Origin of the sequence: Pseudomonas sp. B10 (genome assembly GCF_900156235.1) — a bacterium.
In the GTDB taxonomy this organism is placed as follows: domain Bacteria; phylum Pseudomonadota; class Gammaproteobacteria; order Pseudomonadales; family Pseudomonadaceae; genus Aquipseudomonas; species Aquipseudomonas siliginis.
This window is the reverse complement of sequence record NZ_LT707063.1, coordinates 1570001-1683250: the sequence shown is the minus strand read 5'-3', so window position 1 is coordinate 1683250 and position 113250 is coordinate 1570001. Positions and strand designations below refer to the sequence as shown.

The following is a 113250-nucleotide window of genomic DNA, read 5'->3' as shown; positions in this document are numbered from 1 at the left end:
CCAGCGCAACCCGAAAATTCTTCTTGGCGGCAAACACCAGCCGACGCTGTTGCGTTATCTCGATGGCTGGCCACGTCGCAGCGGCGGTCCTGCCGCGTTCCTGATCCAGTTTGTTGATGACGGCGAGTCGCTGGCGCGTTTCGCTACGGACAGCTTCGATCTGGCGGTGATTCAGGCGCCGAGCGCAGAAGATGCGCCGGACATGATCAATCAACTGACCCGCGTTGCGCGGCAGGGCCTGATCACTCGGCGCTGATCAGTCTTACGGGTATTCAATCGCAACGATATAAACGAACTGCTCGCCGGTCGGCGTTTGCACCCGCACTTCTGCGTCGAGTGCCTTGCCGATCAGCGCGCGGGCCAGCGGCGAGTCGATGCTGATCAAACCCTGTTTGAGGTCCAGTTCATCGGGGCCGACGATGCGGTAGCGCGATTGCTTGCCGTCTTCGTCTTCGATGGTTACCCAGGCGCCGAAATAGACCTTGTGCGGGTCGCTGGGTTTTTCGCTGACTACCTTGAGCGCTTCCAGGCGTTTGGTGAGAAAACGCACGCGGCTGTCGATTTCGCGCAGCATCTTCTTGCCGTAGGTGTATTCGGCGTTTTCCGAACGATCACCCTGCGCCGCCGCTTCACTCACCGCTTGGGTGACCTGCGGGCGACGCACATGCCACAACTCATGGAATTCGGCGCGCATTCGCGCTTCACCCTCGGGGGTGATCAGCGCGGTGCCGGCGGTGCGGGGAGGGCGATAACGGCTCATGGCGACTTCTTGTGATTAAGACCGCTTGAGTCTATCAACCCTCGCGCAACACTGTCAGTGGGCTCGCAGTCAGAGCGCGACGCGTGCCGAACACACCGGCACCACCAATCAGTGCGGCGCCAATCAACGGCAGCACCAGCAGCCATGGATGCGGGTGCCATGGCAGATCAAAAGCGAAGCGGTACAGCACCAGACTGACCACCTCCGAACCGATCGCCGCGAGCAGACCGCTGACCGCACCCAACAGACCGAACTCGATACGCCGCGCCTTGATCAGCAACTGCCGCTCGGCACCCAGCGCGCGCAACAGCGCACCTTGGCGGATGCGTTCATCCAGCGTCGCTTGCAGACCGGAGAACAGCACCGCCATCCCCGCAGCCAGAACAAACAACAATACATATTCCACCGCCAGAGTGACCTGAGCGAGGATGCTGCGCAGCTGTTCGAGCAAGGCCTCGACCTGCAGGATGGTCACCGCCGGAAAGGTCCGCGACAACTCGACAATCTGCTGATCATGCCCCGGAGCCAGATAGAAACTGGTCAGGTAGGTCGCCGGCAGATCCTTCAAGGTGCCGGGCTGGAAGATCATGAAGAAGTTCGGCTGGAAGTTGTCCCAGTTGATCTCGCGCAGGCTGGTGACCTTCGCTTCGCGATTGACCCCGCCAACGCTGAACACCATGTGATCGCCGAGTTTGAGTTTCAGGCTTTCGGCCACCTTGCCTTCCACCGAAACCCCTGGCACGTCGTCGGACGGCTGGCTGCTCCACCACGAGCCGGCGGTTAGCTTGTTGCCGGCCGGCAGATCCGCCGCCCAGGTCAGGCTCAGGTCACGCTGAATGGCGCGGTCACCGGCGGACTCCTTGCTGACGATTTGCTGCACCGCCTCGCCATTGATGCTGATCAACCGACCCGGCACCACCGGATACAACGGCGCCGCTTGCGCGGACACCTTGATCAGGTGATCGGCGAAAGCCTGTTTGTCCGCCGGGAGGATATTCAGCGCGAAATAGTTCGGTGCGTTTTTCGGTAGCTGGTTTTGCCAGGTGTCGAGCAGTTCGCCGCGCAGCAGTGCGATCAGCGCCATCGACAACAGGATCAGACCGAACGCCAGCGACTGCCCGGCTGCCGCCAATGGATGCCGCAACAACTGGCCAAGGCCCAGACGCCATGGCAACGAGGCGCGGGCGAGCAGGCGGCGCAGGCTTTGCAGCAGCAACAACAGCAGGCCGCCCAGCACCAGCGCGGCGACCACGCCACCGCCGAGCAGGGCGAAGGTCAGCAGCAGGTCGAGGCTCAGACGCCACATGATCAGGCCCAGCGCACCCAGCGCCGCGCCGTAGACCATCCATGTGCTCGAGGGGATCGGCAGCATGTCGCGGCGCAACACCCGCAGCGGCGGCACGCGACCCAGTGCAGCCAAAGGCGGCAAGGCGAAACCCGCTAGCGCCACCAGCCCGGTGCCAATCCCGGCCATCGCCGGAAACAGCCCACCCGGTGGCACGTCACTTGGCAGCAAATCATGCAGCAACGCGAACAGCCCCAGTTGCGCCAGCCAGCCGAGCAGGGCGCCACTGACGGCGGCAATCAGGCCGAGCACGGTCAGTTGCAGGCTGAACAGCACCATGGTTTCCCGGCGCGACAAGCCGAGGCAGCGCAGCAAGGCACTGGCGTCGAAACGGCGACTGGCGAAACGATTGGCCGACAGCGCCACGGCCACGCCAGCCAACAACACCGCGACCAGACTGGCCATGTTCAGGTAGCGCTCGGCCTTGCCCAGCGCACCGCCAATCTGCCGGTTACCGTCACGGGCATCCTGGATTCGCTGGTTTGCAGCGAGGCCCGGTTTGATCAGCTCGCGATAAGTTTCCAGCGCCTGCGGTTCGCCGCGCCAGAGCTCGCGATAACTCACTCGGCTGCCCGGTTGCACCACGCCGGTGGCGGCGAGGTCATCAAGATTGATCAACACCCTTGGCGTCAGGCTGTAGAAGTTGCCGGCGCGATCCGGCTCGTAGGTCAGCACGCGGGTCAGCTTGAGCGTCTTCATGCCGACGTCGATGCTGTCGCCGATCTTCAGATCCAGCGCGGTCAACAGACGCGCCTCGACCCAGGCTTCACCGGGTTGCGGTTCGCCGCCGACTTCTTCATTGGCAAATGGCGCGGGCGCGCTTTTCAACTCGCCACGCAATGGATAGGCACGGTCGACAGCTTTGATGCTCGACAGCTGAATGCCGTTGTCGGTGGCAATGACGCTGGAGAACTCCACCACTTGCGCATGATTCAGGCGCAGTTCGGTGCCGCTGCGGATTTGCTCCTCGCGGGCCGGCGAGCTGCCTTCAAGGACCAGATCGGCACCGAGAAACTCGGTAGCGCGCAGCATCATCGCGCCATTGAGGCGGGCGCCGAAATAGCCGATCGCGGTGCTCGCCGCGACGGCCACCACCAGCGCAAAGAACAACACGCGCAACTCACCGGCGCGGGCATCGCGCATGAGCTGGCGCAGGGCAAGGCTGAACAGACGCAACAGCGGCAGACGTGCCATCAAGGCTCCAGAGGGGCGACCAGCAGCCCGGCTTCAAGACGGATCAGGCGCCGGCAGCGATGGGCCAGGCGTTCGTCGTGGGTCACCAGCACCAGGGTGGTGCCGCGTTCCTTGTTCAATTCGAACAGCAAGTCGCTGATGCGCTCGCCGGTGTGGCTGTCGAGGTTGCCGGTCGGCTCGTCGGCGAACAGCACGTCCGGTTCGGCGGCGAAGGCGCGGGCGATGGCCACGCGCTGCTGTTCACCACCGGAGAGCTGGCGCGGCGAGTGGGTCAGGCGCTGGCCGAGGCCGACGCGCTGGAGCAATTGCGTGGCGCGCTCGCGGGCATCTTTGCGGCCGTCGAGTTCAAGCGGCAGCATGACGTTTTCCAGCGCATTGAGGCTGTCGAGCAACTGGAACGACTGGAAGACGAACCCGACGTGCTCGGCACGGATTCGTGCGCGCTGGTCTTCGTCGAGATTGCTCAGGTCCTGGCCGGCGAGGGTGACTTCGCCGCTGCTGGGCAGGTCGAGGCCGGCGAGCAGGCCGAGGAGGGTGGATTTGCCGGAACCGGACGCGCCGACGATGGCCAGGCTGTCGCCCTTGTTCAGTTCCAGGCTGAGTTCGTGCAGGATAGTCAGTTCACCTTCCGCGCTAGGGACCACTTTGCTGAGGTTCTTCGCGGTGAGAATGCTTGCGCCCATGGAGAATCCGATGCGTGTATGGTTTTTGAGTGCTGGCCTGGCCTTGATGTGCATGGCCCAGAACGCAGCGGCGGGTACTGTCCTGATCGTTGGCGATAGTATCAGCGCCGGTTTCGGCCTGGATACCCGTCTGGGGTGGGTCTCGCTGCTCGAGCAGCGGCTCAAACAGGAGGGTTTCGACGATAAAGTGGTCAACGCCTCGATCAGTGGCGACACCAGTGCCGGAGGCCAGGCGCGGCTGCCGGCGCTGCTTGCAGAGCATAAGCCGGAGTTGGTAATCCTCGAGCTGGGTGGCAATGACGGCCTGCGCGGGATGCCGCCAACGCAATTGCAACAAAATCTTGCCTCGATGATCGACAGCTCGCGGCAGAGCGGCGCGAAAGTGCTGCTGCTCGGCATGCAGTTGCCACCCAATTATGGCAAGCGCTACACCGATTCGTTCGCCGAGGTTTACGGCAAGCTCGCCGAAGAGAAAAACATCCCGTTGGTGCCGTTTTTTCTCGAAGGTGTCGGTGGTCATCCGGAGCTGATGCAGGCCGACGGTCTGCACCCGGCGGCCGGGGCTCAGAGCAAGTTGCTGGAAAATGTCTGGCCGACGCTAAAACCGCTGTTATGAGGCTTTTCTACAGGCAGGCTTTCGGCTAATGTGGCGCCCCCTAATTTGGAGCCCCCGATGCCGCGTCCTGCCTGGTCCCTGTTTGCCTACCAACTGATCGAGCCTGACGAGCAGCTGGATCTGTTCGCCTGCCAGGAAGTGCGGGTGCATCTGGTGACGCGGCAGCTGGAACTCGGTGGCTCGGCCGATCGCACGCTGTGCGGCACTCTGCTGCCGGCGCAACCGCGCTGGTCGAATGTTGATCGCCGAGTGTTCCAGGATCAGCGTCTGTGCTCGCTGTGCCGGGCGATTCTCGAATCGCAGAAGCGCGGTACGTCGCCGATCTGGCCTGAGCTGCGTTTCGAACTCTGAGCGCTGAAGATCAAAGTGTGGGAGCGAGCCTGCTCGCGAAGGGGTTTTATCAATCGACATTTATGGTCGCTGACCCACTGCTTTCGCGAGCAGGCTCGCTCCCACCTTGAAAGCACCCCGTCGCCAATAGCGGTGCTACCTCCCCGAATTCCCAAGCCGCGGTGTACAATCGCGCTCTTATACCCTTGATGATCATGCGAAGGATTTTCCGGATGTTGCCGCGCTTTCCTGCCGTCACCCGCTGCCTGTCACTTGCCGCCCTGTGTGTGGCCGGCCCCGTTGCTGCATTGGAGCTTCCCCTGCCACCACCCGGCGAAGACATCGTCGGCCAGGTGCAGGTGATCAAAGCCAAGTACGAAGACACCTTCGCCGATCTGGGTACCACCTACGATCTGGGTTATTCGGAAATGGTTGCGGCCAACCCGGGCATCGATGCCTGGCTGCCGGGGGCCGGTACCGAGATCGTCCTGCCGACGCGCTTCATCCTGCCACCGGGCCCGCGTGAAGGCATCGTCATCAACCTTGCCGAATACCGTCTCTATTACTATCCGAAAGGCCGCGACGTGGTGTACACCTTCCCGCTGGGTATCGGCCGTGAAGGCTGGGGCTCGCCGATCGCGCACACCTCGATCATCGCCAAGACACCGAACCCGACGTGGACGCCTCCGGCCTCGATCAAGGCCGAACACGCCGCTGACGGTGATCCGCTGCCGAATGTGGTGCCGGCCGGTCCTGATAACCCGCTGGGGCCGTTCAAGTTCACCCTCGGCACGCCGGGCTACCTGATCCATGGTTCGAACAAGAAGTTCGGTATTGGCATGCGCACCAGCCACGGCTGCTTCCGCATGTTCAACAACAACGTGCTGGAAATGGCCGGCATGGTCCCGGTCGGCACCTCGGTGCGCATCATCAACGACCCGTACAAGTTCGGTCGCAGTGGCGGCAAGGTCTATCTGGAAGCGCACACGCCGCTCGACGACAAGGGCAATCCGTCGGTAGTCGACAAGCACACCGCGGTAATCAACGCGATGCTCAAGCGTGAAGACATCACCAGCAACCTGCGCATGAACTGGGATGTGGTGCGTGATGTGGTTGCGGCCGAAGACGGCCTGCCGGTAGAGATCGCCGTGCCGAATACCTCTGCGCCAATGGTGAGCAGTGCACCGATCGATCTGCAGCAATAAGAGCTGATCGAAACCCGCCGATGCGAGCAGCGTCGGCGGGTTTTTTATTGCCCGGGGAAAAGCACCGGGCACAAAAAAGCCGACCCGGAAAACCGGATCGGCTCGATAACAATCCCGAGGGATTATTACTTGCGGCTAGCTTTTTCCAGCATGCGCAGAGCACGCTCGTTAGCTTCGTCAGCAGTCTGTTGTGCTTTTTGAGCAGCAGCCAGAGCTTCATCAGCTTTACGGTAAGCTTCGTCTGCACGAGCCTGGGAGCGAGCAGCTGCGTCTTCAGTAGCGGTCAGACGTGCTTCGGTTTCTTTCGATGCGCTGCTGCAACCGGTAGCCAGAACTGCGGCCAGAGCCAGAGCAGAGAATTTCAGAACGTTGTTCATCGTGTTCCCCTTCAAGGACTTTCAAATTAAGTGGCTGTCTCCTCACGATTGAGGAAATAGCCGGCGTACATACTACCCATTACTTGTAGTAAGTAAACTGACGTAGCGCAAGAAGCAAAAAAAATTGTAGGCGTTGATTCTTTTTCGAGCAACTTTTAACTGCGCTGTATAAAAAATATCCAGCTGCAAGCCCCGGCGTGAGCGACTCAAACGGGAAAAGTTCCCGCGCTCGCGCGCTGTTTTTGCGACTTCGGCTAAAGTCTTTCTAAATGAATTCGTCCACACTTTTGTTCAGGTTCTGCGAAGCGCTTCGCGTATCTTTGTTGATGTACAGGTGACTTTAAAAAAGGTCGCACGTCTTAAGTCTCAACATTCCGGCAATGTTCAGGCAAACGGCACGCAAAGATTGTCTTGCTGCCGAACCTGCGACCATCGATGCCAATGCACGCAAACCATCCGATGACGAGCGTACCTTGAGCATTTTCGCCAATGGTGCCTACTATTCAGCAGGTGTCAGATTGCGCGAGATCGGTGTGGCTCTTCTCAGTGTCCATCAGGCACGGGGTGGCGTAGATGTTCCTTCGCCGGAAAAACATCGGTAAGGTAGGGGTCACAATTCAAGACCCGCGAGGAGTAGTGATGAGCGAGGCGTTGTCCATCCACCATGACCAGGCTGGTCATCAATTCGAGACCACTGTGGACGGTCATCGTGCTTACCTGACCTACATGGATCTGGGCAAGCAGACCCTGGATATCTACCGCACCTTCGTGCCCAATGCCCTGCGCGGCCGTGGCATTGCCGCAGCGCTGACCGAACGCGCGCTGCAATACGCCGAAGAAATGGGCTACACGGTGATCCCGTCATGCTCCTACGTCGAGCGCTACATGGAACGCCATCAGCGCCGCGCCGCGAAGATCTGAATCGCACACACAAAAACGCCGGACAATGTCCGGCGTTTTTTTATGCCCGTAAAACGCAGCTTACGTGCGCTGACGCTTCGGCAATACGTCCTTGAGCTTGGCGTGCATGCTGCGCAAGGTGTTTTCGGTAGCAGACCAATCGATGCAGGCATCGGTGATCGACACGCCGTATTGCAGGTCGGCGAGGTCTTTCGGGATTGCCTGGCAGCCCCAGTTCAAATGGCTCTCAACCATCAGACCGATGATCGACTGGTTGCCTTCGAGGATCTGGTTGGCGACGTTTTCCATCACCAGCGGTTGCAGGGCCGGGTCCTTGTTGGAGTTGGCGTGGCTGCAATCGACCATGATGTTCGGTTTGATCTTCGCCTTGTTCAGCGCCTGCTCGCAGAGCGCAACGCTGACCGAATCATAGTTCGGCTTGCCATTACCGCCACGCAGCACCACGTGACCGTAGGCGTTGCCTTTGGTGGTGACGATCGACACGCCACCTTCCTGGTTGATGCCGAGGAAACGGTGCGGGCTGGACACCGACTGCAAGGCGTTGATCGCCACGGTCAGGCCGCCGTCGGTGCCGTTCTTGAAGCCGACGGCCGAGGACAGGCCGGAAGCCATTTCGCGGTGAGTCTGCGATTCGGTGGTACGCGCGCCGATGGCCGACCAGCTGATCAGATCCTGCAGATACTGCGGGGAGATCGGGTCGAGGGCTTCGGTCGCGGTCGGCAGGCCTTTCTCGGCCAGGTCGAGCAGCAACTGACGACCGATGTGCAGACCGTCCTGGATCTTGAACGAGTCGTCCAGATACGGATCGTTGATCAGACCTTTCCAGCCGACGGTGGTACGCGGCTTCTCGAAATACACACGCATGACCAGATACAGGGTGTCGGAGACTTCCTCGGCGAGCACCTTGAGGCGATCGGCGTATTCGTGGGCCGCCTTGATGTCGTGAATCGAGCACGGGCCGATCACGACGAACAGACGGTGGTCGGTGCCATCGAGAATGTTGCGAATGACTTCGCGGCCCTTGGTGACGGTGCGCAGGGCGGCGTCGCTCAGGGGGATATCACGCTTGAGCTGATCGGGAGTGATCAGGGTCTCGTTAGAGGCGACGTTTAGGTCGTTGATCGGTAAATCAGCCATCGTTTACTCGTCAGGTCACGGGTGCCGGCCGCCAGCGATCCCCGCGCGGCGGAGCACAGCAGATTTAGCGCGTCGGGGGAGCCGAACCTTAGCGCGTCAGAGGCGGCTCGACAATGGGCAAACTGTGCTTTAGTCCAGCGCTGGCTGCGCGAAAGCCTTGCGCAAGTTGTCGTGGGAGAACTCTTCGGCATGCTCCTCGACCCATTGCAGGGCCAGCGCCTGACTATCCTGCAGGTCGTCGTGGCTGTCCTGCATGCGCGAATAGCGTTCGATCTGACACACCTGCTCACCCATTCGCGCGCTGAACAGGGTCTGTTCATCAGTGAAAGCGATGCCCACCAGATAGCCTTTTTTACGGCGCAGACACCAGGCCACATAGCCCGGGCAACAGAAGTCGGCATTCAGCGTCGGCATGCGTACTTGCAGCGCAGTGCCGTGGCGCCAGGCGCGGTGGTAATTGCAAGCGATGCCGCCGAGGCTGATAGTGTGCAGCTGTTGTCTGGAAATGCATTCAGGCTTGAGTAACGTCAATTCAACCGGCACTTCGTCCGGATGAGGAATGAAACGTCCCATGAGCACAGACTCCCTGTGTCGGCCATCTGACATTGTTTCCTCCAGTATAGTGGTCGAATCCGAGCTGACCGACTTCGACGCCGACCAGCGGCTGCTGGCGATGCGCGGGGTTTCTCTGGTGATCTTCACCAGCGTCGGCTGCGCCAGTTGTCGTTATGCCCGCGAGGTGTTGCCAGGCATGCCGCTGGCGATCGATCGGCTGTGCTGGATCGACGCCGGCAACAACGGCGGCCTGGTCGAGCGTTATCAGGTGTTTCATTTGCCGGCGCTGTTTGTGGTGCGCGACGGCGAGTTCTTTGGCGCAGTGCACACACGTCTGACGGTTGACCAACTCAACCAGGCAGTAGCGCAGGCGCTGGGTCGAATTGCAGAGGAGTTGCCATGAGCGAGACAGTCAGCAAACCGGTGGTGGGGATTATCGGCACCGGTGCGATCGGTGGGTTTTACGGGGTGATGCTGGCGCGTGCCGGTTTCGATGTGCATTTCTTGTTGCGCAGCGAATTTTCCGCAGTGGCTGAGTGCGGTTTGCAGATCAACAGTGCGGTGCACGGGCCGTTGACGCTGAATCCGGCCAATGCCTATTCCGCTGCCGAAGACATGCCACCCTGTGACTGGCTGCTGGTCGGCACCAAGACCACCAGCAACGCCGGTCTGGCCCCGGCGATCATTCAGGCCGCCAAACCTGACGCAAAAGTGCTGTTGCTGCAGAACGGTCTGGATGTCGAAGACAGCCTGCGGCCACTGTTGCCGGATTCACTGCATCTGCTCGGTGGTCTGTGCCTGATCTGCGTGCACCGCGAGGGGCCGGGGCAGATTACCCATCAGGCCCTTGGCGCGGTGAATGTCGGTTATCACAGCGGCTCGGCCATTGATGAAGTAGCGCGCATGGCGATCGTCGAGGAGGGCGCCGGGCTGTTCCGTGCCGCCGGCATCGACTCGCAGGCGATGGCCAACCTGCATCAGGCGCGCTGGCAGAAACTGGTGTGGAATATTCCCTATAACGGACTTTCAGTATTGCTCGGCGCGGGAACCGAAGCGCTGATGGCTGATGCTGACAGCCGCCTGTCGATTCAGGCGTTGATGGCGGAAGTGGTTCAGGGTGCCAAGGCCTGTGGTTACGAGATCCCGCCCGGCTATGCCGAGTACCTGTTCACCATGACGGAAAAAATGCCCGATTACTGGCCGAGCATGTACCACGACTTTGCACACAAACGCCCGCTGGAGCTGGAGGCGATCTACGCCCGGCCACTGGCGGCGGCGAAAGCGGCGGGCTGCGAGTTGCCGCGCATCGAGGCGTTGTATCGTCATTTGGGTTTTATCGACCGACGCAATACCTGAGTCGGTTGTTCTGGGGGAAGGCATGGGCAATAACATCGATGACAAACTGGTGCTGGCGATTTCCTCGCGCGCCTTGTTCGACCTGAGCGAAAGCCACAAGGTCTACCTGTCGAGCGGCGTCGAAGCCTATCGGCAATATCAGATCGAGCACGAAGACGAAATCCTCGCGCCGGGCGATGCGTTCCCGCTGGTGGAAAAACTCCTGAGCCTGAACAGTCGCCTCGGCCGCGCGCGGGTCGAGGTGATTCTGGTTTCCCGCAACAGCGCCGACACCGGGCTGCGCGTGTTCAATTCGATTCATCATTACGGCCTGGCGATTTCTCGCGCGGCGTTCGTCGGCGGGCGCAGTCCGTATCCGTATCTGAAAGCGTTTGGCTGCGACCTGTTTCTCTCGACCCACGCCGAAGACGTGCGTGCGGCGCTGGACGCCGGGTTCGCCGCCGCCACGATTCTGTCCGGTGGCGCCAGCCGCGCGGCCAGCGATGAATTGCGTATCGCCTTCGACGGTGATGCGGTGATCTTCTCGGACGAGTCCGAGCGCGTCTATCAGTCCGGCGGCCTGGAAGCGTTTCAGGCCAAGGAACGCGAATCGGCACGCGAGCCTTTGCGCGGTGGGCCGTTCAAGGGCTTTCTGGCAGCGCTCAATCTGTTGCAGCGCGAGTTTCCCGATGACGATTGCCCGATCCGCACGGCGCTGGTGACCGCGCGTTCGGCGCCGGCCCATGAGCGGGTGATTCGCACCTTGCGGGAATGGGATATTCGTCTCGATGAGTCGCTGTTTCTCGGTGGCCTGACCAAATCGGCGTTCCTCGAAGCCTTCGCCGCCGACGTGTTCTTCGATGACCAGACCGGCCATTGCGAACTGGCTCGCGAAGTGGTCGCCACCGGCCACGTGCCCCATGGCATCAGCAACGAACCGTCGATCTAGAGCCTTTTCATTCAGGACGTTGCGTCGCACGTCGTACTCGCCAAGGCACTGCTAAGCTGAATCAATCTCCGCCATCGTTGGCTCGCGAGGAGGTCCCATGATTCGCTCAATGCTGTATGCCACCGACCTCGGTCTGTACGCACCGTTCGTGATGCAGCATGCCCTGGCCTTGGCGCGCACCTTCAATGCCGATCTGTATGTAGTACACGCGGTGGAACCCATGGGCCTGTTTGCCGAGTCGGTGCTGCAAAGCTATCTCGACGAACAGGCATTGAACGAATTCCATAGTCAGGGTCTGAAAACAGTCATCGCCAATATCGAACAACGGGTGCTCGACAGCTTTCGTGAAGAGCTGGGGGACGACGGCGAACAGGATCTGCAGCGCATTCGCGCGGTGCGCGTGCTGCAGGGCGACCCGTCGCAGGTGATTCTCGATCAGGTGCACAAGCTCTCGGTCGATCTGCTGATCGTCGGCAGTCACAGCCATGGTGTCGGCGCGGAAACGCCGTTGGGGCGCACGGCGGCGCGGGTCCTGCAATTGGCCAAGGTGCCGGTCTATCTGGTGCCGCTGATGGAACGCCGGCGGCGTGAGGATCGCTGAAGCAGGAATAATGGCGTTTTGATAAAAAAGTTCTAGATTTATTCTTCGAACCATTAATATAGTTATATACCGTCGCTGATGCCCGTGGCGTCTACCTGCTTTGAGGGATTGATATGAAGCTTCAACAACTGCGCTACATCTGGGAAGTGGCGCACCACGACCTCAACGTTTCCGCTACCGCTCAAAGCCTGTACACCTCGCAACCGGGTATCAGTAAGCAGATCCGCCTGCTGGAAGATGAACTGGGCGTCGAAGTCTTCGCCCGCAGTGGCAAGCACCTGACCCGCGTCACCCCGGCCGGCGAGCGCATCATCACCACCGCCGGCGAGATTCTGCGCAAAGTCGAAAGCATCAAGCAGATTGCCCAGGAATTCTCCAACGAGAAAAAGGGCACCCTGTCGATCGCCACCACCCACACCCAGGCGCGTTATGCCCTGCCGCCGGTGATCAGCAATTTCATCAAGCAATACCCGGACGTGGCCCTGCACATGCATCAGGGCTCGCCGATGCAGATCGCCGAAATGGCCGCTGACGGCACGGTCGATTTCGCCATTGCCACTGAAGCGCTGGAGCTGTTCGGCGATCTGGTGATGATGCCGTGCTATCGCTGGAACCGCTGCGTGGTTGTACCCCACGGCCACCCGCTGACCAAGCTGCCGAAGCTGACCCTCGAAGCGCTGGCCGAATATCCGATTGTTACTTACGTGTTCGGTTTCACCGGCCGTTCCAAGCTCGACGAAGCCTTCAGCCATCGTGGCCTGACGCCGAAAGTGGTGTTCACCGCTGCTGACGCCGACGTGATCAAAACCTACGTGCGTCTGGGGCTGGGCGTGGGCATCGTGGCTAAAATGGCGGTCGATACCAAACTCGATAACGACCTGGTGGTGCTGGATGCCAGCGAGTTGTTCGAGTCGAGCATCACCAAGATCGGTTTCCGTCGTGGCACCTTCCTGCGCGGCTTCATGTGCGACTTCATCGAGAAATTCGCCCCGCACCTGACCCGCGAAGTCATGGCCAAGGCCATTCAGTGCCACAACAAGCAAGAGCTGGAAGAGCTGTTCGACGGCGTCGAACTGCCCGTTCACTAAGCACCCGCTTCAGAGCACCTCGGTGACAGCAAATTGTTGCCGGGTGCCCGCCACCAGAATCTCTACCTCATCGCCCGCGAACTTGCCCAGCAGACTTTTGCCCAGCGGCGAGCGCGGGGTGATGACGGTGATCGGCTGACCCACCACGTCGACTTTCAGCCCCGCCGCATCCGGCGCCAGAAACAGCCATTGCTCGCGACCCTTTTCGTCCTCCAGGCCGAGCAGGGCGCCGACTTCAATGCCGCGATTTTCATCGTAGGCACGCAACGTCAGGTTCTGACATAGCGCCAGTGACTGACGGATTTCCTCAACCCGCTTCGCCTGACCCGCCGCCAGATACGACGCCTCCAGCCCCAGCGTGTCGTATTTGTTTTCGGCGATGTTTTCTTCGTGAGTTGCGGTTTCGTAAGCGGTTTGCGCGGCGCGCTCGGCGATGTCGAGGTCGATGCGCAGCTTGTCGAGAATCAACTGGTGGACGCTGTGTTTGTTCATGATCAATCGCAGAATTGCAAAACGTTGGCGCGGCTCTTTTCGGTCGGCGCGGTCTGGTCCTGCTGCAGCCAGAACTGGCATTTCGGATTGGACGCATTACGCGAATTGGCGCGCGCCTGATCCAGTCGGGCCTGCTGTTCATTCTTGCGCAGGTTTTCTTCGTACTGTTGGAACAGCGGACTTTGCGGCGGAATGTCCGGCTGAACCTGCACGGGCGCCACAGCCGGGGGATTGACGCGCTGCTGCACCGCTTGCGCGACAGGGGCCAGTTGCTCGGGAAAGATAAAGCGCGAAAGCAGCCAGCACGTCAGCGCAATCGCCAGGAACCCCAGCCACAGGCCCAGCGCAATGCTGCCGGTCAGATGCAGCGCGCTAAGCTGAACAGGCAAGGGACGACGGGGATTGGGACGGTAGGGCATGGCGGCCTCCTGGCGGATGGTTGCGGGCAAGCGGCGATTGTCGCACGAAGATTAATCGCCGTCGGCTCTTCTGCGCGAGCGTATTTATGCGGACAATCGAGGTTTTTTGCCAACGGGAGAACGGCATGCCTGAAGCGAAACCCCGCTGGGACATTTTCTGCACCGTGGTCGATAACTTCGGCGACATCGGCGTGACCTGGCGCCTGGCCCGGCAACTGGTGGCCGAACATGCCTTGCCGGTGCGCCTGTGGGTGGATGATCTGCGCGCGTTCGAGCGCCTCTGTCCTGAGATCGATGTCGATCTTGCGCAGCAATGGCAGCAGGGCGTCGAGGTGCGTCAGTGGCCGAGCGAATGGCCGCACGCCGAGGCGGCCGACGTAGTCATCGCCGCCTTCGCCTGTCAGTTGCCCACTGATTACATGGACAGCATGGCCGCGCGGGAAACGCCGCCGCTGTGGCTCAACCTCGATTATCTCAGCGCCGAAGACTGGGTCACCGGCTGCCACGGCTTGCCGTCGGTAAAATACAAAACGGTGCAGAAGTTCTTTTTCTTTCCAGGCTTCAAACCGGGCACCGGTGGCCTGCTGTGCGAACGGGGACTGCTCGAACAGCGTCGGCAGTTTCAGCAGGATCGGCCGGCCCAGCGACATTTCCTGCAAGCCTTGGGTATCGATCCTGCTCCGGACGCGCAACTGATCTCGCTGTTTGCTTATGAAAACCCCGGGCTGGCCAGTTGGCTGGACGTGCTGGCGGCCGATGCGCGGCCGACTCACCTGCTGGTGCCGGAAGGGCGGATTCTCGGCGATGTGGCGCGCTGGCTGGAGGTGGAAACCCTGACGGTCGGCGCGATTCACGTGCGCGATTCGCTCACCGTGCAGGTGCTGCCGTTCGTTCGGCAGGACCAATACGACCATCTGCTCTGGTGCTGCGATTTCAACGCGGTGCGCGGTGAAGATTCATTCGTGCGCGCGCAATGGGCGGGGCGGCCGATGCTCTGGCACATCTATCAGCAGGACGACGACATCCATCTGGACAAGCTCGACGCTTTCCTCGCGCTCTACACTCACGGCCTTTCGCCCGCTGCGGCGCAGGCGATGAACGGTCTGTGGCGAGCGTGGAGCGCCGGGCAACCGATCGGTGAGCACTGGCTGGCGGCGCGAAATCATTGGCCGGAACTCGAGAAAAACGCCGAGGCATGGTGTCTGGAACAGGCCTTGCAGGCGGATCTTGCCACGGCGCTGGTACAGTTTTATGTAAATTGGATATGATACGCGGCCTAGATTTTTGTAAATCCCATCCAAATTCGGATATTCGCAATGAAAACTGGTAAAGAACTCAAACCCGGTACCGTGATCCGTATCGACAACGATCCTTGGCTGGTTCAGAAAGCTGAATTCACCAAGTCGGGCCGTAACAGCGCGATCATGAAGACCAAGCTGAAGAACCTGCTGACCGGTTACAAGACCGAAACCGTTTACGGTGCGGACGACAAACTGGACGACGTGATCCTGGATCGTAAAGAAGCCACCCTGTCGTTCATCAGCGGTGACACTTACACGTTCATGGACACCACTGACTACACCATGTACGAGCTGAACGCCGAAGACATCGAAAGCGTTCTGCCTTTCGTTGAAGAAGGCATGACCGACGTTTGCGAAGCCGTGTTCTTCGAAGAGCGTCTGGTTTCCGTAGAGCTGCCGACCACCATCGTGCGTCAGGTTGACTACACCGAAGGCTCCGCTCGCGGTGACACTTCCGGCAAGGTGATGAAGCCTGCCAAACTGAAGAACGGTACCGAGCTGTCGGTTGCCGACTTCATCGAAATCGGCGACATGATCGAGATCGATACCCGCGAAGGCGGTTCCTACAAAGGCCGTGCGAAATAAGCACTGCTTTTTGCGGAAAGAAAAAACCCGACCATTGAGTCGGGTTTTTTTGTGCCTGTAAGAAACACTCGGAACCCTGTGGGAGCGAGCCTGCTCGCGAATGCGGTGTGTCATTCAATGACGCGCTGTCTGACGGGACGCTTTCGCGAGCAGGCTCGCTCCCACAATGGGACGGTGGTTACTTCAAGTGTTGCTTCAGTTCTTCAGACGCCTGCAACATCGCCGACCGCACCGCAGGCACCTGGCTGACCACGTTGAGCAAACCGTAATCGTGAATCATGCCGTTGTAGCGCACCGACGTTACCGGAACCCCGGCCTCGTCGAGTTTGCGTGCGTAAGCTTCACCTTCATCACGCAGCACGTCGGCGCTGGCAGTCTGCACCAGTGCAGGCGGCAGACCTTTGAGTTGCGCGGTGGTGGCGCGCAGCGGTGAAGCGTAGATCTCGTTACGCTGCTTGGCGTCGGTGGTGTAGTTGTCCCAGAACCACTTCATCATGTTGCGGGTGAGGAAGTGCCCTTCGGCGTACTGGTTGTACGAACCGGTGTCGAAGTTGGCATCGGTCACCGGCCACAGCAGCACCTGGAATTTGATCGCCGGGGTGCCCTTGTCCTTGGCCATCAGCGCAACCACTGCGGCCATGTTGCCGCCGACGCTGTTGCCGGCCACGGCCAGGCGCTTGCTGTCGACATTGATCTCTTTACCGTGTTCTGCCACCCATTTGGTCGCAGCGTAGGCCTGGTTGATCGCCACCGGGTAATGCGCTTCCGGCGAAGGGGTGTAATTGACGAACACCGCCGCCGCCCCCGAACCGACCACGAGATCGCGCACCAGACGTTCGTGAGTCGGGAAGTCTCCCAGCACCCAGCCGCCGCCGTGGAAGAACATGAACACCGGCAGCTCACCCTTGACCCCGGCCGGCCGGACGATGGTCAGGCTCAGCGGTTGACCATCGACCTGGATGGTCTTCTCGCTGACATCGGCTTTGGGCAACGTCAACTTGACCCCGGACTGCGCGCCGACCAGCACGGCGCGGGCATCCTTGGGCGACAGCTGCTCGATCGGCTTGCCGCTGCCTGAATTCAGCGCATCGAGGAATGCCTGGGTGTTGTGTTCGACATCACCGGCGAAAGCGCTGTGTACCGACAGGGCGAGAAGGGTACCGGTCAAGACTTTGCTGAAAGTGTTCATGTTCAATTTCCTTGTTCGGGCCGGAGACTTGAGTGATTACACGGTTACGTGCAGACGCACATCGACGTTGCCACGGGTGGCGTTGGAGTACGGGCAGACCTGGTGAGCGGCGTCGACCAGCGACTGCGCATCGGCTTGTTCCAGGCCTGGCAGGCTGATGTGCAAATCGATGTCCAGACCGAAACCGCCAGGGATCTGGCCGATGCCGACATGGGCGGTGATCGACGCGTCGTCAGGAATCTTGCGCTTGGTCTGGCTGGCGACGAATTTCAGTGCGCCGATGAAGCAGGCCGAGTAACCGGCAGCGAACAGTTGCTCAGGGTTGGTCGCCGCACCGCCAGCACCGCCGAGTTCTTTTGGGGTGGCCAGTTTGACGTCGAGTACGTTGTCGCTGGAGATCGCACGACCGTCACGGCCGCCAGTGGAAGTTGCGATTGCGGTGTAGAGAGTTTGCATGGTGTGAGCCTCATTGGTTGTGGTTTTGTGCGCTAATTGTTTGCGCGCTAAGTAGGTGTGAAGAGAATGTATAGCGCTAATGTTTAGTGCGCAAGATAAATTTTCGAAAAGAAGCGCGTTTTGCTTGAGGGCGACCGATGGAAGGGGAATGTAAGGCTTGATCTAGAGCGCTTGGCGAGGAAATTCAGGCGTGGAAAATATTTTTTGTTGGCGTTGAAAATTAGTGTGGGAGCGGGCTTGCCCGCGAAGACGGAGTGTCAGTCAAAATGATGTCGGCTGACAGGTCGCCATCGCGGGCAAGCCCGCTCCCACAGGGACAGTGTTGTGCTCGGAAATGAGGATCAGGTCAGGCTGTCTTGCAGATGCCCGCGCAGCGCTTGCAGCTCGGCCTGCAACTTCTGCAGACGCTCCAGGGTGAAGCCACTGGCGCCAAGAATGCACTGCGGCACGGTCTGCGCCTTGTCACGCAAGGCGCGGCCTGCTGCGGTCAGTTCGACAATCACCACCCGCTCATCTTCGCGACTGCGGGTGCGGCTGAGCAGGCCTTCGGCTTCCAGACGCTTGAGCAATGGCGTCAGCGAGCCCGGATCGGTGAGCAGGCGTGCGCTGATTTCTCCGACAGTCAAACCGTCCTTCTCCCACAACACCATCATCGCCAGGTACTGCGGATAGGTCAGGCCAAGCGCCTGCAACAGCGGCTTGTAGACCTTGGTCATCATCAGCGAGGTCGAGTGCAGGGCGAAGCACGCCTGATTGTCGAGCAGCAGGTCGTCGCAGTTGTCGCGTTCGCAAGTCATTGTCAAAGCCTTGATCGTTGATCGTTTTTTAATCTAGCGCTCGAATCTTTAAGGCGCCAGATAAATATGTCCGGCGTCAGTGCCGGGCGAATTGCCGTTGCAGCGCCAGATCCCACGGCGGCACCGGGCTGAAGCGGGTTTTCAGGTATTCCAGCAACAACCGACTGCGCGAATGGACCTGCTGTTCCATGCGCAGCGCGTAAATGCCGGTGGACTCCGGCGGCGGCAGGCCATTTTCGCAGAACAGTGGCACCAGTTCGCCACGCAGCAGGTATTCGCTGGCCAGCCAGGTCGGCAGGTGTGCGACGCCCAGACCCGCCGCCGCGCCACACGCCAGGGCTTCGGCATTGTTGGCGCTCAGGCGTACCCGCGATGGCCGGTGCAGTTGCATTTGCCCGTCCACTTCGAATTTCCAGGCAAAGGGCGGCGCGAGGCCTTCCCAGTCGAGCCCGTCGTGTTCGCTCAACTGCGCCGGATGCTCGGGCACGCCGCGCTGCTTGAGATAGTCAGGGCTGGCGCAGGCGACGCGGACCATGCTCGCCAATGGCGTGGCGACCAGGCGCGAGTCAGCCAACTGGCCGGTACGCAGCACCAGATCGACCTTGCCCAGGCTGCTGCCGGCCATGTCGCTGAAGCTGTCGATCAGGTGCATCTGCACATCCAGTCCTGGATACAGCAGGAGAAAATCGGCAATCACCGGCGCCAGATGCCGCCGCCCGAAGGCTGCTGGCGCATCGATGCGGATCAGGCCTTCCGGTGCGCTGCTTAACGACACCGCTTCGGCACGCGCCAGTTGCAACTCGGCGATGATCCGGCGCGCCCGCTCGGCAAAGGCCAGACCGGCCGAAGTCGGCAGCACGGCATGGGTGCTGCGCACGAACAGCTGACTGCCGACGGCACTTTCCAGGCTATCGATGCGCCGCGCCACGGCGGAAGGCGTCAGCGGATGGCGGCGCGAAGCGGCAGAAAAGCTGCCACTCTCCAGCACATCGAGAAACAGGCCGAGCTGATCGGTCAATTGGTTGGGATTCATGGAGACCACGCTTGTGCAAAATCGGCACAGCCATTGTGCGTTGCTATGCGTTTCCCCGCTAGGCGCGAGTGCGTAGCATTGGTTGCCTGTCGTTAGAGGATTACCGTTGTGATGGATTTTCTGTTGTACCTGCTGTTCGGCGCCGCCCTTGGCACATTGGGCGGGATTTTTGGCATTGGCGGTGGCTTGATCGCGATTCCGTTGCTTGGTGTTTGGTTTGGGCTTGATCAGCAGATCGCCCAAGGTACGGCGCTGGTGATGGTAGTACCGAACGTGATGCTGGCGCTGTGGCGTTATCACCAGCGCAATCGCATCGAATTGCGCCATGCGCTGCCGCTGGCAGTGATGGGTTTCTGCTTTGCCTGGCTCGGCTCGATCTGGGCGGTGGGCATCGACGCGCAAACCATGCGCATCGGGTTTGTTGCCTTTCTGGTGGCGCTGTCGGCCTACAATCTATTGAAAATGTTTGGCCCGCGCCCAGCGCCGACTGCCGAGATGCGCTATTCGTGGCCGTGGCTGGGCGTGCTCGGCGCCGCCTCGGGGACCATGGGCGGTCTGTTCGGCGTCGGCGGCGCGGTGGTGGCGACGCCGGTGCTGACCAGCCTGTTCGGCACCAGCCAAGTGGTCGCTCAGGGCTTGTCGCTGGCGCTGGCCTTGCCGAGCACTGGCGTAACGCTGGTGACTTACGCGGTGCACCACGAAGTCGACTGGATGATCGGTCTGCCGCTGGCGGTCGGAGGTCTGCTCAGCATCAGTTGGGGCGTGAAAGTTGCCCACGCCACGCCGGAAAAAATTCTGCGTGGGCTGTTTTGCGGCTTCCTCGTGCTGTGTGCGGTGATGCTCGCGTTTAAAGTTTGAAGCCCTCGACGATGTGCTCGGCCAGGCACTCGGTGATCGGCGACGGGTTGTTCAGATTGCGGATCAGCATGATGCTCGCCTCGGGCAGCAGCGGCAGGTCTTCGGCGGCGCCAAGGATGCGCATGTCCGGGGTAATCAGGCTTTCCAGTTGCGCGGTGATCGCCAGCCCTGCGCTGACCACGGCCATCAGCGCCGACAGGCTGCTGCTGTTGTAGGCGATGCGGTAATCGCGGCCCATCGCGTCGAGCGCATTGCACGCCCACAGGCGGCAGAAACAATCACTGTTGAACATTGCCAGGGGCAGCGGCATCTGTTCGTGGGCGCTGAAGTTCTGCGCCTCGGCCCAGACAAAGCGCTCCTTGCGCAGCAACTGGCCGATCTCGTTGCCCGGCTCACGGGTGACGATCGACAAGTCCAGATCGGTGCGTTGCAACAGTTGTTTGGTCGATTCGCAATGCACTTCGATCTGGATCAGCGGATAGAACTGCGCGAACCGCGAGAGGATTCCCGGCAGGAAACGCATCACATAATCATCCGGCGTACCGATGCGCACGGTGCCGACCATGTGCGGCTCGCGCAGGGTGTTGAACACCTCACTGTGCAGTTTGAGGATGCGCCGTGCATAACCGAGCAGCACCTGGCCTTCTGCCGTCAGGCGCACCTGGCGTCCATCGCGCTCGAACAGCTGGCGCTGCAACACGTCTTCTTCCAGGCGTTTCATCTGCATGCTCACCGCCGACTGGGTGCGGTTGACCATCTCGCCAGCACGGGTGAAACCGCCCTGATCGGCAATCGCGACAAAGGTGCGCAGGACATCGGTATCGATACTGGGGTAGGCGGACAATTGATGAATCTCCGTGATGCATGCCATCAGAAACATTCGTTGGATTGATCTTAGCGCCGGCGAGAGACTTGAGCCATCCACAAAAGGAGGCAAGACGATGAAAGGTCAAAGAGAGTATGCAAGCCAAGAACAGCTGTCCGGCCACGGCCATATCGTGTCCGATCTGCTGCACAAATTCAGCCGCTGGTATGAGCTGCATCGTGAACGGGAAATGCTCGCCGGTTTGAGCGATGAGGCGCTGAAGGACATCGGCATCAGCCGCGCCGATGTCGAGCATGAAACCGTGCGGCCGTTCTGGGACGACCCGATGCATAAATGATGAGGCTATCGCTACACAAACCCCTTTCAGGTGAGGTAGGTTGCGAGCAGACATGGAGGAATAAATGCCCGCGACAGTGTCCTTTTCCCTCAAACAGGCGCGACGTCTGGCGCTGGCCGCCCAAGGGTTCAACGGGCGCCAGCCGCCGACCGTCAATGCCAGTCATCTCAACCGGCTGATCGAACGGCTGGGCCTGCTGCAAATCGATTCCGTCAATGCCGTGGTGCGCTCGCACTACCTGCCGCTGTTTTCCCGTCTCGGTTGCTATCCCTCTGACTTGCTCGACCAGGCTGCCTGGAGTGCGGGCCGGCGGCGCACGCTGTTCGAATATTGGGGCCACGAAGCGTCGCTGTTGCCGCTGTCGATGTACCCGTTGCTGGGCTGGCGCATGCAGCGGGCCAGACGAGGCGAGGATATCTACCAGCAATTGGCAAAGTTCGGTCGCGAACAACAGGACACCATTCGCCGTGTGCTGACTGCGGTAGAGGAGCGGGGTGCGCTTGGCGCCGGCAGTCTGTCGACCCGCGAAGACAAGGCCGGGCCATGGTGGGACTGGAGTGCCGAGAAACATGCGCTGGAATGGTTGTTCGCCGCCGGTGAGGTCACAGTGGCGGGGCGACGCGGTTTCGAGCGCTTGTACGATTTGCCCGAGCGGGTGATTCCTGCTGCGATCCTGCAACAGCCCACGCCGGACGAGGCCGAGGCGCAACGCGGTTTGCTCTTGCATGCGGTGCAAGCATTGGGCGTTGGTACGGAAAAAGACCTGCGCGATTACTTTCGCCTGAGCCCCGCGGATGCTCGGCCGCGTCTGGCTGAGTTGGTTGAAGCTGGTCAATTGCAGATGTGTGAAGTCGCCGACTGGCGGCAGATCGCCTATTGCCTGCCGGAGCCCAAAGTGCCGCGCAAGGTCATTGCCAGTGCGCTGCTGTCGCCGTTCGATTCGCTGATCTGGGAGCGCAGCCGCACCGAGCGTTTGTTCGATTTCCGCTATCGTCTGGAGATTTACACACCGCAGCCCAAGCGGGTGTATGGCTATTACGTGCTGCCGTTTTTGCACAATGAGCGGATCGCCGCGCGGGTTGATCTGCGTGCCGAACGGGCGGCAGGGCAGTTGGCGGTGCATGCGGTGCATGAGGAAGAATCGGGACTGGACGAGGAGGGCATGCTGGCGCTGGCGCTGAATTTGCGGCGGATGGCGGGTTGGCTGGGGCTTGAGCGGGTGCAGTTGAATTGTCGACGGGAGAGTGCAGCTCGGCTTGGGGTGGCATTGGCGCAGATCGGGTGCGACTGAGCTGACGCCATCGCTGGCAAGCCAGACTCCCACAGGTTCTGTGCCGGATACATAAATTGCATACGACACGAACCCTGTGGGAGCGGGCTTGCCCGCGAAGAGGCCAGTTCAGGCAATAAAGAACGCCAACCTCATCGCCGGACTTGCTTCAGGGTCTCGGCAATCAAAAACGCCAATTCCAGCGACTGGTCGGCATTCATCCGCGGATCACAGTGGGTGTGATAACGATCGGACAAGCCATCCTCGGTAATCGGCCGCGCGCCGCCGATGCACTCGGTGACGTTCTGTCCGGTCATCTCGATATGAATGCCGCCGGCATAACTGCCTTCCGCTTCGTGCACCTGGAAGAACTGCTTCACCTCGCCCAGGATCTGCGCGAAGTCACGGGTCTTGTAGCCGCTGCTGGCCTTGATGGTGTTGCCGTGCATCGGGTCGGAGCTCCACAGCACTTGCTTGCCTTCGCGCTGGACCGCGCGGATCAGTGCCGGCAGATGATCGCCGACCTTGTTCGCACCCATCCGCGCGATCAGGTTCAAACGGCCCGGATCGTTGTCCGGGTTGAGCACGTCGATCAGGCGGATCAGGTCGTCGGGGTTCATGCTCGGGCCGACCTTGACGCCGATCGGGTTGTTCACCCCGCGCAGGAATTCGACATGCGCGCCGTCGAGCTGACGCGTGCGGTCGCCGATCCACAGCATGTGCGCCGAGCAATCGTAGTAATCGTTGGTCAGGCTGTCGCGGCGGACGAAGGCTTCTTCGTAATTCAGCAGCAACGCTTCGTGGGCAGTGAAGAAACTGGTTTCGCGCAGTTGCGGCGAGCTGTCCATGCCGCAGGCGCGCATGAACGCGAGGGTTTCATCGATGCGGTCGGCGAGGTGGCTGTACTTCTCGGCCAGCGCCGAGTTGGCGATGAAATCCAGGTTCCACTTGTGCACTTGGTGCAGGTCGGCAAAACCACCCTGGGCGAAAGCGCGCAACAGATTCAGAGTCGCCGTTGACTGATGATAGGACTGCAGCAAACGCTCCGGATCCGGCACGCGGCTCTTTTCGTCGAAGCCGATGCCGTTGACGATGTCGCCACGGTAGGCCGGCAGGGTCACGCCGCCGATGGTTTCGTCGTTGGCCGAACGCGGCTTGGCGAACTGACCGGCCATGCGCCCGACCTTGACCACCGGGCAGCCAGCGGCGAAGGTCATGACGATCGCCATCTGCAGCAACACTTTAAAGGTGTCGCGAATCTTCGCTGCGGAGAATTCAGCGAAGCTTTCCGCGCAATCGCCGCCCTGCAACAGAAACGCGCGACCCTGGGTGACTTCGGCGAACTGGCGGCGCAGCTCGCGCGCTTCGCCGGCGAACACCAGCGGCGGATAGCTGGCCAGGGTCTGCTCGACCTGGCGCAGGTGCGCGGCGTCGGGGTATTGCGGTTGTTGCTGGATCGGCAGGGCGCGCCAGCTGTCAGGGCTCCACGGTTGGCTCATCACGGTCTCGAAGTTCGTACGCAGGGAAGCGCCATGTTAGCAGCAATTAGTGCGTGACCTGCTCCCGCCCCATCGCCGACAATCGCCGCTTTGCCACGGCGCCACAGCGGTGCCATCGCGTCACCGCGCCCGGTGACCATCAGGAGACGAAATGACTGAGGAGCGCGTCGAGCATCTGCTCGCCGAAGTACAGGATGAGTTCGGCGTGATTCGCGTGCTGGAAGTGGCCGATTACCGCTTTCTCGAGTTCGGCGATGCGATCGAGCAGAGCTGCGTGTTCACTGCCGACCCGAGCTGGCTGGAGTACGACTACACCCGCGCCATGCTGATCGGCGCGCTGTGCCACGAGCAGCCGGAGAGCGCGCTGTTTCTCGGTTTGGGCGCGGGCACGCTGACCCAGGCTTGCCTGAAGTTTCTGCCGCTGGAAGACGTCGAAGCCATCGAACTGCGCCCGGACGTGCCGCGCCTGGCCATCGAATATCTCGGCCTGGATGACGATCCGCGTTTGTACATCCGCGTCGGTGATGCGCTTGAACTGTTGCCGACTGCCGAGCCGGCGGATCTGATTTTCGTCGACCTCTATACCGATGTCGGCCCCGGTGTCGGGCATCTGGCCTGGAGCTTTCTCGGCGATTGTCAGAAGCGCCTGAATCCGGGCGGCTGGCTGGTGATCAACCAGTGGGCCACCGACGATGGCAAACCACTGGGTGCGGCATTGCTGCGCGGCCTCTATCACCGGCATTACTGGGAATTGCCGGTGAAGGAGGGCAACGTGATTCTGATCGTTCCGGCGGATCTCGATCAGGCGCTGGACATGCAGGCGCTGACCCAACGAGCCGAAGCGCTGGCGCCGCAGCTGGGGTATTCGTTGCAGTCGTTGATCAACGCGATTCGCCCGGCGACCTGAGCCGGCAGGACCGCCCCCTTCGCGAGCAGGCTCGCTCCCACATTTGAAATGCGTTCGACCTGTGGGAGCGAGCCTGCTCGCGAAAAGGCCCTGACAGGCAGCAGAATCTTCAGATGCCTTTGAAGATCCCCGGACGCCGCTCCACCAACGATCGCACCCCCTCCCGGGCATCCTCAGTGGCGAGCAACTTCTTCACCAGCGCCGGTAACGCCTGCGCCGCCGCTGTCTCACCCTCATAACGCGCCTGTCTCGCTGACATCAAGGTCGCCTGCACGCCCAGCGGTGCCTGCCGGGCAATCCGTTCGGCCAGCTCGATCGCGCGGGGCAGCAAGTCTTCGCTGGCCATCACTTCCTGGACCAAGCCCAGATGCAAGGCATCGTGGGCATCGAACTCATCGCCGGTGAGCAGCCAGCGCATCGCATTGCCCCAGCCGGCGATCTGCTGGAAGCGCAAAGTCGCGCCGCCAAACGGAAAGATCCCACGCTGCACTTCCATCTGCGCGAAGCGGGTATTGCTCGCGCACAGGTTGATGTCCGCCGCCAGCATCAGCTCGATGCCGATAGTCAGGCAGTAACCCTGCGCGGCGACAATCACCGGCTTGCTTACCCGTGGTCCGACGAAAACGCCCCAGGGATCGCAGCCGCCTGTCGGAACCTGCCAGCCTTCGGCCAGGGCTGCGCTGGCATTGACCAGATCGAGCCCGGCGGTGAAGTGTTCGCCGTGGCCGAACACCACGGCGACCCGCGCTTCGCGGTCGGCTTCGAACTCGCCGTAGGCCAGGCTCAGATCATTGAGCAGGTCGATATCGAAAGCGTTGCGCTTGGCCGCCCGATCGAGGCCGATCAAGTGCACATGACCACGACGTTCTCGGCTGACGCGGCCGGCGCAGGGCTGATTCATGGCTAAATCCTCAAGCGGGAAGGGCGGGTGCGCGGCGCTTTGCCGCAGGTCGGTGAACCGTTTAAGCGTCATCGCCCGCAGGGCCGGGCCTTTGCAAAATAGACCGTTGCGCGATTATCCGCAAAACCCCGTTACACGGCGGTGACACACGGATAAGGGCCACAAAAAAAGCTCCCTTTTCGGGCGAAATCCGGTATAGTGCGCGCCGGCCTTTAACCGGGCCGCGTTTAGGTAGCGCATTTCCCGAAGTCAGCTTCGGCTGCACGTCCGCATTGCGGGCTCTTCCTTGACGATTCATCTTCATTCATTCGTTTTCGCAAATCCCCGCCGACAAAGCTGCCAGGGCGACTCTTGAGTCTCAACACGGCATGCGCAGCTTTGGAGCATGGGTCTTTGCGGATGCACTTAGAGGCAGACCCATGACCCAGGAAACCGGCGGATTCGCCGCTTTTAATCTCAACCCGAATATTCTTGCAGCCGTCGCAGCGACTGGCTACGAAGAGCCTTCGGCGATTCAGCAGCAATCGATCCCGATCATCATGGCCGGCCAGGACATGATTGGCCAGGCGCAAACCGGTACCGGTAAAACCGCCGCGTTCGCACTGCCTATTCTGCACCGCATCGATCCTGCCAAGCGCGAACCGCAAGCCCTGATCCTGGCGCCGACCCGAGAGTTGGCGCTGCAAGTAGCAACCGCTTTTGAAACCTACGCCAAGCAAATGCCAGGCGTCACCGTCGTGGCTGTCTACGGCGGCGCGCCGATGGGCCCGCAACTCAAGGCAATCCGTAATGGCGCACAGATTGTTGTCGCTACTCCGGGTCGTCTGTGCGACCACCTGCGTCGCGACGAGAAAGTCCTGTCGACTGTGAACCATCTGGTTCTCGACGAAGCTGACGAAATGTTGAAGCTGGGCTTCATGGATGACCTGGAAGTCATCTTCAAGGCTCTGCCATCGACCCGCCAGACCGTGCTGTTCTCGGCGACCCTGCCGCAGTCGATCCGCGCCATTGCCGAACGCCACCTGCGCGATCCGCAACACGTCAAGATCCAGACCAAGACCCAGACCGTTACCGCGATCGAACAGGCTCACCTGTTGGTTCACGCTGACCAGAAAACCTCGGCCGTACTCAGCCTGCTGGAAGTCGAAGACTTCGACGCCCTGATCATGTTCGTGCGCACCAAGCAAGCGACCCTGGACCTGGCCAGCGCCCTCGACGCCAAAGGCTACAAAGCCGCCGCGTTGAACGGTGACATCGCCCAGAACCAGCGTGAGCGCGTGATCGACTCGCTGAAGGATGGTCGTCTGGACATCGTTGTCGCGACCGACGTTGCTGCCCGTGGTCTGGACGTTCCGCGCATCACTCACGTGTTCAACGTTGACATGCCGTACGACCCAGAGTCCTACGTGCACCGTATCGGCCGTACCGGCCGTGCCGGTCGCGAAGGTCGTGCACTGCTGCTGGTGACTCCACGTGAGCGCCGCATGCTGCAAGTGATCGAGCGCGTAACTGGTCAGAAAGTTGCCGAAGTACGCCTGCCAGACGCTCAAGCCGTTCTCGATGCACGCATCAAGAAACTGACCAACAGCCTTTCGCCGCTGGTTGCTGATGCCGAATCGACTCACGGTGAGCTGCTCGACCGCTTGACCGCCGACATCGGTTGCACCCCGCGTGCTCTGGCTGCTGCGCTGCTGCGCAAAGCTACCAATGGTCAAGCGCTGAACCTGGCCGCGATCGAGAAGGAACGTCCACTGGTGCCGAACAACGCACCGCGTGGCGACCGTCCTGAGCGTTCCGGTGATCGTCCTGATCGTGGTGACCGCGAGCGTCGCGCGCCAATGCCTTTGGGCGAAGGCCGTGCTCGTTGCCGTACCGCGCTGGGTGCGCGTGACGGTATCGCTGCGAAAAACCTGCTGGGCGCCATCCTCAACGAAGGCGGTCTGGCCCGTGAAGCGATCGGTCGCATCCAGGTGCGTGACAGCTTCAGCCTCGTCGAGCTGCCGGAAGAAGGTCTGGAAAAACTCCTGACCAAGCTGAAGGACACTCGCGTGGCCGGTAAGCAGCTCAAGCTGCGTCGCTACCGCGAAGATTGATCCGCCCTCGGGCTGATTGATCGAACATAAAAAATCCCCGACTGGTTCGGGGATTTTTTTGCCTGTTCATCGGGCGACACAACACCTTGTGGGAGCTGGCTTGCCAGCGATGACGTCAGCCGAAGCGATAAATATCCATACCCAGCGCCCCCATCGTGAAACCCTGATGCGCCACGCTGAAAACCCCGCCAGCACCGCGAGCAAAATACAACGACAACAAATGCTCATCACTCGGGTGACTGCGCACGGCATTCGGCGCCTGCTGGCGATAATCATGCAGCGCCGTTTCATCGTCGGCCGCCAGTTTGTCGATCATCCAGTCACGAAAATCTCGCGCCCACGGTTCAATGCTTTCCGGGCCGGCATGCCAGTCCAGCTCGCGGAGGTTGTGGGTGATGCTGCCGGAGCCGATCAACAGAATGCCGTGTTCGCGCAGGCTCGCCAGCGCACGGCCAACCCGGGTCTGCAACGCCGGTCCGCCGCGACTCGGCAACGAAACCTGCACCACCGGAATGTCGGCTTGCGGATACATCAACGACAGTGGCACCCAGACACCATGATCGAACGGTCGTTGCGGATCGAGCCGAGCCGGCAGGTCATTGGTGTTCAACCGCTCAGCCACCTCTGCGGCCAGTTGCGGATTACCCGGGGCCGGGTACTGAACTTCAAACAGCGCACGGGGGAAACCGCCGAAGTCGTGCCAGGTTTCCGGATGCGGGTGGCTGCTGACCAGCAGTTCCTGGCTTTCCCAGTGTGCAGAGACGATGACGATGGCGTTGGGACGCGGCAGTTCGGCGGCCAGTCGCGCCAGTGCCGGGCCGCTGGCACCGGGCTCCAGCGCCAGCATCGGTGAACCGTGGGAGATAAACAGGCTGGGCAACATGGACGGGCTCCTGAGCGCTAAGATGAACCATCTTCAGTCAGATCATCGATCTGAATCCAATATAAGTTCCTGCGGTCTTTCATCGGTTTTTCGGGAGTGATACATGCAGCCTGAGTTTTGGTACAAGAAATGGGATTCGAACCAGATCGGCTTTCATCAGTCCGAGGCCAACCCGTATTTGCAGCGCTATTGGCCGGAGCTGGCGATTGCACCGTCAGCACGCGTGCTGGTGCCGCTGTGCGGCAAGAGTCTGGACCTGCTCTGGCTTGCCGGGCAGGGACATCAGGTGCTTGGAGTGGAGCTAGCGGAAAAGGCTGTCGAGGAGTTTTTCAGCGATCATCAATTGCAGCCGCAGATCAGCGAGCAGGGCGCATTCAAAGTTTATCGCACTGTTGCGTTCGAATTGTGGTGCGGTGATTTTTTCGCGCTGACGGCAGAGGATGTTGCCGGTTGCACCGCGCTGTATGACCGCGCCGCGCTGATTGCCTTGCCGGACGCGATGCGCCAGCGCTATGCGGCGCATCTGCAGCAGTTGCTGGCGCCGGAGATGAAAGGGCTGGTGATTACCCTGGATTACGATCAGTCGCAGATCCCGGGACCGCCGTTTGCGGTGAATGATGATGAGGTGCAGCGATTGCTCGGCCAGGGTTGGCAGGTGGAGAAGCTGGAAGAGCGGGACATTCTGGCTGAGAGCCCGAAGTTTCTGCAGGGCGGGGTTGAGTGGTTGGTGGAGCGGGTTTATCGGGTTTCTGCCTGAGGTTTTCTGTTAGCAGCTCCGGCGTCTTCGCGAGCAGGCTCGCTCCCACAGGGGAATGCGTTTCAAAGGTGTGAGCGAGCCTGCTCGCGAATGGGACTTTGCTGACAACGCATGATCTGAAGATACAAAAAAAGGCCCGCATCACTGCGGGCCTTCTTTCTTATTGCGATCAAATCAACCGCGACGACGCAGTGCGTCAATCCGCTCTTCCAGCGGCGGGTGGCTCATGAACATCCGGGCGAAGCCCTGTTTGATGCCACCGTTGATGCCGAAGGCGTTCAGGGTGTCGGGCATGTGCACCGGCAGGCCCTGTTCGGCACGCAGGCGTTGCAGAGCACCAATCATCGCGCTGGTACCGGCCAGGCGGGCGCCGGCTTCGTCGGCACGGAATTCGCGCTTGCGCGAGAACCACATGACGATTGCGCTGGCGAGGATGCCCAGCACCAGTTCGGCGAAGATGGTCGCCACGTAATAGGCGATGCCCTGGCCTTCTTCGTTCTTGAAGATGACCTTGTCGACGAAGTTGCCGATGATCCGCGCGAAGAACATCACAAAGGTGTTCACCACGCCCTGAATCAGCGCCAGCGTGACCATGTCGCCGTTGGCGACGTGCCCGATTTCGTGGGCCAGTACGGCTTTCACTTCATCGGGCGAGAAACGCTCGAGCAGGCCCTGGCTGACCGCGACCAGCGCGTCGTTCTTGTTCCAGCCGGTAGCGAAAGCATTCGCTTCGTAGGCCGGGAAAATCCCGACTTCAGGCATCTTGATCCCGGCTTCGCGGGACAATTGCTCGACCGTTTGCAACAGCCATTGCTCATGACGAGTGCGTGGCTGGCTGATGATTTGCGTACCGGTGCTCATCTTCGCCATCCACTTGGAGATGAACAGCGAGAACAGCGAGCCGGCGAAACCAAAGACCGCACAGAAGACCAGCAGCTGACTGAGGTCGAGGTCGACCCCGTTGGCCGCCATGAACCCGTTGAAGCCGAACAGGCTCAGGGTGATGCTGGCTATCAGCACGACCGCCAGGTTAGTGGCCAAAAACAGCAGGATGCGCATCATGGTTGTAGAACTCTCCTCAAGCTAAAGATGTAGCGTACTGCGGGGTATATAAGGTGCGGCACCGGGCTATTCAACCGAGTGACTATTTCAAACTGTGTCCTACAGCGGTTTCTTGAGGAAAAAGAAAATTCCCACCCTCGATTCCGATACGGATGACACAGCCTTTCGCCCCGCCGCCATTAGGTCAGATACGTCTGTACGGCTCGCATCGCAAGTGTAGAAGGGCTGCAAAGGCGCGGAACAAAGATGTGTTGCTGAATCAGACAGTGCGCAACAGTCAATCCGTTGCGCACTGCTGGCCATTACTGGCGGTAGGACTTGAGGAAGTTGCCGATGCGGCCGATGGCCATTTCCAGATCATCGACGCGGGGCAGGGTGACCACACGGAAGTGATCCGGCCACGGCCAGTTGAACGCCGTGCCCTGCACCACCAGCAGCTTCTCGGAAAGCAGCAGATCAAGCACGAACTTCTCGTCGTTATGAATCGGGCAGACCTTCGGGTCGATTTTCGGGAACGCGTACAACGCGCCCATCGGCTTCACGCAGCTGACGCCGGGAATATCGTTGAGCAACTCCCAGGTGCGATTGCGCTGCTCCAGCAGGCGACCCTGCGGCAGCACCAGATCGTTGATGCTCTGGTAGCCGCCCAGCGCGGTCTGGATCGCGTGCTGGCTCGGCACGTTGGCGCACAGGCGCATGTTGGCCAGCATGTCGATGCCTTCGATGTAGCTCTGCGCGTTGTGTTTCGGCCCGGAGATGGCGATCCAGCCGGAGCGGAAACCGGCCACGCGGTAGGATTTCGACAGGCCGTTGAAGGTCAGGCAGAGCAGGTCCGGCGCCAGCGAGGCAGTGCAGATATGCACGGCGTCGTCATAAAGAATCTTGTCGTAGATCTCGTCGGAGAACACCACCAGATTGTGCGCCCGGGCGATTTCCAGCATGCCCAGCAACACTTCCTTCGAATACACCGCACCCGTCGGGTTGTTCGGGTTGATGATCACCATGGCCTTGGTGTTCGGGGTGATCTTGGCCTTGATGTCGGCCAGATCCGGAAACCAGTCGGCGCCTTCGTCGCACAGATAATGTACGGCGTTACCGCCAGCGAGGCTGACGGCAGCGGTCCACAGCGGATAGTCCGGGGCTGGCACCAGCACTTCGTCGCCGTTATTGAGCAGCGCCTGCAGCGACATCACGATCAGCTCGGACACACCGTTGCCCAGGTAGATGTCTTCGATGCCGACACCTTCAACCTGCTTCTGCTGGTAGTACTGCATCACCGCCTTGCGCGCGCTGAACAGGCCTTTGGAGTCGCTGTAACCCTGCGCGGTCGGCAGGTTGCGGATCACGTCCTGGAGGATTTCGTCCGGCGCTTCGAAACCAAACGGCGCCGGGTTGCCGATGTTCAGCTTGAGGATGCGCTGGCCTTCCTCTTCCAGTCGTTTGGCGTGCTTGAGCACCGGGCCGCGAATGTCGTAGCAGACGTTGGCGAGCTTGTTCGATTTGCTGAACTGCATGGCGATGTGATCCCGAAAATGAACGATCCAGGCGGCAAATGGACAACCGTACTGGGATTGCTGCGTCTTCGCACAGGCGGAGGTCTGGCGCTTTAGCGCTCAGAATCCGTTTGAATGCACCCGGTCTGGCTGCCAGACTGGCGCGTGACGAGGCGCAATCATACGTGCCGCCCGATCCGTGGAAAAGGTACAGATCGGGCTTTTTCAGCCGCTGAGGTGTGATGATGGAAAAGTTGCAGAAAACCCTGGAAGAATGGCGTGCCATGCTCGACCCCGAGCAGTACAACGTCTGCCGTCTGAGTGCCACCGAGCGTCCGTTCTCGGGCAAATACAACAACACCAAAACCGACGGTGTCTACCACTGTGTCTGCTGTAACGAGCCTTTGTTCGATTCCAAGACCAAATTCGATTCCGGCTGCGGCTGGCCGAGTTTCTATCAGCCGATTGGCGAAGGCGCGATGACAGAAATCCGCGACACCAGTCACGGCATGATTCGCACTGAAGTGAAGTGCGTGCGCTGTGATGCGCATCTGGGGCACGTATTCCCGGATGGCCCGCCACCGACCGGCCTGCGTTATTGCATCAACTCGGTGTGCCTGAATCTCGAGCCGCGCGAATAACCAAAACAGGCGACATTGCGTCGCCTTTTTATCAAGCGATTAGATTGCACACAATTCAATTGCTCGTTATGTTTGCGCTTTCCTGACCATTGCGGAGCCGACCCATGAGCGACAAGCTGCTGAATATCCCGTGCACCACCATCAAGGGTGAGCAAAAGACCTTGGCCGATTTCGCCGGCAAAGCCGTGCTGGTGGTCAATACCGCGAGCAAGTGTGGCTTCACTCCGCAATACAAGGGCCTCGAAGAACTCTGGCAGACCTACAAAGACCAGGGGCTGGTGGTGTTGGGTTTCCCGTGCAACCAGTTCGGCAAACAGGAGCCGGGCAATGAGGGCGCCATCAGCGAGTTCTGCGAACTGAATTTCGGCGTCAGCTTTCCGCTGTTCAAGAAGATCGACGTCAACGGCGCCGATGCTCACCCGCTGTTCGTGCAGTTGAAGAAGCGCGCCCCGGGCCTGCTCGGCTCGCAGGGCATCAAGTGGAACTTCACCAAGTTCCTGATCGGCAAGGATGGCCAGTTGGTCAAGCGTTTCGCCCCGACGACCAAACCGCAGGACCTGAGCGGCGAGATCGAAGCTCTGCTGAAATGAGCCTGACGGTTGATTCGCTGAAGCTCGACAGCCAGTTGTGCTTCAAGCTGTACGCGGCCTCGCGGGCGGTGATTCGCGCCTACAAGCCGATGCTCGATCAGTTAGGCCTGACCTACCCGCAGTACCTAGCGATGCTGGTGCTGTGGGAATGGCAGGATGCTGCGCCGGAGCAACCGACGGTCAAGGCCTTGGGCGAACGCTTGGCGCTGGACTCGGGGACGTTGACGCCTTTGCTCAAACGTCTGGAGCAGAGCGATCTGGTCCAGCGTCGGCGCTCGGCGCGCGACGAACGTGAGATGCACCTGAGCCTGACGCCTGCCGGAACAGCACTGCGCGAGCAGGTCGGGCCTCTCAAGGCGCGCCTGCTCTGCGACAGCGGCGTTGATCTCGACCGGCTCAATGATTTGCGCGCCGGCCTCGATCACTTGCTCGGGCAAATCAAAGCGCTGACTTAGTCGGCATCCACTGATCGAGCAGCGCGGCGAGTTCTTCGCGGCGAAACGGTTTGGCCAGATAGTCACTCATGCCCGCCGCGCGGCAGCGTTCGCGTTCCTCGGACATGGCATTGGCGGTCAGCGCGACAATCGGCAGATTCGGCCAGCGCCCGCTCTGGCGAATCTGCCGACTGGCTTCATAGCCGTCCATCACCGGCATATTGCAGTCCATCAGCACCAGATCGAAATCGGCAAACTCCAGCTGATCCAGCGCCTCGGCGCCATGACCTGCCACCACTACATCGCAGCCAAGCTTGCCGAGCATGCCTTTGGCGACCAGTTGATTGACCGGGTTGTCCTCGACCAGCAGCACCTTGCCCCGGCGCGCGGACGGCAAGGCGTCTGATTGTGCTTCGTTGAGGGTGGCGGCGTCCGGTTGCAGAATCCGTCGCAGATGCTGGTACAGCGCGTTGCGCGCCAGCGGCCGGGCTTGCTGCTGCAAGGGGGCGAGGGCGGCGGCTTCTTCGCTGGGCAGAAAACTGCCATAAGCAGTCACCAGCAGGATCGGCGCGGTGATGCTCGGGCGCAGACCGAACAGGCATTCCGGACAATCGGTGATCAGCACATCCGGATTCAGGCCCAGCAGCGAATCATCAATGGTGCGCTGCGTGTATTCCAGGCCCCACACCGGCAACAGGCTTTTCAGCAATTCCGCCAAGCCACTGCTGGCAGCGGTGATGGCGAGAACCTTGCCGCGTAACGGTATCGGCGGCAGCGCGCGGGTGTGAGAGGGCAGTGGCAGTTCGGCGCAGAACTGGCTGCCGAAGCCGCTTTCGGAACTGATGGTCAGCCGACCCTGCATCGCTTCGCACAGGTTGTAAGTCAGCGCGAGCCCCAGCCCGGTGCCGCCGTACTGACGGGTGATACCGGCGCCGGCCTGGGTGAACGGCTGGAAGATTTTCACCTGCGCTTCCTGGGCAATGCCGATGCCGGTGTCGCAGACTTCGATGCGCACGCCACCCTTGTGTGCCGACAGGCGCACATCGACCCGACCGAAACGGGTGAATTTCAGCGCGTTGGACAGCAGGTTGCTGACGATCTGCCGCACCCGGGTCGGGTCGCCCAGCACCAGCGCCGGGAAGTGCGGCTCGATCAGACAGGTCAGCTCGACGCTCGGCGCGGCGTTCTGCGAGAGCAGGTTGGCGGTGTCTTCGATCAGCGAGCCGAGGTCGAACGGGATGTTTTCCAGCTCCAGTTGCCCAGCGTCGAATTTCGACAGGTCGAGAATATCGTTGAGCAGTTCCACCAGCACCTTGCCCGAGTCGTGGGCGATCGACAGCTGTTGCTGCTGCTCGGCGTTGAGCGGGCCGTCCAGCGACAGCGCGATCATCCCCAGCAAACCGTTGAGCGGTGTGCGGATTTCATGGCTCATATTGGCCAGAAACGCCGAACGCGCTTCGGCCATGTCCAGCGCTGTGCGGCGGGCCACTTCCAGTTCTTCGTTGGATTGACTGAGGCGGGCGTTGATTGCCTTGAGTTCGGCGGTGCGCGCCGAGACGATGTCTTCCAGTTGCGCGAGGTATTCGGTCAGGCGGTTTTCTGCGGTGCGCCGCTGCTGGATTTCGGTGGCGATGTTCTCGAACTGCTGATTGGCGACCTTGACCAGCACGCCGATCTCATCGTTGCCGTGGCCGGCCGGGCACTCAAGCGTGGTCGGCTCGGCGCTGCGCGGGTCGCGACCGCTGAGCTCACGGATGACCCGCACCAACGGCTTGGTCAGCATGACGTAGAACAGCGCCAGGAGGATCCCGGTCAGCAGCAGGCTGCGGGCGAAACCGTTGAGCAGGGTGACTTCCGCACGGCGCAGGAAGCGGCTGCCAAAGGCGTAAGTGTCGACTTCAAGCTTGAGAACGCCGAGGGATTCGTTGGGCAAGTGGTCGAGGTACAGACGATCTTCGAAATGACGCTTGGCGCCGAACAGGAAGTCGCTGATCAGCCGATAGCTGCTCTGCAGTTCCGGGCGTTTGACGCTGGCCAGCACGGTCTCGTTGTTGTCGATCAGTTGCGCGGCGATGATCGCCGGCGAGCGCAGCAGGCCCAGAGTGAGCTCCTGCGCGAGCTCGGCGTCGATGTTATAGGCGATGCGCGAGGCCGGATTGTGGCTGATTTCCAGCAGCGCGAGGATTTCACGGTTGATGGAAGCGTCTTCGCTGGCATAATCGATGCCGATCTGCAGCAGACTGAGCAGGGTGCCCAGAATGAACCCGACCAGCACGGTAAGCCTGGCTTGCTTGTAAGACAGCCGGTGGGTGAATTTGATATCCATGGGTTGTTGAACCACTTCCGTTTCCCTTCGCTGCTCAAGCATAGTCGATCATGCAGGGATACCGAGGTTCCCGAATCGCCTTGTAACAAGGCTTGCTGAGGCGATTTTATCTGTGTGTCGTCGCTGGATCGTCATCATCACTGTGAAAGTGCCCGAGGAGAAGACGTGGATTCCCGATTGAATGCTTTTCTTGAACGCGCCGAGTCGGTCCTGGCGCGAATCGAACCACTGTTGCCGGCACCGCGCCCCGTCATTGACTGGAACACTTGCCTGGCAGCGCGCTGGCAGCGTGACGGTCGCAGCGGCTACCTGTTGCCGCTGGAAGTCAGCCTCGACATGCGTCTGTCCGACCTGATCGGCGTCGACCGTCAGCTGGAGCAGTTGGGGCGCAACACACAACAATTTCTTGATGGCATGCCGGCCAACCACGCCTTGCTCTGGGGTTCGCGCGGTACCGGCAAGTCTTCGCTGGTGCGTGCGTTGCTGGCCGAACACGCCGGTGCCGGCCTGCGTCTGATCGAGATCGAACGCGATCACTTGGCTGACCTGCCACGGGTGGTCGAGCAAGTCGCCAAATTGCCGCAACGTTTCGTGCTGTTCTGCGATGACCTGTCGTTCGAATCCGGCGAAGGCGACTACCGCGTGCTGAAAAGCGTGCTTGACGGTTCGCTCGAGCAGGCACCCGACAACGTCTTGCTGTACGCCACTTCCAACCGCCGCCACCTGGTGCCGGAAAAGGAAAGCGACAACGAAAACTGGAAGCGCGTCGACGGCGAACTGCACCCGAGCGAAGCGGTGGAAGACAAAATCGCCCTGTCGGATCGTTTCGGCCTGTGGCTGTCGTTCTACCCGTTTACCCAGGAACATTTTCTCAACGTCGTCGAGCACTGGATCGGCCAGTTGGCCGCCAAGGCCGGCCTGAGCTGGCAGCGCGACGAAGCACTGGACATCCTCGCCGTGCGCTGGGCCACCGGCCGCGGTAATCGCAACGGACGTTGCGCGTATCAATTCGCCCGCTACTGGGTGGGACTGAAATTGCTGGAGCACAAGGCATGATTGATTTGCAACAAAGCGGCCAGGGCCTCGAAGGCTACGGTATGTTGGCCGCGCAACTGGAATCGCTACTGGCGGACGAGCGCGATTTCATCGCCAATGCCGCGCAGTTTTCCGCATTCCTGTTCAACCAGCTCGATGATTTGAATTGGGCCGGTTTCTACCTCAATCGTAACGAAGAGCTGGTGCTCGGCCCGTTCCAGGGCCAGATCGCTTGCGTGCGCATTCCGTTCGGGCGCGGTGTTTGCGGCGCCGCTGCTGCCAGCCTGCAAACCCAGCGCGTCGAGGATGTACACGCGTTCCCTGGCCACATCGCCTGCGACAGCGCGTCCAACAGCGAACTGGTGGTGCCGTTGGTCAAGGACGGTCGCCTGATCGGCGTGCTCGACCTCGACAGCCCGAAGCTGGCGCGTTTCGGCGCCGAAGATCAGGCCGGCATCGAGCAGTTGGCAGCGATTTTCCTGCGCCTGACCGACTGCTGATCAACCGCCGAGGCCAGCCTTGTGCATCAGGCTGGCCGTGTCCACGCTGTCGATTTGCGCGGGATCGAGAAACCGCGTTGCGTACTGCATGTACACCCCCTCGTTGATGAACAGGCCAAACAGCGGCGCATCGATGTGCGCTTCACGGCACATGGTCGCCATGATCCCCAGCGCCTCGCTCAGCGACTTGGCTTTCTTGTAAGGGCGATCGGCGGCAGTCAGCGCTTCGAAAATATCGGCAATCGCCATCATCCTCGCCGGCAGGCTCATTTCCTCGCGCTTCAGCCGTTTCGGATACCCGGTGCCGTCCATTTTTTCGTGATGGCCGCCGGCGATCTCGGCAATGCTGTCCAAGTGACCGGGGAAGGGCAGGTGGCTGAGCATCATGATCGTCTGCACCATGTGATGGTTGATGATGTAGCGCTCTTCACGGGTCAGCGTGCCGCGGGCGATCTTCAGGTTGTACAACTCGCCGCGGTTGTACTTGTACGCGGGCACATCGAGTTTGAAGCCCCAGGGGTTGTCCTCGGGGATCAGCTCGTTCTTGTCACGTTCGATCAGATGCTCGGGTTTGTCGGCCAGCAGACTTTCACTGACGGGCAGCAGCTGCGCAGGGGTTTTCGCCTGGCGGCGGTTTTCTTCCCATGACACACCGAGGCGATCATCGAGGGTGCGCATCCATCTGCGTTGCGCCACTCGCTCGAGGCGTTGAAGGTCGGCCTCGGCCATGGCCTCGCCACCGAGATTGCAGCGGGCGACAAAGGCAAAGTCGTCATCGAGCATCAGCAACTCACTATCACGGGCGCGGGCCAGCGCCGCTTCGTCTGCACCGTTCGCCAGCGTCTGCCAGTAGTTGATCCACACGTCACGCTTGAGCACCTCGAAGCGGGTGCGGATTTCGTGGATGCGGTCGTTGATGGTCTCGAGCTTGGTGGCTTTGTCGACCACGTATTCCGGCGTCGTGACCTTGCCGCAATCGTGCAACCACGCTGCGATGTGCAACGCCTCCCATTCATCCTCGCTCGGTTGGTAAGCGCTGAACGCCGGGGCCTGGCTCGCCGCAGCAGCCTGGGCGAGCATCAGCGTCAATTCCGGCACCCGCTGGCAATGGCCGCCGGTGTAGGGGCTCTTGGCATCGATCGCGCTGGCGAGCAGTTGGATGAAGGCGTCGAGTAGTTGTTTTTGCCGCGCTTGCAGACGCTGACTTTCGATGCTCACCGCCGCCGCGCCGGACACCGCCTGCAAGAAGGCGATACGGTCGGGGCGCAGCTTTTCCAGATCACTCGGCGCGCCGCTGTCATTGACCAGCAGAATCAGCAGGCCGATGGTTTCATCGTGCTGGTTGTGCAGGCGGATGCCGATCAGGTGAATGCGCGGTGATTCCATGGCCAGGAGAATTTTCTGCAAGTCGCCGGCCTGATCGAAGCCCAGATGGCTGACGGTATTGTTGGCGCTGGCCAGTTGTTCGAACCAGGCCGGCCCGGTGTTTTTGTGCAGCTCACGTCCCTGAATGTCGAACGCCTCCAGCTTCTGCGGCACGCCATCAATCACCAGTCCATAAGGTTCCATGCGCGCGCCGTCGGCTTCGCGCAGGTAGATCAGACCGGCCTGCGCCTGAGCGATCTGTACGGTTTCGAACAGCACGCGTTCGAGCAGCGGGGCAAAACGGGTTTCGGCGCAAAGGCTGTCAGTGATGCGGAAGAAACTGCCCAGGGTTTCTTTCATCCGCGCCATCGACAGGCTTAATTGATCGACTTCCAGTACGGGCGAGCGGCGCGCCAGCGGAGAACTGAAGTCGAAGCTGCGGATCGCGTCGGCTTCTTTGACCAAGGCATGCAGCGGCTTGACCAGAATCCGCGAAATCACCCAGCCCAATGGCAGGCACAGCAACAGGATGGCCAGGGTGATCAGCGCGCCTTGCCAGCGCATCCGGAACGCATCCACCAGTAATTCGTCTTCCGGCACCAGCAGCGCCAGTTGCAGGCCTTTCGGCCCGCCTTCCTCAATGCTGGTGCGCGCGACGATCCATTGCCGGTCGTTTACTTGCAGACGCTTGCCGATAGTGTCGGAGCTGAGCAGCGCGTTCAGCTCAGGGCTGAGATCGGCCGCTCTGGCCAGACGCGCAGTGCGGTCATCGACGATCAGGCGATGGCTGTCGGGGTAAGCCACGGCGTTGCCGTCGGTGTCGTACAGCGCGATCTCTGTCGAAGGCGTTACCCGGTGCTTGCCCAGGGCGGTCGACAGCGAAGCGAGGGTCAGATCGGCGCCGATCACCGCGTTCTCGCCGCTGCGCCGGGCCAGCGTGGTGCCGACATTGTGGGTCGAAAAAAATACATACGGCTCGGTGGTGATTTGCCCGGCCTGTTGCAGGGCGTCGCTGAACCAGGTCCGGCTGCGCGGATCGTACGGCTCTTGGGGATACTCGCGGCGGTTGATCGGTGTCAGCGCCTGATCGAAGAACAATGATTGCGAGCGTACGGCGCCTTGTGGAGCATGCTCGATGCTCCAGACTTGATAGGCCGCCGCTTCCGGCGCCTGAAGCTGTGCCTTCAGAGCCGGAGTGCGCAGCGCGCGCACCATGAAGAAATCACCATCGGTATAACCCAGATACAGCGACGCCAGCGCCGGGTTATCGGTGAGCGACTGGCTGAAGGGTTTGAGCAAGGGCAGGCGTTGTTCCAGATCACTAGCCTGGGCTGCCGGGGTATCCGCCAGCAGGCTCAACAGGTTGCGGATCGGCTGATAGGTTGCCTGCAGATCGAGGCGTACATCCTGCTCGATGCGGTCAAACAGCTTTTCGCTGCTCGACAGGATGATCTGCGTGGTCTGGTGGTAATTGAACAGGCCCAGCACCACGCCCGTGAGCAATAAAAGAAAGGTGAACATGACGCTGATGTGCACGTGAAGCGGCAACCGGCGTTGCTCGGGGCGCAGTGGGCTGTGCATTGCAGGCTCTCCATGAATGTTTAACTCACTGCTCAGCGTCCAAGCATAGTTAAGACTCGCTCACTGTGCCTTGATCGGCCAGGGTCAATTGCTGTTGCAGGGCCTGCGCCAGTTCGAGCATCGCCTGGCTGGTTGCCGCCCAGCGACGGGCAATCTCCTGTGACGCGAGCGCTCGCTGGCAGGCGTCCTCGAGTTCATCGCAGCATTCGATCAACCGCGAGGCCTGCGCGATGCGTGCTGCGCCCTTGATCTTGTGCGCAACCACCGCCAGCGCTTCGCGATCATCCTCGGGCGACAGCCTGAGCAGTTCCTCGCGGTCGAGGCGGCTGCTCTTGAGCAGCTCCACCAACATGCGTCGGGTTTGCCCGGGGTTGTTGCCGGTCAGCAAGCTCAGACTTTGCAGGTCGAACACCGAGGCCGGTGAAGCCGGCGTGATGCCGTCGATCCATTGTCCGAGCAGGGTCAGACTCAACGGTTTGAACAGGCAGTCGTCCATGCCGGCGAGCTTGCAGCGCTGGACTTCTTCCGGCTGGGCATTGGCGGTGAAACCCAGCACGGTGCACGGCGGGCGGTGGTTTTGCAGTTCAAGCTGGCGAATCCCACGGGTCATCTCGTAGCCGTTCATCAAGGGCATGTTGCAGTCGACGATCACCAGATCGAAATGATCGGCCTTCCACCGTTCGAGGCCGCTGCAGCCATCTTCGGCAATGCTGAAGCGATGACCGAGAAACTCCAATTGCTGACACATGAGCAAACGGTTGGCCGGATGATCGTCGACAACCAGGACATGTAACGGCGTTGTCGCAGGCTTGATCAACGGTTCGCTTTTCGGCGGATTCGCCTTTGCCGGCAGGCTGTCCAGCGGCAGCGATATGCAAACCTGAGTGCCGATGCCGGGCTGGCTGCTCAACTGCAGTTGTCCGCCCATCATTTCGCACAGGTTGCGACTGATGACCAGCCCGAGTCCGGCGCCGTTTTTTGCCTGTCGACTGCCGTTATCCGCCTGCGAGAAAGGTTCGAACAAGCGCTGTTGATCTTCGGCGCTGATGCCTGAGCCGCTGTCCTGCACGGTCAGTTGCATCAATGTTCGACCAGCAGCGTCTGCCGGGATCAGGTCGAGGGTGATCCGCACGTGGCCGCTTTCGGTGAACTTGATAGCGTTGCTGACCAGGTTGGACAGCACCTGCTTGAAGCGCAGCGGATCCAGATGCACATCCACAGCCGGGTGCGGCGGGTTGAAGACGACTTGCAAGGCAAGGTTTTTCTGCCGCGCGAGGCCGTCGAAGATACGCGCAACGGAGGTCACCGTGTCGACCAGATTGATCCACTCCGGGGACAGGCTCAGACGCCCGGACTCAATGCGGGCGATGTCGAGAATATCGCCGATCAGCCCGAGCAGATCCTTGGCCGAATGGTAGGCCGTGTCGATCGAAGCGCGATCGGGGTGCTGGGGATCGATGCGTCGCAGGGTCAGTTCGAGCATGCCAATCACGGCGTTCATCGGTGTACGGATCTCGTGGCTCATGGTTGCCAGGAAGGTACTTTTGGCCCGGTTCGCCTCGTCTGCCTGTTCTTTGGCCGCACGCAGTTTTTCAAACAATTGGCGGCGTTCACTGATATCGATCCAGCCGCCAATGATGCCCTGGACGGCACCGCTGGAGTCGCGGTAGGGAAGTATCCAGTGGTAAATCGTCAGGCGGCGGCTGCCGATGTGCAGAGGCCGGTCGAGTATCAAGGGAATGCCTTCGGCAATGACTCTCTGGTAATCGGCCTGGAACGCCTCGGCCTCGAACGCATTGCTCAGAGTGCCTTGCACGACGCCTTTGCCGATGATGTCCTCGCGTCTGGCGTTGAACGTTTCGAGATAACTGTCGTTGCAACTTTGCAGCAGCCCCTGGCGATCTCGCACGTAAATCGGGTGTGGTGTGCCGTTGACCAGCGAGCGCATGAACTCCAGTTGATCGTTCAGCGCGCGTTCGGCAGCCTGACGTTGCTTGATCTGATGGCGCATGTAGGCGTTCCAGGTCAACAACAGCAGCAGGATCAGGCCGGCGGCCGCGACTACTTGATAGAACAGCCGCTGATAGTTTTGCCAGATGTTCTGGGAGGCGGTGGAGTAACCGCGCCAGCGGCCGTTGATCACGCCGAGCTCCTCGGGAGCGATGCTCAGCAGCGCCTTGTTGATGATCGAGGCCAGTTCGGTGTTGTCACGGGCGGTCGCCAGCGAGAAGGCTGCCTGACTGGTGCCGATGGTGGTGGTGATTTGCAGTGGCCGATCGAATATGCGCGATGAGATGAAATAGTTGGCGATCACCAGCGAGTTCACCGCGCCGTCGACATGGTTCTCGGCGAGCATCGACACGGCGCTGAACGTGTCGGGGGTTTCGATCAGTTCGATGCCCGGAAAATTCTCATGCAAGTAGGCGACCAGCGGATTGCCTTGGGCGATCGCCAGACGCTTGCCTTTGAGTTGGGCCAGGTTGGTCGGGCTGTCGGCGCTTTTGCGGGTCAGCAGCACGTAGGAATTTTCCAGATAGGGGCGACTGAAACTCAGGTTTTTTTCACGTTCGGCGCTGGGCAGCAGGGCGGCAATCAGATCGGCCTTGTGGTTGTCGATCTGCCTGATCATTTCCGCATCGTTGCGACTGCGCTGGATTTCGAAACGCAGGCCGGTACGCAAGCGAATCAGTTCGAGAAGATCGGCACTGATGCCGCGAAAATTGCCGGCGCTGTCGAAGAAGGTCAACGGTGCGTACGCTTCATTGACCACCACGCTGACGACGGGATGCTGCTTGAGCCAGTTCTCCTCACGATCCGTCAGCTGGAGTTTACTGTCGGTGAGCAGCAGGTCGCTGCCGGAGCTCCAGCGTTTGGCGATGTCATCGCGCTGGCTGCGCGGGATCGCTGCGAGCACTGTGTCGATGATGCCCAGCAACTGCGGATTGCTGCGCCGCACGGCGAAGCTGAAGCCATGGGCTTCCTGCTTGCCGAAGTTGGCCATGCGGACGTTGTTGAGATATCCCTTGTTGATCATGTAATGGGTGGAGAGGGTGTCGCCGAGAAACACATCGGCCTGGTCGAAGGCTACCGCGTTGACTGCGTTCTGATAGGACGGATAGCAGGTGATCAGCGCTTTGGGATACAGCGCCTTGATCTCGGGCAGCGGCAAATAGTGATACACCATGCTCAGACGCAGCCCGGCCAGGCCTTCGGTTAGCGAGCGGGTTTCATCTTCGCGGGTCACCAGTACCGGCTGATCGACCGCGTAAGGTGTGGAGAGGGCGAGATTGGCATTGCCTGCTTCGTAGCCGTTGGCTGTTCCAAGCAGGTCGATCTGGCCATCGATCAAGGCGCGAATGGCAGCCTCGCGCGAGGGAAAGCGTTGCACGCGAATCGGCAAACCGGTGGCCTGACCGAGAATCCCTGCGTAATCGGCGGTCAGTCCCTCGTAGTCCTGGCCACTGACGGTCATGTCGAATGGCGGGTAATCAGGTGCGGAGGTACCCAGTTTCAGTTCGCTGCGAGTCTGCAGCCATTGCCGTTGTGACGGTTGCAGGACAATCCCGACAGCCTCGGTTGCCGAGCGGCTGAGCAACGCATAGTCGGGTGAGGGGCTTGGCGAGGCGAAGGCATTGGCGCTCAGATACAGAACGGCGCTCAAGGTGATCAGGTAGTCCTTCAGACGGCTGGGCATGTGGGGTCTCACACGAGTGCGTTGCGTTTGGCCATCTCGATAAGTTCTACAAGGGATCTGGCTTTGAGTTTTTGCATCAGGCGCTTTTTGTAGGTGCTGACGGTTTTGTTGCTTAGAAACATGCCCTTGGCAATTTCCTTGTTGGTGCGTCCTTGTGCAAATAACTGCAATACCATCAGCTCGCGATCATTAACGGATTTGAATAGTTCAAGTTCTGCATATCGAGTGTCATCGCTGCGCACCGGATTAAGTGCCTGGCTGGGGAAGTAGTTGTAACCGGAAAGTACCGCTTTGATTGCGCTGACCAATTCGCTCAAGTCTTCCTGCTTGCAGACATATCCCGATGCACCGGATTGCATGCAGCGAATGCCGAACAGCGTAGGACACTGCGCCGTCAGAATCAGAATCTTGAAATTGGAACCCATGGTGTTGAAGCGGGCCAGCACTTCGAGGCCGTCCAGCTTGGGAATGCTGATATCGAGAATGACCAGGTCGGGCATGCATTCACGGACCATCTGCATGGCATCGACACCGTTATCGGTCTCACCGACGACCTTGTAGCCTTCATGTTCCAGGAGCATTCGCACGGCGAGGCGGATGACCGGATGATCGTCCACAATAAAAACGGAGTTCATAAATAGAGTCCCATGCAAGCATGAATAAAGCGCGCACCTTAGCTCAGATGCATGAGCACTCGCATGGACTGGTAGTGTCGCGACTACGTTATCGGATTAATCCTACGCGTAATGAGGAAAGAGACTACGTTGAAATTAGGTTCGGCGTAAGGAAGGGCGAGCAATCAATTGGCCGAAGATTGAAATGATCCGAAGGCCAATATTGATATTCAATTATTTGTCGATGTTTAAAGTTGCGTTTAATTAGCGGTGTTTATTTGATCTGGTTAATGGGTCAAGCGTAGTTGAATCTCACCTGGCTCGCAGGGGCATTCAGCGAAAACTCTTGTGGGGTCAGCCGGTCAGATCAGTGACCGGCTGACCCCACAAGACTCAGTGACTTGAACGCCCGGTCATTTCCAGTGCCATGTCACTGGCGTAACTGTCGGTCATGCCGGCGATGAAATCGATCATGCGCAGAAACGAACTGTGCAGCGAACCTTGAGGGTCCGGCGCATTGTTGCCAAGCAAATCGAGGATGCGCCGGCTCTTGAACGACGGCGTGCGACCGTTGTGCTGCTCCAGCGCGGCGCCGCAGAACGAATTGAGCAGGATCTCCAGTGTCGTGTACGCGCCGATCTCATGCAGGGTCTTGCGTTTGTCCTGGAAGATTTTTTTGCGCGCGATGTCCTTGGCGTTCAACACGCAGCGCTTTGCCGGCCCGTGCATATGTTCGACCAGATCGCCGTGCAGTGTGCCGGCGAGCAGAGCATCCTGCTGTTCGACAAATGCCCGCGCTGCCGCGTTGGTCAGGTGCTCGATGGCCTTGCCGCGCAGGATCGCCAGTTTGCGCCGCCGGGAATCCTGCGGGCCGAGTTGGCGATAGGTTTCCGGCAAATCGTCGCCGACCAGACCGAGCAGCAGTGACTCGACTTCGGCGTATTCGAGCAGCTCCATTTCCAGACCGTCTTCGAGATCGATCAGCGCATAGCAGATGTCATCGGCAGCTTCCATCAAGTACACCAATGGATGGCGTGCCCAGCGCTGGTCTTCGATTTGCGGCAGGCCGAGCTTGTGAGCGATCTGTTCGAGCAGCGGCAGTTCGCTCTGGTAGCAGCCGAATTTGTGTTTCTTGTAGCCGAGGGAGTCGGCGTGGCGCGCGGTCCACGGGTACTTCAGATAGGTGCCCAGCGTCGCGTAGGTCAGGCGTGTGCCGCCGTCGAACTGGTGATATTCCAGCTGCGTCAGCACGCGAAAGCCTTGAGCATTGCCCTCGAAATTGAGGAAATCACCACGCTCGGCGTCGCTCATGCCATCGAGCCAGCCGCGCCCGGCGGCTTGCTGGAACCAGTGGCGAATGGCGTCTTCGCCGGAATGGCCGAACGGCGGATTGCCGATGTCATGTGCCAGGCAGGCCGACTGCACCACCATGCCGAGGTCGGCCGGGTCGCACCAGTCTGGCAGCGCGCTGCGCAAGGTTTCACCGACACGCATGCCCAGCGAACGGCCGACACAACTGACTTCCAGCGAATGAGTCAGGCGGGTATGAATGTGATCGTTGCTGGTGACCGGATGCACTTGGGTCTTGCGCCCGAGGCGGCGGAAGGCCCCGGAGAAAATGATGCGGTCATGGTCTTTGTGAAAAGGGCTGCGGCCGAGTTCTTGCGGGCTGTGCAGCGGCTTGCCGAGGCGTTCGCGGTTGAGCAGGGTTGGCCAATCCAAGGCTGAATCTCTCCGTCTGGTGACTGATCGCCCTAGCTTCCCGGTTCGGCTGCGCGCCTGCAAGCGGAACTACAGGCCTGCTGCGTCGATATCGATCAACAGCAAGCGTTCACCGTTATCGAAAAACTGTCCGGCAGTCAGGCAATACTGGTTGCTGGTGGCATCGCGATAGGTGTTCGACAGGGTCAGGCGGCGTTCTTCCCAGCCTTCGGCCAGCAGATGATAGAAATACGGCCGCCACGACCAGTTGTGCCCCAGATAGCGGTCATCGGCAAACCAGCCGTCATGGCGCCATTCGAGGTTGGGAGTCAGTTGCGTGCCGTGGCGGTCGCACTGATAAAAGCGCAGCAGCCAGGGAAACGCCTGCAATTGCGGCAACGCACTGAGCGGGGCGCGGGCCTGCGCCCATTGCTGCAGAATCGCCATCAGCTCGCTGAGCTGCTGACGCATCTGCATCAGCCTTCCGCGCTCGCTGAGTTTCTGTTTTACGTAGCGCTGCCTGAGTTGGGCGAAATGCGCGACGAAAGCATCCGTAGCGAAGAATTCTTCCTGCGCCCGGGCGAAAAGAAAACCTTGTACGTAGCGCGAGCCGCACTCCAGGGCGAAATTCAGCTGTGCTTCGGTTTCGACGCCTTCAGCGATGATCCAGCAGCCGGTTTTTTCGGCCATCTGCGCAAGTGCTTTGACCACGTCACTGCTCGGTCCGCCGAGGGCCGCGGCCTGGAACAGGCGCATGTCGAGCTTGAGAATGTCCGGTTGCAGGGCCAGCACCCGATCCAGCTGCGAATAGCCGGCGCCGAAATCGTCGATGGCAATTCTTGCTCCTGCGTCACGGTAGCGCCCGACCACGTGGGCCAGGCGTTCACTGTTACCACCCAGTTCGGTGATCTCGAAAACGATGCGCTGCGGATCAACCTCGTGTCGCGCCAATTGCTTGAGGCTTGGCAGCGCTTGATCGGCGCGCAGGCGACTGATCCAGCGTGGCGACATGTTCAGGCTGAGAAACCACTCGGCCGGCGCTTCATGCAGGCGGCTGAGGGCGTGGTCACGGATCTGCCGATCGAGACGGCGCAAGGCAGTGGCCGGCGTGCGCGGATCGGCGAACAACGGTCCGACCGAGGTCAGTTGACCATCGCTCTGACGCAGGCGGCCCAATGCTTCGACGCCTGCAATGCGGCCGGTGGCGGTATCGATGAAAGGCTGAAAACAGGCGAGCGGTTGCCCGTCGATCACGGCAAGTCCTTAATCTTGTTTTTGGTTTGGCCGCGCTTGCCGGATAGGCACGCGGGATGGAATCTCCCGATAAGGAGATTCATCCCGGCGCTACTGCAAGAATGTAGCCAGAAGGGCGCTTCAGCGTTTGCCCGAGCTGTGCATGACCAGTCTGATCAGCGGCCCAAGCGTCGTGCCCAGACGCAGCAGTCGCGTCAAACCGCCACCACTGCTGCGTTTCGAGCCTTTGCCGGTGAGGAAACCCAGCAGCGTCACCGCCGCCACGCCCCACAACGGCGCATGCTTGATGCCGAAACCATCCTGCACGTTCTGCTTCATGCCACGCATGCGCTGTAGCGGTTGCAGCACTTGCGCGGTTTCGTGGCGGATTTCCTGACGGTGCATTTCCATGCGCAGGCGGATCAGCGCCTTGCGCATTTCCCGGCGCGAGCTGTTGTGCGGAAGTTCAGGCAGGCTCATGGCAGCAGGCGCTCCCGGTCGTTGGCCAGCTCTTCGAGCGTGCCGTGGAAAGGCGAGGACTCATCGAAAATCGCCGCTTTGAGGCGCAGACCGCAGAAGATCGACGCCAGCGTGTAAAACACGCACAGGCCGATGATCGCCGCCAGGCGGTAGGTGTCCCAGAAGATGATCATCACCAGCGTCGACAGACCTACCAGCAACAGCAGGGCAAAAACCAGCGCCAAGCCAGCGAACAGCAGCAGGCTGACAGTGCGTGATTTCTGCTCCTGCAGCTCGATGCCGAACAGTTCGACATGACTGTGCAGCAGGCCCAGAACGGCAGCGCCGAGGCGACGCGTAGAGGAGGCGGTGCCCGCAGTCGGGCCGGATTCACCGATCGACATGATCAGCGCCGAGTTGCCAGCAGGCCGATCAGAAAGCCGACGCCGGCAGCGATGCCCACCGACTGCCATGGGTTGGCCGACACATAGTCTTCAGTAGCGGTTACGGCCGCCTGACCGCGCTCACGCAGGGTGTCTTCGGTCACCTTCAGGGTTTCCCGGGCACGCAGCAGGCTGTCATGAATCTGGGCACGCAGCTCATCGGCCTGATCACCCGCGAGGGTCTTGGTGTGTTCGAGCAAGCGTTCGGTGTCGGCGACCAGAGTCTGGAAGTCGTTCATCAGGATTTCTTGAGCAGTCTTTGCCTTGATGCTGGCCATGGGTGGATCTCCGTAGGTGGCTTTGAAGCGTTCGAGTATGAGCCTTGCGCGAAGGTTCAGTGCAAATGCCTGGTACAACTTTTGCTGTGTCGTGGTGCGTCGCTCGGTGTATGTGCGCTGTTGCCGGGCGTCCCAGCAGAAAAACTCTGATTAATTTACTAGCAGTTCGTGATCGGACATCGATAAATGCGCCAAATCAGTTCATCAACCCCTCCCGTTGCATGACTGGTGAGTCTTGGTTTGGTGCGTGAAATGCCCGCATGAACCGCTTTGGTGCCTTTTAGCCTTGGGTCTGCCTCCTCATGGAAAATCTGCAAAGCGCTGTGGACACGCTGGTTCACAGCTCCAACACGTTGTTCATTCTGATCGGTGCGGTGATGGTACTGGCGATGCACGCCGGTTTCGCCTTTCTGGAGGTCGGCACGGTCCGGCAGAAGAACCAGGTCAACGCGCTGGCGAAAATCCTCAGCGACTTCGCCGTCTCGACCCTGGCCTATTTCTTTATAGGCTATTGGATCTCCTATGGCGTCACCTTCATGCAACCGGCGGCGGTGCTCACGGCTGACCATGGCTATGGACTGGTGAAGTTTTTCTTTCTGCTGACTTTCGCTGCCGCGATCCCGGCGATCATTTCCGGCGGCATTGCCGAACGCGCGCGGTTTGTCCCGCAGTTGTGCGCAACGGCGCTGATCGTGGCGTTTATCTATCCGTTCTTCGAAGGGCTGATCTGGAACGGTAATTTCGGTTTGCAAGGCTGGCTGGCGGCGCAGTTTGGCGCGGCATTCCATGATTTCGCCGGCTCGGTGGTGGTGCATGCCGTGGGCGGTTGGCTGGCGTTGGCCGCTGTTCTGCTGCTCGGCCCGCGCAATGGTCGCTATCGCGATGGACGCCTGGTCGCGTTCGCGCCGTCGAGCATTCCGTTTCTCGCACTGGGCTCGTGGATCCTGATTGTCGGCTGGTTCGGCTTCAACGTGATGAGCGCGCAGACGCTGCAAGGTGTCAGTGGCCTGGTCGCGGTCAACTCGCTGATGGCCATGGTCGGTGGCACCGTCGCGGCGTTGATCGTTGGGCGCAATGACCCGGGCTTTCTGCATAACGGTCCGTTGGCGGGATTGGTGGCGATTTGCGCCGGCTCCGACCTGATGCATCCGGTCGGTGCGCTGGTAACGGGCGCGATCGCCGGAGCCTTGTTTGTCTGGTGCTTTACCGCTGCGCAAGTCAAATGGCGCATCGATGATGTCTTGGGTGTCTGGCCGTTGCATGGTTTGTGTGGCGTGTGGGGCGGGATTGCCTGCGGCATCTTCGGTCAGTCTGCGCTGGGTGGCCTGGGCGGCGTCAGCCTGATCAGCCAGTTGATCGGCACTGCGCTTGGCGTCGCGGTCGCGCTGGTCGGCGGCTTCGTCGTCTACGGCGCGATCAAGGCATTGCATGGGCTGCGCCTGAGTCAGGAACAAGAGTATTACGGCGCCGACCTGTCGCTGCACAAGATCGGCGCGGTGAGTCAGGACTAGATTTCCTCATCATTGGCTCCGGGATAGAAACCGTGGAGCAGGCGATAGCGATCGATGCGCACTTGATCGACCTTCTCCTGCACTTTGTGCGCGGGCAGGCCGAGCATGATCAGCGCATGTGAAGCGAGCATCAGGCTCGACTCCAAAAGCTCCGGCACCACCTCGGTGGCGCCGGCGGCTCTGAGTTCCGCCGATTGGCTGTCGTCACGGGTGCGTACCAGAATCGGCACCTGTCGGTTGAGTCGCCGGGCTTCGCGCAGAATGCGCAACGCCACGTCGCTCTGATCTACGGCAATCACCAGCAGCCTGGCGCGCAACAGGCCAACCGCAGTAAGCAGATCGCCACGCGCCGAGTCGCCGTAATGCACGTCGCTTTCCGCGGATGCGGCTTCCTGCACCCGCACCGGATCGTTGTCCAGCGCAACATAGGCTTGCCCCGCATTGCCCATGAAGCGGCCGATGGATTGGCCGACGCGACCGTAGCCGCAGATCACCACGTGCTGGTCGAGGTCGGCGTTGAGCGCGCTGATCTGTTCGATCTGCGCCTCCTGATTGGGCTTGCGGTGCAGCACGGCGGCAATGCGCGGCGCCGCACGCAACAGCAGTGGCGTGAGCAGCATCGAACAGAACGTCGCCGCGAGCAGCAGCGCCCCCGGTTCGGCCGGCAGCAGGCTGTTCTGCTGCATCTGCGCCATCAAGGCAAAACAGAACTCCCCGCCCTGGGCCAGGGCCAGACCGCTGCGCCATGCTGTTTCGCTGTCGCTGCCGCGCCACTTCACCAGCAGCGCGACCACGATGCCTTTGATCAGCATCAGGCCGAGCGTCAGGCCGATGATCAACAGGCTGTGACTGACGAACAATTGCAGGTCGATGAGCATGCCGATGCTGACGAAGAATACGCCGAGCAGAATGTCGCGAAAGGGCCGGATGTCAGCTTCGATCTGGTGCCGGTAATGGCTTTCCCCGAGCAACATGCCGGCAAGGAAAGCGCCGAGTGCAGGCGACAGCCCCAACAAGTGCGTGAGCCAGGCAGTCAGCAGCACGATCACCAGCGCCAGCAGGACGAACAGCTCCGCCGAACGCGAGGCCGCCACTTCATGAAACAGCCGTGGCAATAACCAGCGACTGGCGAGCAGCAGGCCGAAGAACAGCACCAAGGTCTTGCCCAGTGTCAGCGGCAAGGCCCAATACCAGGCCTGCTCGCTGGTACCGGCGAACACCGGAACCAGTGTCAGCAGCAATACCGCGACGACGTCCTGAAACAGCAATACCCCGACCGCGTTCTGGCCGTGGCTGCTAAATACTTCACCAAGACTGCCCAGCTCCTTGGTCACGATCGCCGTGGATGACAGCGATAATCCGGCACCGAGCAACAGCGCCGGCATCAGCGGCATGCCCAGGCCCATCAACAGTGTGCCGAGCAACGCTGTGCTGATCAGCACTTGCTGACTGCCGAGGCGAAACACCACCTGACGCAGCGCAATCATCTTCGACAGGGAGAACTCCAGGCCCAGCGAAAACAGCAGAAACACCACGCCCAGCTCGGCGACATCCGGCAGATGTTCGCTCTCGTTGACCCAGTCGAATGCGTTCGGCCCGACCAGTAATCCCACGCACAGGTAACCCAGTACCGGCGGCAGTCGCAGGCGCCGGAACAGGGCAATCACCACCAGGGATGAGGCGAGGATGATCAACAGATTTGCAAACACGGGACACTCCGCTGTCAGGGCGTTGGCCTCTGAAGCGTAGAGGCAAAAAGTCCGCGAGGATGACGCATTTGCAATTTGCGCTGAATGATTTGCGTCAGGATTTTGCGCCGGGAGCGCTGGGTCCTTTAGGCGGCGCCGGGTCGACGAGGGTTTAGTGGCGTCCTAGAATGGGCTCACTTGTTTTCCGGTAATGCCGTCATGCCTCCTGAATGTCAGCTGTTCGGCACCCTCGGGTGCCATCTGTGTGAAGTCGCCGAAGCCGAGCTGATGCCCTTCGTCGAGCATGGTCTGCTGGTAGAACTGGTGGACATCGCCGAAGACGAATCGTGGTTCGAAAAATACAGCTTGCGCATCCCGGTACTGCGGCGCGTTGACACTGGCGCGGAGCTGGATTGGCCGTTCAGTGGCGATGAAATCGCGGCGTTTTTACGATGATGAGCTTTACTACCGTTCTCCCGCTGGTCGCAGCAATACATCCTTGCGTTGGCGCTCGCTGACTTCTTCGGTTACTGTATGTCCATACAGCAATCGAGTCAGAGGGATGAACCGTGGTCAATGTCGAACAGTTGAAGAGCAGCGTTAACCGGATGTCGGTAGACGTGGTGCGCGAGGCCGTCCTCGAATTGCGCCTGGACGGGCTGGTCACGGAAGGCAAGACGCCATTCAACAAGCTGCATTTCAACACCTGCTTTGCCGAGATCGAAGCCCTGTTTCAGCGCGCCGGTTATCACAAGCAGCTGGATGTGGTCGGTTATCAGGGACTGTTATACGCGTTGTACGATCCAGGGCGTTGGGAAGCGGTCGATGTGTTGCGCTGGCTGAAGGAGTTCACCGAAGCAGCGGCTCTCAAATCGATTCCGGCCTGATCAAACTGCGCTAGGTGGCTTTGCCTCACTGTTGGATAATGCCGGCCTGCATTGAGGATTTCTGTTTCGTATGAACAGCCCCGTATTTTCCGCTGCGCACAATCAGGCCAGCACCTTGTATTTGCCGCCCGGTCCCTGGCTGACGGTACTCGATTGCCTGTGCGATCACTTCAGTGCCATCGGCCGCGAACAATGGCTCGACCGGATTGCTCGCGGGCGGGTGCTGGATGCGCAGGGCCAGCCGATTGCGCTGGACTTGCCGTACAAGGAAGGTCTGCGCATTCACTACTTTCGCGAAGTGCCGGACGAGAAGCCGATACCGGTGCTCGAGTCTATTCTGTACGCCGATGAACACTTGGTGGTGGCCGACAAACCCCACTTTCTGCCAGTCACCCCGGCCGGAGAATATGTCGAACAAACCCTGCTGCGCCGGCTGATCCGTCGGCTGGACAATCCGCATCTGGTGCCGCTGCACCGCATCGACCGGCACACGGCAGGTCTGGTGATCTTCTCGGCCAACCCGCAAACCCGCTCGGCCTATCAGTCGTTGTTCCCGACCCGGCAGATCGACAAGCGCTATGAAGCGATCGCCCCGGCGCTGCCCGAGTTGAATTTCCCCTTGGTGCACAAGAGCCGTTTGGTCGATGGCGAGCCGTTCTTCCGCATGCAAGAAGGGCCTGGCGCCAGCAATACCGAAACGGCGGTCGAGGTGCGTGAGAAAAATGGTGATCTGTGGCGCTATGGCCTGTATCCCGTGACGGGCAAGAAGCATCAGTTGCGGGTGCACATGACGGCGCTGGGAGCGAGTATTTGCAACGACCCGTTTTATCCGACTGTGTTGAAAGATGTCGAGGACGACTACGCCAATCCGTTGAAGTTGCTTGCGCAAGGCCTGCGCTTCATCGACCCGGTGACCGGTGAGTTGCGGGAGTTCGAGAGTCAAATCACCTTGCAGTGGTAATGCTGAAACTGCTTTCCGAGTGCCCATGAAAAAGCCCGCATGACAATGCGGGCTTTTCTGTATCCGGTAACGACGCGGAGCCTTACAGCTCTTTAACGGTACGAACCTGATCCTTGTTGATGCGGGTCTCTTTGCCGTCCAGCTGCTGGAACTCGTAGAAGCCCGAATCATCATCGTATTTCGGGGTGTCGACGGCCTGGATTTCGCGACCGTCATTCAAGGTGATCACTGTCGGCGAGGAGCAACCGGCGAGGGTTGCCAGGCCCAGTGCGAGCATGAAAGTGGCGAGGGTCCGTTGAGTCATGAGTGTGTCTCCGAATGGGAAATCTTCTGGTTACTGAGCTTGAGACGTAAACAAGGCGTGAGAGTTCCTTGGATAGTGTCAGTCTGACACAGTGTTGTGCAGATGTAACAATTCGGGGGTGTTGAGGTTGGCCAGTCGCGGATCGTTGTCAGGGCATTGCAATGCGACGGCGCCGAGACTGCGCATCACCCGCCCCGGGCTGCGTTCACCTGCATTCCAGGCTGCTTCGAATGCCGGCAACAGCGCCACCGGAATCACGCACAGCAGCGGTTCCCAGTGCTCGCCGTGGCGCAGCATTAAAGGTTTTTCACGTTGCAGATCGGCAGTGGTCAGCATGTCTTGCAGCAAGGCCTTGTCGATTCGCGGCACATCGCATGGCAACACCAGCAAATGCGCATGGCGCGCCGCTTTCAGTCCTGCACGAATACCGGCCAGCGGCCCGGGGAAATCGCCTTCATCATCCATTACCAACTGATCGGCAAACCCGGCATAACGCTCGCGATTGCGGTTGCACGAGATGATCAGATCGTCGGTCAGCGGCCGTACCTTGCGCTGCAAATGCGCGATCAAAGGCTCGCCCAGCCACTCGATGAGACCCTTGTCCTGACCGCCCATGCGTTGACCGCGTCCACCGGCCAGAAGCAGGACGGAGCAGGGTGGCAACGGGTTGTTCGAGGGCATGACGACTCTCCAGAGGGGCGGCGGAAAAATGAGCCGCTGTGATATAACACCGGGCTGTTTCCCCTACAACTGGAAGAGCCTATGAAAGCCAAGGCTGATGTACCCTTCGTGCCGCTCAATATTGCGGTGCTGACTGTCAGCGACACCCGGACCCTGGAAACCGATACCTCCGGCCAGGTCTTCGTCGATCGCTTGATCGCGGCCGGTCATGCGCTCGCCGAGCGTGTTTTGCTTAAAGATGATCTCTACAAAATTCGCGCGCAAGTCGCCAACTGGATTGCCGACGATGTGGTTCAGGTCGTGCTGATTACCGGCGGCACCGGCTTCACCGGACGTGACAGCACACCGGAAGCGGTGGCATGCCTGCTCGACAAACAGGTCGACGGATTCGGCGAACTGTTCCGCCAGATCTCCGTGGCCGATATCGGCACTTCGACCGTGCAGTCCCGGGCCTTGGCAGGCTTGGCCAACGGCACGCTGGTGTGCTGCCTGCCGGGTTCGACCAATGCGGTGCGCACTGGCTGGGATGGCATCCTCGCTGAGCAACTGGACGCCCGTCATCGTCCGTGCAACTTCGTCACCCATCTGAAGCAGGCGGCGCCTTGTGAATCCCGTGGGTAAGCCGGGCAAGACCGGCAGTTTGCTGCCTGTCGAAACGGCGCTCGAGCGTTTGCTGGCCATGGCCGATGCGTCGCGCATTGTCGAACGCGAGCACTTGCCGCTGGCGCAAGTCGAAGGGCGGGTGCTGGCTGAAGATCTGATCTCGATGCTGGATCTGCCGCCGTGGCCGAACAGCGCCATGGACGGCTACGCCTTGAACCTGGCGGATTGGCAGGGCGAGCCGCTGCCGGTCAGTCAAAAGGTGTTTGCCGGGCAATCTCCGCAGCCGTTGGAGCCTGGTACCTGCGCACGCATCTTTACCGGGGCGCCGTTACCGGCGGGCGCTGACTGTGTCGAGATGCAGGAAAACGCCGAAGTTCAGGCCGACGGCCGAGTGCGCTTTCTTGAACCTTTGAAAGCCGGGCAGAACATTCGTCCGCAAGGGCAGGAAACCACGGTCGGCGAATTGGTGCTGCAAGCTGGAACCCGGCTCGGACCGATTGAGCAAGGCCTGGCTGCTTCGCTTGGCTGTGCCGGGGTTAACGTCGTGCGCAAGCCGCGGGTGGCGGTTCTGTCCACTGGGGACGAACTGGTTGAACCCGGTCAGGCATTGGGGCCGGGCCAGATCTACAACAGCAACCGCGTGCTTCTGTGCAGCTGGCTGCAGCGTCTGGGCTGCGAAGTCATCGATGGCGGAATTCTTCCGGACGATCTACCCGCGACGCGGGCGCGGCTGGGTGAGCTGCAAAATGTCGATCTGGTCCTCTCTACCGGCGGGGTCTCGGTCGGTGAAGCGGATTTCCTCGGCATTGCCTTGCGTGAAGAAGGCGAGCTGGACCTGTGGAAACTGGCGATCAAGCCCGGAAAACCATTGACGTTCGGTCATTTCCGCAACGTGCCGGTGATTGGCCTGCCCGGCAATCCCGCCTCTACGCTGGTGACGTTCGCCTTGCTGACACGGCCCTATTTATTGCGACGCCTGGGTGTGCAAGATGTCGAGCCGCTCAAGTTTGCAGTGCCAGCAGGCTTTGTCTGGCCGGTGGCCGGCAACCGTCGTGAATATCTGCGCGGGCGCTTGGAACAGGGGCGGGCGATCATTTACCGCAACCAGAGTTCCGGTGTGCTGCGTAGCGCGGCGTGGGCCGACGGATTGGTGGAAGTCCGAGAAGGCCGCACGCTGAGCGAGGGTGATGCAGTGAGCTTCATTCCCCTCAGTGACCTTCTGGGGTAGACCATCTCGCCCATGCACGCGTCGGCTGAAACGCACGGCGCGTGCAACGAATGATTCGGTCAGTTGCTGATCAATGTCACCAACTGGTCGAATCGGCTGTTGGCCACCCAGCCCAGCAGTCCGAGGATGACAGCGGTGGCACCGGCCGAATACGCCAGACGGTGTTTGATCGTCCGCACATCATTGAGCACTTCGTCCATATCGCGGCGCATGTATTTGAAGTGGGTCTCCAGCTCGCTGACTCGGGGTTCCATATCAAACTCTCCAGGGGTCTTGGCGCTGTTACAGAAGTCTGGTTTCTTGCTGGCACGACTTTCGGCGAGAGCGGCGACCGGGCTCACCGGTGCCTTGGTTTCATGGTTGTGCATGGAAGTTCTCGCCGATCGTATCAACTGCACGCTTGCTGGTTTTGCCATTGCTCGATTCATGAAAATAAATCGGGGGGTATCCGTTCATTACCGGCACATCCTTGTGTTATTGGATTGAAGGTTGATGCTGCTGGCACACGGTGACCCAATGGTCGGACGGGGTCAATTAAGCCGATTCCTCTTGTTTCGTAAGAAAAAATACCGCTGTGTAGGACGCCAGCAGTTGGACGAAGAATTAATTGCCAGCTCGGTGGCTTTTTTAAGGCGCACAGTGGTCAAGATGTTTCAATCGATTTCAATTCTTGGAGTGACGTTATGAGTGAACGCCGGGCACTGCTGATCTTGCATGGCAAACAGGCACTCAACGAGGATGTCCGCGCTGCCGTCGAAGCCAAGCGTGAGCAAGGCTGGGAGCTGGCTGTGCGAGTGACCTGGGAGGCCGGCGACGCCCAGCGTCTGGTCGAGGAAGCGTTGGCGGCCGGCTACAGCAAAATCATCGCCGGTGGCGGTGATGGCACGTTGCGCGATATTGCCGAGGCGCTGGCGCAGCATCCGCAAAAAGCCAGTCTTGTGTTGCTGCCGCTGGGAACCGCCAACGATTTCTCCCGCGCCGCCGGTATTTCCCTGGAGCCTGCCGAAGCCCTTGAGCTACTGGATGTTCAGCCCTCGGATATCGATCTGGGCGAAGTGGGCGGGCAGATTTTCCTGAACATGGCGACCGGCGGATTCGGCAGCCAGGTGACCGCCAATACTTCGGAAGACCTGAAAAAGGTCTTGGGCGGCGCCGCTTATCTGTTTACTGGCCTGACCCGGTTCAGCGAACTGCATGCCGCTTACGGCGAGTTGCAAGGCCCGGATTTCCATTGGCAGGGTGAGCTGCTGGCGCTGGGCATCGGTAACGGGCGGCAGGCGGGTGGCGGCCATGTGCTGTGCCCCGAGGCGCGAGTCGACGATGGTTTGCTGGACATCAGCATTTTGCCGGCACCGCAGGAGCTGGTCGGCACGCTGAAGAATCTGCTGAGCGAAGGCTTCGGCCTCGACAACATGTTTGTGCGGGCACGATTGCCGTGGGTCGAGATCAAGGTCGCCGAAGGGCTGAGCATCAATCTCGACGGCGAGCCACTGGAGGGTGACAGTCTGCGTTTTGTTGCGAAACCTGCAGCGTTGCAGGTGCATCTGCCGAAAGACTCGCCGTTATTGGGCCAACAACCGTCAATCAGTCATCAAGGCTGATGATCTGCTCACGCACGGCGAACAGCACCAGGCCCGCCACGTCATAGATCTGCAAGCGCTTCATGATCTGTGCGCGGTGGGTTTCCACGGTCTTGACGCTCAAGCCCAGGCCATTAGCGATTTCCCGGGTCGATTTGCCGCGCACGATCAGGCGAAGGATTTCCAGCTGGCGCGCGGTCAGATTATGCGAATCGGCGATGTCCGGCTGGCTTTTCTGGTTGCGGGTCAGTGCCTGATTGATCACCGTATGGGCGATGGCCGGGCTGAGGTAGCGTTCGTTGTTGCGCAGGGCTTCCAGCGCGTGCTCGAGCTCGGTGGCCGTGGTGTCCTTGAGCAGGTAGCCGTGGGCACCGGATTCCAGCGCCTGCATGATCAGCGCTGGATCGGTGTGCATCGACAGGATCAGCACTTTGCTCTGCGGCCGCACACGCTTGAGGCGTTGCAGCGCTTCCAGGCCACCGGTTTCCCTCATCGAGATGTCCAGCAATACGATGTCGGGGCTCAGTTGCTCGACCATTTCGAGCAATTGCGAACCATCACTGGCTTCGCCGATTACCGCGTAACCGGGAATATCCAGAACCAGAGCACGCACGCCGGCTCTGATCAGCGAGTGGTCATCCACCAGAAGTAAGTTACAAGTCAACGCATAACCTTATTCGTACTGGCCCGTTCGAGCGCTCGCGGCGCCCACGGGAAAAGTGCTTCGATTCGAGTGCCTTTGCCCGGCTCGCTGATAACGCTCAATGTGCCGCCCAACTGTTCGATGCGCTCGGCCATTCCGGCCATGCCGCGTTGGCCTTCTCTGGCCGGGTCGGCCGCCGGGGCAAAACCCAGGCCGTCATCACTGATCAACAGCGTCAGACCTTGCGGCAATCGCTGTACCCGAATCAACAGGTTTTTTGCCTGTGCGTGGCGCAGGATGTTGGTCACCGCTTCCTGGGCGATGCGAAACGCGGCGACGGCCATTTCCTCGGGGATGCCGTTGAGCCGCTGCTGGCAATCGAGACTCCAGTTGACCGGCGTGTTGGCCAACGTCTTGAGCAAGTGCGCACGCAGGCTCGCTTCGAGGCCCAGACTGGTCAATTGACGGGGATTGAGAATCGCCGAGACGTCACGCACCTTGGTCAGGGTTTCATCCAGCGTGTCGCAGAGCACCTTGCATTGTTCCTGCAGATCATCCGGCAGGCGGCGTTTGAGCCAGTCACTTTGCAGCTTGGCGGCAGTGAGCAACTGGCCGATATCGTCGTGCAATTCACGGCTGAGGCGATGACGCTCGTTTTCCTGGACTTGCAGAAGTCGATCAGCCAACTCTTGTGGCTGAAACTTGATCGATTTGCGTGACAAGCGATATTGCACCCAGACGCACGCGGTGGCGGCGATGTCGAGCGCCAGCAATCCCAAAGGAAGGCGTGCGGAAACAACATACGCCAGCAGACTGCCCAAGGTCGCCAGAACACACAGGACAAGTGTGAAGCGCCGGGCGTTTTCCCGAGAAGGTGGCCATGTGATAAGTGACTTGAGACTGGCGTACATAACGGATGGAGCCAATGGATGTTCGCTGCGGGCAGACCGACCGGTGACTGGCGGATCTCTGTGTGGAAATACTGTCATTTATGTTATTGATTCAATCCGCATTCATTAAGCGATCATTGACTGGCAATAACATCGAAAAGGTAACACTGAAGTCAGTATGCCATTAACCGACAGGCAACTAACCGGCGGCATAATACCACTTAACATACCGTTGGTCGCGGTTGCTATATATGTCCATTCAGTCAGGAAATATCGGATCGTGGACGCAAGTTCCATATTGGAAAAAGCTGGAGTTGTTGTATTTGGGCCACTTCGATTTGCCTAGAAGTGTCGCTGGGTGCACACAGGGAAAACCCTGATGGCGGCACCTGAAAATTAACCGTTGGTCGGGCTGATTATTTGCCCCGGATTGTCGCTTTCAGGCACGAAGTATTCATTTACGACAATATCGCGACTTACTGGCTCAAGCCTGGCGCGCGGTAAAGGATGAAGAGAGCAAACGTTTGCTCACCATCTTGGGCTCGAACGAGGTTTGGCCCATTTGTGCCGCGAAGGCTTCGAGCAGATCAGTCTGTTCGCTTTTATCCAGGGTCAGCTGCCCGGTCCTGGGATCGACCAGCTCGAGCTGCCACGCCATCAAGGTCAGGCAGTCGCGTAACGCATCGAGGGCCTGCTCGTGCAGATCGACGTGGTCCTGCTGCAAATTGAGCAGGCTGTAGATGTGCAGGGAAAACTCGGAGATCGCTTCCAGCGCCAGTGCTTCGGCCCGGCCGGCCAGCTTCAGCAGAGTGCCGAGCATGCAGTCGATGGCATCCTTGTCGTTGCTGATCAGTTGCAGATGGCTCAGGCATTCTTCGGACTTGGCGAGAAGCGTTTCGGCCTCGACCAGAAATTCGGGGAAGCGTTGCGCCCAGTCTTTACGGTCGATTGGCATGTTCATCTCCACCACGTCGTGTTGGTTGACGGATGGCCGTGTGTGGCGACGATCGTGAATCGTCGGCAGATCGCGCCCGGCGGTGCAGGTGCACGGACCGAGGGGTTCCAGAGGGTGGGTTGCCACTGAATTGCGATCGCACACAATAGCCTGACTCCGTTCATGCAATGAGAATGGCGTCACAGTAATGGCTATTGGAAATGGCGAATATCAGGTTGGGCCTGATTGATCCTAGGGGAATCCCTTAGGCGCGGGAACCTAACGTGCAAACCAAGGTCGCGCCGCAATGAATCTAGCAGATGAAATCACGAATGCCAGTAAAGCATGATGTCAGTGTGACATCAATGGCCGTTTGTGGCATTTTTAGCGACGTGCTTTACAGCAATCAAGATTAGCTGAATGCAGCCGATAAACCCCCATAGTGAATTCATCAGAACAAGCCCAGGAGTCATTGATGGCCGGCATTCTCGACACGGTAGACCAACGCACGCAACTGGTGGGTGAGAATCGCCTGGAAATCCTCATGTTTCGCCTGGCTGGACGCCAGCTGTTTGCGATCAACGTGTTCAAGGTTCAGGAGGTTCTGCAACTGCCCAAGCTGACCCTGATGCCGCAGCGTCATCCCTTCGTCTGCGGCGTGGTCAATCTGCGCGGGCAGACCCTGCCGGTGATCGACCTGTCCCAGGCAATCGGCATGCGCCCACTGGTGCCGGGCCCGAACAGCACGATCATCGTCACCGAATACAACCGTTCGGTGCAGGCCTTCCTCGTCGGCGGTGTCGACCGCATCGTCAACATGAACTGGGAAGCCATTCTGCCGCCGCCGACCAGTGCCGGCCGCCAGCATTATCTGACCGCGATCAGCAAGGTCGACGATCAACTGGTGGAGATCATCGACGTCGAGAAAGTCCTCGCGGAAATCGTCCCGTACAACGCCAAGGTCTCGCGCGAGAAACTCGACGATCCGGTACTCGAGCGCGCCCGTGGCCGCGAAGTGTTGCTGGTGGATGATTCCAACGTGGCGCTTTCGCAATTGCGCGATACCCTCGGCCAGCTCGGGGTGAAAATGCACATTGCCAGCGACGGTCTGAAAGCCTTGAACATGCTCAAGGCCTGGGCCGATACCGGCGTGCACATGACCGATAAACTGCTGATGATCTTCACCGATGCGGAAATGCCGGAAATGGACGGCTATCGCCTGACCACGGAAATTCGCAACGACCCTCGCCTGCGTGGCTTGTACGTCGTGTTGCACACCTCGCTTTCCGGCAGTTTCAACGACTCGATGGTGAAGAAGGTCGGTTGCGACAACTTCCTCTCCAAATTCCAGCCGGACAAACTGGTTGATGTGGTGCGCCAGCGTCTGATGCTCGACGCTGTGCCGGCCTGAAACACGCACATTTTGCTTCCAGTGGGAGCGAGCCTGCTCGCGAAAGCGCAGGGTCTGACACATTGATGGTGAATGTGCCGGCCTCTTCGCGAGCAGGCTCGCTCCCACAGAAGTGTATTTACATTAATGACGGCTTTGATTCGGTATTGAAGCTCGTATAGGGTGGCGTTTTTCCTCCAAGGAAGCTGGCCATGCTGCGTCTGAGCGCGCTTTATCGTTACCCGTTGAAATCCGGCAAGGGCGAAATCCTGCAAAGCATCGAGCTGGACAAGCTCGGGCTGGCGGGCGACCGACGCTGGATGCTGGTGGACGAGGCCAGCGGGCGCTTTCTGACCCAGCGTGCCGAAGCGAAGATGAGTCAGCTGTCGGCGTTATGGAATGCCGGCGGCGGTCTGACCCTCAGCGCTCCCGAGCAGGGTGCAATCGAAGTCGCGCTGCCCGCTGCCGACGCCGAGCTGCGCGGTGTGACGATCTGGCGTGACACGCTGCGGGTGCCGGACGCCGGTGATCAAGCCGCGCGGTTTGTCAGCGACTTCCTCGGCAAGCCGACACGCCTGGTGCAGATGCCGCTGGAGCGGGCACGTACCACGCAAGCGGGTTTCGGCAAGGATGACGATCAAGTGGCGTTCGCCGACGGTTATCCATTGCTGCTGATCGGCGAAGCCTCGCGGCTGGCGCTCTCGGAAACGGTAGGGCGAGAGCTGGAGATGCTGCGCTTCCGTCCGAATCTGGTGATCGAAGGCAGCGCGCCTTACGCCGAGGACCAATGGAAACGCATTCGCATCGGCGATATCGAATTCCGCGTGGTCAAGCCGTGCGCGCGTTGCATCATGACCACTGTCGACCCGCAAACCGGTGAGCGCAGCGCCGATCGCGAGCCGTTCGCGACGTTACAGAAACATCGCTCAACCGCCGATGGCGCGATGTTCGGACAGAATCTGGTCAACGACGGCAAAGGCCGCCTGGAAGTCGGCATGCCGGTGGAAATCCTCGAATAGGTTGTCGCTGAAACGAAAAATGCCCGGGTCTTTTGGACGCGGGCATTTTTTTGCGCTGTGAAACCGTCGGGATCAGCCGCGGTATTCGCACAGGTAAGCGGTATCCACTTCGACTTTCAGCTGAAACTTGCTGTTGGCCGGGACGTTGAACTGGCTGCCGGCGGCGAAGGTTTCCCAGTCGCTGCTGTCTGGCAGTTTTACGCTCAGCGCGCCGGAAACCACATGCATGATCTCGCGCTGGCTGGTGCCGAATTCGTATTCGCCCGGGGCCATGACGCCAATGGTCGCCGGACCTTCAGCGGTGCCAAAGGCGATCGACTTGACGGTGCCGTCGAAGTACTCGTTGACTTTAAACATGGGCGGATTCCTCGAAAAGGGCTTAAAAGGGGGCGGCCAGTATGCACAAGGCTTTTCGCGCCGTCACGCGTCTAGAGCGGCAGGACCAGCGGCAATAACCGTGCAGTATTGCGGGCATCTTCCAGCGCGCGATGTTGTTGGCCGTTGAACTGCATGCCCGCCAGCTGCAACGCGGCGTTGAGGCCCAGTGGTCGTTCCAGGCGGCGGGCCTTGGCGAAGCGTTGTTTGAGGTTCATGTGCGGGACTTTGCTCAGGCCGCTGTCGATGTGCAGGCGCTGCCACTCCTGGAGCAACTGCTGGCGATCGTAACCGCCCCAACTGGCCCAGCCTTCAAGGCGAGCCTGATGCTGTGCAAGCCAGCGCTCAAAGGCTGGCCAGACGTCGCTCAGCGGCTGCGCCGAATCGATGTTTGCCTGGGTGATATGCGTCAGCTCCCGACAGAACGACGTCAGCAATGGACGGCGGGTCGGTTTGACGAAGCGCTGGAAGTGATCCTGTTCGCGCCCGGCGCGGTCGACCAGGGTCGCACCGATCTCGATAATTTCCATTTCCGTGACCGGCCAGCCACCCTCGTCTGTGGTGGCTTCCAGATCTATGACCAGCCAATGGGGCATCGCAGGGTTCCTGATTTCCGCGTTCTGATTTATCAGAGCGTAGTCAAACCCCGCGCTTGTGCCCGGGCGACTACTCGACCTGCAACAGAACCTGACGATTTTTTACCTGATCGCCGACCTTCACTTGCACCCGTTTGAGCACGCCATCGATGCCGGCCTTCAACGGATGCTCCATTTTCATTGCCTCCAGCACCACCAGCAATTGACCCTTGCTGACCGTACTGCCTTCGCTGACCAGCACGTCGACAATGGCACCGTCCATCGGCGCTTTGAGGGTGCCGGAGGCGACGCTGGTCTGACTGTCGATCGGCGCATGAGTTCGATCCTCCAGGCGCAGGCTACCTGGATGGGCGAACAGCCACAGCTGCCCATCGTGCAGACGATAGGCGTGACGTTGGCGCAGGCCGTCGATTTCCATGGTTACCGATTGCGCGGTGTGCTCAATGATTTTCACCGCCACAGTGCTTTCGCCAGCCTGCACGACCAACTCGCCCGATTTGCGCGCCAGCACCGACAGCGTCCAGTCCTGCTCGTCACTGCCGAGTCGATAGTGCAACGGCACGCTGGCGTTGTTGCGCCAGCCGTTCAACGGGGCGCGATGGGGCAGGGCGCTGGCCTGATAGAACAACACCACGGCAATCGCCAGTTGCTCCGTCGTCGGCACATAAGTGTTGAGGCTGGCATGGCTGGAAAAATGTTGCTGGATGAAGGCGGTGCTGAAATCGCCGCTGATGAACTGCGGGTGTTGCAACAGGCCCTCGAGCAAACGTTGATTGCTTTGCACTCCGAGCAGCACCGTGTCCTGCACCGCACGCAACAGCTTGCGCCGCGCCTCTTCGCGGGTGGCACCGTGGGCGATCAGTTTGCCCAGCATCGGGTCGTAGAACGGGCTCACCGACTGACCTTCAAGCAGACCGTGATCGATCCGTGCGCCGTGATCAGAAGCCGGCTGCCATGCGGCAATTCGGCCGGTTTGCGGGAGAAAATCCGCAGCGGGATCTTCAGCGTAGAGGCGCACTTCCATGGCGTGACCGTCGAGGCGGACCTGCTCCTGCGTCAGCGGTATCGGCTGACCTTCGGCGACCAGCAACTGCCACGCGACCAGATCCAGCCCGGTGATCAATTCCGTCACCGGATGCTCGACCTGCAGACGGGTGTTCATCTCCAGAAAGTAGAACTGCCCGCGCGCGTCGAGGAGGAACTCCACGGTGCCAGCGCCGACGTAATCCACCGCGCGCCCGGCCTTGAGCGCCGCTTCGCCCATGGCCTGGCGCAGCTCGGCGGTCATCACCGGGCACGGCGCTTCTTCGATGACTTTCTGATGGCGGCGCTGGATCGAGCAATCACGTTCGCCGAGGTAGACCAGATTGCCGTGCTGGTCGCCGAATAGCTGCACTTCGACGTGGCGCGGTTCGATCAACGCCTGCTCAAGAATCAACTCGTCGCTACCGAAACCGTTCATTGCTTCGGACCGCGCGGTGCGCAGTTGCGCCGCCAGTTCGCTGGCCTCGTGCACCAGGCGCATGCCGCGTCCACCACCACCGGCACTGGCCTTGATCATCAGCGGATAGCCGATGCGCTCGGCCTCGGCCAGCAGCGTCGGGTCGTCCTGCGCTGCGCCTTGATAGCCGGCAATGCATGGCACGCCGGCGTCGAGCATGGCGATTTTCGACAGGCGTTTGCTGCCCATCAGTTCGATCGCTTCGACGCTGGGGCCGATGAAAACCAGCCCGGCTTCGGCGCAGGCGCGGGCGAAATCGGCGTTTTCCGAGAGAAAGCCGTAGCCCGGGTGAATCGCATCGGCGCCGCTGCGGCGGGCGGCGTCGAGGATCGCCGCAATGTTGAGGTAGGACTGCTGCACCGGCGCCGGGCCGATGTGCACGGCTTGGTCGGCCATTTGCACGTGTAGCGCATCGGCGTCGGCTTCGCTGAAAACGGCGACGGTGCGATAGCCCAGCGCCTGGGCCGTGCGCTGGATGCGGCAGGCGATTTCACCGCGGTTGGCGATCAGGATTTTGTGGAGGGTGGGCATGGTGGGGTTCCTGAGTTTTTTGGCGTTGAATGTGATGGCCTCATCGCGAGCAGGCTCGCTCCCACATTTGGAATGCATTTCGACCTGTGGGAGCGAGCCTGCTCGCGAAGCTTTTAGCTGACCCACCGAGGGTTACGTTTCTGCATAAAAGCCATGGTCCCCTCGATTCCTTCCTCTCCAGTCACCGCCGCGCTGAACCACTGCGCCGCCTCATCGAGCAATGCGCTCGACGGCTGTCCGGCACTCGCCAGCAACAACTTTTTCGTCACCGCATTCGCTTCCGGTGCGCAGCGCAGCACCTGTTGCAACACCTCATCCAGTCGCTCGGCCAACGCTTGCGCATCCTGTTTAACGAAATGCACCAGCCCCAATCGCTGCGCCTCGGCGCCATCGAAACGCGCCGCCGTCAGCGCCAGTCGCCGGGTTTCGGTCAAGCCTATCCGTTGCACCACAAACGGTGCGATTTGCGCCGGGATCAGGCCAAGGCTGGTTTCCGGCAAACCGAACTGCGCCTTGTGATCGCTAATCGCAATATCGCTGACGCAAGCCAGGCCGAAGCCGCCGCCAAGCACGGCGCCTTGCAGCACAGTGATCAGCACTTGCGGCGTGTGTTGGGCTTGCTCCAGCAACGCGCCAAACGCCCGGTTCAACTCACGGTAAGCGTCCGCGCCCTGAGCCCGGGCACTGGCCATGTCCTTGATGTCGCCACCGGCGCAGAAATGCCCGCCGGCACCGCTGAGCACCAAGGCCCGCACTGTGCGGTCATCGCGCACCGCCGCCAGCACCGCGCGCAGTTCGGCGACCATTTGCAGGCTCATCGCGTTGCGGCTGTCCGGGCGGTTGAGGGTGATGTGCAGCACGCCGCCATGCAGTTCCAGCAACAGCGTCTGGCAATCGGGCAGGCGGCTCATTTCTTTTTCCCCGGCAGGATGCCCATCAGTTTGCAGATGATCCCCAGCATGATTTCGTCGGCGCCGCCGCCAATCGAGACCAGGCGCACATCGCGATAGGCGCGGGCCACCGGGTTGTCCCACATGAAGCCCATGCCGCCCCAATATTGCAGGCAGCTGTCGCTGACTTCCCGGCCGAGGCGTCCGGCCTTGAGCTTGGCCATCGATGCCAGTCGGGTGACGTCCTGACCTTTGATGTATTGCTCGGTAGCCTGATAGACCAGTGCGCGCAGGCATTCGATTTCGGTCTGCAATTCGGCGAGGCGGAAGTGGATCACCTGGTTATCGATCAGCGCATTACCGAAGGTCTTGCGCTCCTTGCAGTACTCGATGGTGCTGTCGATGCAATATTCCAGGCCCTTGATCATGTTTGCCGCGCCGAACAGGCGTTCTTCCTGGAACTGCAGCATCTGCATCATGAACCCGGCGCCTTCGTGGCCGATGCGATTGCGCTGGGGCACGCGCACGTTGTCGAAGAACACCTGCGCGGTTTCCGAGCTGCGCATGCCGAGCTTGTCCAGGTGCGAACTGAGGCTGATCCCGGGGGTGTTCATCGGCACCATGATCAGCGACTTATTGATGTGCGGCTTGTCGTCCGAGGTGTTGGCCAGAAGGCAGATGAAATCGGCGCTCGGCGAGTTGGTGATCCACATTTTGCTGCCGTTGATCAAGTAGTCATCGCCGTCCTTGCGCGCCGTGGTTTTCAGCCCGGCGACATCGGAGCCGGCGCCGACTTCGGAAACGCCGATGCAGCCGACCTGTTCGCCCGTGATGGCCGGGCGGAGGAATTCTTCGCGCAATTCATCGGAGCCGAAGCGGGCGAGGGCGGGTGTGCACATATCGGTCTGCACGCCGATCGACATCGGAATCCCGCCGCAATGAATGGTGCCGAACTCTTCGGCGGCGACAATCGAATAGCTGTAATCGAGGCCCATGCCGCCGAATTTTTCCGGCTTGGAAATGCCCAGCAGGCCCAGCTCGCCGGCTTTGCGGAAAATCTCGTGGATGGGGAAGCGCCCGGCCTTTTCCCACTCTTCGACGTGCGGGTTGATCTCGTGCGTGACGAACTGGCGGACGGTGCGACGCAGGGCTTCGTGTTCCGGGGTGAAGATCATTGTTGTTCTCCGTAGGATCCGTGGCGGTCAGAAGCGGCTGACACCGAAGCTGTTGGGTTGCAGCGTACGTCTGTCGGCTTCGTGGCAGATATCCAGCAAGTAACCGAGCAGGGTGCGGGTGTCGCGCGGGTCGATCAGGCCGTCGTCCCACAGGTTGGCGCTGCCGTACAGGGCGGTGGACTGGCTGTCGAGTTTCTGCGCGGTCATCTGTTCGAGCATGTCGAGCATTTTCGGATCGGGCTCGATGCCGTCCTTGAGCTGTTTGGCTTCGGTAACGATGCGCAAGACCTTGCCGGCCTGTGCGCCGCCCATCACTGCCGTGCGGCTGTTGGGCCAGGCGAAGATGAAGCGCGGATCGAGCCCGCGCCCGCACATGGCATAGTTGCCGGCGCCGTAGGAACCGCCGACGACAATGGTCAGTTTAGGCACCCGTGCGTTGGCCACCGCTTGAATCAGTTTCGAGCCGTGCTTGATCACCCCTTGCTGTTCCGATTCGGTGCCGACCATGAACCCCGTGGTGTTGTGGAAAAACAGCAGCGGCGTCTGGCTCTGGTCGCACAACTGGATGAACTGCGCCGCCTTGCTCGCACCTTGCGGGGTGATCGGGCCGTTGTTGCCAATGAAGCCGCAGGCGCGGCCCTGGATTTTCAATTGGCCGCAAAGGGTTTGCTGATCGAACTCGCCTTTGAATTCGAGAAAGTCCGATTCATCGGCAATTCGCGCGATGATTTCGCGCACATCGTAGGGCTTTTTTGCATCGTCCGGGATCAGCCCGAGCAGTTCGTCGATGGGGTAGAGCGGTTCTTTGAATTGCGGCTGCGGCAGCCAGGGCAACTGCTCGTTCCATGGCAGCATGCGCATGATGTCGCGGACCTGGCGTATGCCGTCAGCGTCGTTTTCAGCGAGATATTCGGCAGTGCCGGCGACCTGCGCGTGCATCTCGGCGCCACCGAGTTCTTCATCGCTGGCCACTTCGCCGGTCGCCGCTTTGAGCAATGGCGGGCCGGCGAGGAACAGCTTGGCCTTGCCGCGCACCACCACCACGTAATCCGACAACCCCGGTTGATAGGCGCCGCCTGCGGTGGCCGAGCCGTGCACCACGGTGATCTGCGGCAAACCCATGGCTGACATGCGCGCCTGATTGGCGAAACTGCGCGCGCCTTCGACAAAAATCTCCGCCGCGTAGTTGAGATTGGCGCCGCCGCTTTCGGCGAGGGTGATCATCGGCAGTTTGTTTTCCCGCGCGATCTGTTGCAGGCGCAGGGATTTTTTCAGGCCGCTCGGCGAGATCGTGCCGCCCTTGATTGCGCTGTTGTTGGCGACCACCATCGCGCGGATGCCGCAGACATAACCGATGCCGGCAATCAGCCCGCCACCGGCCGAACTGCCGTCCTTGTCGTCGTGCAACTTGTAGCCGGCGAGGCTGGCCAGTTCGAGGAACGGCGCGCCAGGGTCGAGCAGCAGGTTCAGGCGCTCGCGGGGCAACAGTTGCCCGCGTTTGCTGAATTTGTCTTTGGCTTCGGCGGCCTTGTTCAGCAGGTTCTGTTCAAGCTGCTGCACCTGCTCGATGGCGGCGAGCATGGCCGCGCGGTTGCGCGCGAACGCTTCGCTGTGCGGATCGAGTTGCGACTGAATCTGCGCCATGGCTTATTCCTTGTCCTTGAGCACGTCGGGACGCAACACTTCTGGTAAATACGCGCGGTGAAAACCGTTGAACGATTCGCTGTGGCTGGCCTTGTGCAGCGGCCAGGCGCGACTGCCGAGGCTGGCGGCGCCGTCGATTTTCACTGTGGTGCCGCTGATGAATGCCGCCGCCGGGCTGAGCAGAAACACGATCGCCGCACTGACTTCCGATTCGGTGCCGATACGCTTGAGCGGCACATGCTCGCGCAGGGTCGGAATCACTGCTTTGAATGCGCCCTCGTAAGTGTCCATGCCGCTGGAGGCGATCCAGCCCGGCGCCACGGCGTTGACCCGGACCCCGGCGTAACCCCACTCGAACGCGGCGGTCTTGGTGAAATTGTCCATGCCCGAGCGCGCTGCCCCCGAGTGGCCCATGCCGGGCATGCCGCCCCACATGTCGGCGAGCATGTTGACGATGCTGCCGCCATGTTTGCTCATCGACTGGTTGAACACTTCGCGGGCCATCAGAAAGCCGCCGACCAGATTGGTCCGCAGCACGGTTTCGAAGCCCTTCTGATTGATCGAGGCCAAGGGCGACGGGTATTGGCCGCCGGCGTTGTTGACCAGGCCGTGGATCGGCCCGTGTTCGGCGATCAGCTCTTTGACCAGTTGCTTGACCGCTTCTTCATCGCGGATATCGCAGGCCTTCCAGTGCGCGCGGCCGCCGTCCTCGGCGATTTCGGCGGCGACTTTTCCGAGCTTTTCCGGCTTGCGCCCGACCAGCAGCACATTGGCGCCGAGGGCCGCCAGTTCATGGGCGGTGCAGCGACCGATGCCGCTGCCGCCACCGGTGACAATCAGGTTCTGGCCGCTGAACAGATCGGCGCGGAAAATCGACGCGTAAGCCATGCACACCATCCTCTAGTCGAGCTGTTCGGCGATGCTCTGCGGCACCGGAATCTGGATTTCCAATAGTTGCTGGGCGAAGGCTTTGCCTTGCGGGTCGATGCGCAGACTGGCGACACCGCCACCGCCGAGGGCGTTTTCCAAAAGAAAATTAAGGCTGTGGGTGCCGGGCAGATACCAGCGTTCGACGCGCCCGAGAAGCGGATCGAGGACGTGGCGCATCCAGTCGACCACCACCGAAGGGGTCAGCGCTTCGGCGATCCATGGCAGGTAATCGGGATGGCGCGGCATCACGCCGATATTGCTGTGGTTGCCCTTGTCGCCGGAGCGCGCCACCGCCAGTTTCACCAGCGGCACACTGGCATCGGCGCGGCCCTGGGGTTTGGGTGGCTGATGGGCGAGCGGCAAATCTGCGCTGTCGAGGGCCACTGGGTCGGGGAGGGCGCAAGGATGACGTTCACCGGCCATGTCGATTTGCAGGGTGCAGGCGCTTTTATCGATGAGGAAAGAGAACAGACGGATGAGGGGGTATACGGTCGGACGACCGCCGACGATGCCGGTCAAGCCCGGCGCCATGCCGGTCGCGGCCTGGGCGATCTCTCTGGAAAACAGTACCAGTGCGCGTTTGTCGGGATGGCGTACAGCGATTTTGATCACCACTTCACGGCTGTCGCGGCGCTGGCCGTGGGGGCCGTAGGTGGCTTCGCTGCCGAGCAGTTCGACATGGGTTTCGCTGTACGGCGCCCAGCCGCCCAGGCTGAACATCTCGGCGGTCTTGTCGATGATTGCCTGACTGACCCGCCGCGCCTTGTCCACTGCGTCGATGCCGGCCATCAGGCAACTGGCGGTGCAGCGAAAACCGTCCGGGTACGTGGCGCTGACCTTGTATTTGTCGCTGGGCGGCAGGCCTTTGGCGCCGTGCACGTGCACGACGTTTTTGCCTTGTTGCTGAAGTTTGACCTGAGTGAAATCGCAGATCACGTCGGGTAACAGATAGGCCTGCGGATCGCCGATTTCGTAGAGCATCTGCTCGCCGACCGTCAACGGCGTGACCAGTCCGCCGGAGCCTTCGGGTTTGCTGACGAGGAACTGGCCATCGGCGCTGACCTCGACGATCGGAAAACCGATGTGCTCGTAATCCGGCACCTCGCGCCAGTCGGTGAAATTACCGCCCGTGCACTGCGCGCCGCATTCGATAATGTGCCCGGCCAGCGCGGCCTGGGCGAGTTTGTCGTAGTCATGCCACGACCAGTCGAATTCGTGAACCAGCGCCGCACTGACCACGGCGCTGTCGACCACCCGGCCGGTAATGACGATGTCGGCGCCCAGGCGCAACGCTTCGACAATCCCCGGCGCGCCGAGGTAGGCGTTGGTCGACACGCACATGCGCGGAAGTGGCGCGCCGCTGAACATTTCGCGGATATCGGCGGGGTTTTTGAGCTGTCTTTGCAGGTCATCGCCGAGCAAAACGGCAATCTTCAGCTGGACTCCAGCCTGATCGCAGGCCGCTTGCAGGGCCGCCGCGCAAGCCTGCGGATTGACCCCGCCGGCATTGCTGATCACGCGGATTTTCTGTTCGGCCAGTTGCGTCAGCAGCGGCGCCAGCACTTCAACGAAGTCACCCGCGAACCCGGCCTGTGGGTCTTTAAGACGCGCACCAGCCATCAGCGACATGGTGATCTCGGCCAGATAATCGAACACCAGATAATCCAGGTTTCCGCCGGAGACAAGCTGGGCGGCAGCGGTGGAGGTGTCGCCCCAAAAAGCACTGGCGCAGCCGATTCGCACGGTGGTTGGCATTTTTATCTCCGACTCAGGGACCTGCGACAGAAGTGTCTGGAGGCTACCAAGCAAGCGCTTGGTTTGTAAACAGGCGAAACATTCTTCTGCCCAAGCGCTTGCTTGGTGCCCGCGCGCGGCTTAAATTGCGCGCAACCCTGCGGTTACAGGGGGCAACACACTGATCGACTGTAGGAGAGAACGGGTGGACGAGCAAAAAGCCCTGCGGGTCATGCGCGAACTGGTCGACCAAGGCCAGTTGACCGACCCGGACAGCGCCCGTGGCAAATTGCTGCAAGTGGCGGCTCACCTGTTTCGCAACAAAGGCTATGAGCGCACCACAGTGCGTGATCTGGCCAGTGCTGTGGGCATTCAGTCGGGAAGCATTTTTCATCACTTCAAAAGCAAGGATGAAATTCTCCGCGCGGTGATGGAGGAAACCATCCGCTACAACACCGCGCTGATGCGCGCAGCCCTGGCTGAAGCCGGTGACGTGCGCGAGAAAGTGCTGGCGCTGATTCGCTGCGAATTGCAGTCGATCATGGGCGGCAGTGGCGAGGCGATGGCGGTGCTGGTGTACGAATGGCGCTCATTGTCCGAAGACGGCCAGGCTAAAGTGCTCGCTTTGCGCGATGTTTATGAAGACATCTGGCTGCAGGTTCTGGGCGAGGCCAAGGACGCCGGCTATATTCGCGGCGACGTTTTTATTACCCGACGTTTCCTCACCGGCGCGCTGTCCTGGACCACCACCTGGTTCCGTGCCGGCGGCAGTTTGAGCCTCGATCAGCTCGCCGATGAAGCGCTGATTCTGGTCCTCGAAGCGCGTTGAACGGTTGTCGGACCGGCCGACAAACTGGCTAAGTCGGCGAAACCGCCTAGCTTGAATGCATTGATCGCTATTTTTTTCGGGGAGTGGGGTGTTTTGAAGTCTTCGCCAATTCGGACAGCCACCGGGCTGCTGCTCGCTGCGCTGGCTGCGTTATGGGTATTGCCCGCTCAGTCAGCGCAATTGGTCCGGGTCGGCGCCGCGCATTTCCCGCCTTATACGATTCGCCCGGAAAACGGCGCCGACACCGGCCTGTTGCCGCAATTGGTCGAGGCGCTGAACCGCTCGCAGAGCGACTATCAATTTGTCCTGGTGCCGACATCGATCCCGCGCCGCTTCGGTGATTTCAAGCAAGGCCGCATCGATATGGCGATCTTTGAGAACCCCGAGTGGGGCTGGAAAGACATTCCCCACGACGACGTCGACATGGGCCTGGAAGACGCCGAGATTTTTGTCGCGCAACGCGAAGACGGCCGCCAGCAAAACTACTTCTCGAGCCTGTCGGGCAAACGTCTGGCACTGTTCAGCGGTTATCACTACGAATTCGCCGACTTCAACGCCGACCCGAAATATCTCGCGAAAAACTACAACGCGACGCTGACCTATTCCCACGACAGCAACCTGCTGATGGTCCTGCGCGGGCGCGCCGACATTGCCCTGGTCACCCGTTCCTATCTGTTCGATTACCTGCTGCGCAACGAGAAGGTCCGCGATGAGCTGTTGGCGTCGCAGCGTACCGATCAGATCTATCACCATTACGCGATTCTGCGGCCAAGCGCTCCTATCACCGGCGAAGCCTTCGGCAACCTGCTGCAGCGTTTGCGCGACAACGGCGAATTGCTGAGGATTTTCGAGCCCTACAGGATTGCCGTGATGCCGGCGCCTCATCACTGAAGCGCTAATTGCCTCTCGCGCTTAAATTTCCCCTCTCGGCTCACGTCACTTCGTTGAACTGTCGACGATTACGTGAGCCCGATCCATGTCCAATCTGAATGACCTGACTGCCCTGGCGTTGCCCTCTGGCAGTCGATTGATCGCTGATGCTACCGAGAGCCGGCTGAGCCTGAGCCTGGACGGGCAACCGCTGATTCGGCTGCGCCTGGACTGCGAGGCCAATGGCCCGATCCAGCTTGATGAGCGTTTTGCCCTGCCGCCCGGCCACGCCTTGTGGGCGGCCTGTTATTGGCTGTTCGCCCGTGACCCGGCGTGCCAGCAATTGACCTGGCAACTCGATCAGCCACCGACCGAAGCCTTGCGCAGTGGTCTGCTGATCAATACCGAAGTCGCCGGCGAGTATCGCTGCGAGCGCACGTTGTTCTGGCAACTGCCGCAGCCGTGGCTGGGCACTTCACTGACGGGCAGCTATCCGCAGCAAATGGTCATCAGCCACGGCAAGCGCCATCCGCTGCGACCGGTGAAGCCGCGCGGTGAAGTCTATCGGCGTTTCGATGCGCGGCTCGGCGCATGGATTTCCTTGCGAACGCTGGAAATCGAAGAAGATCTGTCGCGCTTCAATCGCTGGCAGAACAGCCCGCGCGTGGCGAGTTTCTGGCAGGAGGAGGGCAGCCTTGAGCAGCATCGCGACTATCTCAACAAGCTCGATGCCGATCCGCACACGCTGACGCTGATTGGTTGTTTCGATGACCAGCCTTTCGCTTACTTCGAAGCCTACTGGGCCAAGGAAGATCGCATCGCGCCGTTCTACGATGCCGGCGATTACGACCGTGGCATTCACATGCTGGTGGGCGAGGAAAGTCATCGCGGCCCGCACAAAGTGGCGAGCTGGTTATCGGCGCTGGTGCATTACCTGTTTCTCGATGACCCACGGACCCAGCGCGTGGTCGCCGAGCCGCGTGCCGACAACGCGAAGATGATCGGGCATATGCACAACCAATGCTTTCACTGCGAGAAGGAATTCGATTTTCCGCACAAGCGCGCGGCGCTGATGATTCTGGGGCGGGAGCGGTTTTTTGATCGGTGCAAGCTGGCCTGATGCGTTCGGCCTCGGTATTGCGTTGAGTCTGAGGCCGCTTTCGCGAGCAGGCTCGCTCCCACACTGGATTTGCGTCGTTCATCAAATCCTGTGGGAGCGAGCCTGCTCGCGAATGGCTTGACGCAGAATCCGGATCCTAACGACGACCGGCAATCACCGCATCCCGCCGACTGCCCGAGACCTTGCGGCAGTGCACCAAAGCATCACGAATCATGAAGTTGACCAGGGTCGGCGATACGCCCAGTTCCTTGGCGATGTCCTTTTGCGGCACGCCGTGCAAGCGGTACATCTCGAAGGCATAACGGGTGCGGCTGGGCAGTTCGGTCAGCGCATCGGCGATGTGTTCCAGAGTCGAGAAGTTGATGTGCGAAGTTTCCGGCGAAGCGCCCTGAATCACCACGTTCAAGCCTTCCTCTTCCGGGCCTGAGTATTTCTGTTCGAGCGCCTGCTTGCGGTAGTGATCGATGGCGAGGTTGCGCACGATCTGGAACAGGTAGCTCAGCTGAGCCTTGATCGACGACGTGATCGGCGGCGCCGATTGCAGTCGGAAAAACGCATCCTGAACCACGTCTTCGGCACGGGATCGGCAACCGGTAATGCGGGCTGCAATCTTGACCAGAATCAGTCGATTGTCGACGAATGCCTGAAGTAGCGGTGAATCGCACCTGCTTGTGGATACTTGTTCCGTCATGGAAATCACCTTGCTGCCAATAGGTTAGTGGGAGGGCCTCGGGGGACGGCGCCGTCCTACACATCGAGCGACAAATTATGTTGAATGATAATGATTGTCAAATGAGAAAGAGAAGTAGTGCTGTAAGTCGATGTGTTTTGCGAACTGCGACACGCCGCCGCACCTTGGCCCCGCTGGACATCGCCTCTGCCGACTAATTATTTCCGCAGTCCATCCGTTCTCATTGGTGAATGGCCCGGGTGCAGATCCCCGGCCTCAGCGCATTCCGATGCCTTGCGCGGTCGGCACAGACCGCGCCCCGCACGCCTCTCGACAGGTGTGACGCAGCCACCCGATTCCACTTGCAAGCCGAATTCAGGCAGGAAACCTCATGACCGACGCGTTCGAACTCCCCAGCACCCTGGTCCATGCCCTCAAGCGTCGCGCGGCCCTGACGCCGGACCGACTGGCCTTGCGTTTTCTCGCCGAAAACCCGGATCAGACTGTGGTGCTCAGCTATCGCGAACTGGATCAACGCGCGCGCACCATCGCCGCTGCGTTGCAGGGTCAGGCTGGATTCGGTGAGCGTGCGGTGCTGCTGTTTCCCAGCGGCGCGGATTACGTCGCGGCGTTTTTCGGTTGCCTATATGCCGGTGTGATTGCGGTGCCGGCCTATCCGCCGGAATCGGCGCGTCGTCATCATCAGGAGCGATTGCTGTCGATCATCGCCGACGCCGAGCCCAAGCTGCTGTTGACCAGCGCCGATCTGCGCGATGCCTTGCAACAAATCGAAGGCGCGCCGCCGCTGCTGTGTGTCGATACCCTCGACAGCGCACTGGCCGAAAGCTGGATTGAACCGAGCCTGCCGCCCGAACACATCGCCTTTTTGCAATACACCTCCGGCTCCACCGCGCTGCCCAAGGGCGTGCAAGTCAGCCACGGCAATCTGGTCGCCAACGAACTGCTGATCCGTCACGGTTTCGGCATCGACGTCAACCCGAACGATGTCATCGTCAGCTGGTTGCCGCTGTACCACGACATGGGTCTGATCGGCGGTCTGCTGCAACCGATTTTCAGCGGCGTACCGTGCATTCTGATGTCGCCGGCGTACTTCCTCGGCCGGCCGTTGCGCTGGCTGGAAGCGATTGCCGAATACGGCGGCACCATCAGCGGCGGCCCGGATTTCGCCTACCGTTTGTGCAGTGAGCGGGTCAGCGAGTCGGCCCTTGAGCGCCTCGATCTGAGTCGATGGCGCGTGGCCTATTCTGGCTCCGAGCCTATCCGCCTCGACACCCTCGAGCGCTTCGCGGAAAAATTCGCCGCCTGCGGTTTCAGCGAACACAGCTTCATGGCCTCGTACGGTCTGGCCGAGGCCACCCTGTTTGTCGCCGGCACACCGCGCGGCACCGGCATCCCGGCGCTGCGCGTGGACGATCAGGCGCTGGCGCAAAACCGCGCCGAGCCGGGCGACGGCAGCGCGATCATGAGCTGCGGCATCAGCCAGCCTGAGCACGCGGTGCTGATCGTCGAACCGAATACCCTCGAAGAACTGGCCGACAACGCCGTCGGTGAAGTCTGGGCCGCCGGCCCGAGCATCGCCCACGGTTACTGGCGCAATCCCGAAGCCAGCGCCAAGACTTTTGTTCAGCATGCCGGCCGCACCTGGTTGCGCACCGGCGATCTGGGTTTTATCCGTGACGGCGAACTGTTCGTCACCGGGCGCCTGAAAGATATGCTCATCGTCCGTGGCCACAACCTCTACCCGCAGGACATCGAGCAGACTGTCGAGCGCGAAGTCGAAGTGGTGCGCAAGGGCCGCGTGGCGGCGTTCGCGGTCACTCACAACGGCGAAGAGGGCATCGGCGTCGCTGCGGAAATCAGCCGCAGCGTGCAGAAAATCCTTGCGCCAGATGCGCTCATCAAAGCCATTCGCCAAGCCGTGGCCGAGGCGTATCAGGAGGCGCCAAGCGTGGTGGTGCTGCTCAATCCGGGCGCGTTGCCGAAAACTTCCAGTGGCAAACTGCAGCGCTCGGCGTGCCGCAATCGTCTGGCTGATGGCAGCCTCGACAGTTACGCGCAGTTCCCTCCGATCACAGCCGCAACGGAAACCGCGACCAGCAGCACTTCGGATCTTGAGGCGTTGATCGGGCAAATCTGGGCCGAGCAACTCAACGTCAAGCAGGTCAGTGGCGACGACCATTTCTTCCTGCTCGGCGGCAACTCGATCGCCGCCACGCAAGTGGTCGCGCGGGTTCGCGAAGCACTCGGTGTCGAGCTGAGCCTGCGCCTGCTGTTCGAAGCGCCAACCCTGTCCACCTTCGCTGCCGCTGTGGCGCAGCTAATACAGGACGGCGGCAGCGCTCAAGGTCCGATCAGCACCTTGTCGCGCAGCGAACCGATGCCGCAATCGCTGGCACAAAACCGTCTGTGGATCACCTGGCAACTCGATCCACAGAGCAGTGCCTACAACATTCCCGGTGGTCTGCGCCTGCGTGGCGAGCTCGACGTAAACGCCGTGCGCAACAGCTTCCAGCATCTGATCGAACGCCACGAATCCTTGCGCACACGTTTCTTCGAGCGCGACGGCGTGGCATTGCAGCAAGTGCTCGCCGCTGCCGAACTCAATCTGCAACTGATCGACATCAGCGACCTGTCAATTCCCGAGCGCGAAGCCCGTGCCAAGCAGATTCGCGAAGACGAGGCGCGCACTCGGTTCGATCTGGAAAAAGGCCCGTTGCTCCGAGTGACGCTGGTGCGCCTCGATGATGAACAGCATCAATTGCTGGTGACCCTGCACCACATCATCGCCGACGGCTGGTCGCTGAATATCCTCCTCGACGAATTCTCGCGTCTCTACGCGGCGGCAACCCAAGGGACGCCGGCGACACTGGCAGCGCTGCTCACGCAATACGCCGACTACGGCAACTGGCAGCGGCAATGGCTGGCGCAAGGCGAGGGCGAGCGGCAACTGGCGTACTGGAAAGCGCAGTTGGGCGAAGAGCATCCGCCACTGGAACTGGCCACCGATCACCCGCGCTCGGCCAGACACAACCACAGCGCCGCGCGCCACAGCGTGCGCTTGAGTACCGAACTCAGCGAGGCGATCCGCCAGACTGCGCAGGCCCACCAGGCCACGCCGTTCATGCTTCTGCTCGCTGCGTTGCAAAGTTTGCTGCACCGCTACAGCGGTCAGCGCGACATTCGCATCGGCGTGCCCAACGCCAACCGTCCGCGCCTGGAAACCCAAAGCCTGATCGGCTTCTTCATCAATACCCAGGTGTTGCGTGCGCAAATCGATTCGCGCCTGACATTTGCCGAGTTGCTGAACCAGACCCGCCAAGCCGCACTCGGCGCCCAGGCCAATCAGGATCTGCCCTTCGAACAACTGCTCGAAGCGTTCCCGCAGGCCCGCGAACAGGGACTGTTCCAGGTCATGTTCAACCATCAGCAGCGCGACCTCAGTGCGCTCAAGCGCCTGCCGGGTCTGCTCGCCGAAGAACTGCCGTGGCACAGCCGCGAAGCCAAGTTCGATCTGCAATTGCACAGCGAAGAAGATCGCAACGGGCGTCTGAGCTTGGCGTTCGACTACGCCAGCGAACTGTTCGATGCCACGACTATCGAGCGCCTGGCCGAGCATTTCCATAATCTGCTCAGCGAGGTCTGCGAACAGCCACAGCAGGCCATCGGCGATCTGCGCTTGCTGACCGCCGGCGAGCAGAATCAGCAGAAAGACTGGAGCGTCGCTCCGTGCACCCCGGCGCAACAATGGCTGCCGGAACTGCTCGAGCAACAACTGCGCAAAACCCCGCAACGCACCGCGCTGGTGTGGGACGGCGGTACTCTGGATTTCGCCGAGCTGCACGCGCAAGCCAACCGGCTCGCCCATTACCTGCGCGACAAGGGCGTCGGCCCTGACGTGTGCGTGGCCATTGCCGCCGAGCGATCGCCGCAACTGCTGATCGGTCTGCTGGCGATCATCAAGGCCGGCGGCGCCTATGTGCCGCTTGATCCGGATTATCCGGCCGAACGCCTCGCGTACATGCTCCGCGACAGTGGCGTCGAACTGCTCCTGACCCAGACGCAATTGCTCGAGCGTCTGCCGGCCAGCGATGGCGTCAGCGTGATCGCCATGGATGCGCTGCACTTGGATAAATGGCCGAGCCAGGCACCGGGCCTGCACCTGCACGGCGACAACCTCGCCTACGTGATTTACACCTCGGGTTCCACCGGGCAACCGAAAGGCGTCGGCAACACCCACGCCGCGCTGGCCGAGCGCCTGCAATGGATGCAGGACATTTACCGCCTCGACGAAACCGACGTGCTGATGCAAAAAGCGCCGATCAGTTTCGACGTCTCGGTGTGGGAATGCTTCTGGCCGCTGATCACCGGCGCGCGGCTGTTGCTTGCCGCCCCGGGCGAGCACCGTGATCCACATCGCATCGCGCAACGGGTCCAGCAATACGGCGTGACCACGCTGCACTTCGTCCCGCCGCTGCTGGCGCTGTTCATCGACGAGCCGCTGAGTGCCGAGTGCACCAGCCTGCGCCGGCTGTTTTCCGGCGGTGAAGCCTTGCCCGCCGAGCTGCGCAACCGGGTACTGGCGCAATTGCCGGCGGTGCAATTGCACAACCGCTACGGCCCGACCGAAACCGCGATCAACGTCACCCATTGGCATTGCAGTGCCGCCGATGGCGAGCGCTCGCCGATTGGCCGGCCGCTGGGCAATGTGATCTGCCGCATTCTCGATGCCGATCTCAATCCAGTACCGGCGGGCGTGCCGGGCGAGCTGTGCATCAGCGGCATCGGTCTGGCCCGTGGTTATCTCGGCCGGCCGGCGTTGACCGCTGAACGCTTCGTCGTCGACCCACTGGGCGAGCAGGGCGCCCGCTTGTACCGCACCGGCGACCGTGCGCGCTGGTCCTCGGATGGCGTGATCGAATACCTCGGCCGTCTCGATCAGCAGGTCAAACTGCGTGGCTTTCGCGTCGAGCCGGAAGAAATTCAGGCGCGACTGCTGGCGCAAAATGGCGTCGCCCAAGCCGTGGTCCTGGTGCGGGAAACCGCTGCCGGTGGACAACTGATCGGCTACTTCACGGCGACCGATGCGCATGAAAATGCCGATGAGCAAATCATTCGGCTGAAAGCTGCCCTCGCTGCCGAGCTGCCGGAATACATGGTGCCCGCACAATTGCTGCGCCTTGATGCGATGCCGCTGAGTCCCAGCGGCAAACTCGACCGCCGCGCCTTGCCCGAGCCGCAATGGCAGGTGCGTGAACACGTCGAACCGGTCAGCGCACTGGAGCAACAGCTCGCCGCGATCTGGCGCGAAGTGCTCGGCCTGAGCCAGGTCGGCCTACGCGATGATTTCTTCGCCCTCGGCGGTCATTCGCTGCTGGCCACGCAAATCATTTCGCGCACACGTCAGGCCTGTGACGTCGAACTGCCGCTGCGCACCTTGTTCGAGCACAGCGAACTGGGCGATTACGCCGAACAGATTCGCCTGATCCAGGTCAGCGGCCGCACCAACCCCCAGCTGCCGATCAGCAAAGTCGACCGCAGCCAAGCGGTGCCGTTGTCCTATTCGCAGCAGCGCATGTGGTTCCTCTGGCAGATGGAACCGGACAGCCCGGCGTACAACGTCGGCGGCATGGCGCGCTTGCGCGGCGTGCTGCACGTCGAGCATTTCGAGGCGGCGTTGCAGGCGCTGATCCTGCGCCATGAAACCCTGCGCACTACGTTCCCCAGCATTGACGGCGTCGCCCGCCAACAGGTGCATGCCGAGACCGGCGTGCGCATGGGCTGGAAAGATTTCTCCAGCCTGCCGGCAGAAGTCCGGGAGCTACAAGTGCAACAACTGGCCGATGCAGAAGCGCACCAGCCGTTTGATCTGGAAACCGGTCCGTTGCTGCGTGCCTGTCTGGTCAAGACCGCCGAGCACGAGCATTACTTCGTCCTGACCTTGCACCACATCGTCACCGAAGGCTGGGCGATGGACATCTTTGCCCGTGAACTCAGTGCGCTATACGAAGCTTTCGTCGATGAACGCGAATCACCGCTCGAGCCGCTGCCGGTGCAATACCTCGACTACAGCGTCTGGCAGCGCCAGTGGCTGGAGTCCGGCGAGCGCCAGCGCCAGCTCGAATACTGGACCGCGCAACTCGGTCGCGAACATCCGCTGCTGGAACTGCCCGGCGACCGTCCGCGTCCACCGGTGCAGAGCCATCAGGGCGAGCTGTTCCGTTTCGACCTCAGCGACGATCTCGCTGCGCGGGTGCGGGCGTTCAATGCGCAAAACGGCCTGACCCTGTTCATGACCATGACTGCCGCGCTCGCCACGTTGCTCTACCGCTATAGTGGCCAGACCGACCTGCGCATCGGCGCGCCGGTGGCCAACCGTATCCGCCCGGAAAGCGAAGGGCTGATCGGTGCGTTTCTCAACACCCAGGTGCTGCGTTGCCAGCTCGACGGGCAGATGTCGGTCGGCGAACTGTTCGAGCAGGTGCGCCACACCGTGATCGAAGGCCAGTCCCATCAGGATCTGCCGTTCGATCATCTGGTCGAAGCCTTGCAGCCGCCACGCAGCGCGGCTTACAACCCGCTGTTCCAGGTGATGTGCAACGTGCAGCGCTGGGAATTCCAGCAGAGCCGCACCCTCGCTGGTATGACCGTCGAGTACCTGGCCAACGATGCGCGGGCGACCAAGTTCGACCTCAATCTGGAAGTCACCGATCTCGACCATCGCCTCGGCTGCTGCCTGACTTACAGCACCGACCTGTTCGACGAACCGACCATCGAACGCATGGCCAGGCATTGGCGCAACCTGCTTGAAGCGTTGATCGCTGATCCGCAGCAACGTCTCAGCGAACTGCCGTTGCTCGATAAGTCTGAGCAACAGCAGCTGCTCGACAGCCTCGGCATCGAGCCGGGCGAGCATCGTCTCGACCAGTGCATTCATCATCTGTTTGCCGAACAGGCACTGGCGCGCCAAGACGCGCCGGCGCTGACCTTCGCCGGACAGACCCTGAGCTACGCCGAACTCGATGCCCGTGCCAATCGTCTGGCCTGGGCGCTGCGTGAGCGTGGGGTCGGCCCGCAGGTGCGGGTCGGTCTGGCGCTGGAGCGTTCGCTGGAAATGGTCATCGGCCTGCTGGCGATTCTCAAGGCGGGCGGCGCTTATGTGCCGCTGGATCCGGAATACCCGCTCGACCGTCTGCATTACATGATTGAAGACAGCCGCATCGGCCTGCTGCTCAGCGATCGGGCGATGTTTCAGGCCCTGGGTGACTTGCCGTCAGACGTGGCGCGCTGGTGTCTGGAAGATGACAGCCCGGGATTGGCCGACTACCCGGCCAGCGAGTTGCCGTTTATCAGCCTGCCGCAACATCAGGCTTATCTGATTTACACCTCCGGCTCGACCGGCAAACCGAAAGGCGTGGTGGTCTCCCACGGTGAAATCGCCATGCACTGCCAGGCCGTGATCGAACGCTTCGGCATGCGCCCGGACGACTGTGAACTGCATTTCTATTCGATCAACTTCGACGCCGCCACCGAACGTCTGCTGGTGCCGCTGCTCAGCGGTGCACAGGTGGTGTTGCGGGCGCAGGGCCAGTGGGACGCGGAAGAAATCTGCGGCTTGATTCGTGCGCATCGGATCAACGTCCTCGGCTTCACGCCGAGCTACGGCAGCCAGTTGGCGCAGTTCCTTGCCACGCAGAATGAAGTCCTGCCGGTGCGCATGATCATCACCGGCGGTGAAGCGCTTACCGGCGAGCATCTGCAGCGCATCCGCGCGGCATTCCAACCGACGCAGTTTTTCAATGCTTACGGCCCGACCGAAACCGTGGTCATGCCGCTGGCCAGTCTGGCGCCGCAGGTACTGGAAGAGGGCGCCGGCAGTGTGCCGATCGGCAGCGTGATCGGGGCGCGAGTCGCCTACATTCTCGACGCCGATCTGGCCTTGGTGCCGCAAGGTGCGACCGGTGAATTGTTTGTCGGTGGCGCCGGTCTGGCCCAGGCCTATCACGACCGTCCGGGCATCAGCGCCGAGCGTTTTGTCGCTGACCCGTTTGCCGCTGATGGCGGACGCATGTATCGCACCGGCGACCTGGTGCGCCAGCGTGCCGATGGTCTGGTCGAGTATCTGGGCCGGATCGACCATCAAGTAAAAATCCGTGGTTTCCGCATCGAACTGGGCGAAATCGAAACGCGCCTGCTCGATCACCCTTCGATCCGCGAAGCGGTGGTGCTGGCGCTGGATGCGCCGAGTGGCAAGCAGTTGGTGGGTTACCTCGTTACCGATGTCGCCGGACACGGCGAAGCGCAACAGGCGGAACTGCGCGAAGCGCTCAAGTCGCAGCTCAAGGCGCAACTGCCGGATTACATGGTGCCGACTCACCTGATGCTGCTGGCGAGCATGCCGCTGACCGCCAACGGCAAGCTCGACCGCCGCGCCTTGCCGGCGCCGGACCCGCAGCTCAATCGTCAGGACTATGTCGCGCCGAGCAACGCGCTGGAACAGACCCTGGCGCAGATCTGGTGCGACGTGCTCAACGTCAGGCAGGTCGGCCTCAACGACAACTTCTTCGAACTCGGCGGCGACTCGATTCTGTCGATTCAAGTGGTCAGCCGCGCGCGTCAGCAGGGCATTCACTTCAGTCCGCGCGACCTGTTCCAGCACCAGACCGTGCAGACCCTCGCCGCAGTCGCCAGCCGCACCGAGCAGGTGATGGCCGAGCAGGGCCTGGTGGATGGAGAATCGCGCCTGACGCCGATTCAGCACTGGTTCTTCGATACGGACATTCCCCAGCGCCAGCACTGGAATCAGGCGCTGTTGCTGGAACCGACTGTGCGCCTCGAGCCGCAACGATTGCAGCAAGCTTTGCTGGCGGTGATCGAGCAACACGATGCGCTGCGTCTGCGTTTCACTGAAACCGATGATGCATGGCACGCGACGCATCAAGCGCTGACGAATGAGGATGTGCTCTGGCAAGTCAGCGTCGATTCGCTGGATCGGTGCGAATCTCTGTTCGCCGACGCGCAACGCAGTCTGCATCTGCGCAACGGCCCGTTACTGCGCGCAGTGCTGGTCGATGTTGCGGATGTTCAGCAACGCCTGTTCATCGCCATCCACCACCTGGTGGTCGACGGTGTGTCGTGGCGCGTGCTGCTGGATGATCTGCAAACCGCCTATCGCCAGCTCGACGCTGCGCAGCCGCTGAAACTGCCGGCGAAAACCAGCGCCTTCAAGGACTGGGCCGCGCGTTTGCAGGCTTACGCCGGCAGCGAATCGCTGCGTGAAGAACTCGGTTGGTGGCAAACGCAACTGGCCGGGCCAAGCGCCGATCTGCCTTGCGAAAACCCGCAGGGCGGCAGGCAGAATCGCCATGCGCAAACCGTCAGCGTACGCCTCGATGCCGAGCGCACCCGACAGTTGCTGCAACAGGCACCGAGTGCTTATCGCACTCAGGTCAACGACCTGCTGCTGACCGCGCTGGCCCGTGTGCTGTGCCGCTGGAGCGGCCAGCCCTCGGCACTGATTCAACTGGAAGGGCACGGTCGCGAAACCCTGTTCGACGAGATTGATCTGACCCGCACCGTCGGTTGGTTCACCAGCGCTTATCCGCTGCGCCTGACTCCGCACAATGTCGAAGAGGCCGCCGGGCAGGGCGCTTCGATCAAGGCGATCAAGGAACAACTGCGCGCCGTTCCGCATAAAGGTCTCGGTTATGGCGTGTTGCGTTATCTGGCCGATGACGGCTGCCGCCAGAGCATGGCCGCGCTGCCGCAGGCGCCGGTCACCTTCAACTACCTCGGGCAGTTCGACCAGAGCTTCGGCAGCGATGCGCTGTTCCGTCCTCTCGATGAGCCAATCGGTGCCGCCCACGATCCGCAGGCGCCGTTGCCCAACGAGCTGAGTGTCGACAGTCAGGTTTACGGTGGTGAACTGCTGCTGCGCTGGACTTTCAGTGCCGAGCGTTACGAGGCGCAAACCATTAACGATCTGGCCGATGCCTATCTCGGCGAACTGCACAGCTTGATTGTGCATTGTCTGCAAGACGAAGCCGGCGGCCTGACGCCATCGGACTTCCCGCTGGCCAGACTGACTCAGGCGCAACTCGATGCGCTGCCGGTGCCGGCCGCGCATATCGAAGATGTCTACCCGCTGACGCCGATGCAGGAAGGCATGTTGCTGCACACCTTGCTCGAGCCGGGCACCGGTCTGTACTACATGCAAGATCGATATCGCATCAACAGCGAGCTCGACCCCGAGCGTTTCGCCCAGGCCTGGCAAGCGGTGGTCGCTCGTCATGAAGCATTGCGCGCTTCGTTCTGCTGGAACGTTGGCGAAGACATGCTGCAAGTGATTCACACGCCGGGGCGCACGCCGATCGAGTATCTGGACTGGAGCGCCGTCGCCGAAACCGAGCAGGAACCACAGCTGCAAGCGCTGCTGAAAAGCGAGCGCGAAGCCGGGTTCGATCTGCTCAATCAGGCGCCGTTTCACCTGCGCCTGATCAAGGTCGGCGCGGCGCGTTACTGGTTCATGATGAGCAACCACCACATCCTCATCGACGCCTGGTGCCGTTCGCTGCTGATGAACGACTTCTTCGAGATCTATACCGCCCTCGGTGAAGGTCGCGAAGCGCAGTTGAGTGTGCCGCCGCGCTATCGCGACTACATCGGCTGGCTGCAACGCCAGAGCCTGGCCGAGGCGCGGCAGTGGTGGCGGCAGAATCTGCAAGGCTTCGGGCGCACCACGCCGATCCCGAGCGACCGGCCGTTCCTGCGCGAACACGCCGGTGAAAGCGGCGGCATGATCGTCGGCGACCGCTACACCCGCCTCAATGTCGAGGACGGCGCACGGCTGCGGGAACTGGCGCAGGCTCATCAACTGACCGTCAACACTTTTGCCCAGGCTGCGTGGGCTCTGGTTTTGCGGCGCCTGAGCGGTGATCGCGATGTGCTCTTCGGCGTCACCGTCGCTGGTCGGCCGGTAGACATGCCGGAAATGCAGCGCACCGTCGGCCTGTTCATCAACAGCATCGCCTTGCGGGTGAAGATGCCTGCGGACGATCAGCGCAGCAGCGTGCGTCAATGGCTCAGCGCTTTGCTCGACAGCAACATGCAACTGCGCGAGTACGAATACCTGCCGCTGGTGAACATCCAGGAACAGAGCGAATTGCCCAAAGGCCAGCCGCTGTTCGACAGCCTCTTCGTCTTCGAAAACGCCCCGGTGGAAGTCTCGGTGCTTGATCGTGCACAGAGCCTGAATGCGAGCTCGGATTCCGGCCGTACCCACACCAACTTCCCGCTGACCGCGGTGTGTTACCCGGGCGATGACCTTGGCTTGCACCTGTCCTATGACCAGCGTTACTTCGACGAGGCGACGGTCGAGCGCATGCTCAGTGAGTTCAAGCGCCTGCTGCTGGCGCTGGTCGACGGCTTCCATGGCGACATGGCCGATCTGCCGATGCTGGGCGACGAAGAGCGCGACTTCCTGCTGCACGGTTGCAACCAGAGCGGCCACGACTACCCGCTGGAGCAAAGCTACGTGGCGCTGTTCGAAGCGCAGGTCGCGGCGCATCCGCAGCGCGTTGCCGCCAGTTGCCTTGACGAGCAACTTAGCTACGCCGAGCTGAACCACAACGCCAACCGCCTCGGCCATGCCCTGGTCGCTGCCGGTGTGCGCATGGATCAACCGGTGGCGCTGCTGGCCGAGCGTAATCTCGACCTGCTCGGCATGATCATCGGCAGCTTCAAGGCCGGTGCCGGTTACCTGCCGCTGGACCCGGGTCTACCGAGCCAGCGCCTGAGCCGCATCATCGAGCTCAGTCGCACGCCGTTGCTGGTGTGCAGCGCAGCCTGCCTTGAGCAGGCGCAGACCCTGCTCGAAGAGTTTGGCTGTTCGAATCGTCCACGCCTGCTGGTGTGGGAAGAGGTGCAGGCGTCAGTGGCAGCGGCGCACAATCCTGGCATCCGCAGTGGCCCGGATAATCTCGCCTATGTGATTTACACCTCGGGTTCGACCGGGCTGCCTAAAGGCGTGATGGTCGAGCAGCGCGGCATGCTCAACAATCAGTTGAGCAAACGCCCGTACCTCGATTTGAGCGAGGCCGATGTGATCGCGCAGACCGCCTCGCAAAGCTTCGACATTTCCGTCTGGCAGTTCCTCGCTGCGCCGTTGTTCGGCGCGCGGGTCGACATCGTGCCGAACGCGATTGCCCACGATCCGCAAGGTCTGCTGGCGCATGTACAGGCGCAGGGCATCACCGTGCTGGAAAGTGTGCCGTCGCTGATTCAGGGCATGCTCGGCTCCGAGCGTCTGAGCCTCGACGGCTTGCGCTGGATGCTGCCGACCGGTGAAGCGATGCCGCCGGAACTGGCCCATCAATGGCTGCTGCGTTACCCGGGTATTGGTCTGGTCAATGCGTACGGCCCGGCGGAATGCTCGGATGACGTGGCGTTCTTCCGCGTCGACATGGCCTCGACGCGCGGCAGCTATTTGCCGATCGGCACGCCGACCGACAATAACTTGCTGTACCTGGTCGATGGCGCTCTGGAACTGGTGCCTTTGGGCGCGGTGGGTGAGCTATGTGTTGCCGGGACCGGCGTCGGTCGCGGTTACGTCAGCGATCCGCTGCGCACCGCGCCGGTGTTTGTGCCGAATCCGTTCGGCGCGCCGGGCGAGCGCCTGTACCGCACCGGTGATCTGGCACGGCGGCGCACTGACGGCGTGCTGGAATATGTCGGCCGCGTCGATCATCAGGTGAAGATTCGCGGTTACCGCATCGAGCTCGGTGAAATCGAAGCGCGCCTGCATGAACAACCGGAAGTGCGCGACGCGGCGGTTGGTGTGCAGGAGGGCGTCAACGGCAAGCATCTGGTGGGTTATCTGGTCGCGGCCGATGCAGCGCTCAATCCGGGAGAGCGTCTGGAGCGGATCAAGCAGCGCCTGCGCGCCGAACTGCCGGAATACATGGTGCCGCTGCACTGGCTGTGGCTGGAGCAGATGCCGCTCAATGCCAACGGCAAACTCGACCGCAAAGCCTTGCCAACGCTGGAGATCGGTCAGTTGCAGAGCGAGGATTATCTGGCGCCGCGCAACGAGCTGGAGCAGACCCTGGCTGATATCTGGGCTGAGGTGCTTAAAGTGGAAAGGGTTGGCGTGCGCGACAACTTCTTCGAACTGGGCGGGCATTCGTTGCTGGCTACGCAAATTGCGTCGCGGGTACAGAAAGCCCTGCAACGCAATGTGCCGCTGCGCGCGATGTTCGAGTGCAGCACGGTGGAGGAACTGGCCGAGTACATCGATGGGCTGGCGGCCAGTGATATTACGAAGGAGAAGGTTGATCGGTTGAATGATCTGATGGCGGAGCTGGAGGGGTTGTAGTCCTCCGATGCCTGGGTCGGCCTCTTCGCGAGCAGGCTCGCTCCCACACGGGATCCGTGGTGAACACAAATCCCCTGTGGGAGCGAGCCTGCTCGCGAATGGCGTCTGTACATTGCCGTACATTTCCATCCTTGACGATCAACAACCGGCAGCTCAGTCTGCCGTTTCTGTTTTTTCTCGCGGAGGTGGTCGATGCCCTTTTTCACGGTTGACGGACAAGCACTGCACTACATTGATCAAGGCACCGGCCCGGCCGTGTTGCTGGCTGGCAGTTATCTCTGGGATCAAGTGATGTGGGCGCCGCAGATCGCCGCGCTGACCCCGCATTATCGCGTCATCGCCCTGGATCTGTGGGGCCATGGCGAGTCCGGCAAGTTACCTGAAGGCACGACATCGCTGGATGACATCGCCCGACAGGCGCAGGCCTTGCTTGATCATCTGGACATCGACCACGTCACCCTCGTCGGGCTTTCGGTCGGCGGCATGTGGGGCGTGCGCCTGGCACTGTCCGCACCGCAACGTCTCAACGGTCTGGTGCTGATGGACACCTACGTCGGCGTCGAGCCGGAACCGACCCGGCAGTATTACTTCTCGTTGTTCAAGCAGATCGAAGACAGCGGCACCATCTCCGAACAATTGCTCGACATCGTTGTGCCAATCTTCTTCCGCCCGGGCATCGACCCGCAGTCGCCGCTATATCAGGGCTTCCGCGCAAAACTGCAGAGCTACTCGCCCGAGCGTTTGCGCGAAAGCATCGTCCCGATGGGACGCATCACGTTTGGTCGCGACGACCTGTTGCCACGCCTGGGCGAGCTGAACCCGGCGACGACGCTGGTGCTGTGCGGTGACCAGGACAAACCACGGCCACCCTCGGAAGCACGGGAAATGGCTGAATTGATCGGTTGCCCGTGCGTGCTGGTGCCGGAGGCTGGGCATATCTCCAATCTGGAGAATCCCGGGTTTGTCACTGAGGCGCTGCTGGCGTTTCTGGCCGAGCGCAACCGCTAGACCGAGTGAGCTTCATTCGCGAGCAGGCTCGCTCCCACAGTTAATCGCATTCTTGCTGAGGGAATGCAGTCAACTGTGGGAGCGAGCCTGCTCGCGAAAAGGCCGGTCCAAGCAATGAAAAAAACTACTTAGCCCCGAGAATCTTCACCAGCTTGTCCGGCGAAGGCGCGCCTTGCTGTTGTTGCAGTTCGCCTTTGTCGTCCATGTAGAAAATCGCCGGGGTGGCTTGCAGTTCGAGGTCTTCCATCAACTGCATGTTGGCCGCGAGTTTGGTTTGCACGGCGACCGGAATGTCTTTCAAAGCCTTGAGGGCGCTGCTCTTACCGGCGCTCTCATGATCTTGCAGGGCCTTGGCCGGGTCTTTCGCCGCCAGCAGTGCGGCTGACTTGCCCGGGCTGTCTTCGCGAATGATGCCGACCATGATGTGGCGCAGCTGCACTTTGCCGGCCTTGACCCATGGTCGCGCCTGTTCCCAGAACATGTTGCAGTACGGGCAGTTCGGATCGCTGAACAGGTACACCGTGCGCGGTGCATCCTTGTTGCCGTCCTGAATCCAGTTGCTCGCCTCGAACTTGGCCCAGACTTCCTTGGACATCGGTGCGTAAACCAGTTTCTGCAGCGGCTCGCTGCTCAGGTCCTTGCCGTCGGCGTCGTACAGATTACCCACCACGACGTGCTTGCCGTCCGGGGTCAGGTACAGCGCCATGCCGCGATTCTGGTATTGCGCGGCGTACCCGCGCAGGCCATCAGGGGCGTCGAACTGGCCGACGATTTTCGCGCCCTTGGCTTCGATTTTTTTGATCGCTGCGGGTAGTTCTTCAGCGGCCTGCACCGACGGCAAGTGCAGCAGGGCAGTGCCCAGGGTCAGCGTCAGCAGGTGGCAGAGGCGGGGCATGGCAGTTTCCTTGCAGAGTTGGCCGGGGCAACGGCCTGATTCGGGCTTGAAGGCGAAGTGTCGAAGGTTTCCAGGGCGCGGGCGAGGCTGGCGTTCGACAGTTCACCGAGGTGACTGGTCAGCAAGCGACCGTCCGGGCTATAGAACAGCGTAGTCGGTAACGCCATGGAACCCACGGCCTGACCGAGACGGCCGCGGCGGTCGAACAGCACGTTGTTCAGGCTCAGGCCCTGGGTTTCCAGGAACGTGGCCACGCTTTGCATGCTTTCGGCCTGATTGACGAACAGAAATGTCAGGTCAGGGCGCTGTTGCTGGGCATTCTCCAGCACCGGCATTTCTCGCCGGCACGGCGGGCACCAGGTCGCCCACAGGTTGATCACCAGCGGCCCGCCCTGATACTCACTGAGCTTGATGGTTTCGCCAGCGGCGTTGCGCAGGGATATATCCGGCAGGCGCGTACCCTGTTCGTAGATATTCAGCGACAGGGTGGCAAGCAGCCAGAACGCCACGCCACTGACCACGCCGAAACCCAACGGTCGACGCAAAGCGGGCCGGCGCCAGCCGCGATACAACGCCGCCAGCAGCAGCACGATCACTCCGGGCCAAGCGAGGAAACCGCCGTCGCGCAGATCGATGATCTGCCACGGGTCATTGCGATAGTGCGACCAGTACAGCGCGACAAACGCAATGCGGGCCGCGAGCATGCCCAGCAAAAACAGGCTGAACAGCGCTGACTCGGGGTTATCGCCGCCGCGCTTGGCCACTCGCCAGCCGACAAATGTCGCCAGCGCCAGAGCACTGATCAGCAGCAGGTGGTTGAGCGCGATGGCGAAGGTGCCGAGGGTGAACGTCAGCATCAGTTGGCATCTCGGGTGGCGGACCAGCGTTGCAGGAAGGTATCGGCATCGACCTCGCCGGTGATGCGCTGGCTGCGGCGTTCTTCGCCGTCAGCGCCGATCCAGATGAGCGTCGGCGGCCCCGGCACTTTATAGCGACTGAGCAGCTCGCGGCTGGCAGCGTTGTCGGCGGTCACATCCAGGCGCAGCAGGCGCACATCGCTCAGGGCCTGCATGACTTTGGCCTCACCGAACACCTTCTTCTCCATGACTTTGCACGACACACACCAGTCGGCGTAGTAATCGAGCAACACCCACTGGCCCTGAGCCTTGGCCGCGTCGAGTTCGCGTTGCAGGGCGGTCGGTTCCTTGATGGTGATGAAGGCATCGTGGCCACTTGGCGCTGCACTGGCTGCACCGCCGGCGCTGTAGACCTGCAATGGCTGATACGGATCATCGCTGCCGCCCGCCGCACCAATCACCAACACGCTGCCCCACAAACCGAGCAACAAGGACAGGGCGCCAAACATTTGCGCGACGTGGCCAAAACCTTCGGATTGTTTCCATGAGCTGTAAGCGGCGATCAACAGCAGAGCGCCACACAGCCCCAGCCACAACGACGGATCCAGTACCGGGCGCAGCATCAACAATGCAGTGGCAAGAAAGAGGAAGCCGAATATGCCCTTGAGCAGATTCATCCACGCCCCGGGTTTCGGCAGGAATCGGTTGCCCACGGTGACCAGCAGCAACAGCGGCACACCAATGCCGATGCCCAGTGCAAACAGAATCAGACCGCCGTGCAACGCGTTACCGCTCTGCGCGATGTACAGCAGCGCGCCGGCCAGTGGCGCGGTCATGCACGGCCCGACCAACAGACCGGACAATGCGCCCAGCACACCGGCGCCGATCAGGCTGCCGCCGCTGCGGCTGCGCGACGCATGTTCCAGGCGATCACGCAGGACCACCGGCAGTTGCAGCTCGAAGAAGCCGAACATCGGCAGCGCCAAGATCACGAAAATCGCCGCAAATGCACCGAGCAACCACGGATTCTGCAACCACGCCTGCAAGTTCGCACCGAGCAGCGCAGCAATCACGCCCATCGCCGCATAAACCAGTGCCATGCAGATCACGTAGCTGCTGGCCAAGGCAAACCCGCGCCGTGGTGTGGCGCCACTGCCGACGATCATCCCCGCCAGAATCGGCAGCATCGGCAGCGAACACGGGGTAAACGCCAACAGCAGACCAAGTCCGAAGAACACCAGCAGACTCCAGCCCAGCGCTCGTTGTTGCAGACTGCTGGCCAAAGCCTGATCCGGGGCTTCAGCGCCTGTTGTTGCTGCGGCTTTGCCACCCAGATCGATCACCCTGGTTTGCGGTGGATAACACAGACCGGCATCGGCGCAGCCCTGATAACTGACTTTGATCTGACCGCTGGCCGCCGCCGGGATTTTCACTTCAAGCCCTTGGCGATAGACCGGCTGCTCGCCGAAGAACTCATCGCTGTGGGATTCGCCTTCAGGCAACACCGGCTGCTGATCAGCGGCGAGACCATCGAATTTCAGGCGTTTCTGATACAGGTAATAGCCGTCGGTGATCTGCCAGAACAGCTGGGTTTCGCCTGAATCCAGATGCTCGGAAGTCAACACGAACGCCTGGTCGACCGGCAAGAAGTCCGGTTTCGTATCGAAAGGATTGTTTCCAGCCTGGGCCAGGCCCGAGATCAGTAACGCAAACAAAACAAAAAAATGACGCATGGAGAAGCCTTGTCCCTGTGCAAGTGAGGTGCACAATGGGCAGCGGCGATTAACCGATGATTAACCGCCATGCCCTTGTCGCAGTGACGTTGGGCGCCATAATGTCAGCTTAATCGGCCAACTGCCTAATCCGCTTTTTTCTGTGGGATTCACCATGCACGTACTGGTTTGCGAAGACGACGAGCTGATTGCCAGCGGCATCGTTGCCGGCCTCACCGCCCAGGGTCTGACCGTCGAGCACGTCAACACCGCGTCCAAGGCGCGGGCGATGCTCAAGGTCGCCGAATTCGATGTGATGGTGCTCGATCTCGGCCTGCCGGACGAAGATGGCCTCAAGTTGCTGCAACAGTTGCGGCAGAGCGGCCTGGAAATTCCGGTTCTCATCCTAACTGCCCGTGACTCGGTGACCGATCGTGTCGATGGTCTGCAGGCCGGCGCCGACGACTATCTGCTCAAGCCTTTCGACCTGCGCGAACTGTTCGCTCGCCTGCAAACCCTGTTGCGCCGGGTGGCCGGTCGTAGCGTCAATCTGATCGAGCACGGCGCGCTGACCTACGACCCGAGCAGCCGCGAAACCCGTCTGGCCGGGCAACCGGTGGACCTGTCGCGTCGTGAGCAGTCGCTGTTGCAGGCGCTGCTGCACAATCGCGGCCGGGTGCTGTCCACCGAGCAACTGAAGGACAGCGTCTACGGCTTTAACGACGAGCTGGAAAGCAACGCGCTGAACGTGCACATCCATCATCTGCGCAGCAAGCTTGGCAAAGGCATCGTTGAAACCGTGCGCGGTCTGGGCTATCGCCTCGGGCCTGCCGATGGCGCAGAGCAAGGCAAATGATGAGTCTGCGACTGCGCCTGAGCCTGACGCTTGGCGCGGCGTTCGCGCTGATCTGGGCGCTGGCGGCGGCGTGGATGCTCAGCGATCTGCGCAATCAGATGATGTTTTCCCTCGACCAGCGCCTGGTTGCCTCGGCGCGCATGGTCGCCGGCTTGCTCGAGCAATTGCCGACGCTGCCGAGCAAGGGCGAGGGCACCCATTTCAGCGCAGAACAGCTGAATATTCCCGGTGGCATGGCTTGTCAGGTCAGCTCATTGCGCGGCGAGATTCTTGCGCGAAGCCATAACAACCCCGAGCAAGCGCTGGAAGCCGAGAAAATGGGCTTTCACGATCAGATGATCGACGGCGCACCGTGGCGCAGTTTCACCCTGGCCCGGGGCGATGTGCGCATCACTACGGCGGATCGGCAGATCGAGCGCGAAGCCTTGAACATGTCGATTCTGTTGGCGGCATCGGTACCGGTTGGCGTGGCGTTGCTGGGTTGCCTGTGCCTGCTGTGGCTGGGCATCGGTCAGGGTCTGGCGCCACTCAATCGACTGCGCGAGGCGCTGATGCGGCGCAATGCCGACTCTCTTGAGCCGTTGCAATTGCAGGCGTTTCCCAGCGAATTGAAGCCGTTGCTGGAAACTCAGAATCAATTGTTTCAACGCATCGGCAAGACCATCGAGCGTGAGCGTCGCTTGACCGGTGACGCCGCGCATGAACTGCGCAGTCCGCTGACGGCGATCAAGACCCACCTGCAAGTGGCGCGCATGACCGACGGCAGCGCGCGCGATCAGTCGCTCGCGCGCGCCGAGGAGGGTGCCGATCGCTTGCACCGCACCCTTGAACAGTTACTGTTGCTGGCGCGGGTCGAAGGCAGCCTGTCGTTCGATGACGGCTCGCAATGCAGCGCCGAGCAAGTGGCCAGACTGGCGATTCAGGACGCCACTGGCGGTGAACGGCTGCGGATCAAACTGCACGTGCCTGACGATCTGTCCGCCGCGCCGCTGCAAATGCCTGCCGTGCTGGCGATTGCTGCATTGCGCAACCTGCTCGACAACGCCTTGCGTCACACGCCTGAAGATTGCGCGGTCGAGGTTAGCCTGGAGAGCATCGGCAATCGTGTGCGTTTTGTCGTGCGTGACCATGGTCCGGGCATTGCGCCGGATGATTTGCAGCATCTGACCCAGCGCTTCTGGCGCAACGGGCAGAGCACCGGTTGCGGGCTGGGGCTGGCAATTGTCCAGGCGATTGTTCAGCGCTGTGATTGTGCGCTGCATTTCGACAGCCGCCCGGACGGCTTGCGGGTCGAACTGACCATGCCGTTGCAACCGCTCTGATCTCACCTCGGATCCCCTGTGGGAGCGAGCCTGCTCGCGAATGCGGTAAGTCATTCAACATCGACGTTGACTGGCCTGACGCTCTCGCGAGCAGGCTCGCTCCCACAAATGATCACGTTCTTCCACATCAAATGTAACTTCTCGGCGTTCGCTATCCGCCAGTGACGGGGCTAAGGTCAACCCAGCTTTGACTCAAAGGATTGAGGGAACTGCGCCATGGAAGCACCCGTCTGCGTTCGTTCGGCCACTCTGGCCGACACCGGCATCATCAACCGTATTGTCGAGCGCTCGATCCGTATCGGATGTGCACTCGATCACCGCAACCATCCACTTCTGGTCAGCGACTGGCTTAACCGCTCCTCCGCCGATTTCATCAGTAGCCGGCTCGCCGACCCACACTTTTATCTCTGTATCGCTTCGTTCGAAGACAAACCGGTCGGTGTCGGCATGGCCCGGGTCAGTGGCGAAATCCTGCTGTGTTACGTCCAGCCGGAATCCTTTCGCCGCGGCGTCGGCAGGGCGCTGATGCAGAATGTCGAAGGCTGGTTGCGGGTTCGCGGTGTGCGCAATGCTCACCTCAACAGCACGCGCACCGCCGAGGCGTTCTATCGGCACCTGGGCTACCAACAGGCAGCGCCACCCGGTCTTTCCAGCGGCCTACAAACCGTGCCGCTGCGCAAACCTTTGTCCTCACCGGCCGGACAACTCGATCAAGGGTGTAAATCCGCACCGCGCTGAAGCGTTTCCAGAACAGGAAAACCTGCAAGTGCGCCCCGCGACCGGAACGCGCACCTGTCGGTGTGCTGTTCTGGTCACTATCCATAGCGAATTGAGGGGTCGAGAGATGTCAGTCGCCACCAGTCTTATCGAAGCGTTGTCGGCCCGGGTCGCCTCGGCGCCGGCGGAAACGTTGTTCGAATTCAACGAATCACCGTTGTTGGCGCGGCAGAGCCGGCAGGAGTCCAACGCACGCAGTTACCCTCGGCGTATTCCCTTGGCGCTCAAGCGTGCCAAGGGCTTGTATGTCGAGGATGTTGAAGGACGTACATTCATCGACTGCCTGGCCGGCGCCGGCACGCTGGCGCTGGGGCACAACCACCCGGTAGTGATCGAGGCGATCCAGCAAGTGCTGGCCGATGAGCTGCCGCTGCACACCCTCGACCTGACTACGCCGGTCAAGGATCAATTCGTCCAGGACCTGTTCGGACTGCTGCCGACAGAGCTGGCGGCGCAAGCGAAAATCCAGTTCTGCGGCCCGACCGGCACCGACGCCGTGGAAGCCGCGCTGAAACTGGTGCGCACCGCAACCGGGCGCAGCACCGTGCTGTCATTTTCCGGCGGTTATCACGGCATGAGCCAAGGTGCGTTGAGCCTGATGGGCAGCCTGGGGCCGAAAAAACCACTGGGTGCGTTGCTCAGCAACGGCGTGCAGTTCATGCCGTTCCCCTACGATTACCGCTGCCCGTTCGGTCTGGGCGGCGCAGCGGGCGTCAACGCCAATCTGAGTTATCTGGAAAGCCTGCTCAACGATCCCGAGGCTGGCGTGCAATTGCCGGCGGCGGTGATCGTCGAGGCGGTGCAGGGCGAGGGCGGCGTGATACCGGCGGACATCGAGTGGTTGCGCGGCTTGCGCCGGATCACCGAGAAGGCTGGTGTGGCGCTGATTGTCGATGAGATCCAGAGCGGGTTCGCCCGCACTGGCAAGATGTTTGCCTTTGAACACGCGGGCATCGTTCCGGATGTGGTTGTACTGTCCAAAGCCATCGGCGGCAGCCTGCCCTTGGCGGTGGTGGTTTACCGCGACTGGCTCGACACCTGGCAACCGGGCGCCCACGCCGGCACGTTCCGTGGCAATCAGATGGCCATGGCCGCCGGTTCAGCGGTGATGCGCTATCTGGTGGAGCACAAGGTTTGCGAGCACGCAGCCGCCATGGGTGATCGACTCAGCGAGCATCTGCACATCCTGCAACGCGACTTCCCGCAGATGGGCGATATTCGTGGTCGCGGCCTGATGCTCGGCGTCGAACTGGTGGACCCGAACGGCGCGCCCGACGCGCTCGGTCATCCGCCAGCGTTTGCGCGTCTGGCGCCGCTGGTTCAGCGTGAATGCCTCAAGCGTGGCCTGATTCTGGAGCTGGGCGGTCGCCATGGCGCAGTGGTGCGCTTCCTGCCGCCGCTGGTGATCACTGCCGCGGAAGTCGACCGGGTGGCCGAGATCTTCGGTCGCGCATTGGCCGCTGCCACCACCGCGCTGTAAATTTTTCCGCGCGGCGAACGTTCTTTCTACATACCCGGCTGCATTCTTTGTGCAGCCGACCTTACAACGATGGAGAACCAGCATGACGTCAGTATTCGACCGCGAGGACATCCTCTTTCAGGTCGTGGTCAACCACGAAGAGCAATACTCGATCTGGCCCGATTACAAAGCTGTGCCGCAAGGCTGGCGCACCGTGGGCAAGAGCGGCCTGAAAAAGGAATGCCTGGCCTACATCGAAGAAGTCTGGACCGACATGCGCCCGTTGAGCCTGCGCCAGAAGATGGATGCGCAAGTCGCGGCGCAATAAGCGACCGGGCATAAAAAACCCGCTGGGCCAGTGATGGTCAGCGGGTTTTTTCATGTCTTGAATTTGTATTGCCTGCACAGTCTCATCGCTGGCAAGCCAGCTCCCACAGGTATTGTGGTTGATCACAAATGTGTGTTCGCCAAAAACTCTGTGGGAGCTGGCTTGCCAGCGATGAACGATGACTCGGTATCAGCCTGACTACGCTCCGCTCAACCCCTTGAGCAACAAATCCACATTCCCCTCCAGCTCCGCCAGCGGATCCGCCGCATCGGTACTCAACACCACCAGACGGCTGCCGGATTCGGCAATCGCCGCTTTCACCGGCTCCGCTGGCTGGCGATGGTGCAGCACCACTGCCACGTCATTGTCCTTTAGCGTCGCTGTCAGCTTCTTTAATTCATCTGGCGTCCACTCGGCATCAGGCCTCGCGTCCTGTCCGGCCAGTTCAAGGTTGAGGCTGCCAATCAGATAGCCGAAGTGATCGCTCAAGCTCATCACACTCAGGTTGTCCGCCTCGGCCAGACGCGCTTCGGTGTCCGCGCTGAGTTTCAGCAAGCGCTGTTTCAACGCCGCCAGGTTGGCTTCAATCGCAGGCTTGGCGCTCGGCGCCAGGCGCACCAGGTCTGCGGCCATCACATCGGCCATGCGCCCCATGTTGTTGCTCGCCAGCCATGGCTGACTGTTCAGATCATCAACCTGCAGGCCCGGCTGCACGGCGATGCCGGGCAGCGCACCGTCGACCGGGCGCGCAGCGTCGACTTCGACGATACGGATATTGCTGCGCCGCGCGATCGGGTACAGCGGATCATCGGCCCACAGCGAACGCAGACCGATTACCGCGTCCGCGCCGGTGGCCAGTTTGCTCAGCGCCGGAGCGCCACGGCCGGTGAAATACGCAGTCTGACGGCTACCCGGAAGGTTGGCCGGCGCCGCACGTTCGAGGTTGACGTTCGTGCCCTTGAGCAATGCTTCGCCCAATCCATAGGTGATCGGTAACGAGGCCAGAACGCGCAACGGTTTCGCAGTTTCAGCCGCCATCAACGGAGTGCAGACCACGCCACACAGGGCCATGGCCAGAGTCAGGTTACGCAATGAAAAAGCCATTTATCCAAGGTTCCCTTTCAGGCTGGGGACGACGCCGCGCGCAATGGCGGCGAGGGCGAAAGCGATGCCGGCGACCAGAATGATCGCGGCGCCGGACGGGATCGGCAGATCGAATACGATCGGCGCAAGAATCCCGCACAGGGTGCTGACGGTAGCGATCAGCACCGAGCACCAGAAAAACCCTTTCAGCGACTGACTGAGCAAGCGCGCCGCTGCCGCCGGAATCACCAGCAAGGCACCGACCAGAATCGCGCCAATCACCTTCACGGCGGCGACGGTGATCAGGGTCACCAGAATCACGAACAGGTAATCCAGGGTCTTGACCGCTACGCCACGCACCGCCGCCAGTTGCGGATTGAAACTGGCGAGCATGATGCGGTTGTACAGCGGCAGGGCGAGGGCCATGACCAGCGAACCGACGATCGCCAGCACCGCCAGATCATTGCCGTTGACGGTCAATACCGAACCGAACAGCACGTTTTCCAGAATGTGCACGTTGATCTTGCCGGCGAGAATCAGCAGCAGGCTCGCGCCCAGTGCCAGCGACACCGAGAGAAACACGCCGATCAGCGTATCCGGTGCCAGCCCGGTACGGTTGCGCAGGTAATTGAGTAGGATGCCGAACAGCAGGCAGTAGCCGAACAGGCTGCCGTACGGGCCGGTGTAGGGTTCGCCGAGCAGAATACCGATGGCGACACCGGTCAACGCGGCATGGCCGACTGCTTCGGAAAAGAACGCGAAGCGCTTGACCACCACCAGCGTGCCGAGCCCGCCCAGCACCGGGCCGATCAGCAGGCCCGCGAGCAAGGCGTTGACCACGAAACCGTAGGCCAGCGCTTCCGGCAGATAACCGGAAGACGCCCAACCCTGAACCATCAAACGAAAGGCTTCGTAACTCATCAGACCGCGCTCCGTGGATGGGTGGAAAACAGCGTCAGCAGACGTTCAGGGGTCAGCGCCAGTTGCGGTGTGGCGTCGAACAGCACGCGGCGGTTGAGACCGGTGACCCGATCGGCCAGCCGACCCACCGCTTCCAGATCATGCTCGATCCACAGCACGGTGATGCCCGCCGCGCGCCAGTCAGTCAGCAGACGTTCGAACACCTGGATCCCGGCCTCATCGAGGGCCGACATCGGCTCGTCGAGCACCAGCAGTTGCGGCGCCGGAATCAAACCCTGCGCGAGCAGCACCCGCTGGCGCTCACCGCCGGACAGCGCGCCCATGCGCCGCTTGCGCTTGTCCTGCATGCCGACCCGCTCCAGCGCTTCGCCGATGGCGCCGGCATAGTGTTTGCTCAAGCCGAGAAAGGCCGGGCGGCGTTGACACATGGCGGCCATGAAATCGTCGACGGTCATCGGCAAACCGCGATCGAACTCCAGCGCCTGCGGAACGTAACCAATGGTGCCGGGCTCGCCGGGCCAGTGCAGGCTGAGCTGGCCCTGATGCGGCATCTGCCCCAGCAGGGTCTTGATCAGCGAACTCTTGCCACCACCATTGGGGCCGACCAGCGCATGCACGCTGCCGGGCTGCACCTGGAAAGTGACCTTGTCGAGAATCGTCGTGCGCCCCAGGGTAAGGCTCACTTCCGCAAACTCCAGCGATGGCCCGGTTATCCCCTGTGAGAGCGAGCCTGCTCGCGGATGCGGTGCGTAATTCAACGAAGATGTTGCCTGATCCGGCGTCTTCGCGAGCAGGCTCGCTCCCGCCGGGTTATTGGTGTTGTCAGGGATCAGGGTTTCTTTCGACGTCATGCTCCCGACTCCTGAATCGCCCGAACCACGGTGTTGAGGTTGCCGGTCATTTCCTTTTCGTACTTGTCGGCGGTGTATTCGCCGTAGGAAATGTGCGACAGCGGGTACAGCTTCACCCCGGATTCACGCTGGATGGTGTCGACGTAGCTGGACGGGAAATCCATCTCCGAGAAGATCACTTTCACGTCGAGTTCACGCAACTGGTCGATGGTCTTTTTCAGCTGACTCGGGCTTGGCTCGATGCCGTGGGCCGGCTCGACCACGGCCGTCACTTCCAGACCGAATTCGCGCAACAGATAGTCGTAAGCCGCGTGCACCGTGGCCACGCGCAGTTCGGCGTTCGGAGCCTGGGTCAGTTTAGCCAAGGCGTCGGCGCGCATCTGCCGCAGGCGTTTGCCGTAGGCGCGGGCGTTTTGCGTGTAGGTCTTGGCGTTGTCCGGATCGATCTTGCCCAGCTCGCGGGCGATATTGTTGACCTGGGCGATGGAGGCGCTGATCGACAGGAACGTGTGCGGATTGACCACTTTGCCAGCGCCGCGCGCAGCGACACCGGTGGCCGCCAGCAATGGCACGTTTTCGTTGGCTTCGATGGTTTTGACGTTGGGTGTTTCGCTGGCGGCGATCATCCGGTCGGCGAAGTCGTCATGGCCGACGCCGTTGAGCACGATCACGTCCAGTCCGCTGATGCGCTTGATGTCTTCGGCGCGCGGTTCGTAGGCGTGCGGATTGAAGCCCGCAGGAATCAGCGGCACCACTTCGGCCTTGTCGCCGACGATGTTGGCGACGTAGCTGTAATACGGATGCAGAGTGATGCCGATACGCAGGCGTTTGCCTTGCTCGGCGCTGGCCAACGGGCTCAGCAGGCAGGCGCACAGGCCAAGCAGAAACAGGCGTAACAATGGACGGCGAGGAGATGAAATGGACATGGGCAAGCAGTCTTCTCTCGGATAAAGGCGAGGAATCAATGGCGATGTTCGCGGGTAACCCCGGCATCGAATTGCGCGACGATCTGTTTCCAGCCAGCGGCGGACAGCGCGGCGTCAGACAGATCTTCAGCAGGCGCGGGATCGGCGCTGCGCTTGAGCCAGATGTCCGGCGGCGCGTTGGCGTCAGTGCCGACACGCATCAGAAATGAACCGGCGACATCAGGCGTCGCACTCCGACCGAAATAGGCACGATCGGCGAGCATCTGCCATGCGTGACCACCACGGCTGACCGAACTGGCGTCCTGCGCGAACGGCGCGAAACCTTCTTCGGCCAGCACCTGTGGCGTCGGCAGGGCTTGTTGCTCTTCGCGCAGCAGACGGATTTCGTCGAGGGTCACGCGCAGGTCGGCATAGATGCCTTGCTCAGCGGCGCTGAGATCGCGGCGGGCGTCGTACTGGTTGCTGGCGACCGGCTCCGGTTCATGGGAAACCCCGCGCCACGCCACCACCGAGCCGGCGACCGCGAGGATCAGCAAGCACAACAGCAGCACGTTGAGGGTTTCATGGCCGGCGCCGGCCGGACGTACCACTTGAGTTGTCGGGGTACTCATGGGGCTTGGATATCCGCCTGGTCGATTTCCACAACGTGGCCTGGGCCGGCGTCGAACAGCACATAGAACTCGCTGCCGGGTTTCTTGAACGTCAGCGTCGAGTCATCACCCAATTTGCCCGGCACCAGAATGGTTTCGTCGTAGCCGATCACATCGAGGGTCACCCCCGGCGCGCCGCTGCCGTCGGAGAAACCGCCGGTGCATTTGATCTGTTCGGCATCGATGGCTTTGCATTCGCACATCGGGTTGTGCGCCAGGGCGCTGGCGCTGAAACCGGCGCTCAGCAGCAGCGCGGCGCTGGCGAGCAAACGGGTCTGAAGGGGTGAGCGAGTCATGGTTTGGCTCCTTGTTTGTTCAGCCACGCAACCGTGGCGGGGGAGGCTTGGCTCAGGGGAATCGCGGCTTGGTGCATGCTGCCGTCCCAGCCTTCCATGGTGATCCACAGCTCGGCGTCAGGTTTGGTCTTTGCCGGGATCGGCATTTGCGTGCCCATGCGGTACGGGGTGCCGAAGAAGATCGTGCCAGCGGCGCGCAGACTGCGCGGTTTGCCAATGCGCAGGTAAGTGGCCTTGACCTGTTCGACACAGGTATCACAAACGGCGGCAGTGAAATCCTTCATATAGCCGGCCGGACCGCTAAGGTGCGGCGCCTCGTCACGCAGTTCGGCCAGGCGCAGGCTCCACGGGCCGACCTGAACCGTGCCTATTTCACGTTGGCCCAGGCCACTGTCGCCGCGAAACAGCGAGGCATCGGCAAAGTATTTCGGCATAAAACCCAGCGGAATCAGCAACAGCAGAACATTGATGTGGAAGCGCCACTTGTGCCAGAAACGCGACAGGCGCGACGGCGGTGTGACCGAGATGGCTTTGTTCACAGGCTCGCCTCCGAAGGTTCACGGCGCAGCGCCGGTTGGGCGGTGACGCGGTTTTTCTTGTCCTCGCGTTTCAGCGCATTGGCGGTGGCCAACGCGGTGCGCTTGGTCCAGATCAGCAGGCCGCTGAGGATCATCATGCTCAGCAACAGACCGAAGAAGAACCAGATCAATTTGATCCAGATGCCGCCGAAGTCGCCGGTGTGCAGCGGGCGCATGGATTCGGTGACGAATTCCAGCGAGGACCGATCGGACAGCAACCGTGAGGAGGCCATTTCGCCGTTGTACGGGTTGAGTGTTGCGGTCTGGTACATCAGCGGATACCAGCCGCGGCCGCTGACGCTCATGTGTGAGTAGGCATTGCCAGGCAGATTGACGTAACTGGCCTCCAGCCCCGGAATCTTCTGCTGGGCGATTTCGATGGCGCGGTCCAGGCTGATACGCGGCGGCGGGGTGCCGGCGGCCGAGATCGGCACACTTTCGCGGGACATCGCCGGGATGATCGGTTCGCTGGAAATGGAAATCTGGTTATCGAACAGGATCGCCTTGATCAGGAACCAGATGCCGGTGATCGAGATCACCGCGATGAACCAGATTGACCAGATGCCGCACAGGCGATGAAAGTCGCCCCAGAAGATCCGCGCACCATGGCGTACGCGCAGGGTCGGGCGCAGAAAACCTTTCCAGAAGCGCTTGTACACCACCAGCCCGGTAATCAGCGACACCAGCATCGGCACGCCGAGCAATGACACCAGATACCAGCCCCAGCTATAGCCATTGGTGAACGGCACCAGCCACCAGCCATGCAGGGCGCGGGTAAAGGCCTTGAAATCGAAGGCTGGCGCGGTGCCCTGAATGACCCCCGTGTACGGATTGACATAGACCGTCAACGAGCGCCCGTCGGGGTAGCTGACTTCGACATCGAGGGCAAAGTGCGACTCGTCCGGACGATTGATGCTCTGCACCAGGGTTTGCGGCTCGGCCTGTTTGATCGCGGCGAGGATCTGGTCGTAGCTCAGTCGCGGCGCGTCGTCCGACGGCTGACTGGCGCGCATTTGCGGGTTGGCCAGCCAGACAATCTCCTGGCTGACCACCGCCAGCGTGCCGGTGACACAGACGATCAGCACAAAGAACCAGATCGGCAACGCCAGCCAGCTATGCACCAGGAACCACAGTTTGGAACGGAATTTCTTCGACATGATTGCGCGTCTTGATTGCGGTGGAAGGGGCCGGGCTACGGGCTTCGCAGCACGGAACTCCCCCGGGAGGCCGTTCGTGGCTTTTGCCTACGCGAACGGCCTGCATTCCTATAAGACGGATGAGCGAAGAAAATCCCGAAAGCGGATATGAAAGTAAATGTTTCGCAATTACATCGGCAGTGCATTTTTGCCGGTTGATCCGAGGTAGAAAAACCTCAACCTTGGTTAAACATCTCCATCGCCCGCTGGCGAATCTGCTCTTCGCTCAGATCCTCTTTGTGCGTGGCGAGAAACCACAGATGGCCGAACGGATCTCTCAAGGTACCGCTGCGGTCACCGTAAAACTGGTCTTTGACCTCGGAGACGCTTTGCGCCCCGGCATTCAGCGCTAGTTGAAAGGACTGGTCGACATCGGTGACATACAGGTGCAAGCCGATCGACACTGCCTGCTGCGGATTGCTCAGCGGCCCCTGATCGCAAGGCGTGCCAAGCATGATCGCGCTGTCGCCGATGCGCAGCTCGGCATGGCCGATGGTGCCGTCGGGCATGGTCAGGCGCATGACTTCGCTGGCATTGAAGGCTTTCTTGTAGAACTCGATGGCCTCGGCAGCCTGTTGGATGCCGAGATACGGGGTAATGCTGTGATACCCCTCGGGAATGGGTTTGACGCTCATGACGTTCTCCCTGTTTTTGTTTTCAACAGATGTGGTTACACCGGATTTACCCGGAGCAATCACTATAGAACCGTCCTTGCTGCGCAAATTGTTCGCCGACGAGCAGCGTCATCACTCATCGCGAAAGTGCGGGCCTGGCCCTCGGTCACCGAGCATGTCGCCTTTATTGCGCAATGGACACGCCTCCATGGACAGACAACCGCAGCCGATGCACCCGGTGAGCTGATCGCGCATCAGCGTCAATTGCCTGATCCGTTCATCGAGCTCGCGCTGCCATTGTTCAGACAGCATTTTCCAGTCCGCCGCCGACGGCGCGCGATCCTGCGGCAGGATCTTCAGCGCTTCGCCGATTTCCGCCAGCGGTATCCCCAGCCGTTGCGCAACTTTGATCAACGCCACCCGGCGCAGGACGGCGCGCGGATAGCGGCGCTGGTTGCCGGCATTGCGTTCACTCTTGATCAAACCTTTGGCTTCATAAAAGTGCAGCGCCGTGACTGCGACGCCACTGCGCGCCGCAACCTCGCCCACGGTGAGAGGCTTGTGCACCTGGTCTTTGCTGATCATGCTGAAAATGCTCTTGACCTTGACTTAACTAGAGGTTTTACCCTGCAGCTCTTCGGGTCGCAAGGCTCGCTTCAAGATGAGTGGGGGCTTTCCATGAGCAATCGCAGCTTTACCCAATTGATCGAATTTGAAATCGAACCCCGCCAGCAAGCAGCGCTGGTCTCGGCACTGGCGACGCAGACCGAGGGGCTGGCCCAGCGTTACGACGGGTTTCTCAGCGCCAGCGTGCAGGCCAGCGACGACGGCCGCCGCGTGCTGAGCTTTTTGCAATGGCAAAGTCGCGAAGCGGGGGAGGCGGCATTTCGCAGTTTCGAACGCGGCGAAGAGGATTTCTGGCAGTTGATCCGCACCCATCGGGCGAAAACCGTGACCTTCAATTCGTTCCAGGTGCACAGCAGTATCGCCCGCAGCCACGACGACGCGCTGCACTGCCGTTTGCCGGTCAGCCAGTATTAGCGCAAAGCTGATAGCCACTATTGAGAGCGTTGATTTCTGCGCGAGCGTGCCCGGGCGTAGCCTTTCTCCATCGACCCCACATTGCTCGCCAGGACGCTCCCATGAACCGTTTACTGACTGTTTCGCTGATGCTCGCTGTTTCCGTACTCGCCGGTTGTGCCGGCCATGTTTCGCCCGAGCTGCGCCCTTACACCGCTGAAGAATCCCGCGAACTGGCGCTGGAAGCGCTGAACCGCAGCGGCTTGTCGTTCGACGAATACCACGCGAAAAAAGCCCAATTGCTCGGTCAGCCGCAGAAGACTTTTGGCTTCGACCAACAGGGTGAGATGAGTGCCGAACGTGCCATACAGCTGCACGGTCGTCCAAGCTGAAAGCAAACTGTACTGCTTGAAGTTTTCCCTAACTGTCCGTGGGTTTGCCGGGCCGTGTGGGATAGGGTCAACAGCTGAATGACCCTGGATGGACTGCCTCGATGAACCTCTCACTTGATCTGCTGTTGGCCTTCGCCCTGTTTGCCCTTGTCACCTCGATCACACCGGGGCCGAACAACACCATGTTGCTGGCTTCCGGAGTGAATTTCGGTTTCAACCGCACCATTCCGCACATGCTCGGCATCAGCTGCGGCTTCTTCCTGTTGGTGGTAGCGGTGGGCTTCGGCCTTGGCGCGGTGTTTCAGGCCTATCCGATTCTGTATACGGTGCTGCGATATGTCGGCGCGGCGTATTTGTTGTATCTGGCGTGGAAGATCGCCCACTCCGGCCCGGTCGGCGACAGTGCCCACGGCGAGGCTAAACCAATCAGCTATCTGGGCGCCGCAGCGTTCCAGTGGGTCAATCCCAAAGCGTGGATCATGGCAATCGGTGCCATCAGCACGTACACGCCGATGCAGGGTTATTTCTATAACGTCGTGATCATCGCGGCGGTGTTCGCCATCATCAATCTGCCCAGTGTCGGCCTGTGGGCGGCGTGCGGCACGCTGTTGCGCAATGTGCTGAAAGATCCGCGCTGGTTGCGCGTGTTCAATTGGGGCATGGCGGCGCTGTTGGTGATCTCGCTGTATCCGTTACTTCTGGAAAGCTTTCACTGACGCATTGCTTCAATCGCCGGCCCGATGCCTGTTAAGCTCGGTTTCAGGAGCGTTCCTACGCACTTTTAAATGAAGCCCTACTTCTTTAACGGCATCCGATCAGGTATTGATGACGCTCTCGAACCCATGCACAGCTCACGAGGCTGTGCATTGTCGTTTGCAGACACGAGCCTCCTGATCCCGGAACACGCTCTGCGAGTCCTTTATGAACACACGTCCGTTGTATTTCGATTACGCCGCCACCACCCCGGTGGATGAGCGGGTCATCCAGGTGATGATCGAGTGTCTGGGTTTTCACGGTAACTTCGGTAACCCGGCGTCCAGCTCCCACGCTTTCGGCCAGCAGGCCCGGCAGACGGTCGAGCAGGCACGTCGGCAAGTTGCCGATCTGGTCGGCGCGCAGCCTGAGCAGATTGTCTGGACCTCCGGGGCCACCGAATCCAACAACCTCGCCCTCAAAGGCGTCGCTCAGGCCCGTGGCATTCCCGGCGGCCATATCATTACCAGTCAGATCGAACACAAGGCCATTCTCGACACCGCGCGGCAATTGCAGGACTCGGGCATTGCCGTGACCTATCTGGTGCCGGACGCCCAAGGCTTGATCACGCCGCAAGCGGTCAGCGAAGCGATGCGTGACGACACCTTTCTGGTCTCGCTGATGCTGGTCAACAATGAGTTGGGTACGGTCAACGATGTCGAGGCGATTGGCGAAGTGGTGCGCAGTCGGCAGGCGTTGTTTCATGTGGATGCGGCGCAAGGCGCGGGCAAAGTCGCGATCGATCTGAGCCGCTGGCCGGTGGATCTGATGTCGTTTTCCGCACACAAACTCTACGGCCCCAAGGGCATCGGCGCCTTGTATGTCGGCCCGCAGGCGCAGCAACGCTTGCAGGCACAGATCCACGGTGGCGGTCATGAAGGTGGCCTGCGCTCCGGAACCCTGGCGACTCATCAGATTGCCGGTATGGGCGCCGCATTCGCGCTGGCCGCCGACGCGTTCGTTGAAGAGAAGAACACGATTGTCGCTTTGCGCGAACGCTTGCTCGCACGCTTGATGACTCTACCCGGCGTGCGCCTCAATGGCAGTGCCTCCCAGCGTATTCCGCACACCCTGAGCCTGACCTTCAGCGAGGGCGAGTTCAACAGCGCCGCATTGAGCCATTCGATCGCGTTTTCCGCGACGTCGGCGTGTAATTCCGCAAGTAATGCGCCGTCCCACGTGCTGCTCGCGCTCGGACACGATGCGCGGCTGGCGGGGCGCACCATTCGCTTGAGCCTCGGGCGGTTTACCACCGTTGAGGATGTCGACAAGGCCGTTGACCTGATCACAACCGCCTGCGCCAGTGCCCCGGCATTCTGGGCGACAGGGCTCTAAACAGCAGACGCTTTCCATGGCCGCGAAGGCTACGAACAATAACGTTGACGCGATTAGCAGGAGACATGATGAGTTCCCACACCTTGACCGAAGGATCGGTGCCTCAGCGCCTGGCGCATACCCGTGAACTGATGCGCCGCGAAGGCATCCATGCGCTGCTGGTGCCGTCCGCCGACCCGCATCTTTCGGAATACCTGCCGGGTTACTGGCAGGGCCGGCAATGGCTGTCGGGTTTCCACGGTTCGGTCGGTACGCTGATCGTCACTGCGGATTTCGCCGGTGTGTGGGCCGACAGTCGTTACTGGGAACAGGCGACGAAAGAGCTCAACGGCAGCGGCATCGAACTGGTCAAGCTGCAACCGGGGCAACCGAGCCCGCTGGACTGGCTGGCCGAGCAAACCCCCGAGGGCGGCGTGGTTGCGGTCGATGGTGCGGTAATGGCGGTGGCTTCGGCGCGCACACTGAGCAGCAAGCTCGAGGCACGCGGTGCTCGCCTGCGCACCGATTTCGACCTGTTGCAGGAAGTCTGGCGTGATCGCCCGAGCCTGCCGAACGCGCCGATCTATCAGCATCTGCCGCCGCAAGCGACTATCAGCCGCGGCGAGAAACTCGCGAAATTGCGCGAAACCTTGCAAGAACGTGGTGCCGACTGGCACTTCATCGCCACCCTGGATGACATCGCCTGGCTGTTCAACCTGCGCGGCGGAGATGTCTCCTTCAATCCTGTATTTGTTTCGTTCGCCTTGATCAATCAGCAACAGGCCACGCTGTTCGTGGCGCTGAGCAAGGTCGATGGCGATCTGCGCGCGGTACTCGAGCAGGATGGCGTGACGCTGCGTGACTACAGCGAAGTGGCCGATGCGTTGCGTGCTGTGCCGAGTGACGCGAGCCTGCTGGTCGATCCGGCGCGAGTGACCACGGGGTTGCTGGATAACCTGGACAGTGGCGTGAAACTGGTCGAGGGCCTCAACCCGACTACGTTGGCCAAATCGCAGAAAAGCGAAGCCGACGCTCAGCACATCCGCAAAGCGATGGAGCAGGATGGCGCGGCGTTGTGCGAATTCTTTGCCTGGCTGGAGTCAGCGTGGGGGCGCGAGCGCATCACCGAACTGACCATCGACGAGAAACTTACCGCTGCCCGTGAACGTCGTCCCGATTACGTTTCGCTGAGCTTCAACACGATTGCCGCGTTCAACGCCAATGGCGCGATGCCTCACTATCACGCTACTGAAGAGGAGCATGCGTTGATCGAGGGTGATGGTCTGTTGCTCATCGATTCCGGTGGTCAATACCTCGGAGGTACCACAGACATCACGCGCATGGTCCCGGTGGGTACGCCGACCCAGGAGCAGAAACAGGATTGCACGCGCGTGTTGAAAGGCGTGATTGCGCTGTCGCGGGCACGATTCCCGAAAGGCATTCTGTCGCCGCTGCTCGACGCCATCGCTCGTGCGCCGATCTGGGCTGACAACGTCGACTACGGCCACGGCACTGGTCACGGCGTGGGCTATTTCCTCAACGTTCACGAAGGTCCGCAGGTAATTGCCTATCAGGCGGCACCGGCGCCACAAACGGCAATGCAGCCGGGGATGATCACCTCGATCGAACCCGGCACTTATCGCCCGGGCCGCTGGGGTGTGCGCATCGAAAACCTGGCGATGAACCGTGAGGCCGGCAGCAGCGAATTCGGCGACTTCCTCAAGTTCGAAACCCTGACGCTGTGCCCGATCGATACCCGCTGCCTGATTGCTGACCTGCTGACCCACGAAGAAAAGCAGTGGCTGAACGACTACCACCGCGAAGTGCGTGAGCGACTGAGTCCATTGCTGGATGGCGCGGCGCTGAGCTGGCTGAACGAGCGCACTGTGACCATTTGATCGATTTACCCAAGGCGCCGCTCGCGGTGCCTTGGGTCTCGGCTTCAATCCTGGCGCAATGCCTCTTCCACGAAGTCGAGTCGATCCTGACCGAAGAACAACTGATCGCCAATGAACATGCTGGGGGCACCGAAAACGCCGCGCTTGATCGCGGCTTCGGTGTTTTCCTTGAGTGCGGCTTTTACTGATTCATCGTTGGTCAGCGCCATTATCTCTTGGGGGTCGAAGCCGTTTTCAGTCAGCACGGCGGCAACGGTTTGCGGATCGTTGAGGTTACGGCCTTCTACCCAAAGCGCCTTGAACAGGCAATCGACGAACTCGGCGAAACGCTGCGGCTGGCGCATCTGCATGCCAGTGACGGCACGCATCAGTATCAGCGTGTTGATTGGAAAGTGCGGATTGAATCTGAGCTGTACGCCGTAGCGTTTGGCGAAGCGATCGAGGTCTTGAAACATGTAGCGACCCTTGGCCGGAATCACTGCCGGCGAAGCATTGCCGGTGGCTTTGAACACGCCGCCCAACAGCATCGGGATATAGGTCAATTCGCTTTGGGTATCGGCGCAGATTTTCGCTAGCTGGGTGTGCGCCAGATAGGTGGTCGGGCTGCCGAGGTCGAAATAGAATTCCACGGTTTTCGTCATGATCAAATCGCTCTCTTATTGTTGTAATGAGGGGGGAGGGCTTACCAGCGTTCGTTCCAAGGCCGCAGGTCCAGCTCAAAAGTCCAGGCATCCCGTGGCTGACTGTGCAGATACCAATAGTTTTCAGCGATGTGCTCTGGATTGAGAATGCCGTCCTGATCCTTGGTCGCGTATTTTTCGGGAAAGCTGCTGCGGATGAAATCGGTGTCGATCGCACCATCAACCACGACGTGGGCGACATGAATGTTCATCGGCCCCAACTCTCTCGCCATGCTTTGCGCCAGTGCGCGGATGCCGTGTTTGGCTCCGGCGAAAGCGGCAAATCCAGAAGCACCGCGCAGCCCGGCCGTGGCACCAGTGAACAGAATCGTGCCGCGCTGCCGAGTCACCATGCGCTTGGCCACTTCACGGGCATTGAGAAAGCCGGAGAAGCAGGCCATCTCCCAGATCTTGAAATATTTGCGCGCGGTTTCTTCGAGAATACTGCACGGTACGTTGGCGCCGATGTTGAAAACAAAGGCTTCGATCGGGCCTACGCGGGTTTCGATGTCTTCGATCAAGGCGATGACGTCATCTTCCTTGCGCGCATCACAGGCAAAACCATGGGCCTCACCGCCCTCAGCGATGATTGCGTCAACCAGAGGCTGCAGTTTGTCGGCGCTGCGCCGGGTTACGCAGGCAATAAAACCCTCACTGGCAAAGCGTTTGGCAATGGCCCCGCCGGTGGCATCGCCGGCCCCGACAACCAACACGACCTTCTTGTTATTCATGGGTGAACCCTTTTTGGTTAACGATCGTTTAGTTAACGAACGTTATGCTAGGATTCGGGCAGCGTCAAGGCGAGCTATTTCAGGAGAGGGCATGCGTTATTCGGCCGGACACAAATCGGAAACCCGCGAACGATTGCTGCAAAGCAGCGCGCTGTCGGCAAAGAAATCGGGGTTTTCCACGGTGGGCGTGGATGGCCTGATGAAAGCCATCGGTTTGAGTGGCGCCGCGTTCTACAGCCACTTTTCGTCCAAGGATGCGTTGTTCGCTGCCATCGTCGAGCGAGAGTTGAGTGAAAGTCTTGAGCGCCTTGGTGGCCAGGGCGGTGCAGATCGGCAGCGGCTGGAGCGTTGTCTGAAGCAGTACCTGAGCATGGCCCACGTCGAGCAACCTGAGATCGGTTGCGCGCTGCC

At 60.9% G+C, this 113250-nt stretch carries 106 protein-coding genes and 2 pseudogenes (2 of these 108 only partly in view); 48 read left to right on the top strand and 60 right to left on the bottom strand.

The features are described 5' to 3' along the window. Positions 1-256, top strand: the 3' portion of a protein-coding gene (locus tag BXA01_RS07495; RefSeq protein ID WP_076563733.1) for a hypothetical protein. It extends 53 nt beyond the left edge of the window; only the last 256 of its 309 coding nucleotides appear in the window; its start codon lies off the left edge, out of view; it ends in the stop codon at positions 254-256. 6 nt (positions 257-262) lie between these two features. Here the strand turns inward: BXA01_RS07495 and greB are convergent, their stop codons facing one another. From greB to BXA01_RS07480, 3 genes are read right to left on the bottom strand one after another with little or no spacing between them, the layout of a single operon-like run. Further along, positions 263-760: a transcription elongation factor GreB gene (gene greB / locus BXA01_RS07490; RefSeq protein ID WP_076563732.1), complete on the bottom strand. Its 498-nt coding sequence runs from the start codon at positions 758-760 to the stop codon at positions 263-265. A gap of 34 nt (positions 761-794) precedes the next feature. Then, entirely contained in the window at positions 795-3299 is a 2505-nt protein-coding gene (locus tag BXA01_RS07485) for an ABC transporter permease (protein WP_076563731.1), read from the bottom strand. Further along, entirely contained in the window at positions 3299-3982 is a 684-nt protein-coding gene (locus BXA01_RS07480; RefSeq protein ID WP_076563730.1) for an ABC transporter ATP-binding protein, read from the bottom strand. Before BXA01_RS07480 ends, BXA01_RS07485 begins: the two co-directional genes overlap by 1 nt. 10 nt (positions 3983-3992) lie before the next feature. On the opposite strand from BXA01_RS07480, the gene BXA01_RS07475 reads away from it, so the two are divergent. From BXA01_RS07475 to BXA01_RS07465, 3 genes are all read left to right on the top strand, one after another. Further along, a complete protein-coding gene (locus tag BXA01_RS07475) occupies positions 3993-4598 on the top strand; it encodes an arylesterase (RefSeq protein WP_076563729.1) in 606 nt (201 codons plus the stop codon). 57 nt (positions 4599-4655) lie between these two features. Beyond that, a complete protein-coding gene (locus tag BXA01_RS07470) occupies positions 4656-4949 on the top strand; it encodes a hypothetical protein (protein ID WP_016770881.1) in 294 nt (97 codons plus the stop codon). A 212-nt stretch (positions 4950-5161) separates the two neighbouring features. Further along, positions 5162-6133, top strand: a complete 972-nt coding sequence (locus BXA01_RS07465) for a L,D-transpeptidase family protein (protein WP_024013783.1) — start codon at positions 5162-5164, stop codon at positions 6131-6133. A 125-nt stretch (positions 6134-6258) separates the two neighbouring features. On the opposite strand, the gene oprI is transcribed toward BXA01_RS07465, so the two are convergent. Beyond that, complete coding sequence (gene oprI / locus BXA01_RS07460; RefSeq protein ID WP_003183784.1) at positions 6259-6510, bottom strand: outer membrane lipoprotei OprI; 252 nt, start codon at positions 6508-6510, stop codon at positions 6259-6261. Positions 6511-7149: 639 nt separating this feature from the next. Between oprI and BXA01_RS07455 the strand changes: the two genes are divergently transcribed. Beyond that, positions 7150-7431 (top strand): GNAT family N-acetyltransferase, encoded by a 282-nt coding sequence (locus tag BXA01_RS07455; RefSeq protein WP_016770879.1) that lies wholly within the window; start codon positions 7150-7152, stop codon positions 7429-7431. A 60-nt stretch (positions 7432-7491) separates the two neighbouring features. Here BXA01_RS07455 and BXA01_RS07450 read toward each other — a convergent pair whose 3' ends face one another. Further along, a complete protein-coding gene (locus BXA01_RS07450; protein WP_016770878.1) occupies positions 7492-8568 on the bottom strand; it encodes a 3-deoxy-7-phosphoheptulonate synthase in 1077 nt (358 codons plus the stop codon). 129 nt (positions 8569-8697) lie between these two features. Then, positions 8698-9141, bottom strand: a complete 444-nt coding sequence (locus BXA01_RS07445) for a PilZ domain-containing protein (RefSeq protein WP_056788469.1) — start codon at positions 9139-9141, stop codon at positions 8698-8700. Here BXA01_RS07445 and BXA01_RS07440 point away from each other — a divergent pair. The 5 genes from BXA01_RS07440 to cysB all read left to right on the top strand — a co-directional run bounded on the left by BXA01_RS07440 (position 9140) and on the right by cysB (position 13096). After that, complete coding sequence (locus BXA01_RS07440; protein ID WP_076563728.1) at positions 9140-9526, top strand: thioredoxin family protein; 387 nt, start codon at positions 9140-9142, stop codon at positions 9524-9526. The two genes, BXA01_RS07445 and BXA01_RS07440, sit on opposite strands and share 2 nt — an antisense overlap. Continuing rightward, positions 9523-10479: a putative 2-dehydropantoate 2-reductase gene (locus BXA01_RS07435; RefSeq protein WP_076563727.1), complete on the top strand. Its 957-nt coding sequence runs from the start codon at positions 9523-9525 to the stop codon at positions 10477-10479. The genes BXA01_RS07440 and BXA01_RS07435 overlap by 4 nt, the downstream gene beginning before the upstream one ends. A 22-nt stretch (positions 10480-10501) precedes the next feature. After that, entirely contained in the window at positions 10502-11407 is a 906-nt protein-coding gene (locus BXA01_RS07430) for a 5'-nucleotidase (protein ID WP_076563726.1), read from the top strand. A 97-nt stretch (positions 11408-11504) separates the two neighbouring features. Further along, the gene (locus tag BXA01_RS07425) at positions 11505-12008 is read left to right on the top strand and encodes a universal stress protein (RefSeq protein WP_016770874.1); all 504 of its coding nucleotides are present in this window, start codon (positions 11505-11507) and stop codon (positions 12006-12008) included. A gap of 113 nt (positions 12009-12121) precedes the next feature. Then, the gene (gene cysB / locus BXA01_RS07420) at positions 12122-13096 is read left to right on the top strand and encodes an HTH-type transcriptional regulator CysB (protein ID WP_016770873.1); all 975 of its coding nucleotides are present in this window, start codon (positions 12122-12124) and stop codon (positions 13094-13096) included. A gap of 9 nt (positions 13097-13105) precedes the next feature. Here cysB and BXA01_RS07415 read toward each other — a convergent pair whose 3' ends face one another. Then, positions 13106-13588 (bottom strand): GreA/GreB family elongation factor, encoded by a 483-nt coding sequence (locus BXA01_RS07415; protein WP_024013776.1) that lies wholly within the window; start codon positions 13586-13588, stop codon positions 13106-13108. 2 nt (positions 13589-13590) lie between these two features. Next, a complete protein-coding gene (locus tag BXA01_RS07410) occupies positions 13591-14007 on the bottom strand; it encodes a hypothetical protein (protein WP_056788478.1) in 417 nt (138 codons plus the stop codon). A gap of 125 nt (positions 14008-14132) precedes the next feature. On the opposite strand from BXA01_RS07410, the gene earP reads away from it, so the two are divergent. Continuing rightward, entirely contained in the window at positions 14133-15275 is a 1143-nt protein-coding gene (gene earP, locus BXA01_RS07405) for an elongation factor P maturation arginine rhamnosyltransferase EarP (protein ID WP_076563725.1), read from the top strand. A gap of 48 nt (positions 15276-15323) precedes the next feature. After that, positions 15324-15893, top strand: coding sequence for an elongation factor P (locus tag BXA01_RS07400; protein WP_003226785.1), 570 nt, complete (start codon positions 15324-15326; stop codon positions 15891-15893). Between the two features lie 178 nt (positions 15894-16071). Here BXA01_RS07400 and BXA01_RS07395 read toward each other — a convergent pair whose 3' ends face one another. From BXA01_RS07395 to BXA01_RS07380, 4 genes are all read right to left on the bottom strand, one after another. Next, entirely contained in the window at positions 16072-17082 is a 1011-nt protein-coding gene (locus BXA01_RS07395) for an alpha/beta hydrolase (RefSeq protein WP_076563724.1), read from the bottom strand. 36 nt (positions 17083-17118) lie between these two features. After that, positions 17119-17538, bottom strand: coding sequence for an organic hydroperoxide resistance protein (locus tag BXA01_RS07390; RefSeq protein ID WP_007940002.1), 420 nt, complete (start codon positions 17536-17538; stop codon positions 17119-17121). A 341-nt stretch (positions 17539-17879) separates the two neighbouring features. Further along, entirely contained in the window at positions 17880-18335 is a 456-nt protein-coding gene (locus BXA01_RS07385) for a MarR family winged helix-turn-helix transcriptional regulator (protein WP_024013772.1), read from the bottom strand. 76 nt (positions 18336-18411) lie between these two features. Then, on the bottom strand, positions 18412-19368 hold the full coding sequence (locus BXA01_RS07380; protein WP_016770867.1) for a LysR substrate-binding domain-containing protein: 957 nt from the start codon (positions 19366-19368) through the stop codon (positions 18412-18414). A 111-nt stretch (positions 19369-19479) separates the two neighbouring features. Here BXA01_RS07380 and BXA01_RS07375 point away from each other — a divergent pair, with 111 nt between their 5' ends. After that, positions 19480-20226 carry a sulfite exporter TauE/SafE family protein gene (locus BXA01_RS07375; RefSeq protein ID WP_442961893.1) on the top strand — a complete coding sequence of 249 codons (747 nt, stop codon included), beginning with the start codon at positions 19480-19482 and terminating at the stop codon, positions 20224-20226. Here BXA01_RS07375 and BXA01_RS07370 read toward each other — a convergent pair. Next, a complete protein-coding gene (locus BXA01_RS07370) occupies positions 20216-21070 on the bottom strand; it encodes a LysR substrate-binding domain-containing protein (protein ID WP_172834029.1) in 855 nt (284 codons plus the stop codon). The two genes, BXA01_RS07375 and BXA01_RS07370, sit on opposite strands and share 11 nt — an antisense overlap. 97 nt (positions 21071-21167) lie before the next feature. On the opposite strand from BXA01_RS07370, the gene BXA01_RS07365 reads away from it, so the two are divergent. Both BXA01_RS07365 and BXA01_RS07360 read left to right on the top strand, forming a co-directional pair. Next, positions 21168-21389: a DUF1127 domain-containing protein gene (locus BXA01_RS07365; protein ID WP_016770864.1), complete on the top strand. Its 222-nt coding sequence runs from the start codon at positions 21168-21170 to the stop codon at positions 21387-21389. Positions 21390-21453: 64 nt separating this feature from the next. Further along, positions 21454-22680: a winged helix-turn-helix domain-containing protein gene (locus tag BXA01_RS07360; protein ID WP_076563721.1), complete on the top strand. Its 1227-nt coding sequence runs from the start codon at positions 21454-21456 to the stop codon at positions 22678-22680. 131 nt (positions 22681-22811) lie between these two features. Here BXA01_RS07360 and BXA01_RS07355 read toward each other — a convergent pair whose 3' ends face one another. Next, on the bottom strand, positions 22812-24158 hold the full coding sequence (locus BXA01_RS07355; protein WP_038861070.1) for a class II 3-deoxy-7-phosphoheptulonate synthase: 1347 nt from the start codon (positions 24156-24158) through the stop codon (positions 22812-22814). A gap of 151 nt (positions 24159-24309) precedes the next feature. Here BXA01_RS07355 and BXA01_RS07350 point away from each other — a divergent pair, with 151 nt between their 5' ends. After that, positions 24310-25065 carry a spermidine synthase gene (locus BXA01_RS07350; RefSeq protein ID WP_024013768.1) on the top strand — a complete coding sequence of 252 codons (756 nt, stop codon included), beginning with the start codon at positions 24310-24312 and terminating at the stop codon, positions 25063-25065. Between the two features lie 109 nt (positions 25066-25174). On the opposite strand, the gene BXA01_RS07345 is transcribed toward BXA01_RS07350, so the two are convergent. After that, complete coding sequence (locus BXA01_RS07345; RefSeq protein ID WP_076563720.1) at positions 25175-25966, bottom strand: crotonase/enoyl-CoA hydratase family protein; 792 nt, start codon at positions 25964-25966, stop codon at positions 25175-25177. A 419-nt stretch (positions 25967-26385) separates the two neighbouring features. Between BXA01_RS07345 and BXA01_RS07340 the strand changes: the two genes are divergently transcribed. Next, positions 26386-28059, top strand: coding sequence for a DEAD/DEAH box helicase (locus BXA01_RS07340; protein WP_016770859.1), 1674 nt, complete (start codon positions 26386-26388; stop codon positions 28057-28059). A gap of 115 nt (positions 28060-28174) precedes the next feature. Here the strand turns inward: BXA01_RS07340 and BXA01_RS07335 are convergent, their stop codons facing one another. Beyond that, positions 28175-28942, bottom strand: a complete 768-nt coding sequence (locus BXA01_RS07335; protein WP_076563719.1) for a DODA-type extradiol aromatic ring-opening family dioxygenase — start codon at positions 28940-28942, stop codon at positions 28175-28177. Positions 28943-29045: 103 nt separating this feature from the next. Here BXA01_RS07335 and BXA01_RS07330 point away from each other — a divergent pair, with 103 nt between their 5' ends. Next, positions 29046-29699 (top strand): thiopurine S-methyltransferase, encoded by a 654-nt coding sequence (locus BXA01_RS07330; protein WP_076563718.1) that lies wholly within the window; start codon positions 29046-29048, stop codon positions 29697-29699. A gap of 174 nt (positions 29700-29873) precedes the next feature. On the opposite strand, the gene htpX is transcribed toward BXA01_RS07330, so the two are convergent. Then, entirely contained in the window at positions 29874-30761 is an 888-nt protein-coding gene (gene htpX / locus BXA01_RS07325; RefSeq protein ID WP_007908619.1) for a protease HtpX, read from the bottom strand. Positions 30762-31063: 302 nt separating this feature from the next. After that, positions 31064-32275, bottom strand: a complete 1212-nt coding sequence (locus BXA01_RS07320; protein WP_016770856.1) for a pyridoxal phosphate-dependent aminotransferase — start codon at positions 32273-32275, stop codon at positions 31064-31066. Between the two features lie 224 nt (positions 32276-32499). Here BXA01_RS07320 and msrB point away from each other — a divergent pair, with 224 nt between their 5' ends. The 3 genes from msrB to BXA01_RS07305 all read left to right on the top strand — a co-directional run bounded on the left by msrB (position 32500) and on the right by BXA01_RS07305 (position 33940). Continuing rightward, positions 32500-32895, top strand: coding sequence for a peptide-methionine (R)-S-oxide reductase MsrB (msrB, locus tag BXA01_RS07315; RefSeq protein ID WP_076563717.1), 396 nt, complete (start codon positions 32500-32502; stop codon positions 32893-32895). 104 nt (positions 32896-32999) lie between these two features. Beyond that, complete coding sequence (locus tag BXA01_RS07310) at positions 33000-33485, top strand: glutathione peroxidase (protein ID WP_076563716.1); 486 nt, start codon at positions 33000-33002, stop codon at positions 33483-33485. Next, positions 33482-33940: a MarR family winged helix-turn-helix transcriptional regulator gene (locus tag BXA01_RS07305; RefSeq protein ID WP_076563715.1), complete on the top strand. Its 459-nt coding sequence runs from the start codon at positions 33482-33484 to the stop codon at positions 33938-33940. The genes BXA01_RS07310 and BXA01_RS07305 overlap by 4 nt, the downstream gene beginning before the upstream one ends. Here BXA01_RS07305 and BXA01_RS07300 read toward each other — a convergent pair. After that, complete coding sequence (locus BXA01_RS07300) at positions 33924-36245, bottom strand: hybrid sensor histidine kinase/response regulator (RefSeq protein WP_076563714.1); 2322 nt, start codon at positions 36243-36245, stop codon at positions 33924-33926. The two genes, BXA01_RS07305 and BXA01_RS07300, sit on opposite strands and share 17 nt — an antisense overlap. Positions 36246-36410: 165 nt before the next feature. Here BXA01_RS07300 and BXA01_RS07295 point away from each other — a divergent pair, with 165 nt between their 5' ends. After that, positions 36411-37301 (top strand): ATP-binding protein, encoded by an 891-nt coding sequence (locus BXA01_RS07295; RefSeq protein WP_041478431.1) that lies wholly within the window; start codon positions 36411-36413, stop codon positions 37299-37301. After that, positions 37298-37780 carry a GAF domain-containing protein gene (locus tag BXA01_RS07290; protein WP_016770850.1) on the top strand — a complete coding sequence of 161 codons (483 nt, stop codon included), beginning with the start codon at positions 37298-37300 and terminating at the stop codon, positions 37778-37780. The genes BXA01_RS07295 and BXA01_RS07290 overlap by 4 nt, the downstream gene beginning before the upstream one ends. Here BXA01_RS07290 and BXA01_RS07285 read toward each other — a convergent pair whose 3' ends face one another. The 8 genes from BXA01_RS07285 to BXA01_RS07250 form a co-directional block, all read right to left on the bottom strand. Continuing rightward, positions 37781-40726, bottom strand: coding sequence for an HD domain-containing phosphohydrolase (locus BXA01_RS07285; RefSeq protein WP_076563713.1), 2946 nt, complete (start codon positions 40724-40726; stop codon positions 37781-37783). A 49-nt stretch (positions 40727-40775) separates the two neighbouring features. Continuing rightward, entirely contained in the window at positions 40776-44420 is a 3645-nt protein-coding gene (locus BXA01_RS07280; RefSeq protein ID WP_076563712.1) for a transporter substrate-binding domain-containing protein, read from the bottom strand. A gap of 8 nt (positions 44421-44428) precedes the next feature. Continuing rightward, positions 44429-45055 (bottom strand): response regulator transcription factor, encoded by a 627-nt coding sequence (locus BXA01_RS07275; RefSeq protein WP_041478434.1) that lies wholly within the window; start codon positions 45053-45055, stop codon positions 44429-44431. A gap of 372 nt (positions 45056-45427) precedes the next feature. Continuing rightward, positions 45428-46756, bottom strand: coding sequence for a deoxyguanosinetriphosphate triphosphohydrolase (locus BXA01_RS07270; protein ID WP_076563711.1), 1329 nt, complete (start codon positions 46754-46756; stop codon positions 45428-45430). Positions 46757-46825: 69 nt separating this feature from the next. Further along, a complete protein-coding gene (locus BXA01_RS07265; protein WP_041478435.1) occupies positions 46826-47989 on the bottom strand; it encodes an EAL domain-containing protein in 1164 nt (387 codons plus the stop codon). A gap of 120 nt (positions 47990-48109) precedes the next feature. Then, entirely contained in the window at positions 48110-48448 is a 339-nt protein-coding gene (locus BXA01_RS07260; protein ID WP_016770844.1) for a hypothetical protein, read from the bottom strand. After that, positions 48445-48831 (bottom strand): phage holin family protein, encoded by a 387-nt coding sequence (locus tag BXA01_RS07255; protein ID WP_008079909.1) that lies wholly within the window; start codon positions 48829-48831, stop codon positions 48445-48447. Before BXA01_RS07255 ends, BXA01_RS07260 begins: the two co-directional genes overlap by 4 nt. Positions 48832-48833: 2 nt before the next feature. Continuing rightward, positions 48834-49148: a DUF883 family protein gene (locus BXA01_RS07250; RefSeq protein ID WP_016770842.1), complete on the bottom strand. Its 315-nt coding sequence runs from the start codon at positions 49146-49148 to the stop codon at positions 48834-48836. Positions 49149-49450: 302 nt separating this feature from the next. Here BXA01_RS07250 and BXA01_RS07245 point away from each other — a divergent pair, with 302 nt between their 5' ends. Beyond that, positions 49451-50659, top strand: a complete 1209-nt coding sequence (locus tag BXA01_RS07245; protein WP_041478438.1) for an ammonium transporter — start codon at positions 49451-49453, stop codon at positions 50657-50659. Here BXA01_RS07245 and BXA01_RS07240 read toward each other — a convergent pair. After that, positions 50656-52368, bottom strand: a complete 1713-nt coding sequence (locus BXA01_RS07240) for a cation:proton antiporter (RefSeq protein ID WP_076563710.1) — start codon at positions 52366-52368, stop codon at positions 50656-50658. The genes BXA01_RS07245 and BXA01_RS07240 overlap by 4 nt on opposite strands. Positions 52369-52566: 198 nt before the next feature. Between BXA01_RS07240 and BXA01_RS07235 the strand changes: the two genes are divergently transcribed. The 3 genes from BXA01_RS07235 to BXA01_RS07225 all read left to right on the top strand — a co-directional run bounded on the left by BXA01_RS07235 (position 52567) and on the right by BXA01_RS07225 (position 54195). Further along, positions 52567-52803: a glutaredoxin family protein gene (locus BXA01_RS07235; RefSeq protein ID WP_016770838.1), complete on the top strand. Its 237-nt coding sequence runs from the start codon at positions 52567-52569 to the stop codon at positions 52801-52803. A 113-nt stretch (positions 52804-52916) separates the two neighbouring features. Then, positions 52917-53234 carry a hypothetical protein gene (locus BXA01_RS07230; protein WP_016770837.1) on the top strand — a complete coding sequence of 106 codons (318 nt, stop codon included), beginning with the start codon at positions 52917-52919 and terminating at the stop codon, positions 53232-53234. A gap of 70 nt (positions 53235-53304) precedes the next feature. Beyond that, entirely contained in the window at positions 53305-54195 is an 891-nt protein-coding gene (locus tag BXA01_RS07225; RefSeq protein ID WP_076563709.1) for a pseudouridine synthase, read from the top strand. A gap of 82 nt (positions 54196-54277) precedes the next feature. On the opposite strand, the gene BXA01_RS07220 is transcribed toward BXA01_RS07225, so the two are convergent. Together BXA01_RS07220 and mobA are read right to left on the bottom strand one after the other, a co-directional pair. Beyond that, the gene (locus BXA01_RS07220; protein WP_016770600.1) at positions 54278-54499 is read right to left on the bottom strand and encodes a YgdI/YgdR family lipoprotein; all 222 of its coding nucleotides are present in this window, start codon (positions 54497-54499) and stop codon (positions 54278-54280) included. 78 nt (positions 54500-54577) lie between these two features. After that, positions 54578-55180, bottom strand: coding sequence for a molybdenum cofactor guanylyltransferase MobA (mobA, locus tag BXA01_RS07215; RefSeq protein WP_076563708.1), 603 nt, complete (start codon positions 55178-55180; stop codon positions 54578-54580). Between the two features lie 81 nt (positions 55181-55261). On the opposite strand from mobA, the gene moaB reads away from it, so the two are divergent. Next, positions 55262-55801, top strand: a complete 540-nt coding sequence (gene moaB, locus BXA01_RS07210) for a molybdenum cofactor biosynthesis protein B (RefSeq protein ID WP_016770598.1) — start codon at positions 55262-55264, stop codon at positions 55799-55801. Continuing rightward, a complete protein-coding gene (locus tag BXA01_RS07205; RefSeq protein WP_076563707.1) occupies positions 55785-57011 on the top strand; it encodes a molybdopterin molybdotransferase MoeA in 1227 nt (408 codons plus the stop codon). The genes moaB and BXA01_RS07205 overlap by 17 nt, the downstream gene beginning before the upstream one ends. A gap of 59 nt (positions 57012-57070) precedes the next feature. Here the strand turns inward: BXA01_RS07205 and BXA01_RS27100 are convergent, their stop codons facing one another. Next, the gene (locus tag BXA01_RS27100) at positions 57071-57379 is read right to left on the bottom strand and encodes a hypothetical protein (RefSeq protein ID WP_172834003.1); all 309 of its coding nucleotides are present in this window, start codon (positions 57377-57379) and stop codon (positions 57071-57073) included. A gap of 315 nt (positions 57380-57694) precedes the next feature. Here BXA01_RS27100 and yegS point away from each other — a divergent pair, with 315 nt between their 5' ends. Further along, complete coding sequence (gene yegS, locus BXA01_RS07195) at positions 57695-58612, top strand: lipid kinase YegS (protein WP_016770833.1); 918 nt, start codon at positions 57695-57697, stop codon at positions 58610-58612. Here yegS and BXA01_RS07190 read toward each other — a convergent pair. The 3 genes from BXA01_RS07190 to BXA01_RS07180 form a co-directional block, all read right to left on the bottom strand. After that, on the bottom strand, positions 58596-59255 hold the full coding sequence (locus tag BXA01_RS07190) for a response regulator (RefSeq protein ID WP_041478445.1): 660 nt from the start codon (positions 59253-59255) through the stop codon (positions 58596-58598). The genes yegS and BXA01_RS07190 overlap by 17 nt on opposite strands. Next, entirely contained in the window at positions 59252-60145 is an 894-nt protein-coding gene (locus BXA01_RS07185) for a sensor histidine kinase (RefSeq protein WP_076563706.1), read from the bottom strand. The genes BXA01_RS07190 and BXA01_RS07185 overlap by 4 nt, the downstream gene beginning before the upstream one ends. A 463-nt stretch (positions 60146-60608) precedes the next feature. Beyond that, positions 60609-61079 (bottom strand): hypothetical protein, encoded by a 471-nt coding sequence (locus tag BXA01_RS07180; RefSeq protein ID WP_056788632.1) that lies wholly within the window; start codon positions 61077-61079, stop codon positions 60609-60611. Between the two features lie 454 nt (positions 61080-61533). Between BXA01_RS07180 and BXA01_RS07175 the strand changes: the two genes are divergently transcribed. Both BXA01_RS07175 and BXA01_RS07170 read left to right on the top strand, forming a co-directional pair. Beyond that, entirely contained in the window at positions 61534-62469 is a 936-nt protein-coding gene (locus BXA01_RS07175; RefSeq protein ID WP_016770829.1) for a chemotaxis protein CheV, read from the top strand. Positions 62470-62660: 191 nt separating this feature from the next. Beyond that, the gene (locus BXA01_RS07170) at positions 62661-63467 is read left to right on the top strand and encodes an MOSC domain-containing protein (RefSeq protein ID WP_076563705.1); all 807 of its coding nucleotides are present in this window, start codon (positions 62661-62663) and stop codon (positions 63465-63467) included. A gap of 72 nt (positions 63468-63539) precedes the next feature. On the opposite strand, the gene ppnP is transcribed toward BXA01_RS07170, so the two are convergent. From ppnP to BXA01_RS07130, 10 genes and pseudogenes are all read right to left on the bottom strand, one after another. After that, positions 63540-63824 (bottom strand): pyrimidine/purine nucleoside phosphorylase, encoded by a 285-nt coding sequence (ppnP, locus tag BXA01_RS07165; RefSeq protein WP_024013687.1) that lies wholly within the window; start codon positions 63822-63824, stop codon positions 63540-63542. 71 nt (positions 63825-63895) lie between these two features. After that, positions 63896-64438 (bottom strand): exonuclease domain-containing protein, encoded by a 543-nt coding sequence (locus BXA01_RS07160; RefSeq protein WP_076563704.1) that lies wholly within the window; start codon positions 64436-64438, stop codon positions 63896-63898. Between the two features lie 70 nt (positions 64439-64508). Further along, complete coding sequence (locus BXA01_RS27625; protein ID WP_434711246.1) at positions 64509-64700, bottom strand: biotin/lipoyl-containing protein; 192 nt, start codon at positions 64698-64700, stop codon at positions 64509-64511. A 117-nt stretch (positions 64701-64817) separates the two neighbouring features. After that, positions 64818-64973 (bottom strand): annotated as a pseudogene (locus tag BXA01_RS27620) (hypothetical protein); the annotation flags it as partial. Beyond that, positions 64955-66470, bottom strand: a pseudogene (locus tag BXA01_RS07155) (acetyl-CoA carboxylase biotin carboxylase subunit); the annotation flags it as partial. The pseudogenes BXA01_RS07155 and BXA01_RS27620, both read right to left, overlap by 19 nt. 113 nt (positions 66471-66583) lie before the next feature. After that, positions 66584-67381, bottom strand: a complete 798-nt coding sequence (locus BXA01_RS07150; RefSeq protein WP_076563702.1) for an enoyl-CoA hydratase/isomerase family protein — start codon at positions 67379-67381, stop codon at positions 66584-66586. Then, positions 67378-68535, bottom strand: a complete 1158-nt coding sequence (gene atuD / locus BXA01_RS07145) for a citronellyl-CoA dehydrogenase (protein ID WP_076563701.1) — start codon at positions 68533-68535, stop codon at positions 67378-67380. Before atuD ends, BXA01_RS07150 begins: the two co-directional genes overlap by 4 nt. Before the next feature lie 27 nt (positions 68536-68562). Next, positions 68563-70179, bottom strand: a complete 1617-nt coding sequence (gene atuC / locus BXA01_RS07140; protein WP_076563700.1) for a geranyl-CoA carboxylase subunit beta — start codon at positions 70177-70179, stop codon at positions 68563-68565. A 3-nt stretch (positions 70180-70182) separates the two neighbouring features. Further along, positions 70183-71067 (bottom strand): SDR family oxidoreductase, encoded by an 885-nt coding sequence (locus BXA01_RS07135; RefSeq protein WP_076563699.1) that lies wholly within the window; start codon positions 71065-71067, stop codon positions 70183-70185. Positions 71068-71079: 12 nt separating this feature from the next. Then, positions 71080-72864 carry an acyclic terpene utilization AtuA family protein gene (locus tag BXA01_RS07130; protein WP_076563698.1) on the bottom strand — a complete coding sequence of 595 codons (1785 nt, stop codon included), beginning with the start codon at positions 72862-72864 and terminating at the stop codon, positions 71080-71082. A 184-nt stretch (positions 72865-73048) separates the two neighbouring features. On the opposite strand from BXA01_RS07130, the gene BXA01_RS07125 reads away from it, so the two are divergent. From BXA01_RS07125 to BXA01_RS07115, 3 genes are all read left to right on the top strand, one after another. Then, positions 73049-73672, top strand: a complete 624-nt coding sequence (locus BXA01_RS07125; RefSeq protein ID WP_016770820.1) for a TetR/AcrR family transcriptional regulator — start codon at positions 73049-73051, stop codon at positions 73670-73672. A gap of 93 nt (positions 73673-73765) precedes the next feature. Continuing rightward, complete coding sequence (locus BXA01_RS07120) at positions 73766-74563, top strand: substrate-binding periplasmic protein (protein WP_076563697.1); 798 nt, start codon at positions 73766-73768, stop codon at positions 74561-74563. Between the two features lie 85 nt (positions 74564-74648). Then, entirely contained in the window at positions 74649-75662 is a 1014-nt protein-coding gene (locus BXA01_RS07115) for a GNAT family N-acetyltransferase (protein WP_076563696.1), read from the top strand. Positions 75663-75798: 136 nt separating this feature from the next. Here the strand turns inward: BXA01_RS07115 and BXA01_RS07110 are convergent, their stop codons facing one another. After that, complete coding sequence (locus BXA01_RS07110; protein ID WP_008088195.1) at positions 75799-76353, bottom strand: RNA polymerase factor sigma-70; 555 nt, start codon at positions 76351-76353, stop codon at positions 75799-75801. Between the two features lie 370 nt (positions 76354-76723). On the opposite strand from BXA01_RS07110, the gene BXA01_RS07105 reads away from it, so the two are divergent. Beyond that, positions 76724-89722, top strand: a complete 12999-nt coding sequence (locus BXA01_RS07105; protein ID WP_076563695.1) for a non-ribosomal peptide synthetase — start codon at positions 76724-76726, stop codon at positions 89720-89722. 192 nt (positions 89723-89914) lie between these two features. Then, entirely contained in the window at positions 89915-90730 is an 816-nt protein-coding gene (locus tag BXA01_RS07100) for an alpha/beta fold hydrolase (protein ID WP_076563694.1), read from the top strand. 124 nt (positions 90731-90854) lie between these two features. Here BXA01_RS07100 and dsbG read toward each other — a convergent pair whose 3' ends face one another. From dsbG to dsbD, 3 genes are read right to left on the bottom strand one after another with little or no spacing between them, the layout of a single operon-like run. Then, positions 90855-91625 (bottom strand): thiol:disulfide interchange protein DsbG, encoded by a 771-nt coding sequence (gene dsbG / locus BXA01_RS07095; RefSeq protein WP_076563693.1) that lies wholly within the window; start codon positions 91623-91625, stop codon positions 90855-90857. Beyond that, on the bottom strand, positions 91601-92482 hold the full coding sequence (locus tag BXA01_RS07090) for a TlpA disulfide reductase family protein (RefSeq protein ID WP_071173088.1): 882 nt from the start codon (positions 92480-92482) through the stop codon (positions 91601-91603). Before BXA01_RS07090 ends, dsbG begins: the two co-directional genes overlap by 25 nt. Then, complete coding sequence (gene dsbD / locus BXA01_RS07085) at positions 92482-94215, bottom strand: protein-disulfide reductase DsbD (protein ID WP_076563692.1); 1734 nt, start codon at positions 94213-94215, stop codon at positions 92482-92484. The genes BXA01_RS07090 and dsbD overlap by 1 nt, the downstream gene beginning before the upstream one ends. 154 nt (positions 94216-94369) lie before the next feature. Here dsbD and BXA01_RS07080 point away from each other — a divergent pair, with 154 nt between their 5' ends. From BXA01_RS07080 to BXA01_RS07060, 5 genes are all read left to right on the top strand, one after another. Continuing rightward, on the top strand, positions 94370-95050 hold the full coding sequence (locus tag BXA01_RS07080; RefSeq protein ID WP_039759813.1) for a response regulator: 681 nt from the start codon (positions 94370-94372) through the stop codon (positions 95048-95050). Further along, a complete protein-coding gene (locus BXA01_RS07075) occupies positions 95047-96372 on the top strand; it encodes an ATP-binding protein (protein ID WP_076563691.1) in 1326 nt (441 codons plus the stop codon). The genes BXA01_RS07080 and BXA01_RS07075 overlap by 4 nt, the downstream gene beginning before the upstream one ends. Before the next feature lie 216 nt (positions 96373-96588). Beyond that, positions 96589-97110, top strand: a complete 522-nt coding sequence (locus BXA01_RS07070; RefSeq protein WP_076563690.1) for a GNAT family N-acetyltransferase — start codon at positions 96589-96591, stop codon at positions 97108-97110. A gap of 106 nt (positions 97111-97216) precedes the next feature. Next, positions 97217-98629 carry an aspartate aminotransferase family protein gene (locus tag BXA01_RS07065; protein ID WP_076563689.1) on the top strand — a complete coding sequence of 471 codons (1413 nt, stop codon included), beginning with the start codon at positions 97217-97219 and terminating at the stop codon, positions 98627-98629. An 82-nt stretch (positions 98630-98711) separates the two neighbouring features. Beyond that, positions 98712-98936, top strand: a complete 225-nt coding sequence (locus BXA01_RS07060) for an MbtH family protein (RefSeq protein ID WP_016770808.1) — start codon at positions 98712-98714, stop codon at positions 98934-98936. Between the two features lie 198 nt (positions 98937-99134). On the opposite strand, the gene BXA01_RS07055 is transcribed toward BXA01_RS07060, so the two are convergent. The 10 genes from BXA01_RS07055 to soxR all read right to left on the bottom strand — a co-directional run bounded on the left by BXA01_RS07055 (position 99135) and on the right by soxR (position 106636). Continuing rightward, a complete protein-coding gene (locus tag BXA01_RS07055; RefSeq protein ID WP_076563688.1) occupies positions 99135-100040 on the bottom strand; it encodes a metal ABC transporter substrate-binding protein in 906 nt (301 codons plus the stop codon). After that, complete coding sequence (locus BXA01_RS07050) at positions 100041-100940, bottom strand: metal ABC transporter permease (protein ID WP_007917717.1); 900 nt, start codon at positions 100938-100940, stop codon at positions 100041-100043. Beyond that, positions 100940-101791: a metal ABC transporter ATP-binding protein gene (locus BXA01_RS07045; RefSeq protein WP_076563687.1), complete on the bottom strand. Its 852-nt coding sequence runs from the start codon at positions 101789-101791 to the stop codon at positions 100940-100942. The genes BXA01_RS07050 and BXA01_RS07045 overlap by 1 nt, the downstream gene beginning before the upstream one ends. Continuing rightward, positions 101788-102717 carry a metal ABC transporter substrate-binding protein gene (locus BXA01_RS07040; protein WP_056788579.1) on the bottom strand — a complete coding sequence of 310 codons (930 nt, stop codon included), beginning with the start codon at positions 102715-102717 and terminating at the stop codon, positions 101788-101790. Before BXA01_RS07040 ends, BXA01_RS07045 begins: the two co-directional genes overlap by 4 nt. A gap of 35 nt (positions 102718-102752) precedes the next feature. Further along, positions 102753-103328 (bottom strand): DUF6162 family protein, encoded by a 576-nt coding sequence (locus BXA01_RS07035; protein WP_076563686.1) that lies wholly within the window; start codon positions 103326-103328, stop codon positions 102753-102755. Continuing rightward, positions 103325-103663, bottom strand: a complete 339-nt coding sequence (locus BXA01_RS07030) for a hypothetical protein (protein WP_076563685.1) — start codon at positions 103661-103663, stop codon at positions 103325-103327. Before BXA01_RS07030 ends, BXA01_RS07035 begins: the two co-directional genes overlap by 4 nt. Next, entirely contained in the window at positions 103660-104202 is a 543-nt protein-coding gene (locus BXA01_RS07025; protein WP_016770801.1) for a hypothetical protein, read from the bottom strand. The genes BXA01_RS07030 and BXA01_RS07025 overlap by 4 nt, the downstream gene beginning before the upstream one ends. Then, positions 104199-105398 carry a PepSY-associated TM helix domain-containing protein gene (locus tag BXA01_RS07020; protein WP_076563684.1) on the bottom strand — a complete coding sequence of 400 codons (1200 nt, stop codon included), beginning with the start codon at positions 105396-105398 and terminating at the stop codon, positions 104199-104201. The genes BXA01_RS07025 and BXA01_RS07020 overlap by 4 nt, the downstream gene beginning before the upstream one ends. 215 nt (positions 105399-105613) lie before the next feature. Then, positions 105614-106072: a VOC family protein gene (locus BXA01_RS07015; RefSeq protein ID WP_076563683.1), complete on the bottom strand. Its 459-nt coding sequence runs from the start codon at positions 106070-106072 to the stop codon at positions 105614-105616. Positions 106073-106183: 111 nt separating this feature from the next. Continuing rightward, positions 106184-106636, bottom strand: a complete 453-nt coding sequence (gene soxR / locus BXA01_RS07010) for a redox-sensitive transcriptional activator SoxR (protein ID WP_056788635.1) — start codon at positions 106634-106636, stop codon at positions 106184-106186. A gap of 93 nt (positions 106637-106729) precedes the next feature. On the opposite strand from soxR, the gene BXA01_RS07005 reads away from it, so the two are divergent. The 5 genes from BXA01_RS07005 (at position 106730) to BXA01_RS06985 (ending at position 111428) form a co-directional block, all read left to right on the top strand. Continuing rightward, entirely contained in the window at positions 106730-107092 is a 363-nt protein-coding gene (locus BXA01_RS07005; RefSeq protein WP_056788591.1) for an antibiotic biosynthesis monooxygenase, read from the top strand. A 101-nt stretch (positions 107093-107193) separates the two neighbouring features. Further along, positions 107194-107463 carry a hypothetical protein gene (locus BXA01_RS07000; protein WP_016770723.1) on the top strand — a complete coding sequence of 90 codons (270 nt, stop codon included), beginning with the start codon at positions 107194-107196 and terminating at the stop codon, positions 107461-107463. Positions 107464-107564: 101 nt separating this feature from the next. Beyond that, the gene (locus tag BXA01_RS06995) at positions 107565-108179 is read left to right on the top strand and encodes a LysE family translocator (protein ID WP_076563682.1); all 615 of its coding nucleotides are present in this window, start codon (positions 107565-107567) and stop codon (positions 108177-108179) included. A gap of 205 nt (positions 108180-108384) precedes the next feature. Beyond that, positions 108385-109551 (top strand): aminotransferase class V-fold PLP-dependent enzyme, encoded by a 1167-nt coding sequence (locus BXA01_RS06990; protein ID WP_076563681.1) that lies wholly within the window; start codon positions 108385-108387, stop codon positions 109549-109551. Between the two features lie 68 nt (positions 109552-109619). Next, the gene (locus BXA01_RS06985; protein ID WP_076563680.1) at positions 109620-111428 is read left to right on the top strand and encodes an aminopeptidase P family protein; all 1809 of its coding nucleotides are present in this window, start codon (positions 109620-109622) and stop codon (positions 111426-111428) included. Positions 111429-111472: 44 nt separating this feature from the next. Here BXA01_RS06985 and BXA01_RS06980 read toward each other — a convergent pair whose 3' ends face one another. Next, positions 111473-112069, bottom strand: coding sequence for a 2-hydroxychromene-2-carboxylate isomerase (locus BXA01_RS06980; RefSeq protein WP_076567683.1), 597 nt, complete (start codon positions 112067-112069; stop codon positions 111473-111475). A gap of 41 nt (positions 112070-112110) precedes the next feature. After that, positions 112111-112839, bottom strand: a complete 729-nt coding sequence (locus BXA01_RS06975; protein ID WP_076563679.1) for an SDR family oxidoreductase — start codon at positions 112837-112839, stop codon at positions 112111-112113. Positions 112840-112930: 91 nt separating this feature from the next. Between BXA01_RS06975 and BXA01_RS06970 the strand changes: the two genes are divergently transcribed. After that, positions 112931-113250: the 5' portion of a TetR/AcrR family transcriptional regulator gene (locus BXA01_RS06970; RefSeq protein ID WP_076563678.1), read on the top strand. Its footprint extends 250 nt past the window's final position; the window shows 320 of its 570 coding nt (coding positions 1-320); it begins with the start codon at positions 112931-112933; its stop codon lies off the right edge, out of view.

Bases quoted from the DNA above. Each gene is read 5' to 3' on its own strand.
- mobA (WP_076563708.1), bottom strand. From the start codon at position 55,180: ATGCCCTCGAACAACCCGTTGCCACCCTGCTCCGTCCTGCTTCTGGCC.
- BXA01_RS07450 (WP_016770878.1), bottom strand. From the start codon at position 8,568: ATGGCTGATTTACCGATCAACGACCTAAACGTCGCCTCTAACGAGACC.
- BXA01_RS06990 (WP_076563681.1), top strand. From the start codon at position 108,385: ATGAACACACGTCCGTTGTATTTCGATTACGCCGCCACCACCCCGGTG.
- BXA01_RS07330 (WP_076563718.1), top strand. From the start codon at position 29,046: ATGCAGCCTGAGTTTTGGTACAAGAAATGGGATTCGAACCAGATCGGC.
- BXA01_RS07365 (WP_016770864.1), top strand. From the start codon at position 21,168: ATGAAAGGTCAAAGAGAGTATGCAAGCCAAGAACAGCTGTCCGGCCAC.
- greB (WP_076563732.1), bottom strand. From the start codon at position 760: ATGAGCCGTTATCGCCCTCCCCGCACCGCCGGCACCGCGCTGATCACC.
- BXA01_RS07440 (WP_076563728.1), top strand. From the start codon at position 9,140: ATGAGCACAGACTCCCTGTGTCGGCCATCTGACATTGTTTCCTCCAGT.
- BXA01_RS06980 (WP_076567683.1), bottom strand. From the start codon at position 112,069: ATGACGAAAACCGTGGAATTCTATTTCGACCTCGGCAGCCCGACCACC.
- BXA01_RS07445 (WP_056788469.1), bottom strand. From the start codon at position 9,141: ATGGGACGTTTCATTCCTCATCCGGACGAAGTGCCGGTTGAATTGACG.
- BXA01_RS07300 (WP_076563714.1), bottom strand. From the start codon at position 36,245: ATGGATATCAAATTCACCCACCGGCTGTCTTACAAGCAAGCCAGGCTT.
- soxR (WP_056788635.1), bottom strand. From the start codon at position 106,636: ATGATCAGCAAAGACCAGGTGCACAAGCCTCTCACCGTGGGCGAGGTT.
- BXA01_RS07110 (WP_008088195.1), bottom strand. From the start codon at position 76,353: ATGACGGAACAAGTATCCACAAGCAGGTGCGATTCACCGCTACTTCAG.
- BXA01_RS07360 (WP_076563721.1), top strand. From the start codon at position 21,454: ATGCCCGCGACAGTGTCCTTTTCCCTCAAACAGGCGCGACGTCTGGCG.
- BXA01_RS07415 (WP_024013776.1), bottom strand. From the start codon at position 13,588: ATGAACAAACACAGCGTCCACCAGTTGATTCTCGACAAGCTGCGCATC.
- BXA01_RS07310 (WP_076563716.1), top strand. From the start codon at position 33,000: ATGAGCGACAAGCTGCTGAATATCCCGTGCACCACCATCAAGGGTGAG.
- BXA01_RS07100 (WP_076563694.1), top strand. From the start codon at position 89,915: ATGCCCTTTTTCACGGTTGACGGACAAGCACTGCACTACATTGATCAA.
- dsbG (WP_076563693.1), bottom strand. From the start codon at position 91,625: ATGCCCCGCCTCTGCCACCTGCTGACGCTGACCCTGGGCACTGCCCTG.
- yegS (WP_016770833.1), top strand. From the start codon at position 57,695: ATGAGTGAACGCCGGGCACTGCTGATCTTGCATGGCAAACAGGCACTC.
- BXA01_RS07335 (WP_076563719.1), bottom strand. From the start codon at position 28,942: ATGTTGCCCAGCCTGTTTATCTCCCACGGTTCACCGATGCTGGCGCTG.
- BXA01_RS07035 (WP_076563686.1), bottom strand. From the start codon at position 103,328: ATGAGTACCCCGACAACTCAAGTGGTACGTCCGGCCGGCGCCGGCCAT.
- BXA01_RS07000 (WP_016770723.1), top strand. From the start codon at position 107,194: ATGAACCGTTTACTGACTGTTTCGCTGATGCTCGCTGTTTCCGTACTC.
- BXA01_RS06985 (WP_076563680.1), top strand. From the start codon at position 109,620: ATGAGTTCCCACACCTTGACCGAAGGATCGGTGCCTCAGCGCCTGGCG.
- BXA01_RS07185 (WP_076563706.1), bottom strand. From the start codon at position 60,145: ATGTACGCCAGTCTCAAGTCACTTATCACATGGCCACCTTCTCGGGAA.
- BXA01_RS07485 (WP_076563731.1), bottom strand. From the start codon at position 3,299: ATGGCACGTCTGCCGCTGTTGCGTCTGTTCAGCCTTGCCCTGCGCCAG.
- BXA01_RS07320 (WP_016770856.1), bottom strand. From the start codon at position 32,275: ATGCAGTTCAGCAAATCGAACAAGCTCGCCAACGTCTGCTACGACATT.
- BXA01_RS06995 (WP_076563682.1), top strand. From the start codon at position 107,565: ATGAACCTCTCACTTGATCTGCTGTTGGCCTTCGCCCTGTTTGCCCTT.
- BXA01_RS07290 (WP_016770850.1), top strand. From the start codon at position 37,298: ATGATTGATTTGCAACAAAGCGGCCAGGGCCTCGAAGGCTACGGTATG.
- BXA01_RS07055 (WP_076563688.1), bottom strand. From the start codon at position 100,040: ATGGCTTTTTCATTGCGTAACCTGACTCTGGCCATGGCCCTGTGTGGC.
- BXA01_RS07090 (WP_071173088.1), bottom strand. From the start codon at position 92,482: ATGCTGACGTTCACCCTCGGCACCTTCGCCATCGCGCTCAACCACCTG.
- oprI (WP_003183784.1), bottom strand. From the start codon at position 6,510: ATGAACAACGTTCTGAAATTCTCTGCTCTGGCTCTGGCCGCAGTTCTG.
- BXA01_RS06975 (WP_076563679.1), bottom strand. From the start codon at position 112,839: ATGAATAACAAGAAGGTCGTGTTGGTTGTCGGGGCCGGCGATGCCACC.
- BXA01_RS07395 (WP_076563724.1), bottom strand. From the start codon at position 17,082: ATGAACACTTTCAGCAAAGTCTTGACCGGTACCCTTCTCGCCCTGTCG.
- BXA01_RS07465 (WP_024013783.1), top strand. From the start codon at position 5,162: ATGTTGCCGCGCTTTCCTGCCGTCACCCGCTGCCTGTCACTTGCCGCC.
- BXA01_RS07065 (WP_076563689.1), top strand. From the start codon at position 97,217: ATGTCAGTCGCCACCAGTCTTATCGAAGCGTTGTCGGCCCGGGTCGCC.
- BXA01_RS07075 (WP_076563691.1), top strand. From the start codon at position 95,047: ATGATGAGTCTGCGACTGCGCCTGAGCCTGACGCTTGGCGCGGCGTTC.
- BXA01_RS07340 (WP_016770859.1), top strand. From the start codon at position 26,386: ATGACCCAGGAAACCGGCGGATTCGCCGCTTTTAATCTCAACCCGAAT.
- BXA01_RS07435 (WP_076563727.1), top strand. From the start codon at position 9,523: ATGAGCGAGACAGTCAGCAAACCGGTGGTGGGGATTATCGGCACCGGT.
- BXA01_RS07130 (WP_076563698.1), bottom strand. From the start codon at position 72,864: ATGCCAACCACCGTGCGAATCGGCTGCGCCAGTGCTTTTTGGGGCGAC.
- BXA01_RS07305 (WP_076563715.1), top strand. From the start codon at position 33,482: ATGAGCCTGACGGTTGATTCGCTGAAGCTCGACAGCCAGTTGTGCTTC.
- BXA01_RS07455 (WP_016770879.1), top strand. From the start codon at position 7,150: ATGAGCGAGGCGTTGTCCATCCACCATGACCAGGCTGGTCATCAATTC.
- BXA01_RS07220 (WP_016770600.1), bottom strand. From the start codon at position 54,499: ATGACTCAACGGACCCTCGCCACTTTCATGCTCGCACTGGGCCTGGCA.
- BXA01_RS07470 (WP_016770881.1), top strand. From the start codon at position 4,656: ATGCCGCGTCCTGCCTGGTCCCTGTTTGCCTACCAACTGATCGAGCCT.
- BXA01_RS07385 (WP_024013772.1), bottom strand. From the start codon at position 18,335: ATGACTTGCGAACGCGACAACTGCGACGACCTGCTGCTCGACAATCAG.
- msrB (WP_076563717.1), top strand. From the start codon at position 32,500: ATGGAAAAGTTGCAGAAAACCCTGGAAGAATGGCGTGCCATGCTCGAC.
- BXA01_RS07425 (WP_016770874.1), top strand. From the start codon at position 11,505: ATGATTCGCTCAATGCTGTATGCCACCGACCTCGGTCTGTACGCACCG.
- BXA01_RS07400 (WP_003226785.1), top strand. From the start codon at position 15,324: ATGAAAACTGGTAAAGAACTCAAACCCGGTACCGTGATCCGTATCGAC.
- dsbD (WP_076563692.1), bottom strand. From the start codon at position 94,215: ATGCGTCATTTTTTTGTTTTGTTTGCGTTACTGATCTCGGGCCTGGCC.
- BXA01_RS07380 (WP_016770867.1), bottom strand. From the start codon at position 19,368: ATGAATCCCAACCAATTGACCGATCAGCTCGGCCTGTTTCTCGATGTG.
- BXA01_RS07430 (WP_076563726.1), top strand. From the start codon at position 10,502: ATGGGCAATAACATCGATGACAAACTGGTGCTGGCGATTTCCTCGCGC.
- BXA01_RS07070 (WP_076563690.1), top strand. From the start codon at position 96,589: ATGGAAGCACCCGTCTGCGTTCGTTCGGCCACTCTGGCCGACACCGGC.
- BXA01_RS07005 (WP_056788591.1), top strand. From the start codon at position 106,730: ATGAGCAATCGCAGCTTTACCCAATTGATCGAATTTGAAATCGAACCC.
- BXA01_RS07030 (WP_076563685.1), bottom strand. From the start codon at position 103,663: ATGACTCGCTCACCCCTTCAGACCCGTTTGCTCGCCAGCGCCGCGCTG.
- BXA01_RS27100 (WP_172834003.1), bottom strand. From the start codon at position 57,379: ATGCACAACCATGAAACCAAGGCACCGGTGAGCCCGGTCGCCGCTCTC.
- BXA01_RS07060 (WP_016770808.1), top strand. From the start codon at position 98,712: ATGACGTCAGTATTCGACCGCGAGGACATCCTCTTTCAGGTCGTGGTC.
- BXA01_RS07475 (WP_076563729.1), top strand. From the start codon at position 3,993: ATGCGTGTATGGTTTTTGAGTGCTGGCCTGGCCTTGATGTGCATGGCC.
- moaB (WP_016770598.1), top strand. From the start codon at position 55,262: ATGAAAGCCAAGGCTGATGTACCCTTCGTGCCGCTCAATATTGCGGTG.
- BXA01_RS07250 (WP_016770842.1), bottom strand. From the start codon at position 49,148: ATGGCCAGCATCAAGGCAAAGACTGCTCAAGAAATCCTGATGAACGAC.
- BXA01_RS07375 (WP_442961893.1), top strand. From the start codon at position 19,480: ATGGATTTTCTGTTGTACCTGCTGTTCGGCGCCGCCCTTGGCACATTG.
- BXA01_RS07355 (WP_038861070.1), bottom strand. From the start codon at position 24,158: ATGAGCCAACCGTGGAGCCCTGACAGCTGGCGCGCCCTGCCGATCCAG.
- BXA01_RS07080 (WP_039759813.1), top strand. From the start codon at position 94,370: ATGCACGTACTGGTTTGCGAAGACGACGAGCTGATTGCCAGCGGCATC.
- BXA01_RS07410 (WP_056788478.1), bottom strand. From the start codon at position 14,007: ATGCCCTACCGTCCCAATCCCCGTCGTCCCTTGCCTGTTCAGCTTAGC.
- BXA01_RS07275 (WP_041478434.1), bottom strand. From the start codon at position 45,055: ATGAACTCCGTTTTTATTGTGGACGATCATCCGGTCATCCGCCTCGCC.
- BXA01_RS07255 (WP_008079909.1), bottom strand. From the start codon at position 48,831: ATGTCGATCGGTGAATCCGGCCCGACTGCGGGCACCGCCTCCTCTACG.
- BXA01_RS07390 (WP_007940002.1), bottom strand. From the start codon at position 17,538: ATGCAAACTCTCTACACCGCAATCGCAACTTCCACTGGCGGCCGTGAC.
- BXA01_RS07260 (WP_016770844.1), bottom strand. From the start codon at position 48,448: ATGAGCCTGCCTGAACTTCCGCACAACAGCTCGCGCCGGGAAATGCGC.
- BXA01_RS07135 (WP_076563699.1), bottom strand. From the start codon at position 71,067: ATGGCTTACGCGTCGATTTTCCGCGCCGATCTGTTCAGCGGCCAGAAC.
- BXA01_RS07015 (WP_076563683.1), bottom strand. From the start codon at position 106,072: ATGAGCGTCAAACCCATTCCCGAGGGGTATCACAGCATTACCCCGTAT.
- BXA01_RS07480 (WP_076563730.1), bottom strand. From the start codon at position 3,982: ATGGGCGCAAGCATTCTCACCGCGAAGAACCTCAGCAAAGTGGTCCCT.
- BXA01_RS07280 (WP_076563712.1), bottom strand. From the start codon at position 44,420: ATGCCCAGCCGTCTGAAGGACTACCTGATCACCTTGAGCGCCGTTCTG.
- ppnP (WP_024013687.1), bottom strand. From the start codon at position 63,824: ATGTTTAAAGTCAACGAGTACTTCGACGGCACCGTCAAGTCGATCGCC.
- BXA01_RS07150 (WP_076563702.1), bottom strand. From the start codon at position 67,381: ATGAGCCGCCTGCCCGATTGCCAGACGCTGTTGCTGGAACTGCATGGC.
- earP (WP_076563725.1), top strand. From the start codon at position 14,133: ATGCCTGAAGCGAAACCCCGCTGGGACATTTTCTGCACCGTGGTCGAT.
- cysB (WP_016770873.1), top strand. From the start codon at position 12,122: ATGAAGCTTCAACAACTGCGCTACATCTGGGAAGTGGCGCACCACGAC.
- BXA01_RS07175 (WP_016770829.1), top strand. From the start codon at position 61,534: ATGGCCGGCATTCTCGACACGGTAGACCAACGCACGCAACTGGTGGGT.
- BXA01_RS07225 (WP_076563709.1), top strand. From the start codon at position 53,305: ATGAACAGCCCCGTATTTTCCGCTGCGCACAATCAGGCCAGCACCTTG.
- BXA01_RS07350 (WP_024013768.1), top strand. From the start codon at position 24,310: ATGACTGAGGAGCGCGTCGAGCATCTGCTCGCCGAAGTACAGGATGAG.
- atuD (WP_076563701.1), bottom strand. From the start codon at position 68,535: ATGATCTTCACCCCGGAACACGAAGCCCTGCGTCGCACCGTCCGCCAG.
- BXA01_RS07050 (WP_007917717.1), bottom strand. From the start codon at position 100,940: ATGAGTTACGAAGCCTTTCGTTTGATGGTTCAGGGTTGGGCGTCTTCC.
- BXA01_RS07180 (WP_056788632.1), bottom strand. From the start codon at position 61,079: ATGCCAATCGACCGTAAAGACTGGGCGCAACGCTTCCCCGAATTTCTG.
- BXA01_RS07245 (WP_041478438.1), top strand. From the start codon at position 49,451: ATGGAAAATCTGCAAAGCGCTGTGGACACGCTGGTTCACAGCTCCAAC.
- BXA01_RS07285 (WP_076563713.1), bottom strand. From the start codon at position 40,726: ATGCACAGCCCACTGCGCCCCGAGCAACGCCGGTTGCCGCTTCACGTG.
- atuC (WP_076563700.1), bottom strand. From the start codon at position 70,179: ATGGCGCAGATTCAGTCGCAACTCGATCCGCACAGCGAAGCGTTCGCG.
- BXA01_RS07020 (WP_076563684.1), bottom strand. From the start codon at position 105,398: ATGTCGAAGAAATTCCGTTCCAAACTGTGGTTCCTGGTGCATAGCTGG.
- BXA01_RS07115 (WP_076563696.1), top strand. From the start codon at position 74,649: ATGTCCAATCTGAATGACCTGACTGCCCTGGCGTTGCCCTCTGGCAGT.
- BXA01_RS07160 (WP_076563704.1), bottom strand. From the start codon at position 64,438: ATGCCCCATTGGCTGGTCATAGATCTGGAAGCCACCACAGACGAGGGT.
- BXA01_RS07170 (WP_076563705.1), top strand. From the start codon at position 62,661: ATGCTGCGTCTGAGCGCGCTTTATCGTTACCCGTTGAAATCCGGCAAG.
- BXA01_RS07040 (WP_056788579.1), bottom strand. From the start codon at position 102,717: ATGTCCATTTCATCTCCTCGCCGTCCATTGTTACGCCTGTTTCTGCTT.
- BXA01_RS27625 (WP_434711246.1), bottom strand. From the start codon at position 64,700: ATGGACGGTGCCATTGTCGACGTGCTGGTCAGCGAAGGCAGTACGGTC.
- BXA01_RS07105 (WP_076563695.1), top strand. From the start codon at position 76,724: ATGACCGACGCGTTCGAACTCCCCAGCACCCTGGTCCATGCCCTCAAG.
- BXA01_RS07235 (WP_016770838.1), top strand. From the start codon at position 52,567: ATGCCTCCTGAATGTCAGCTGTTCGGCACCCTCGGGTGCCATCTGTGT.
- htpX (WP_007908619.1), bottom strand. From the start codon at position 30,761: ATGATGCGCATCCTGCTGTTTTTGGCCACTAACCTGGCGGTCGTGCTG.
- BXA01_RS07045 (WP_076563687.1), bottom strand. From the start codon at position 101,791: ATGACGTCGAAAGAAACCCTGATCCCTGACAACACCAATAACCCGGCG.
- BXA01_RS07345 (WP_076563720.1), bottom strand. From the start codon at position 25,966: ATGAATCAGCCCTGCGCCGGCCGCGTCAGCCGAGAACGTCGTGGTCAT.